100 protein-coding genes, 3 tRNA genes, 1 rRNA gene and 1 pseudogene (1 of these 105 running past the window's edge) are annotated in these 112,364 nt (G+C 73.3%); 29 read left to right on the top strand and 76 right to left on the bottom strand.

Features of this window, described 5'->3' with window-relative positions; all coding sequences use genetic code 11:
* From ACQP6G_RS08755 to ACQP6G_RS08705, 11 genes are all read right to left on the bottom strand, one after another.
* On the bottom strand, positions 1-1,135 hold the 5' portion of the coding sequence (locus ACQP6G_RS08755) for a family 1 glycosylhydrolase (protein ID WP_429763897.1). The gene continues 188 nt to the left of window position 1, outside the view; the window shows 1,135 of its 1,323 coding nt (coding positions 1-1,135); it begins with the start codon at positions 1,133-1,135; its stop codon lies off the left edge, out of view.
* A 10-nt stretch (positions 1,136-1,145) separates the two neighbouring features.
* Positions 1,146-2,033, bottom strand: a complete 888-nt coding sequence (locus ACQP6G_RS08750; RefSeq protein ID WP_429763896.1) for a carbohydrate ABC transporter permease — start codon at positions 2,031-2,033, stop codon at positions 1,146-1,148.
* Positions 2,033-2,983: a carbohydrate ABC transporter permease gene (locus ACQP6G_RS08745; protein ID WP_429763895.1), complete on the bottom strand. Its 951-nt coding sequence runs from the start codon at positions 2,981-2,983 to the stop codon at positions 2,033-2,035. Before ACQP6G_RS08745 ends, ACQP6G_RS08750 begins: the two co-directional genes overlap by 1 nt.
* Positions 2,984-3,066: 83 nt before the next feature.
* Complete coding sequence (locus tag ACQP6G_RS08740) at positions 3,067-4,341, bottom strand: ABC transporter substrate-binding protein (RefSeq protein ID WP_429763894.1); 1,275 nt, start codon at positions 4,339-4,341, stop codon at positions 3,067-3,069.
* A 77-nt stretch (positions 4,342-4,418) separates the two neighbouring features.
* Entirely contained in the window at positions 4,419-6,029 is a 1,611-nt protein-coding gene (locus tag ACQP6G_RS08735) for an arylsulfatase (protein ID WP_429763893.1), read from the bottom strand.
* A 130-nt stretch (positions 6,030-6,159) separates the two neighbouring features.
* Complete coding sequence (locus ACQP6G_RS08730; protein ID WP_429763892.1) at positions 6,160-7,263, bottom strand: LacI family DNA-binding transcriptional regulator; 1,104 nt, start codon at positions 7,261-7,263, stop codon at positions 6,160-6,162.
* A 69-nt stretch (positions 7,264-7,332) separates the two neighbouring features.
* A complete protein-coding gene (locus ACQP6G_RS08725) occupies positions 7,333-8,217 on the bottom strand; it encodes a carbohydrate ABC transporter permease (protein WP_429763891.1) in 885 nt (294 codons plus the stop codon).
* Positions 8,214-9,158 carry a carbohydrate ABC transporter permease gene (locus tag ACQP6G_RS08720; RefSeq protein WP_429763890.1) on the bottom strand — a complete coding sequence of 315 codons (945 nt, stop codon included), beginning with the start codon at positions 9,156-9,158 and terminating at the stop codon, positions 8,214-8,216. Before ACQP6G_RS08720 ends, ACQP6G_RS08725 begins: the two co-directional genes overlap by 4 nt.
* 91 nt (positions 9,159-9,249) lie before the next feature.
* Positions 9,250-10,575, bottom strand: a complete 1,326-nt coding sequence (locus tag ACQP6G_RS08715) for an ABC transporter substrate-binding protein (protein ID WP_429763889.1) — start codon at positions 10,573-10,575, stop codon at positions 9,250-9,252.
* A 65-nt stretch (positions 10,576-10,640) separates the two neighbouring features.
* On the bottom strand, positions 10,641-12,755 hold the full coding sequence (locus ACQP6G_RS08710) for an alpha-galactosidase (protein WP_429763888.1): 2,115 nt from the start codon (positions 12,753-12,755) through the stop codon (positions 10,641-10,643).
* A gap of 200 nt (positions 12,756-12,955) precedes the next feature.
* Complete coding sequence (locus ACQP6G_RS08705) at positions 12,956-13,978, bottom strand: LacI family DNA-binding transcriptional regulator (RefSeq protein ID WP_429763887.1); 1,023 nt, start codon at positions 13,976-13,978, stop codon at positions 12,956-12,958.
* Positions 13,979-14,231: 253 nt separating this feature from the next.
* Here ACQP6G_RS08705 and ACQP6G_RS08700 point away from each other — a divergent pair, with 253 nt between their 5' ends.
* Complete coding sequence (locus ACQP6G_RS08700) at positions 14,232-16,841, top strand: hypothetical protein (RefSeq protein WP_429763886.1); 2,610 nt, start codon at positions 14,232-14,234, stop codon at positions 16,839-16,841.
* Positions 16,842-16,932: 91 nt separating this feature from the next.
* On the opposite strand, the gene ACQP6G_RS08695 is transcribed toward ACQP6G_RS08700, so the two are convergent.
* Positions 16,933-17,199: a hypothetical protein gene (locus ACQP6G_RS08695; RefSeq protein WP_429763885.1), complete on the bottom strand. Its 267-nt coding sequence runs from the start codon at positions 17,197-17,199 to the stop codon at positions 16,933-16,935.
* Positions 17,200-17,291: 92 nt separating this feature from the next.
* Between ACQP6G_RS08695 and ACQP6G_RS08690 the strand changes: the two genes are divergently transcribed.
* Positions 17,292-18,236, top strand: a complete 945-nt coding sequence (locus ACQP6G_RS08690) for an alpha/beta hydrolase family protein (RefSeq protein WP_429763884.1) — start codon at positions 17,292-17,294, stop codon at positions 18,234-18,236.
* Positions 18,233-18,676 carry a MarR family winged helix-turn-helix transcriptional regulator gene (locus ACQP6G_RS08685; RefSeq protein ID WP_429763883.1) on the top strand — a complete coding sequence of 148 codons (444 nt, stop codon included), beginning with the start codon at positions 18,233-18,235 and terminating at the stop codon, positions 18,674-18,676. Before ACQP6G_RS08690 ends, ACQP6G_RS08685 begins: the two co-directional genes overlap by 4 nt.
* Before the next feature lie 53 nt (positions 18,677-18,729).
* On the opposite strand, the gene ACQP6G_RS08680 is transcribed toward ACQP6G_RS08685, so the two are convergent.
* Positions 18,730-19,713: a DUF4240 domain-containing protein gene (locus ACQP6G_RS08680; RefSeq protein ID WP_429763882.1), complete on the bottom strand. Its 984-nt coding sequence runs from the start codon at positions 19,711-19,713 to the stop codon at positions 18,730-18,732.
* A gap of 318 nt (positions 19,714-20,031) precedes the next feature.
* Here ACQP6G_RS08680 and ACQP6G_RS08675 point away from each other — a divergent pair, with 318 nt between their 5' ends.
* Positions 20,032-21,714, top strand: a complete 1,683-nt coding sequence (locus tag ACQP6G_RS08675; RefSeq protein ID WP_429763881.1) for a SpoIVB peptidase S55 domain-containing protein — start codon at positions 20,032-20,034, stop codon at positions 21,712-21,714.
* A 102-nt stretch (positions 21,715-21,816) separates the two neighbouring features.
* On the opposite strand, the gene lpdA is transcribed toward ACQP6G_RS08675, so the two are convergent.
* Complete coding sequence (lpdA, locus tag ACQP6G_RS08670; protein ID WP_429763880.1) at positions 21,817-23,220, bottom strand: dihydrolipoyl dehydrogenase; 1,404 nt, start codon at positions 23,218-23,220, stop codon at positions 21,817-21,819.
* A 52-nt stretch (positions 23,221-23,272) separates the two neighbouring features.
* Entirely contained in the window at positions 23,273-23,725 is a 453-nt protein-coding gene (gene rnhA, locus ACQP6G_RS08665) for a ribonuclease HI (RefSeq protein ID WP_429763879.1), read from the bottom strand.
* 90 nt (positions 23,726-23,815) lie between these two features.
* Between rnhA and ACQP6G_RS08660 the strand changes: the two genes are divergently transcribed.
* On the top strand, positions 23,816-24,679 hold the full coding sequence (locus ACQP6G_RS08660) for an LLM class flavin-dependent oxidoreductase (protein WP_429763878.1): 864 nt from the start codon (positions 23,816-23,818) through the stop codon (positions 24,677-24,679).
* A 37-nt stretch (positions 24,680-24,716) separates the two neighbouring features.
* On the opposite strand, the gene leuD is transcribed toward ACQP6G_RS08660, so the two are convergent.
* Both leuD and leuC read right to left on the bottom strand, forming a co-directional pair.
* Positions 24,717-25,355 carry a 3-isopropylmalate dehydratase small subunit gene (leuD, locus tag ACQP6G_RS08655; RefSeq protein ID WP_429763877.1) on the bottom strand — a complete coding sequence of 213 codons (639 nt, stop codon included), beginning with the start codon at positions 25,353-25,355 and terminating at the stop codon, positions 24,717-24,719.
* 26 nt (positions 25,356-25,381) lie between these two features.
* Positions 25,382-26,857, bottom strand: a complete 1,476-nt coding sequence (gene leuC / locus ACQP6G_RS08650; protein WP_429763876.1) for a 3-isopropylmalate dehydratase large subunit — start codon at positions 26,855-26,857, stop codon at positions 25,382-25,384.
* A gap of 190 nt (positions 26,858-27,047) precedes the next feature.
* On the opposite strand from leuC, the gene ACQP6G_RS08645 reads away from it, so the two are divergent.
* From ACQP6G_RS08645 to ACQP6G_RS08635, 3 genes are all read left to right on the top strand, one after another.
* Positions 27,048-27,767 carry an IclR family transcriptional regulator gene (locus ACQP6G_RS08645; RefSeq protein ID WP_079574616.1) on the top strand — a complete coding sequence of 240 codons (720 nt, stop codon included), beginning with the start codon at positions 27,048-27,050 and terminating at the stop codon, positions 27,765-27,767.
* Positions 27,768-27,934: 167 nt separating this feature from the next.
* A complete protein-coding gene (locus ACQP6G_RS08640) occupies positions 27,935-28,102 on the top strand; it encodes a hypothetical protein (RefSeq protein WP_176168850.1) in 168 nt (55 codons plus the stop codon).
* A gap of 19 nt (positions 28,103-28,121) precedes the next feature.
* Positions 28,122-28,931 (top strand): PH domain-containing protein, encoded by an 810-nt coding sequence (locus tag ACQP6G_RS08635; protein ID WP_429763875.1) that lies wholly within the window; start codon positions 28,122-28,124, stop codon positions 28,929-28,931.
* A 95-nt stretch (positions 28,932-29,026) separates the two neighbouring features.
* Here ACQP6G_RS08635 and ACQP6G_RS08630 read toward each other — a convergent pair.
* The 3 genes from ACQP6G_RS08630 to ACQP6G_RS08620 all read right to left on the bottom strand — a co-directional run bounded on the left by ACQP6G_RS08630 (position 29,027) and on the right by ACQP6G_RS08620 (position 29,386).
* Positions 29,027-29,099: transfer RNA gene (locus ACQP6G_RS08630), tRNA-Glu, on the bottom strand.
* A 64-nt stretch (positions 29,100-29,163) separates the two neighbouring features.
* A tRNA-Glu gene (locus ACQP6G_RS08625) sits at positions 29,164-29,236 on the bottom strand.
* Between the two features lie 78 nt (positions 29,237-29,314).
* Positions 29,315-29,386, bottom strand: a tRNA-Gln gene (locus tag ACQP6G_RS08620).
* A 152-nt stretch (positions 29,387-29,538) separates the two neighbouring features.
* On the opposite strand from ACQP6G_RS08620, the gene ACQP6G_RS08615 reads away from it, so the two are divergent.
* Positions 29,539-30,348, top strand: a complete 810-nt coding sequence (locus ACQP6G_RS08615; protein WP_429763874.1) for a class I SAM-dependent methyltransferase — start codon at positions 29,539-29,541, stop codon at positions 30,346-30,348.
* A 7-nt stretch (positions 30,349-30,355) separates the two neighbouring features.
* On the opposite strand, the gene ACQP6G_RS08610 is transcribed toward ACQP6G_RS08615, so the two are convergent.
* Positions 30,356-31,264 (bottom strand): LysR substrate-binding domain-containing protein, encoded by a 909-nt coding sequence (locus ACQP6G_RS08610; protein ID WP_429763873.1) that lies wholly within the window; start codon positions 31,262-31,264, stop codon positions 30,356-30,358.
* Positions 31,265-31,333: 69 nt separating this feature from the next.
* Here ACQP6G_RS08610 and ACQP6G_RS08605 point away from each other — a divergent pair, with 69 nt between their 5' ends.
* Entirely contained in the window at positions 31,334-32,503 is a 1,170-nt protein-coding gene (locus tag ACQP6G_RS08605; RefSeq protein ID WP_429763872.1) for a YeiH family protein, read from the top strand.
* Positions 32,504-32,511: 8 nt separating this feature from the next.
* On the opposite strand, the gene ACQP6G_RS08600 is transcribed toward ACQP6G_RS08605, so the two are convergent.
* The 5 genes from ACQP6G_RS08600 to ACQP6G_RS08580 are packed head-to-tail and all read right to left on the bottom strand — an operon-like array spanning position 32,512 to position 36,993.
* On the bottom strand, positions 32,512-33,246 hold the full coding sequence (locus tag ACQP6G_RS08600) for an HAD family hydrolase (protein WP_429763871.1): 735 nt from the start codon (positions 33,244-33,246) through the stop codon (positions 32,512-32,514).
* Entirely contained in the window at positions 33,243-34,664 is a 1,422-nt protein-coding gene (gene gltX, locus ACQP6G_RS08595) for a glutamate--tRNA ligase (RefSeq protein WP_429763870.1), read from the bottom strand. Before gltX ends, ACQP6G_RS08600 begins: the two co-directional genes overlap by 4 nt.
* A 46-nt stretch (positions 34,665-34,710) precedes the next feature.
* Positions 34,711-35,259, bottom strand: a complete 549-nt coding sequence (locus tag ACQP6G_RS08590; RefSeq protein ID WP_429763869.1) for an NUDIX hydrolase — start codon at positions 35,257-35,259, stop codon at positions 34,711-34,713.
* Positions 35,252-36,034, bottom strand: a complete 783-nt coding sequence (locus ACQP6G_RS08585) for a fumarylacetoacetate hydrolase family protein (protein ID WP_429763868.1) — start codon at positions 36,032-36,034, stop codon at positions 35,252-35,254. The genes ACQP6G_RS08590 and ACQP6G_RS08585 overlap by 8 nt, the downstream gene beginning before the upstream one ends.
* A 47-nt stretch (positions 36,035-36,081) precedes the next feature.
* On the bottom strand, positions 36,082-36,993 hold the full coding sequence (locus ACQP6G_RS08580; RefSeq protein ID WP_429763867.1) for a class I SAM-dependent methyltransferase: 912 nt from the start codon (positions 36,991-36,993) through the stop codon (positions 36,082-36,084).
* Between the two features lie 91 nt (positions 36,994-37,084).
* On the opposite strand from ACQP6G_RS08580, the gene ACQP6G_RS08575 reads away from it, so the two are divergent.
* Both ACQP6G_RS08575 and ACQP6G_RS08570 read left to right on the top strand, forming a co-directional pair.
* Positions 37,085-38,308, top strand: coding sequence for a heparan-alpha-glucosaminide N-acetyltransferase domain-containing protein (locus ACQP6G_RS08575; RefSeq protein ID WP_429763866.1), 1,224 nt, complete (start codon positions 37,085-37,087; stop codon positions 38,306-38,308).
* On the top strand, positions 38,305-39,183 hold the full coding sequence (locus ACQP6G_RS08570) for a fructosamine kinase family protein (protein ID WP_429763865.1): 879 nt from the start codon (positions 38,305-38,307) through the stop codon (positions 39,181-39,183). Before ACQP6G_RS08575 ends, ACQP6G_RS08570 begins: the two co-directional genes overlap by 4 nt.
* A gap of 19 nt (positions 39,184-39,202) precedes the next feature.
* On the opposite strand, the gene ACQP6G_RS08565 is transcribed toward ACQP6G_RS08570, so the two are convergent.
* Positions 39,203-40,057: a PhzF family phenazine biosynthesis protein gene (locus ACQP6G_RS08565; protein WP_429763864.1), complete on the bottom strand. Its 855-nt coding sequence runs from the start codon at positions 40,055-40,057 to the stop codon at positions 39,203-39,205.
* 55 nt (positions 40,058-40,112) lie between these two features.
* Between ACQP6G_RS08565 and ACQP6G_RS08560 the strand changes: the two genes are divergently transcribed.
* A complete protein-coding gene (locus tag ACQP6G_RS08560; RefSeq protein ID WP_429763863.1) occupies positions 40,113-41,066 on the top strand; it encodes a 3-methyladenine DNA glycosylase in 954 nt (317 codons plus the stop codon).
* On the opposite strand, the gene ACQP6G_RS08555 is transcribed toward ACQP6G_RS08560, so the two are convergent.
* Together ACQP6G_RS08555 and ACQP6G_RS08550 are read right to left on the bottom strand one after the other, a co-directional pair.
* Positions 41,044-41,496: a peptidoglycan-binding domain-containing protein gene (locus ACQP6G_RS08555; RefSeq protein ID WP_429763862.1), complete on the bottom strand. Its 453-nt coding sequence runs from the start codon at positions 41,494-41,496 to the stop codon at positions 41,044-41,046. The genes ACQP6G_RS08560 and ACQP6G_RS08555 overlap by 23 nt on opposite strands.
* Before the next feature lie 131 nt (positions 41,497-41,627).
* Positions 41,628-42,161, bottom strand: a complete 534-nt coding sequence (locus ACQP6G_RS08550; RefSeq protein WP_429763861.1) for a CGNR zinc finger domain-containing protein — start codon at positions 42,159-42,161, stop codon at positions 41,628-41,630.
* A 39-nt stretch (positions 42,162-42,200) separates the two neighbouring features.
* On the opposite strand from ACQP6G_RS08550, the gene ACQP6G_RS08545 reads away from it, so the two are divergent.
* From ACQP6G_RS08545 to ACQP6G_RS08525, 5 genes are all read left to right on the top strand, one after another.
* Complete coding sequence (locus ACQP6G_RS08545) at positions 42,201-43,208, top strand: EamA family transporter (protein ID WP_429763860.1); 1,008 nt, start codon at positions 42,201-42,203, stop codon at positions 43,206-43,208.
* A gap of 33 nt (positions 43,209-43,241) precedes the next feature.
* Positions 43,242-43,988: a phosphotransferase gene (locus ACQP6G_RS08540; protein WP_429763859.1), complete on the top strand. Its 747-nt coding sequence runs from the start codon at positions 43,242-43,244 to the stop codon at positions 43,986-43,988.
* Between the two features lie 144 nt (positions 43,989-44,132).
* The gene (locus tag ACQP6G_RS08535; protein ID WP_429763858.1) at positions 44,133-44,870 is read left to right on the top strand and encodes a lytic polysaccharide monooxygenase; all 738 of its coding nucleotides are present in this window, start codon (positions 44,133-44,135) and stop codon (positions 44,868-44,870) included.
* 71 nt (positions 44,871-44,941) lie between these two features.
* Positions 44,942-47,677 carry a DEAD/DEAH box helicase gene (locus ACQP6G_RS08530; RefSeq protein ID WP_429763857.1) on the top strand — a complete coding sequence of 912 codons (2,736 nt, stop codon included), beginning with the start codon at positions 44,942-44,944 and terminating at the stop codon, positions 47,675-47,677.
* 88 nt (positions 47,678-47,765) lie between these two features.
* Positions 47,766-48,242 carry a hypothetical protein gene (locus ACQP6G_RS08525; protein ID WP_429763856.1) on the top strand — a complete coding sequence of 159 codons (477 nt, stop codon included), beginning with the start codon at positions 47,766-47,768 and terminating at the stop codon, positions 48,240-48,242.
* 12 nt (positions 48,243-48,254) lie between these two features.
* Here ACQP6G_RS08525 and ACQP6G_RS08520 read toward each other — a convergent pair whose 3' ends face one another.
* Positions 48,255-49,010: a TSUP family transporter gene (locus ACQP6G_RS08520; protein WP_429763855.1), complete on the bottom strand. Its 756-nt coding sequence runs from the start codon at positions 49,008-49,010 to the stop codon at positions 48,255-48,257.
* A gap of 31 nt (positions 49,011-49,041) precedes the next feature.
* Between ACQP6G_RS08520 and ybaK the strand changes: the two genes are divergently transcribed.
* A complete protein-coding gene (ybaK, locus tag ACQP6G_RS08515) occupies positions 49,042-49,542 on the top strand; it encodes a Cys-tRNA(Pro) deacylase (RefSeq protein WP_429763854.1) in 501 nt (166 codons plus the stop codon).
* A 17-nt stretch (positions 49,543-49,559) separates the two neighbouring features.
* Here the strand turns inward: ybaK and ACQP6G_RS08510 are convergent, their stop codons facing one another.
* Complete coding sequence (locus ACQP6G_RS08510; RefSeq protein ID WP_429763853.1) at positions 49,560-49,958, bottom strand: YccF domain-containing protein; 399 nt, start codon at positions 49,956-49,958, stop codon at positions 49,560-49,562.
* 121 nt (positions 49,959-50,079) lie between these two features.
* On the opposite strand from ACQP6G_RS08510, the gene ACQP6G_RS08505 reads away from it, so the two are divergent.
* Entirely contained in the window at positions 50,080-50,853 is a 774-nt protein-coding gene (locus ACQP6G_RS08505; RefSeq protein WP_429763852.1) for a YggS family pyridoxal phosphate-dependent enzyme, read from the top strand.
* Positions 50,854-51,028: 175 nt separating this feature from the next.
* Here the strand turns inward: ACQP6G_RS08505 and ACQP6G_RS08500 are convergent, their stop codons facing one another.
* From ACQP6G_RS08500 to lplB, 7 genes are all read right to left on the bottom strand, one after another.
* Positions 51,029-52,003 (bottom strand): N-acetylmuramic acid 6-phosphate etherase, encoded by a 975-nt coding sequence (locus tag ACQP6G_RS08500; RefSeq protein ID WP_429763851.1) that lies wholly within the window; start codon positions 52,001-52,003, stop codon positions 51,029-51,031.
* Positions 52,000-53,268, bottom strand: coding sequence for an anhydro-N-acetylmuramic acid kinase (locus ACQP6G_RS08495; RefSeq protein ID WP_429763850.1), 1,269 nt, complete (start codon positions 53,266-53,268; stop codon positions 52,000-52,002). Before ACQP6G_RS08495 ends, ACQP6G_RS08500 begins: the two co-directional genes overlap by 4 nt.
* Complete coding sequence (locus ACQP6G_RS08490) at positions 53,265-54,809, bottom strand: glycoside hydrolase family 3 N-terminal domain-containing protein (protein WP_429763849.1); 1,545 nt, start codon at positions 54,807-54,809, stop codon at positions 53,265-53,267. The genes ACQP6G_RS08495 and ACQP6G_RS08490 overlap by 4 nt, the downstream gene beginning before the upstream one ends.
* The gene (locus ACQP6G_RS08485; RefSeq protein ID WP_429763848.1) at positions 54,806-55,633 is read right to left on the bottom strand and encodes a carbohydrate ABC transporter permease; all 828 of its coding nucleotides are present in this window, start codon (positions 55,631-55,633) and stop codon (positions 54,806-54,808) included. The genes ACQP6G_RS08490 and ACQP6G_RS08485 overlap by 4 nt, the downstream gene beginning before the upstream one ends.
* Positions 55,630-56,601 (bottom strand): carbohydrate ABC transporter permease, encoded by a 972-nt coding sequence (locus tag ACQP6G_RS08480; RefSeq protein WP_429763847.1) that lies wholly within the window; start codon positions 56,599-56,601, stop codon positions 55,630-55,632. Before ACQP6G_RS08480 ends, ACQP6G_RS08485 begins: the two co-directional genes overlap by 4 nt.
* Positions 56,602-56,604: 3 nt before the next feature.
* Positions 56,605-58,008 carry a sugar ABC transporter substrate-binding protein gene (locus ACQP6G_RS08475; protein ID WP_460624636.1) on the bottom strand — a complete coding sequence of 468 codons (1,404 nt, stop codon included), beginning with the start codon at positions 58,006-58,008 and terminating at the stop codon, positions 56,605-56,607.
* Between the two features lie 240 nt (positions 58,009-58,248).
* Positions 58,249-59,325, bottom strand: coding sequence for a lipoate-protein ligase small subunit (gene lplB / locus ACQP6G_RS08470; RefSeq protein ID WP_429763846.1), 1,077 nt, complete (start codon positions 59,323-59,325; stop codon positions 58,249-58,251).
* 91 nt (positions 59,326-59,416) lie between these two features.
* On the opposite strand from lplB, the gene ACQP6G_RS08465 reads away from it, so the two are divergent.
* On the top strand, positions 59,417-60,475 hold the full coding sequence (locus ACQP6G_RS08465; RefSeq protein WP_429763845.1) for a BadF/BadG/BcrA/BcrD ATPase family protein: 1,059 nt from the start codon (positions 59,417-59,419) through the stop codon (positions 60,473-60,475).
* Complete coding sequence (locus ACQP6G_RS08460; RefSeq protein WP_429763844.1) at positions 60,472-61,356, top strand: MurR/RpiR family transcriptional regulator; 885 nt, start codon at positions 60,472-60,474, stop codon at positions 61,354-61,356. The genes ACQP6G_RS08465 and ACQP6G_RS08460 overlap by 4 nt, the downstream gene beginning before the upstream one ends.
* A gap of 6 nt (positions 61,357-61,362) precedes the next feature.
* Here the strand turns inward: ACQP6G_RS08460 and cimA are convergent, their stop codons facing one another.
* On the bottom strand, positions 61,363-63,012 hold the full coding sequence (gene cimA / locus ACQP6G_RS08455; protein WP_429763843.1) for a citramalate synthase: 1,650 nt from the start codon (positions 63,010-63,012) through the stop codon (positions 61,363-61,365).
* 277 nt (positions 63,013-63,289) lie between these two features.
* On the opposite strand from cimA, the gene ACQP6G_RS08450 reads away from it, so the two are divergent.
* Positions 63,290-63,874 (top strand): hypothetical protein, encoded by a 585-nt coding sequence (locus tag ACQP6G_RS08450; protein WP_429763842.1) that lies wholly within the window; start codon positions 63,290-63,292, stop codon positions 63,872-63,874.
* On the opposite strand, the gene ACQP6G_RS08445 is transcribed toward ACQP6G_RS08450, so the two are convergent.
* From ACQP6G_RS08445 to ACQP6G_RS08430, 4 genes are all read right to left on the bottom strand, one after another.
* Positions 63,825-65,003 carry a winged helix DNA-binding domain-containing protein gene (locus tag ACQP6G_RS08445; protein ID WP_429763841.1) on the bottom strand — a complete coding sequence of 393 codons (1,179 nt, stop codon included), beginning with the start codon at positions 65,001-65,003 and terminating at the stop codon, positions 63,825-63,827. The genes ACQP6G_RS08450 and ACQP6G_RS08445 overlap by 50 nt on opposite strands.
* Positions 65,004-65,027: 24 nt before the next feature.
* Complete coding sequence (locus ACQP6G_RS08440) at positions 65,028-66,200, bottom strand: branched-chain amino acid aminotransferase (protein ID WP_429763840.1); 1,173 nt, start codon at positions 66,198-66,200, stop codon at positions 65,028-65,030.
* A 218-nt stretch (positions 66,201-66,418) separates the two neighbouring features.
* Positions 66,419-67,462 carry a 3-isopropylmalate dehydrogenase gene (locus ACQP6G_RS08435; protein ID WP_429763839.1) on the bottom strand — a complete coding sequence of 348 codons (1,044 nt, stop codon included), beginning with the start codon at positions 67,460-67,462 and terminating at the stop codon, positions 66,419-66,421.
* 101 nt (positions 67,463-67,563) lie between these two features.
* Entirely contained in the window at positions 67,564-68,091 is a 528-nt protein-coding gene (locus tag ACQP6G_RS08430) for an ASCH domain-containing protein (RefSeq protein WP_429763838.1), read from the bottom strand.
* 27 nt (positions 68,092-68,118) lie between these two features.
* On the opposite strand from ACQP6G_RS08430, the gene ACQP6G_RS08425 reads away from it, so the two are divergent.
* Positions 68,119-68,553, top strand: a complete 435-nt coding sequence (locus tag ACQP6G_RS08425) for an NUDIX hydrolase (protein WP_429763837.1) — start codon at positions 68,119-68,121, stop codon at positions 68,551-68,553.
* Positions 68,554-68,705: 152 nt separating this feature from the next.
* On the opposite strand, the gene ilvC is transcribed toward ACQP6G_RS08425, so the two are convergent.
* The 13 genes from ilvC to ilvD (ACQP6G_RS08360) form a co-directional block, all read right to left on the bottom strand.
* The gene (gene ilvC, locus ACQP6G_RS08420; protein ID WP_429763836.1) at positions 68,706-69,734 is read right to left on the bottom strand and encodes a ketol-acid reductoisomerase; all 1,029 of its coding nucleotides are present in this window, start codon (positions 69,732-69,734) and stop codon (positions 68,706-68,708) included.
* An 86-nt stretch (positions 69,735-69,820) separates the two neighbouring features.
* Complete coding sequence (gene ilvN / locus ACQP6G_RS08415) at positions 69,821-70,342, bottom strand: acetolactate synthase small subunit (RefSeq protein WP_429763835.1); 522 nt, start codon at positions 70,340-70,342, stop codon at positions 69,821-69,823.
* A gap of 5 nt (positions 70,343-70,347) precedes the next feature.
* A complete protein-coding gene (locus ACQP6G_RS08410; RefSeq protein ID WP_429763834.1) occupies positions 70,348-72,186 on the bottom strand; it encodes an acetolactate synthase large subunit in 1,839 nt (612 codons plus the stop codon).
* Between the two features lie 290 nt (positions 72,187-72,476).
* Positions 72,477-73,565, bottom strand: coding sequence for an ABC transporter permease subunit (locus ACQP6G_RS08405; protein ID WP_429763833.1), 1,089 nt, complete (start codon positions 73,563-73,565; stop codon positions 72,477-72,479).
* Positions 73,562-74,590, bottom strand: a complete 1,029-nt coding sequence (locus ACQP6G_RS08400) for an ABC transporter ATP-binding protein (protein WP_429763832.1) — start codon at positions 74,588-74,590, stop codon at positions 73,562-73,564. Before ACQP6G_RS08400 ends, ACQP6G_RS08405 begins: the two co-directional genes overlap by 4 nt.
* Positions 74,591-74,722: 132 nt before the next feature.
* Positions 74,723-76,051, bottom strand: coding sequence for a VOC family protein (locus ACQP6G_RS08395; protein ID WP_429763831.1), 1,329 nt, complete (start codon positions 76,049-76,051; stop codon positions 74,723-74,725).
* Positions 76,052-76,188: 137 nt separating this feature from the next.
* Positions 76,189-76,503, bottom strand: a complete 315-nt coding sequence (locus ACQP6G_RS08390; protein ID WP_429763830.1) for a 4a-hydroxytetrahydrobiopterin dehydratase — start codon at positions 76,501-76,503, stop codon at positions 76,189-76,191.
* A gap of 60 nt (positions 76,504-76,563) precedes the next feature.
* A complete protein-coding gene (ilvD, locus tag ACQP6G_RS08385) occupies positions 76,564-78,276 on the bottom strand; it encodes a dihydroxy-acid dehydratase (RefSeq protein WP_429763829.1) in 1,713 nt (570 codons plus the stop codon).
* Positions 78,273-79,115 carry a PaaX family transcriptional regulator gene (locus ACQP6G_RS08380; RefSeq protein ID WP_429763828.1) on the bottom strand — a complete coding sequence of 281 codons (843 nt, stop codon included), beginning with the start codon at positions 79,113-79,115 and terminating at the stop codon, positions 78,273-78,275. Before ACQP6G_RS08380 ends, ilvD (ACQP6G_RS08385) begins: the two co-directional genes overlap by 4 nt.
* A complete protein-coding gene (locus ACQP6G_RS08375) occupies positions 79,112-80,365 on the bottom strand; it encodes a kynureninase (protein ID WP_429763827.1) in 1,254 nt (417 codons plus the stop codon). The genes ACQP6G_RS08380 and ACQP6G_RS08375 overlap by 4 nt, the downstream gene beginning before the upstream one ends.
* Positions 80,362-81,375, bottom strand: coding sequence for an amidohydrolase family protein (locus ACQP6G_RS08370; protein WP_429763826.1), 1,014 nt, complete (start codon positions 81,373-81,375; stop codon positions 80,362-80,364). The genes ACQP6G_RS08375 and ACQP6G_RS08370 overlap by 4 nt, the downstream gene beginning before the upstream one ends.
* Positions 81,372-82,286, bottom strand: a complete 915-nt coding sequence (locus ACQP6G_RS08365; protein WP_429763825.1) for a tryptophan 2,3-dioxygenase — start codon at positions 82,284-82,286, stop codon at positions 81,372-81,374. Before ACQP6G_RS08365 ends, ACQP6G_RS08370 begins: the two co-directional genes overlap by 4 nt.
* 32 nt (positions 82,287-82,318) lie before the next feature.
* A complete protein-coding gene (gene ilvD / locus ACQP6G_RS08360; RefSeq protein ID WP_429763824.1) occupies positions 82,319-84,181 on the bottom strand; it encodes a dihydroxy-acid dehydratase in 1,863 nt (620 codons plus the stop codon).
* 245 nt (positions 84,182-84,426) lie between these two features.
* Here ilvD (ACQP6G_RS08360) and ACQP6G_RS08355 point away from each other — a divergent pair, with 245 nt between their 5' ends.
* On the top strand, positions 84,427-85,002 hold the full coding sequence (locus ACQP6G_RS08355; RefSeq protein ID WP_429763823.1) for a DoxX family protein: 576 nt from the start codon (positions 84,427-84,429) through the stop codon (positions 85,000-85,002).
* Between the two features lie 30 nt (positions 85,003-85,032).
* Here the strand turns inward: ACQP6G_RS08355 and ACQP6G_RS08350 are convergent, their stop codons facing one another.
* Positions 85,033-86,553, bottom strand: a complete 1,521-nt coding sequence (locus ACQP6G_RS08350; protein ID WP_429763822.1) for a peptide MFS transporter — start codon at positions 86,551-86,553, stop codon at positions 85,033-85,035.
* Positions 86,554-86,620: 67 nt separating this feature from the next.
* On the opposite strand from ACQP6G_RS08350, the gene ACQP6G_RS08345 reads away from it, so the two are divergent.
* The gene (locus ACQP6G_RS08345; RefSeq protein ID WP_429763821.1) at positions 86,621-87,997 is read left to right on the top strand and encodes a cryptochrome/photolyase family protein; all 1,377 of its coding nucleotides are present in this window, start codon (positions 86,621-86,623) and stop codon (positions 87,995-87,997) included.
* A gap of 15 nt (positions 87,998-88,012) precedes the next feature.
* Here the strand turns inward: ACQP6G_RS08345 and ACQP6G_RS08340 are convergent, their stop codons facing one another.
* The gene (locus ACQP6G_RS08340; protein ID WP_429763820.1) at positions 88,013-88,852 is read right to left on the bottom strand and encodes a bifunctional allantoicase/(S)-ureidoglycine aminohydrolase; all 840 of its coding nucleotides are present in this window, start codon (positions 88,850-88,852) and stop codon (positions 88,013-88,015) included.
* Positions 88,853-89,121: 269 nt separating this feature from the next.
* On the opposite strand from ACQP6G_RS08340, the gene ACQP6G_RS08335 reads away from it, so the two are divergent.
* Both ACQP6G_RS08335 and ACQP6G_RS08330 read left to right on the top strand, forming a co-directional pair.
* Positions 89,122-90,666 (top strand): NCS1 family nucleobase:cation symporter-1, encoded by a 1,545-nt coding sequence (locus ACQP6G_RS08335; RefSeq protein ID WP_429763819.1) that lies wholly within the window; start codon positions 89,122-89,124, stop codon positions 90,664-90,666.
* A 17-nt stretch (positions 90,667-90,683) separates the two neighbouring features.
* Positions 90,684-91,421, top strand: a pseudogene (locus ACQP6G_RS08330) (aspartate/glutamate racemase family protein); the annotation flags it as partial.
* Here ACQP6G_RS08330 and ACQP6G_RS08325 read toward each other — a convergent pair.
* The 13 genes from ACQP6G_RS08325 to ACQP6G_RS08265 all read right to left on the bottom strand — a co-directional run bounded on the left by ACQP6G_RS08325 (position 91,406) and on the right by ACQP6G_RS08265 (position 106,881).
* Positions 91,406-91,990, bottom strand: coding sequence for a GNAT family N-acetyltransferase (locus tag ACQP6G_RS08325; protein WP_429763818.1), 585 nt, complete (start codon positions 91,988-91,990; stop codon positions 91,406-91,408). The pseudogene ACQP6G_RS08330 and the gene ACQP6G_RS08325 overlap by 16 nt on opposite strands.
* Complete coding sequence (gene gatB / locus ACQP6G_RS08320; RefSeq protein WP_429763817.1) at positions 91,990-93,495, bottom strand: Asp-tRNA(Asn)/Glu-tRNA(Gln) amidotransferase subunit GatB; 1,506 nt, start codon at positions 93,493-93,495, stop codon at positions 91,990-91,992. Before gatB ends, ACQP6G_RS08325 begins: the two co-directional genes overlap by 1 nt.
* 18 nt (positions 93,496-93,513) lie before the next feature.
* Positions 93,514-95,076, bottom strand: coding sequence for an Asp-tRNA(Asn)/Glu-tRNA(Gln) amidotransferase subunit GatA (gene gatA, locus ACQP6G_RS08315; protein ID WP_429763816.1), 1,563 nt, complete (start codon positions 95,074-95,076; stop codon positions 93,514-93,516).
* Position 95,077: 1 nt separating this feature from the next.
* Positions 95,078-95,374 (bottom strand): Asp-tRNA(Asn)/Glu-tRNA(Gln) amidotransferase subunit GatC, encoded by a 297-nt coding sequence (gene gatC / locus ACQP6G_RS08310; RefSeq protein WP_429731461.1) that lies wholly within the window; start codon positions 95,372-95,374, stop codon positions 95,078-95,080.
* 159 nt (positions 95,375-95,533) lie between these two features.
* Entirely contained in the window at positions 95,534-97,120 is a 1,587-nt protein-coding gene (gene aceB, locus ACQP6G_RS08305; protein ID WP_429763815.1) for a malate synthase A, read from the bottom strand.
* Between the two features lie 121 nt (positions 97,121-97,241).
* Positions 97,242-97,718, bottom strand: a complete 477-nt coding sequence (bcp, locus tag ACQP6G_RS08300; protein WP_429731455.1) for a thioredoxin-dependent thiol peroxidase — start codon at positions 97,716-97,718, stop codon at positions 97,242-97,244.
* A gap of 77 nt (positions 97,719-97,795) precedes the next feature.
* On the bottom strand, positions 97,796-99,127 hold the full coding sequence (gene allB / locus ACQP6G_RS08295) for an allantoinase AllB (protein WP_429763814.1): 1,332 nt from the start codon (positions 99,125-99,127) through the stop codon (positions 97,796-97,798).
* The gene (locus tag ACQP6G_RS08290; RefSeq protein ID WP_429763813.1) at positions 99,124-100,290 is read right to left on the bottom strand and encodes a glycerate kinase; all 1,167 of its coding nucleotides are present in this window, start codon (positions 100,288-100,290) and stop codon (positions 99,124-99,126) included. Before ACQP6G_RS08290 ends, allB begins: the two co-directional genes overlap by 4 nt.
* Before the next feature lie 90 nt (positions 100,291-100,380).
* Positions 100,381-102,168, bottom strand: a complete 1,788-nt coding sequence (gene gcl, locus ACQP6G_RS08285; protein ID WP_429763812.1) for a glyoxylate carboligase — start codon at positions 102,166-102,168, stop codon at positions 100,381-100,383.
* 45 nt (positions 102,169-102,213) lie between these two features.
* The gene (locus ACQP6G_RS08280; protein WP_429764285.1) at positions 102,214-103,131 is read right to left on the bottom strand and encodes a 2-hydroxy-3-oxopropionate reductase; all 918 of its coding nucleotides are present in this window, start codon (positions 103,129-103,131) and stop codon (positions 102,214-102,216) included.
* Between the two features lie 10 nt (positions 103,132-103,141).
* Positions 103,142-103,945 (bottom strand): hydroxypyruvate isomerase family protein, encoded by an 804-nt coding sequence (locus ACQP6G_RS08275; RefSeq protein WP_429764284.1) that lies wholly within the window; start codon positions 103,943-103,945, stop codon positions 103,142-103,144.
* 204 nt (positions 103,946-104,149) lie between these two features.
* Positions 104,150-105,406 carry a DUF6986 family protein gene (locus tag ACQP6G_RS08270; protein WP_429763811.1) on the bottom strand — a complete coding sequence of 419 codons (1,257 nt, stop codon included), beginning with the start codon at positions 105,404-105,406 and terminating at the stop codon, positions 104,150-104,152.
* The gene (locus tag ACQP6G_RS08265) at positions 105,403-106,881 is read right to left on the bottom strand and encodes an NAD-dependent malic enzyme (RefSeq protein WP_429763810.1); all 1,479 of its coding nucleotides are present in this window, start codon (positions 106,879-106,881) and stop codon (positions 105,403-105,405) included. The genes ACQP6G_RS08270 and ACQP6G_RS08265 overlap by 4 nt, the downstream gene beginning before the upstream one ends.
* A 106-nt stretch (positions 106,882-106,987) precedes the next feature.
* Between ACQP6G_RS08265 and ACQP6G_RS08260 the strand changes: the two genes are divergently transcribed.
* Positions 106,988-107,740: an IclR family transcriptional regulator gene (locus ACQP6G_RS08260; RefSeq protein WP_429763809.1), complete on the top strand. Its 753-nt coding sequence runs from the start codon at positions 106,988-106,990 to the stop codon at positions 107,738-107,740.
* 80 nt (positions 107,741-107,820) lie between these two features.
* Here the strand turns inward: ACQP6G_RS08260 and ACQP6G_RS08255 are convergent, their stop codons facing one another.
* From ACQP6G_RS08255 to rrf, 5 genes are all read right to left on the bottom strand, one after another.
* Positions 107,821-109,518, bottom strand: coding sequence for a nucleobase:cation symporter-2 family protein (locus tag ACQP6G_RS08255; RefSeq protein ID WP_429763808.1), 1,698 nt, complete (start codon positions 109,516-109,518; stop codon positions 107,821-107,823).
* 55 nt (positions 109,519-109,573) lie between these two features.
* On the bottom strand, positions 109,574-110,518 hold the full coding sequence (pucL, locus tag ACQP6G_RS08250; RefSeq protein ID WP_429763807.1) for a factor-independent urate hydroxylase: 945 nt from the start codon (positions 110,516-110,518) through the stop codon (positions 109,574-109,576).
* Positions 110,519-110,647: 129 nt separating this feature from the next.
* Positions 110,648-110,986: a hydroxyisourate hydrolase gene (gene uraH / locus ACQP6G_RS08245; protein WP_429763806.1), complete on the bottom strand. Its 339-nt coding sequence runs from the start codon at positions 110,984-110,986 to the stop codon at positions 110,648-110,650.
* Positions 110,983-111,486, bottom strand: coding sequence for a 2-oxo-4-hydroxy-4-carboxy-5-ureidoimidazoline decarboxylase (uraD, locus tag ACQP6G_RS08240; protein WP_429763805.1), 504 nt, complete (start codon positions 111,484-111,486; stop codon positions 110,983-110,985). Before uraD ends, uraH begins: the two co-directional genes overlap by 4 nt.
* A 552-nt stretch (positions 111,487-112,038) precedes the next feature.
* Positions 112,039-112,155: ribosomal RNA gene (gene rrf, locus ACQP6G_RS08235) — 5S ribosomal RNA — on the bottom strand.
* Positions 112,156-112,364: the final 209 nt, after the last annotated feature.

The raw sequence follows: 112,364 nt of genomic DNA, 5'->3' as shown, positions 1-112,364 counted from the left end.
CGAACAGGGGCCACCAGGTGTAGCCGACGACGTCGAGGCCGTCCTCGCGGAGCCGCTGCACGCAGGCGACGGAGTCCTCGAGCCAGGCCACGCGGGCCTCGGGGGTGTCGGTCACGCAGGTCTCGCTGAGCATCACCGGCGCGCCGTACCGCTCGGCGTACGTGCGCAGCACGTCCTCCAGGCCGTCGACGCCGTCGTCCTGCGTCGGCCACGGGTCCACGAATCCGCCGGCGTGGGTGACGCCGTCCTCCATGAGCTGGGTGGAGAGGCGCGGGTAGTAGTTCACCCCCATGACGTCGGGCAGCGCGGCGTGGCCGGTGAACCAGTCCAGCGTCGCCTCGTCGGTCCCGGTCGCGAGGAGCCGGCGGGCCATGGGGTGCCGCCCGTCGACCTTGCCCGTGACGAGGTCCTCGACCAGGAACGACTGCGCGCGCTGGAGCTCGACGGTCTCGCGGTGCTCGCCGTCCACGTCGCCGGCGAACCGGGCGGTGGCGTCGACGTGCACGAACGTGGCGCGCTCGCCGAGCACGTCGGCGATGCCGTGCTGCGCCCGCGCGAAGCCCTGCGCGAGCGCCACGCTGACCGCGTTGTACCCGGCCTCGCCCGTCAGGTACGGGGGCCAGTAGGCGAGCTCGCCGCAGAACCGCGCGTGGATCATCGGCTCGTTCACCGGCGTGTAGTCGGTGACGCGGTCCCCGTACCGCTCGGCGACGGCGACCGCGAAGTCGGCGAAGTACCGCGCGTAGTCGGGGTGGGCGAACTCCGATTCGATCCACAGTGGGGTGCCGTAGTGCAGCAGGTCGAGGATCGGGCGGATGCCCAGCTCGAGCTGGCGGTCGACGGCCGGGTCGGTCCACGACCAGTCCCACGCGCCCTGTGCGGGGTTCACGCGGTGCCACGGCACGCCCCAGCGCAGGAACGTCGCGCCCACGTCGGCGGCCAGCGCGAAGTCCTGGTGGTACCGCTCGTAGTGCTCGGTGAGCTCGTACTCGTCCAGGCGCCGTTCGCCGGCCGAGGACTGGGGCACGAAGGTGTCCTCGATCCCGAGGCCGAAGTGCAGCCGCCCGTCGGCGAACCACCGCGTCGCGCCGCCGTCCTGGTCGCGGCGCGGAGCGTTCGAGGGGTACGAAGTCATGGGTATCGGGTCAGCCCTTCATTCCGGTGAGCGCGACGCCCTCGATGAAGCGTCGCTGGACGAGCAGGTACAGGATCACGAGGGGCAGGATCGCGACGAGCGCGCCGGCCATCAGGACGCCGTAGGGAGCGGCCCCCGTCGCGGAGCCGGTGAGGAGCGCGAGCCCGGCCGTCAGCGGCCGCACCGCGGAGTCGTTGGTCATGATCATCGGCCAGAGCAGGTCGTTCCAGTTGTTGACGAAGTGGAACAACGCCATCGTCAGGAGCGCCGGCTTCGCGTTGGGAAGCACGATCGACCAGAAGATGCGGAACTCGCCGGCGCCGTCGAGCCGCGCGGCGGAGTCGAGGTCGCGCGGCAGGGTGATGAAGAACTGCCGCAGCAGGAAGATGCCCGCGACGTCCGCGGCGCGCGGCACGATGAGCCCGACGAAGGTGTTCACCCAGCCCAGCTCGGCCGTCATCTCGTAGATCGGCACGAGCAGCGCCTGGAACGGGATCATCATCGTGGCGATGAGCACGGTGAAGACCACCGTGCGGCCGCGGAACTCCATGCGCGCCAGGGCGTACGCGGCGAGCGAGTTGAGCACGAGCGCGCACAGGGTCACCCCGCCCGCGAACAGGAGCGAGTTCCACGACTGCGCGAGCACCGGCAGCCGGCCCGCGAGCGCGCTGAAGTTCTCCAGCGTGAGCCCCGAGGGCACGAGGCTCGGCGGCCACGAGTTGACGTCCTTCTCCGGCGAGAAGGCCGCGAGCGCCACGACCAGCACCGGGAACGCGGTGACCACGGTCAGCGCCACGAGCCCGATCAGGACCCCGGTGCGGCTCCACGCCGACGGCGTGTCGAGGCCCCGGCGCCGGCGCCGCGCCGGGAGGGCGGGGGCGTGCACGACTGCTGCCATCACTCGAGCTCCTTCTCCTGCTTGGCACCGACGCGCAGCTGGATCAGCCCGAGCACGAGCGTGATGGCCAGCAGGATGTACGAGAGCGCGGACGCGAACCCCAGGTCGAAGTCGCGGAACCCGTCGGTGTAGATGCGGTAGACGATGGTCTCGGTCGCGTGGTCGGGACCGCCCTGCGTCATGATGTAGATCTGGTCGAACGCCTGGAACGCGCCGACGATGGCGAAGATGACGACGAACGTCATCGTGCCGCGCAACCCGGGCAGCGTGACCGCGAGGAACCGCCGCCAGGCGTTCGCGCCGTCGAGGCGGGCCGCCTCGTACAGGTGGGCGGGGACGCCCTGGAGCCCGGCCAGGAAGATCACCATGAAGTAGCCGAAGTTCTTCCAGATGGCGACGGCGGTCACGGCGGGCAGCGCCCAGGTGGGCGAGGCGAAGACGTCGCCGATCTCGATGCCGACCTTGCCCAGCCAGTACGGCAGGAGGCCGAGGTTCGGGTCGAGCAGGAAGTTCCACGCGAGCGACGCCACCGCCATGGAGATGACGAACGGCAGGAAGATCGCGGTGCGGAAGAACGCCCGGAACGGGATGTCGCGACGGTTCAGCAGCAGGGCCGCGGCCAGGCCGACGACGATGACGAGCGGCCCGTACATCGCCGCGTAGAGCAGCGTGTTGAGGATCGCCCGGAGCACCGAGGGGCTCGTGAACGCCTCGACGTAGTTGTCCAGCCCGATCCACCGGGCCTCGCCGAACCCCGTGTCGTCGGTGAACGACGTCCACAGCGCGCTGAGCGCCGGGACGAAGACGAACGCCACGATGACCAGGAGGGCGGGCCCCAGGAAGAGCGCGACCTTCCCGCTCCCCGCCCGCGTCCAGCGGGACGTCCCGGGCCCTCCGCCGAGCTGCCTGGGCGCCCGGTAGCCGGCGGGCGGACGGACCGTCGTCGCCATCGCTCTCTCCTTGTCCTGGTCCGGCCTGTCGTGTGCCGGCTTGTCGGGATCCGGTGTCCGGCGGGGCTCGGTGGCGGCGGTGCTCATTCGTCCTCCGAGAGGATGTCGGTGATCGCGTCGTCCGTCTCGCGCGTGAGCGTGCCGACGTCGCCGCCGGAGCCCTGGGTGACGTGCACGGAGAGCGTGTCGAGCTCCGCGTTGATGTCCGTGATGCCCTCGGGGATCCCGGCGAGCGGGATGTCCGTGTGCGGCACGAACGACTGCATGGTCGCGACGTAGGGGTTCTTCGCGAGCTCGTCGGCCCCGATGTCGGTCCGGTTCGGCGGGTAGTTGGCCTCGAGGCCCCACCTCACCTGCGACTCGTGCGAGTTGAAGTAGCGCATGAAGGCGTACGCACCGGACTTGGTCGCGCCCTGCGCCTGCTCGGTCAGCCACCAGTAGTTCGCGGCCGCCGGGGCCGAGACCTTCTCCGTGCCGGACGGCATCTCGAACACGCCGACGTCGAGGTCGACGGAGTCGGCGATGCCGATCATCCACGGCCCGATGGGCACCATGGCGGCCTTGCCTGCCTTGAACAGGTCCACCGCCTCGGGGAGGCTCACGTTCGTCGGGCCCCACCCCTCGGCGTACGCCTGGCGCCACCGCTCGAGCGTCGCGACGTTGGCCGGCGAGTCGAGGGTGACCTCGCCGTCGGCGTAGACGTCGCCGCCGTCGGCCGCCAGCCACCAGGGCAGGAACGTCGCGGCCTTGTCGGCCATGGAGAGCCCGTAGATCTCGGGCTTCCCGTCGCCGTTCTCGTCGACGGTGAGCTTGCGGGCGAGCGCGAACATCTCGTCCCAGGTCTTCGGGGGCTCCGTCACGCCCGCCTCGGCGAACATCTTCTTGTTGAACCAGATCCCGTAGGGCGCGTACCCCATCGGGACCGCGTAGTGCTCGCCGTCGAAGACCCCGTAGTCGACCACGTGGTCGTAGTAGGTGTCCGTCTCGTTCGCCGGGTCGTCGTAGAAGTCCTCGAGCGACTGGAAGACCCCGCGGTTGACGTACCCCTGGCCGGTGTCGACGCCCTGGACGACGAGGTCCGGGCCGTTGCCCGCCTTCACGGCCGGCATCAGCTTGTCCGAGATCACGTTCCAGGGGTTCACCTCGACCTCGACGCGGTAGTCGTCCTGCGACGCGTTGAAGTCGTCCGCGATCTCCTGGACCACCGTGCCGTCGGCCTCCGTGAAGCCGTGCCACACCTGGACGACGGTGCGCCCGTCCTCCGACTGCGGGGCGCCGCACGCCGCGACGGCGAACATGCCCAGCGCCCCGACGGCCAGTGCCGCGGCCGCGCGGATCGGCCGTGCCGACCTGATCATGCCGTTCCTCCTCGATGACATCTGCCGGCCACGGCTTCGTGACCGGTGGCGGCGCTCGCGCGCCGCGCCCTGCTGCGTCAGCTCTCCCGCCGGGCGTAGGCGGCGAGGATGCGCTCGCGCGGGATCACGCCCACGCGGTCGGCCCACTCGCGGTATCGGGCGTCCAGCGCCGCCACGACGTCCGGGTGGTCGGCCGCGACGTCGTGCAGCTCGGCGCGGTCGACCGCCATGTCGTGGAGCGCCCACGGCTCGCCGTGCTTGCGCACGAGCTTCCAGTCGCCGTCGCGGACGGCGGCGTTGCCCTCGTGCTCCCAGAACAGCGGCCCGTGCTCCAGGGCCTGCCCCTCCAGCAGCGGCAGCAGGCTGACGCCCTCGGGCGCCGGCACCGGGCGACCGTCACGCTCGGACGGCACGGCCGCCCCCGCCGCGTCGACCAGGGTGGGCAGGACGTCCACGAGCTGCGCAGGCGTCCGGACGACGCTCGCAGGCGTGCCCAGGCGGCTCGGCCACGACACGATGAGCGGCGTCGAGATGCCGCCCTCGTGCACCCAGTGCTTGTACTCGCGGAACGGCGTGTTGGACACGTTGGCCCACTCGCGCCCGTAGCTCGTGTAGGTGTCCTCGCCGCCGGGCAGGACGGATGGGTCGTTGGCGAGACGGACCGGCCTGCCGTCGCGGGACGCGTCCGGCACCATCGGCAGCTCCGCGAACGCGGGGTCGCCGCCCGGGGGCATCTCCTCCTCGCAGGCGCCGTTGTCGGAGAGGAAGACGACGAGCGTGTCGTCGAGGCGGCCGGCCGCGCGGAGCGCGTCGAGCACCGTCCCCACGCCCCGGTCCATCGCGTGCACCTGGGCCGCGTAGACCTCCATGCGCCGGGCCTGCCACTCCGGGTCGGTGACGTCCTCCCACGCCGGCACGCTCGCGTCCCGGGGGCTGAGGGCGACCGACTCGTCGAGGATCCCCTCGGCGCGGAGCCGCTCGTGCCGACGCTCGCGGACGGCGTCCCACCCCTGGTCGTACCGGCCTGCGGTGCGCTCGAGGTCCTCGTCCCGGGCGTGCAGCGGCCAGTGCGGGGCCGTGAACGGGACGTAGAGGAACATCGGGTCGTCCGGGCGGCTCTCGGCGTGCTCCGCGACGAACCGGGCGGCGTTGGCGGCGATCGCGTCCGTGTAGTAGAAGTCCGGGTCCTGCGCCTCGGCGGACGCGTCCACGCCGTCGCGGTGCAGGGTGTACGGGTCGAAGTAGGAGCCCGCGCCGTCGATGGTCCCGAAGGTCCGCTCGAAGCCCCGCGCGTGGGGCCACGACGACGACGGGTTCTCCATGTCGGCCGACAGGTGCCACTTGCCCGACAGGTAGGTTCCGTACCCCGCGCCGCCGAGCACCTCCGCCGCCGTGTGGCACGCCTCCGACAGGTCGCCGGCGTACCCGTCGGGACGCTCGTCGCCCGTGAGGATGCCGATGCCCACCTGGTGCGGGTGCAGCCCGGTCAGGAGGCTCGCGCGCGTCGGGGAGCAGCGGGGCGAGTTGTAGAACTGCGTGAAGCGCGTCCCCGCGCGGCCGAGCTCGTCGAGGCGTGGCGTCTCGATCTCGCTGCCGTAGCAGCCGATGTCCGAGAACCCCATGTCGTCGACCAGGACGAGCAGGATGTCCGGTCGCCTGTGCTGCGGCGTCGTGTGCGTCGTCGGCACGCTCGCCCCACCTCCTCGTGTCCCGTTTCCTACAACGTTGTAGGACAACGTTGTAGGAACGAGTATGTGAGGACCCGCATCTGGCTGTCAAACGTGCACGTCGCGGCGGCGCGGCGCGAGGACCGGGCGGTCAGACCCGCCCGAACGGGGCCGGCCGGGTGCTCCCCCGCTCGACGACCGTGAACTCCGCGAGGTGGAGCTGGCGCTCCTCGGGACCCGTGCCGCGGATGCGGGCGTCGAGCAGGCGCACGGCCGTCCTGGCGATCTCCGCGCGCCCCGGCGAGATCGTCGTCAGGCCCGGGAGCGAGTACTGCGCGTCGTCGACGTCGTCGAAGCCGACGACCTGCACGTCCTGGGGCACCCGCACCCCCTGGAGCTGCAGGAAGTGCATGGCGCCGAGCGCCAGCGTGTCGTTGAAGGCGAAGACGCCGTCGGGACGGACCCCGGAGTCGAGCACCGCCCGCATGGCGTCCGCGCCGTTGCGGCGGTGCCAGTCCCCGGCAGGGCCCACCAGCCGTTCGTCGTACTCCACCCCTCGGTCCCGCAGCGCCGCGGCGTACCCGTCGAGCCGGAGCGACGCCGAGCTGGCCGTCTCGCCCGGGTGCGCCCCGATCGCCGCGATGCGCCGGCACCCCCGGTCGAGCAGCAGGTCCGTCGCGGCGCGGGCCGCGTCGACGTTGCGCATCGTCACGTGGTCGACGTCGTCCACGAACACGCCCTCACCGAGCACGACCAGCGGGTAGTCGACCCGCAGCAGCCTGCCGTCCTCGGGACGCAGGCCGACCGGGCTGAACAGGAGGCCGTCCCTCGACTTGTCCAGGGCGTTGGCCAGCACCCCGATCTCGCGCTCCCTGCTGCCGGCCGTCGGCTCGATGAGCACCTCGAGGCCGACCTCGGCCGCCTCCTGGATGATCAGGTCGGCGAGCTCCCCGAAGTACGAGAGCGACAGCTCCGGCACCGCGAGCCCGATCCTCCCCGTCCGCCCCTGCCGAAGGTTCCGGGCGGCGACGTTGCGCTGGTACCCGAGCTCGTCGATCGCCTCGTACACCCGGGCCTTGGTCGACTCGCGCAGGTAGTGGTAGTCGTTCAGCACGTTGGAGACGGTCTTGATCGAGACCCCCGCACGCGCGGCGACGTCGTGCATCGTGACCGACGAACCACGACGCCGGAGCGATCGGCTCGTCGCCAGACCTGGCTCGTCCCCGGCCCGCGGCGACTCGGCTTGCGGTGTCACGCCCCCATTCTGCCCGGTATGCCGCAGTCGACCGCTCGGGGCGGCGAGATCTGCCAGGTCGCGTTCAGCTCACTTCACCGCGCCGGAGGTGATGCCCGAGATGATCTTGCGCTGCGCGATGACGAAGACGACGAGCAGCGGCAGGCTCATGAGGATCACGTAAGCGAAGATCAGGTGCCAGTTGTCGAGATAGAGCCCGGCGCTGGCGACCTGGAAGAGGTTGAGCGGCAGGGTGTCGAGCCGCCCGCCGACGACGAAGAACGCGTAGAAGACGTCGTTCCACACGTACAGGCAGATGAGGATCGTGGCGGTGGAGAGCACGGGCACCAGCAGCGGCAGGATGATCGTGCCGAAGACGCGCAGCGGCCGGGCGCCGTCGACGCGGGCGGCCTCCTCGAGCTCGTGCGGGATGGTCCGCACGAAGCCGGTGACGAAGAAGATCACCGTCGACATGTACATGCCCATGTAGACGCCGATCATGCCGATCGCGGTGCCGGCGAGGCCGAGCTGGCGCAGCAGCAGCACGATGGTCACCACGGCCGGGGGCAGCACGATGCCGCTGATCGCCAGGGCGTAGAGCACGGCGTAGCCGCGGGTGGTGCGGCGGGCCAGCACCCAGGACGCGAGGGAGCCGAGCACGAGCACGCCGATCACGGCGGGCACCATGATCAGGAGGCTGCCGAAGAAGCCCGCGGGCACGCGCCCCTGGTCCCAGACGGCGGCGAAGTTCTCCAGGTACTGCCACGTGGAGGGCAGGGACAGGTTGGGGTTGAGCGCCTCGGCCTGGGTCTTGCCCGCGGTGACGACGACGATCCACAGCGGCATGCCGATGAGCAGGACGACGGCGAGCAGCGCCGCGACGGGCTGGACCCGGCGCCAGGTTCCGGTCCGCCCGCCGGTCGGGCGTCGGACGGCGTGGGTGCGGGTGATCGGGTGAGCGGTCTGCGTGGTCACAGGACTTCCTCCCGCTTGCGAAGGGTGCGGATGACGGGGAACGCGAGGGCGACGACCACCACGAACAGCACGAGGCTCATCGTCGTGGCCTGCGCGAACAGCCCCTGCCCGAAGGTCCGGAAGATGAAGATGTTGAGCAGCTCGGTGGTCCGGGCCGGGCCGCCGCCGGTCGTGGCCTGCACGATGTCGAAGCCGTTCATCGACCCGAGCAGCGCGGTGGCGACGTTGAAGGTGATGGCCGGCGCCAGCAGGGGGAACCGGACGTCGCGGAACGTGCGCCACGCGGAGGCGCCGTCAAGGCGGGCGGCCTCGAGCACGTCCTCGTTGATGGTCTTCAGGCCCGCCAGGTAGATGAGCATCGACAGGCCCATCCACTTCCACGAGTGGATGAGCGCGACGACGACCAGCGTCCAGGTGGTGCTCCCCAGCCACGGGATGGTGACGTCCGTGCCGAGCACGGTGCTGAGGATCCCGTTGACCGCGCCGTCCGGCTTGAGCATCGCCTGGAAGACGTACCCGACCGCGAGCGCCGACATGATCACCGGGACGAAGAACATGACGCGCGCGAACCGGTTGACGCGGGTGTCGCGCTCGAGGAGGAGCGCGAGCAGCAGCCCGAACAGGTTCTGGAAGATGGCGACAAGCACGGCGTAGACCAGCGTGATCCGTAGCGACGCGAGCAGCGTGCCGCTGCTGAGCAGGTCGGCGAAGTTGCGCAGCCCGACGAACGAGATCGAGGCCTTGAAGCTCGACCAGTCCGTCAGCGCGTAGACGAAGTTGAAGATCGTCGGGACGAAGAAGAACACGCCCAGGACGACGAAGGCGGGGAGGAGGAACCACGCGGGGTGGTTCTTGCGGGTGCGCTCGTCCCTGCCGGGCGCGGCGCGCCGGGGCTGCGGCGCCGGGCGGGCCGGCGCGCCTGTGCTGAGGGTCGCGGTCATCGGTGCATCACCTTTCGGCGGCGCCGGGGCGGGCGGGTGCCCGCCCCGGCGGCGCGGCTCGGCTCAGAGAGCGAGGCTCAAAGAACGAGGCTCAGAAGCCCTCGACGCCCTGGGCTCGGGCGAGCTGGGCGAACTGGTCCTGGGTCTGCTGGGCGACCTGCTCCGGCGTCGTGGACCCCTGGATCATGTCGGCCAGGTAGATGTACAGGTCGGGGTTGGCCACGGCCAGCGACTGCATCGACCCGACGGAGTCGGCGAGCGATGCGTGGACGTCCTGCAGCGCCTGCGGCACGCCGTCGGGCGTGGGCACGTCGGGCTGCAGGGAGACGGTGTCCCGGTCGGCGACGAAGTCCGCGTAGCCGTCACCGAGCCAGAACGACAGGAGCTGACGCGCCGCGGCCTCGCGCTTCGCGTCCCCGGTCTTGAACGCCACGAGCGCGTTGGACTGGTCGGGGATCACGGTGGCGACGTTGCCGCTGGGCGAGATCGGGAAGAACCCGATCGCGTCGTCGAGCTCCGCGGTGTCGGCCTTGGCCTGCAGCTGGCCGAAGAACGAGTTGACCTGCACGGCCATGGCGGCGTCGCCGGCGAGGAGCGCGTCGGCCTGGTCCTCCAGCGTCGCGGTCTTGATGTCGTCGTTGAACAGGCCGTCGTCGATGAGGCCCTGGTAGGTCTCGATGGCGCCGAGGATCGTCGGGTCGGTGAACTTCTCCTCGCCGGTGTTGACGCGGTCCCACAGGCCGTCGGCCGCGGCGTCGGCGAGCTGCACCTGCACCCACCACTGGGTGGCCCACCGGTCGCCGGCCATCTCGAAGAACGGGGTCTCGCCCTCGCCCTTCAGCGTGCGGCCGAGCTCGACGAACTCGTCCCAGCTCTTCGGGGTGTCCTCGATGCCGTGCTCGGCGAAGACCTTCTTGTTGTAGTAGACGCCCTGGACCGCCGGGCTCGTGATGAGCGCGGCGTACCGGGTGTCGTCGAGGGTGCCGGTGATGTCCTTGACCTCGGGGCTGTAGGAGTCGAGCCACGGGGCGTCGTCGAGCGGCTGCAGGTTGGTGGGGGCGTTGATCGCGGTGAGCATCGACGCCGTCGGCTGCCAGAAGGCGAGGTCCGGCTTGTCGCCGGTGGCGACCTTGGTCTGGATGCCCTGCTCGTACGGGTCGGGGATCGTGACGATCTCGACCTTCGCGCCGGTGGCCTCCTCGAACGCGGCCGTGACCGCCTCGGGCACCGTGTTGGAGTTCTGGGCGGCCCAGATCGTCAGGGTGGTGCCGGTCAGGTCGGCGGTCTGCTCGGGCCAGTCGGCGGCCTGGGTCTCGCCCGCGTCGGCGCCACCGCCCGCGGTGGGGTCGCTGCAGCCGGTCAGTGCCAGTGCCGCCACGGCCGCGGCGGCTGCCGCGCCGGTCAGATACTTCCTCATATCAGCTCCTCGGAACTCGCCCGTCGTCAGCGATGACGCCGGGACCTGGCTGGACGACGGTGGTGCTACCGCGCGTCCTGATGGCGGATCTTCAGTACTCGTGCGCCGGGCTCCCCCGAGGCTGCGCGCAGCCTCAGGTACCCGTCCTCGGTGTCCGCCTCGAGCCCGGACACCGAGCCGTCGGCGGGGTAGGCCGCCTCGACGGTGCCGGGCGGCACCGGGACGGAGATCTCGTGCTCGTCCCCGCCGCGCCACCAGACGGCGAGCAGGGTCTCGGTCGCGGTGGACCGCCCGACGGCCACCCAGGGCGACTCCCAGTCCGGGAGGCCGAGCGGCCACACCGGCACCGCGTCGCGCGCGGCGTCGTCCCAGGCCCGCGAGGCGCGCACGCCCTCGGCCACGAGGGTGCGCTGACGGGCGGTCATCCCGTCGAGCTTCCCGGACAGGTAGAGGCGGCCCGACAGGCCGGTCACCATCGTGAAGACGATCTCCGCGTCCGACATCGAGGGCTGCGGGTAGGCCCAGTTGCCCGCCTGCTCCGGCAGCACGGCCATGAGCGCGCCGGCTGCGACGGGCGGGTAGCGCAGGGGCTCCTGCTGGTCGGTGGTCGACTGGAGCTCGAGCCGGGACAGCAGCCCGTTGTCGGCGCGCATCGCCCCGGAGGCGCAGTTCTCGACGACCAGGCCGGGGTGCCGTGCGAGCACGCCGTCGAGCCAGGTCAGGTACGCGCGGGTGTGGCGCAGCAGGCCGTCGCCGACGCTGTCGGCGTCCCGGTCGGTGCCGGGGCCCGGCGTGACGTTGTAGTCGAGCTTGAAGTAGCCCACGCCGTGCTCGTCGACCAGGCGGTCGACGACGTCGTCCAGGTGCTTGCGCGCCTGCTCGTCGCGCAGGTCCAGCAGGTAGCGGCCGTGCTCGACGATGCGCGTGCCGTTCCGCTGCAGGAACGCGTCCTCGGGGAGCTGCGCCGCGAGCGGGCTGCGGACGCCGATCACCTCGGGCTCGAGCCACAGCCCGGGCACCATGCCGGCGGCCCGGATCGCGTCGAGGACCCGGTCGAGCCCGCCGTCGGGGAAGCGCACGTGCGACGGCTGCCACTCCCCCACGGAGTCCCACCAGTCGCCGCCGTCGTCGTACCAGCCGGCGTCGACGCAGAAGAAGTCGGCACCGGCCTCGCCCGCCGCCGCGATCAGCGGCAGGAGCTTGTCGGTCGTGGGGTCGCCCATGAGCGTGTTCATGTAGTCGTTGAAGACGACGGCGCCGGCGGCGCGGGCGGGACGGCGGTCCGCCCGGCGGTGGCGGGTCAGCTCGCCGACCGCGGCCTGCCAGTCGCCGTCGGCCCAGGCGACCGACACGGGCACCGAGGTGAACTCCTCGCCGGGCCGCAGGCTGCGCAGCCAGGCGTGGTCGGCGTCGGTCGGCCCGAGCAGGCCGAGCACCAGCACCTCGCGGTCGTCCGCGGCGAGCCGGACGCCGAGCTCCGTCCGCCAGGGCCCGGGGTGCTCGACCTGCCACGCGAGGCTCGCCGTCGCCGTGGTGAGCGCCCCCGCGGGCGGGTGCTCCCCCGACGACCAGGTGCCGTGGCTGACGACCGCACGCGCACCGCGGGAGTCCTGGCGCTGGTGCGAGGTCAGGCCGAGGGCGGGCAGGCCGGTCTGGCCCCGCACGGGTCGGGACGACCAGCGCCACTCCCCCAGCCACTCGCTGTCGCCCTCGATCGACTCGACGTCGTCCAGCGCGTCGGGGCCGCACGGGTCGGCGAGCATGAGCGACGACACGGCCTGCAGCTGGACCGTCGCCGGTCCGGTGTTCCGCACCGTCGTCCAGGACTGCACGGACGAGCCCCCCACGCGGGCGCGCAGGAACGAGTGCACCTCCAGGCCGCCGGCGTCGTCCCGCTGCACGACCTCGAGGCGCTCCCAGCCCGGCTCGCCCGTCACCTCGTGGCCCACGTACCGCAGCCGGGCGCCGATCTCGGTGGCCGTGTTCCGCAGGTTGGCGGAACGGTGCCCGTGCCCGACGGCGAGGACCTCGACCAGCGGCTGCGCCGCCGGGCCGCGTCGTGCGCCCGCAGCGACCAGGGACACGGCGACCGGGCCGTCCTGGGGGCGGCGCACGACCAGCCGCAGGGCGCCGTCACCCCACGTCATCAGCTCCTGGCCCTCGTCGGCCCGATCCGGCATCGCTGCCTCGCTTCCTTCGCCACCATGGCGCGTCGTCGATGACGCTATGAAAGCGTCGATCATCTGAGAATGCAAGCCAAGACGGCGTCATCTTGGGTGAGATCTGATCGTCGATTTCAGGGCGCGACGTCGGCACGGCGGCGCGTGCAGGCCGATCCCCTCCGCCGTTCCCCCAGGTCGCGGCACCTGCGGTCGTGCGACTAGCGCGACGCGGGCCGCCCGGTCGACTGCCGCACGACGAGGTCGGGCACCATGCGCACCGACGGTCGCGGCTCGCCCGCCTCCATCCGGCCGACGAGGAGGCCGAAGACCTGGTGGCCCAGCCCGACGAAGTCCTGCCGGACGGTGGTGAGCGGCGGCACCCACAGCTGGCTCAGGGGGTGGTCGTCGAAGCCGATGACGCTGACGTCCCCGGGGATCGAACGGCCGGAGTCCACCAGCCCCTTCATCACCCCGATGGCGAGCTCGTCGTTGCCCGCCAGCACCGCGGTGGCGCCGTCGTCCCGGGCGAGGCGCACGCCGGCGTCGTAGCCGGCCAGCGGGTCCCAGCCCGCGTGGATCACCGGCGGCGGCTCGATCCCGGCGTCGCGCAGCGCCTCGCGCCACCCGACCATGCGGGCGCTCTCCACCCCCATGGACGGGATCGCCACGTGGTGGACGGTGCGATGCCCCAGGTCGAGGAGGTAGCGCGTGGCCTGGATGGCTGCGTGCCGGTCGTCCATGTAGGCGTGCGAGATCGCCTCGTCCGACGAGCCGCCGGACGCGGCGGCGACCGCGGGCAGCCAGGACGGCATCTGCGCGAGGGCGGCGACGCCGGGTGGGTCGAACTCCAGCACGACGGCGCCGGCCAGGGGCTGTCCGAGCGCGTGATCGATGGCCCGCTCGACCGTGGCGCCGTCGGCCGTCTCCACCACGGAGATGACGACCATGTAGCCGGCCTGGCGCGCGGCCTCCTCGATGCCCTGGATGGTGGCCGCGTACCCGTAGCGCGTGGTGTTGCCCGCGAAGACGGCGATCATCGAGCCGGCCTGGCTCGCCAGCGACCGGGCGGCCCCGTTGGGGCGGAAGCCCAGCTTCTTGACGGCCGCCATGACCCGCTCCCGCCGCTCCGCGCTGACGGGCACCGTCCCGTTGAGCACGCGCGAGACGGTGGGCACCGACACGCCCGCCACGCGGGCGACGTCGGCGATGACGGGCGGCTTCACCCTCGGGACCTGGCTCACGCCGCAAGGTTACGCGACCGCGGCCCGCTCTTGTGGTCGAACGTGATTCACGCTTTCATGGCTCACGGCGCCCGACATCGACCGTCCAGGCGCTATCAGACCTACGAAGGAGTGGATCGTGCCCCAGCCACGTGAAAGCGTGCATCAGTTCGGCGTCCGGCGAGGCGCCGTCGCCGTCGCAGCGGCCGCCGCACTCGGCCTCTCCGCCCAGGCAGGATGGGCGGCGTCCGCCACCGACGAAGGAGAACGACCCGTGCCCGACGTCCTGTCCGTCGCCTTCTCGCAGACCACCGGCAGCTTCCGCGGCGGCGCCACCGGGACGCTGTACGGCTTCGGCGACGACGGCGTGCCCACGCAGGCGCTCATCGACGGCGCCCACATCACCAACTCGTCCCAGAAGGCGCCGTACGGCACCCAGCACCCCAGCGGCGACGCGCTGACGATCGAGGACGGGTTCTTCGCCAAGCACGGCCAGGAGCTGGCGATCTACATCCAGGACTACTACCCCGACTGGTCGTACAACGGCGGCAGGCGCCCCGGCGACGCCCGCACCTACGACCAGGCCACCGGCACGTACGTCGACGAGCCGAACGGCGTGTGGGACTACCTCGAGATCGTCGAGTTCGTCACGGAGGCCGTCGCCACCCAGTCCGACCACCCCGAGAAGTACCTGTTCATCCCCTTCAACGAGCCCGACGGCGGCAACTGGTACCCGGACTGGGCGGCGCAGAAGGACCAGTTCCTCGCGGACTGGCAGGCCACGTACGAAAAGATCCAGGAGGTCTACGACCGGCACGGGCTGGGCCACGCCCGCGTCGGCGGCCCCGGGGACACCCGCTGGCAGCCCGAGCGGTCGGCCGACTACCTCACGTACGCGAAGGCCCACGGCGTCCTGCCGGACGTGTTCATCTGGCACGAGCTCGGCATCGACAACCTCGCCACCTTCCGCTCCCACATGCGCGACTACCGGCAGCTGGAGCAGGACCTCGGCATCGACCCGATCCACGTGAACATCACCGAGTACGGGATGCTGCGCGACATGGGCGTGCCCGGGCAGCTCGTGCAGTGGCTGTCGATGTTCGAGGACGAGAAGGTCGACGCCCAGACCGCCTACTGGAACTACGCGGGGAACCTGTCCGACAACACCGCCCGCGCCGGCGGCGCCAACGCCGGCTGGTGGATGTTCAAGTGGTACGGCGACCTCGAGGGCAGCCAGACCGTCCAGGTCGACCCGCCGCACCCCGACACCGTCGACACCCTGCAGGGCATCGGCGCGATCGACGAGGACGATCGCCGCGCGACCGTCCTGCTGGGCGGCACCGACGAGGACGTCCGCCTCGACCTGACCGGCCTCGACCGCCGCACCTTCGGCCAGAAGGTCGACGTCGAGGTCCGGGAGGTCACGCTGTCCGGGGCGCAGGGGCTGGCGAACACCCCGCGCGTGGTTCAGAGGATCGACGGTGCCCAGGTGCGCGACGGCGGGCTGGAGCTCGACCTCGACCCCTACGACCGGTACGCCGCGTACCAGGTCGTCGTGACGCCGGCGCGGGGCGCCGACGCGGCGCCCGAGGTCTGGACGACGAGCGTCGAGGCGGAGGACACCGCGCTCACCGACGCCCAGGTCTACGAGCAGGACCCGCAGGGCGGCGGTGGCTGGAAGTTCCTCGCCTCCGGCGGCCGTGACGTCGGCTCGTTCGACAAGGCGACGTCGCGCGCCGACTGGACGGTGACCGTGCCCCGCGACGGCACCTACCGCCTGCAGGTCATCGGCGCCACGCCGGGCGTGCCCGGGCGGCACGCCCTCTTCGTCGACGGCGCGCTCGACCAGCCGGTCCAGTACACCGCCGACCTCGCGCTCACCGACGCCCAGAAGTGGCAGTACCGGGGCAGCACCGAGGTGCAGGTCGAGCTCACCGCCGGCGAGCACGTCCTCTCGCTGCGAGCCAGCGAGGACGGCACCACCCTCCTGCCGAACGCCGACATCACGCTCGACAAGCTCGTCCTGACCGACGTCAGCGACGGCGAGCCCACCGCCTACCCGGCGAGCACCATGCGCCTGGCCGGCGGGGCCCGCCTGGACTGGGACCGCGGCAACGCCCGCGGCTTCGCCCGCGTCCAGGGCGAGGGGCAGCGCGCGGAGGTGTACGCCACCGCGATGGAGTCGGGCTACTACGACGTCACCGTGCGGCACACCACCACGCGGGCGTCCGACCTCACCCTGACGGTCAACGGGCGCCCGGCCACGTCGTTCGCCGTCCGCGGTCCCGGCGCCTGGACCTCCACGGCGCGCATCCACCTCGCCGAGGGCATCAACGAGCTCGAGCTCACCTCCGACGCCGGGTCGTTCGTCGGCGCCGTGACGACCACGCGCGCGCCCGACGACGCGGCCGTCACCGTCCAGGCCGAGGACGCCGCGCTCCACGGCACCGCCGTCGTCGCCACGAAGTCCGCGGCGTCGGGCTCCAACGCCTCGGGCGGCAAGGTGGTCGAGTGGCTCGGCGACGGCGAGGAGAACTACCTCGAGATCGCCCGCGCCGCCGGCTTCGACGCGGCCGGCGACTACGACGTCACCGTGCGGTACGCCAACGCCGAGCTGTCCGGGAAGCACGACTACAACCCGCAGGTCGTCGACCGGGAGCTGCAGGTCACCGAGGGCGGCGCCGTCGCCGGGGCCACCCACTTCCGCTACACGTTCTCGTGGGACAGCTTCTGGGAGCGCACCGTCCCGGTGACCCTCGCGACGGCGGACCGGTCGCTCCGGTTCGGCAACCCCGACGCGTTCGCGCCGAACATCGACGCGATCACCATCGCGCCGCTCGTCGCCGGCGAGCCGTCCACCCAGCGGGTGACGGGCCGCCCCTGACGTCCCTGGCACGACGGGAGGATGCCCGCCCCGAGCAGAGCTCGGGGCGGGCCTCTCTCGCGACCGAGCGGGCCGAGAGAGACGAAGGGGATCAGCCGTTGCCGCCGCGGAGGGACTCGTTGTAGGTGACCGCCGCGATGGAGTCGAGGTTCCGAGCAGCGCGGTAGACACCGACAGCCAGCGGGATGGCGCCGATCACGATGGCCAGAAGCCCGAACGCCACCATGCCGAAGGCCGAGAGCGCCACCCCGACGACCAGGAAGAACAACCCGGTGCCCAGGGAGCCGGCCGAGGCGTCCGGACGGGGAACCGCGACCGGGCGAGCCGGTGCACCGGGGAGGTTCTGCGGGGCAGTCATGGCGCGAACAGTAGCGGTTCCGCAGGTCAGGGCACGGCGCGGATCACCATGCGGGTCCGTCGGGACCGGCGCGGGCCGCTAAGGTATTTCGCATGCGAAGTGAAGACACGACGACGGTCGAGTCCGAGGAGCTGCGGATCCAGATCCCCGCGGGCGGCTGGGTCGTCGGCACGGTGCGCAAGCCCGCCGACGGGTCGCCCCGCGGCGTCGTGGTGATCCACCCCGCGACGGCGGTGCCCGAGCGCCTGTACACGGGGTTCGCGGAGTTCCTCGCCGCCAGCGGTTACGTGGCTATCACGTACGACTACCGCGGCACGGGCCGGTCCGGCAGCCCGCGCGACCACCGCGGCCTGCGCATGCGGGACTGGATGTCCGACGACGTCCCCGCGGTCGCGGCGTGGGCTCGCCCGCGGTTCGGCGACGTACCCCAGCTGGCGGTCGGACACAGCATCGGCGGGCACGCGCTGGCCCTGGGGAACGGCTCGCGGGGCCTGGCCGGGTTCGTCACGGTCGCGTCGCACGTCGCCGCGACGTCCACGATCCCCGACCGCGCCGAGCGGGCGCGCGTCCGGCTGATCCTGCGGGTGCTCGGCCCCGCCACGGCCCGGGTGCTGGGCTACGTCCCCGGGCGCCGCCTGAGCCTCGGGGAGGACATGCCCGCCGCCGCGATGCTCGAGTGGAGCCGCTGGTCGACCATGCCGCACTACTTCTTCGACGACCCGACCATGACCGCCGCCGCGGACGCCGCGCGTGTGACCGGCGACGTCCTCGCCGTCGGGTTCACCGACGACCCGTGGGCCACGCCCGCCCAGATCGACGCGATCACAGACCGCCTCACCGCCGCCCGCGTCGAACGACGTACCTGGAGCCCCGCCGACGGCGGCGTGGACACGATCGGGCACATGGGCTTCTTCCGCCGAGGCCTGCGCGACACGCTGTGGACCGAGCTCCTCGCCTGGCTCGACGCCCGCGCCGGGGCCGCCCCGGCCCAGGAGGACGGGAACGTCCGCTTCCGTGCCAGGAAGCCGCGACGATGACGCGCCGCCCGTCGCGGCTGGTGTTCCTCACCACCGCGGCGGAACGCCAGATGCGGCGCTGGATCGCGCGGCGCGGCGGCGCGCACACCGCCGGGAACGGCGGCCAGGGGTTCGGCGCCCCCGCCGCGGGCGTGCTGCTGCACCTCGCCGACCACCCCGGCGCGACGATCGGCGAGGTGACCGCCGCCCTGCAGGCCTCCCCCGCCGGCGCCAGCGGCCTGCTCGCCCGCATGGAGCGCGCCGACCTCGTGCGCCGTCGCTCCGACCCCGACGACCGGCGCACCGTCCGCCTCGACCTCACGCCCACCGGCACCGCGGCGCTCGGGGACGTCCGCGCCGCCCTGGCCGAGCTGAACGACCGCCTGGCCGAAGGGTTCACAGAGGATGAGCTGGCCACCGTGAGCCGCTGGCTCGAGCACGTGACACGTACGCTCTCGTAGCGCGCGATCCCTTCACTGCGCAGCCCGACGGCGAGAGTGCTGGTGGCGGCTCCTCAGGCTCGGCCCTCCCCGACGTCCGACGCCGCCAGCAGCTCGTCCGCCTGGCCCGGCGACAACCCCATCGCCAAGAACGCCTCGCGCAGGTCGGCCTGGGTCACGTCGTCCCCCACCGACCCGTAGTCCGACAGGTCGTCGGGCACCGGTCCGATAGCCGGCCAGTCCGGATGGGCGGGAAGCCGCGCCTGGGCTGCTGCGAACTCGACGAGGTCCTGGATCTCGCGCACCGCGGCGTCGGCGAGTTGCTGGGGGTGGTGGCCGTGGCGCCACGCCGAGCCAAGCTCGATCTCAACGTCGATGCTCCGGCGACGACGTCGCACCCGCGCGGCACCAGAGGGCTGCGGCGTCACGAACGGGTACAGCCGGAGCTTGTCACGGCCGCTGCGGTCCCACCAGGAACGCCAACCGGCGTCTGCGTTGAGCGCGTCGGTGAACGTCAGGTCCGCCCAGCGGCCGGCCGCCGGGTCCGGGACCTTGATGTCGAGCCCACACCCGATCTCGAGCCAGTCAGCGCTCACATCGCCGCTCGGATCGAGCTCGAACACCTCACCCGTGCGGTCGTCGTATGCGTCCTCGACGAGGGCCAGCAGCAGCTCGCCGTCCGCCATCTGCCACGGTCGCGCGGCGAGCGCGGCGGGATCCGCGACCACGCGCTTCCACGCTTGCCGACCGGCGCCGACCACCGCGCAGCGCATGTAGAGAAAGACGTCGTCGGACATCGGGAGCACAGCGCCCGGCGGGCCGTCGACGTCCCGCACGGGCTGCTCGAGGTGCGCCGGGGTATACAGGGCCTTGAGGGCTGCGCGGAAGTGATCGCCGAACGCCGTCATGCGGCCCGGGCTCAGACATCCCAGCGCGTCGCGCAGCGGCCTGAGCGCGTCGTCGTCGACCTGCCCGCCCGTCACGGACACGAGCTCCCAGAACTCGTCCACCGACATCGACGACCGGCCTCTCCGGCCCTCCCGCAGGGTCCACTTCACCGTTGCTCGTCTCCGTCGTCCGGGCGGTCGGGAACCGCGGCATGCGCACACGGCTGCCTGATTCTTGGGGACGGTGCTCCCCAGAGCAAGATCGGCCAGCGGCCGACGGAGAATTCACCCGTGTTCACCGGAACGACGGGACGTCCGGTCAACGATGCTGTGGCCATGTCGACATCTGCCGCAGGGGACGGCCGGGCGACGGCGCCCATTCCCCCCATCGAAGGACACCCTGCGACTCGCAGCCGGCGACGGCTGCCCGGATCCGGGGCCGGTCGCCGTGCGGCCGGTCTGACGGCGTCCGGCGCCGCCGGCGCGCTGGTGCTGGCCGGGCTGGTGGCGGTCGGCCCTTCGGCGACGGCGGCGCCCGCCCCCGACTGCGCGGCGCCGTACCCGGTCGCCGACGTCGTGAGCGGGGCGCCGGTCACCGGGCTGACGGTGAGCAAGGGCACCACCCCGCAGTCGTTCACCGGCGAGGTGCTGGGCGTGCTGTCGGACGGCATCGCGCCGGACCTGGACATGATCGTCGCCAAGCTCGAGTCGCCGGCGATCGACGCGGCGGGCGGCATCTGGCAGGGCATGTCGGGGTCGCCGGTGTACGCGCAGGACGGGCGGCTGATCGGCGCGGTCGCCTACGGGCTCGCCGCCGGGAGCTCTCCCGTGGCGGGCATCACGCCGTTCGGGGACATGCAGGGCTACCTCGGTGCCGCGAAGGCTGCGCCCGAGGTGGCGGTGAGCTCCCGCCTGGCGACACGGATCGCGGCCGAGACCGACGTGACACGTTCCGAGGCCGCCCAGGGCCTGCGTCAGCTGCCGATGCCGATGGGCGTCGGCGGGATCGACCTGGCCCGCGCCCGCACGGCGGTCAAGGCCGCCGGCGGCAGCGAGCTCGTGACCCCGGACTCCTACCGCATCGGCCGGTCCAGCGGCACGGCGGCCGCCGGCATCGACACCGTGGTCGCGGGCGGCAACGTGGCCGCGGTGCTGTCGCACGGCGACATCACCTTCGCCGGCATCGGCACCGCGACCTCGGTCTGCGGCAACCGGGTGGTCGCCTTCGGTCACCCGCTGAACTTCACCGGCACGACGCGCCTGGGGCTGGCGGCCGCCGACGCGGTCTACGTCCAGGAGGACCCCCTGGGCGTGCCGTTCAAGGTCGCGAACCTCGGCGACGTCGGCGGGACCGTCACCGACGACCGCCTCGCCGGGATCGCCGGCACCTTCGGCGCCTCGCCCACCGCCACCCCGGTCCGGTCGACGGTGGCCCACGGCAGCAGGACGCGCACCGGCACCACGCAGGTGCTGGACCCGACCGCCCTCGCGGACGTCACCCTCCTCGCCGGCATGGCGAACCACGACCGCGTGGTGGACGGGGTCGCCGGCGGCACCGAGACGCAGGCCTGGACGATCACCGGCACCCGCAGCGGGAGCCCCTTCCGGCTGCGGTACGCCGACCGGTACCAGTCGGCCGAGGACGTCGGCTCCGCGGGCGCCTTCGACCTCCCGACCGTGGTGGGCACGCTCTCGTCCGTCTCGAACGTCAAGCTCACCGGGGTGACCAACGAGGTCAGGGTCAGCAACTTCCGCGAGCGGTTCCGCGTGACGTCGATCCAGCAGCTCACGGGCGGCCGCTGGATCGACGTGACCGGCAAGACCGCGAAGGTCCGTGCCGGCCACACCCTCGTCCTGCGGACCCGGCTGCTCGGCACCGACGGCGCCACGCGATCGGTCTTCCGCCAGGACTTCACGATCCCGAAGAGCCTCAAGGGCAAGAGCGGCGTGGTCACGGTCGTCGGCGGCAACTCGTTCCAGGACGAGTTCTACGGCCCGACGTCGTTCGACTCGGTCCAGAAGCTGCTGGCGGGCAACCTGCGCAACGACGAGCTGGAGCTGAGCCTCGTCATCGGCAGCGGCAGGACCACGTACGAGCGGACCCGGACGTCCGACGTCATGACCCGCGTCGTGAACGGCCAGAGGGACCTGCAGGTCCGCGTCACCTCCTGAGGACGGACGACAGGCGGCACGACGCCGGACGGTACGAGGCCCGGGTCCGCGGAGCTCCGCGAACCCGGGCCTCTGACGTGCGATCCGGCCCTGACCTGTCGGTCAGAAGTTGATCATGTGCCCCACGATGCCGTGGATGGACTCCTGGATCGCCTCGGACAGCGTCGGGTGCGTGTGCACGTTGCGCGCGACCTCGTCGGCGGTGAGGTCCCACTTCTGCGCGAGGGTGAGCTCGGGCAGCAGCTCGGAGACGTCCGGGCCGATCATGTGGGCGCCGAGCAGCTCGTTGTACTTGGCGTCGGCGACGATCTTGACGAAGCCGGTGGGGTCGCCGAGGCCGTGGGCCTTGCCGTTGGCCATGAACGGGAAGGACGCGACCTTGACGTCGTAGCCCTCGTCCTTGGCCTGCTGCTCGGTGAGGCCGAACGACGCGACCTGCGGGGAGCAGAACGTGGCGCGCGGCATCATGCGGTAGTCGCCGAGGGTCTGGGTCTCGGCCCCGCCGATGGTCTCGGCGGCGACGACGCCCTGCGCCTCCGCGACGTGCGCCAGCATGAGCTTGGCGGTGACGTCCCCGATGGCGAAGATGTGCGGCACGTTGGTGCGCATGTGGTCGTCGATCGCGATGGCGCCGCGCTCGGTGAGCTGGACGCCGGTGTTCTCGAGGCCGAAGCCCTCGACGTTCGGCGCGAAGCCGACGGCGGACAGGACCTTGTCGACGACGATCTCGCCGGGCTTGTCGTCCTTGACGCCCTTGTAGGAGACGGTGACGGACGAGCCGTTGTCCTTGATCGTCTGGACGGCGGTGGAGGTGAGGAGCTTGATGCCGAGCTTCTTGTACTGCTTGGCGATTTCCTTGGAGACGTCCGCGTCCTCGTTCGGCAGGGCACGGTCGAGGAACTCGATGATCGTGACGTCCACGCCGTAGTTCTTGAGGACGTAGGCGAACTCCATGCCGATGGCGCCGGCGCCGACGATGGCGATCGACTCCGGCAGCTCGCGCGTCATGATCTGCTTCTCGTAGGTCACGACGTTCTCGGACAGCTCGACGCCGGGGAGCAGCTTGACCTGCGAGCCGGTGGCGATGATCGCGTTGTCGAACGTCACCGTCTCGGTGCCGCCCTTGTTCAGCGCGACCTCGATGGTGTTCGCGTCGCGGAACGTGCCGCGGCCGTCGAGCTCGGTGATCTTGTTCTTCTTCATCAGGAAGTGGACGCCCTTGGTGCGGCCGTCCGCGACCTCGCGGGACCGGTCGAACGCCTTGCCGAAGTCGAACGTCACGTCACCGGACATGCCGAAGAAGTCGGCCTGGTGGTTGAAGATGTGGGCGAGCTCCGCGTTGCGCAGCAGCGCCTTGGAGGGGATGCAGCCCACGTTGAGGCAGACACCACCCCAGTACTTCTCCTCGATGATGGCGACGGACTTGCCGAGCTGGGCCGCACGGATCGCGGCGACATAGCCGCCGGGGCCAGCCCCGAGGAGGACGACGTCGTAGTGGGAAGCCATGGGTCCAGCCTATTAGCGCGCGCCACCCCCTGCGGCGTGACGTCCGTCGCACCTAGCGGACGGAGTCCACGCCCAGGTTCGCGAGCGCGTCGGCGCGCTCGTTCCCCGGGTCGCCGGCGTGCCCCTTGACCCACACCCAGCGCACGTCGTGCTTGGTCACCTCGGCGTCGAGCGCCTGCCACAGGTCCACGTTCTTCACGGGCTTCTTGGCCGCCGTCGTCCAGCCGTTGCGCTTCCAGCCGGCGATCCAGGACTTCATGCCGTTCATCACGTACGAGGAGTCGACGTGGATCACCACGGTGCTGGGCCGCTTGAGCGCGCGCAGCGCCTCGACGACGGCGGTGAGCTCCATGCGGTTGTTGGTCGTGACGGTCTCGCCGCCGTAGAGCTCCTTGGTGTGCTCCCCTGCCTTCAGCAGCGCACCCCAGCCGCCGATGCCGGGGTTGCCCTTGCAGGCACCGTCGGTCCACATCTCGACCAGGGGCTTCTCGTTCTCGTCAGGCACCCGGACACCCTACGTTCCCCGTGTGCCACGGCCGTGTCGGACGCCGCGCGTAGCGTCGACGCAGACCCCAGGACGACGAAGGAGACGCACATGAGGTTCGGTTTCGTCGGCAGCTTCGGCACCCCGCAGCAGAACGTCGCCCTCGCCCGCGAGTGCGAGGAGCACGGCTGGGACGGCTTCTTCAGCTGGGACGGGATGAGCATGGGCGACTGGGGTGGCGACGCCCTGACGGCCTGGGACCCGTTCGCGGTCCTCGCCGGCGCCGCGGCCGTGACGGAGCGCATCACGCTCGGCGCCATGGTCTTCGCGGTGCCACGGCACCGGGCGTGGGAGTTGGCGCAGCGCGCGCTGACGGTCGACCACCTGTCGGGCGGGCGGCTCGTGCTCCCGGCCGGCGTCGGCGTGCTCGACGACCGCGGGTTCACGTCCGTCCCGGGGCAGGTGACCGCCCTGCGCGACCGGGCGCAGGCGCTCGACGAGACGCTCGAGTGGCTGCGCACGTCGTGGTCCGGCGAGACGTTCGAGGCCGACGGCGCGCAGGTGCGCACCGGGCCGTTCCGGTTCGCCGCTCCCCCGGTGCGCGGCCGCATCCCCGTGTGGCCGGTCGGCGTCTGGGACGCCACGAACCCGCCCCTGAAGAACCTGCACCGCACACTGCGCTGGGACGGGATCGTCGTGCAGGCTCGGGGCGCGACGCCGGAGGAGGCGGAGGCCGGGCCGGACGCCGTCCGCGAACTCACCGCGTGGATCGCCGAGCAGCGCGCGCCCGACGCCGGACCGTTCGACGTCGTCGCGTCCGGCCTCCTCCCGTCCGACGCGGCCGAGGCCCGCGACCAGGCTCGCGCGTTCGCGGAGGCCGGGGCGACCTGGTTCGTCGACTCCTGGTGGGACCCGGCGGAGGCGACGCCCGAACGCCTGCTCGAGCGGGTGCGCCAGGGCCCGCCCACCCTCTGAGGATGGACGGGCCCCGGCGCGGACGTGGTCGAGCGGGTCAGCCGACCGGGCGCGCCGGCTCGATCGGGACGCTCGGCAGGTGCTTGGCCGGCAGCGTCTTCGGCCGCCAGGCCGCGCGCCCCGCCTCGAAGGCCGCGATGTCGTCCTCGTGCTGCAGCGTGAGGCCGATGTCGTCGAGGCCCTCCATGAGGCGCCAGCGCGTGTAGTCGTCGATCTGGAAGGGCACGGTGACGTCGTCGGCGTGCGCGGTGCGCGCCTCGAGGTCCACGGTCACCTCGGTGCCGGGCTTGGTCTCGAGGATCTTCCAGAGGATCTCGATGTCCTCCTGCGCGACGATGCCGGCCACGAGGCCCTGCTTGCCCGAGTTGCCGCGGAAGATGTCCGCGAACCGGGGCGCGAGCACCACGCGGAAGCCGTAGTCCTTGAGCGCCCACACGGCGTGCTCGCGCGAGGAGCCCGTGCCGAAGTCGGCGCCCGCGACCAGCACGGAGCCGGCCTTGTACGCGTCCTGGTTGAGCACGAACGTGGGGTCGCCGCGCCAGGCCGCGAACAGCGCGTCCTCGAAGCCCGTGCGGGTGACCCGCTTGAGGTAGACGGCGGGGATGATCTGGTCGGTGTCGACGTTGGTGCGGCGCAGCGGCACCCCGACGCCCGTGTGGGTGGTGAACTTCTCCATGACGATCTCCTGCTACGGGGTGGGGGTCAGACGAAGGACGGGGCGGACAGCGGCGCCAGCGGGGTGCCGTCGAACGTCGTGAGGTCGACGTCGCCCTCGAACTCGAGGTCGGCGACCGACGACAGCGTGCCGCGGACGGCGGTCGCGGCCGCGACCAGCGGCGACACGAGGTGCGTGCGCCCGCCCTTGCCCTGGCGGCCCTCGAAGTTGCGGTTCGAGGTGGACGCCGCGCGCTCGCCCGGCGCGAGCTGGTCGGGGTTCATGCCGAGGCACATGGAGCAGCCGGCGTTGCGCCACTCGGCGCCGAACTCCTTGAAGATGACGTCCAGGCCCTCGGCCTCGGCCTGCAGGCGCACGCGGGCGGACGCGGGCACGACGAGCACGCGCACGTCGTCCGCCTTCTGCCGACCCTGGAGCACCTTCGCCACGGAGCGCAGGTCCTCGATGCGGCCGTTGGTGCAGGAGCCGATGAAGACCGTGTCGACCTTGACGTCGCGCAGCGGCGTGCCGCCCTCCAGGCCCATGTACTCCAGCGCGCGCTCGGCGGTGACGCGCTCGTTGGCGTCGGCGATCTCCGCCGGCACCGGCACGGACGCCGACAGCGGCAGCCCCTGGCCAGGGTTGGTGCCCCACGTGACGAACGGCTCGAGGTCGGCCGCCTCCAGCACGACCTCGGCGTCGAACTCGGCGTCGTCGTCGCTGCGCAGCGTCGTCCAGTACTCGACGGCGGCGTCCCAGTCCTCGCCCTCGGGCGCGTGCGGGCGCCCCTGGAGGTAGTCGAACGTCGTCTGGTCGGGCGCGATCATGCCCGCGCGGGCGCCGGCCTCGATGGACATGTTGCAGATGGTCATCCGCGCCTCCATCGAGAGCTTGCGGATGGCCTCGCCGCGGTACTCGAGCACGTAGCCCTGCCCGCCGCCGGTGCCGATCTTGGCGATGATCGCCAGGATGATGTCCTTGCTGGTGGCGCCGGGGGGCAGCTCGCCGTTCACCGTGATCGCCATCGTCTTGAACGGGGCGAGGGGCAGGGTCTGCGTGGCGAGCACGTGCTCGACCTCGGAGGTGCCGATGCCGAAGGCCAGAGCGCCGAACGCGCCGTGCGTCGAGGTGTGCGAGTCGCCGCAGACGACGGTCAGGCCCGGCATGGTCAGGCCGAGCTGCGGGCCCACCTGGTGGACGATGCCCTGGTCGGCGTCGCCCAGGGAGTGGATGCGGACGCCGAACTCCCTGGCGTTGTTGCGCAGCGTGTCGATCTGTGTGCGGCTGGTGAGGTCCGCGATCGGCAGGTCGATGTCGAGCGTCGGGGTGTTGTGGTCCTCGGTCGCGATCGTGAGATCGGGACGGCGGACGGGGCGCCCGGCGAGCCGCAGCCCCTCGAACGCCTGCGGGCTCGTCACCTCGTGCACGAGGTGCAGGTCGATGTAGAGGAGGTCGGGCGCCCCGTCGCTGCCACGACGCACCAGGTGCGCCTCCCAGACCTTCTCTGCCAGCGTGCCGGCCATCATGTGCTCCTCGTCCGCCGCGTCCCCGCGGCCGTCGTGCGTGTGCTGTGTCTCGGTCGATCTCGTCGGCTGCCTCGCCGGGCGATACCGTCGTTCGGACCCCGGAGGGCCCGGCTCGTGAGACGGTTCCGTCCCGTGAGATGCGGTCCCCGACTTGCAATCTCAGTGACTGAGACGTCAATATCGTCCTATGGACGATACTAGCGGAGTCGGCGTACTCGACAAGGCCGCGTCCGTGCTGGGCGCTCTGGAGGCTGGTCCTGCCACTCTGGCGCAGCTGGTCTCCTCGACCGGGCTCGCCCGCCCCACGGCGCATCGCCTCGCCGTCGCCCTCGAGCACCACCGTCTCGTGGGCCGCGACATGCAGGGCCGGTTCGTGCTCGGACCGCGCCTCAACGAGCTCGCGACGGCGGCCGGCGAGGACCGGCTGCTCGCCGCGGCCAACCCCGTGCTCACGGCACTGCGCGACCACACGGGCGAGAGCGCACAGCTCTACCGCCGCCAGGGCGACCATCGCGTCTGCGTTGCCGCCGCCGAGCGGCCGGTCGGGCTGCGCGACTCGATCCCCGTCGGCGCCACCCTCACGATGCACGCGGGCTCCGCGGCGCAGATCCTCCTGGCCTGGGAGGAGCCGGACCGCCTGCACCGCGGCCTGCGCGAGGCCGTGTTCACCGCGACGATCCTCTCCGGCGTCCGACGCCGCGGGTGGGCGCAGTCGGTCTCCGAGCGTGAGCTCGGCGTCGCGTCCGTCTCGGCGCCGGTGCGCGGGCCCTCCGGCCGGGTCGTGGCGTCCGTGTCCGTCTCCGGGCCGGTCGAGCGCCTCACCCGCCAGCCGGGACGCCTGCACTCCGCCGCCGTCGTCTCCGCCGCCAACCGCCTGACCGAGGTGCTGCGCCGCGCCGGCGAGTGACGACGTCCTCCCTGACCACCGCCCCTCTCGGGGCCGACCGCCGGGCCCGGCCCGCCGCCACTCCACGCGGCGCGCCGGGCCCGGTGCTGTCGGGCCCCCGCCCAGGTCAGTACGCTCCTGGCTGACGGGGCAGCCCTGCCCTGCGACCCGAGAGGCGTGAGGACCTGATGCCCGCGAAGGCCAAGACACTGCTGATCTGGATCGTCGTGATCTTCCTGATCTACGCGATCGTGAGCAGCCCTGACCGTGCGGCGAACATCGTCACGGCGATCTGGGACTTCATCACCAACGCGTTCTCCAGCTTCGGGCAGTTCTTCGCGAACCTGACCGACTGACGACGGCCCGGAGAACCCCGTGATCACCGACGAGAGGCGCGAGCGCGACCGGGTGCGCGCGCACGCGCACCTGCGTCGGTACGTGCTCCCGAACGAGCGGGTGATCGTCGCGACGCGCCACCACTGGGCGCTGCTCCTCGAGCCGATCGCGACGACGGCCGCCGCGTTCCTGCTGATCGGCACCATCGTCATGTCGACGCCGGTCGACGTGCGCTCCACGGTGGGGTGGCTGTGGGTGGTGTGGTTCGTCGTCGCCGGTCGCCTCGCCTGGAAGTGGCTCGAGTGGCGCTACGAGTGGTTCGTCGCGACCGACAAGCGGCTCCTGCTGCTGTACGGGCTCGTCGTGCACAAGGTCGCGATGATGCCGATGAAGAAGGTCACCGACATGGGGTACTCGCGCAGCCCCACGGGCCAGGTCCTCGGCTACGGCCGCTTCGACATGGAGTCCGCCGGCCAGGACCAGGCCCTGCGCACGATCAGGTTCGTCCCGCGCCCGGACTCCACCTACCGCACCCTGTGCGACACCCTCTTCACGCCGGGCGGCCCGCGCCTGGACGACGACGACGATCTGGGCGGCGGGCCCACGCGGCCGCCGGACGGTGCCCCCGGCGGGACCCCCGGCGCACCGACCGTCGTGCCCGGCCGCGAGGCGTCGGAGGGCCCCCGCCCCACCACGCAGCCGATCGCCGTGCAGCCGTCGAACCCGGCGCCCCGCCCGCCCGAGGCGCAGCCCAGCGCCGGGGCGCACCCCGTGACCTGGAAGCCCACCGGTGCGAGCTACGACCACCCGCGCAGCGACGGCGCGATCGTGCCCGACCCGTTCCTCTGAGCCGGTTCCGTGCTGAGCCGGTTTCGTTCTGAGCCGTGGAACGACGAAGGCCCGGTCCGCGTGGACCGGGCCTTGCCTGTGAGATGCCTGCTGTGTACCCCCAGCGGGATTTGAACCCGCGTTACCGCCGTGAGAGGGCGGCGTCCTAGGCCGCTAGACGATGGGGGCCTGGAGCTGGTTCGGGTGTCGAGACCTGAACCGTGCGACCGCCCGTCGAGACGGACGACCTGCGTACCCCCAGCGGGATTTGAACCCGCGTTACCGCCGTGAGAGGGCGGCGTCCTAGGCCGCTAGACGATGGGGGCCTATGACTCGACGGTCTCGAGGACCTTCGTGCCGGTGAGAACTCTACACACCGCACCAGGCGGGCGAAGAGCACTGCGCTGGGGTACCAGGACTCGAACCTAGACTAAGAGAATCAGAATCTCTCGTGCTGCCAATTACACCATACCCCAATGGATCGAGCCTTCCGGGCAAATCCGACATGATCGGAGCGCCGGCGTCAGGCCCAACGTCGGAAAACATTACCGGACAGGTGGCCGTCGGCCAAAACGCGCGCGAGGTGCCGTACGTCACGCTCGGACGACGGCCGTGGCAGGCTCCCCGCATGGCCTCCTCGACTCCCCCGCCGCCCTCGCCCGCGCCCGCCTCCGCCGGGCACGACCCGCACGACCACGCCGACCGCGCGGCCTCGTTCGACCGGGACGCCGACGTGTACGCCCAGGTCAGGCCCACGTACCCGCGGGACGCCGTCGGGTGGATGCTCCCCGCGGGCGCACGGCGGGTCCTCGACCTCGCCGCCGGGACGGGCAAGCTCACCGAGGTCGTCGTCGACCTCGCCGGGGCGGGCACGGACGTCGTCGCCGTCGACCCGTCGCTGCCCATGCTCGCCGAGCTCTCCGCGCGCCTGCCGGGCGTCGCCACCCGCCAGGGCGCCGCCGAGCACCTCCCCCTCCCGGACGCGTCCGTCGACGCCGTCCTGGTCGCCCAGGCGTGGCACTGGTTCGACGCCGACGCCGCGGCGACGGAGATCGCCCGCGTCCTGCGGCCGGGCGGCACGCTCGGCGTCGTCTGGAACGACCGCGACGCCGAGGTCGACTGGGTCGCGCGGTTCGGCGAGATCCTGCACCGAGGCGACCGCCTCGAGCCCGCGGCCGGTCACGACGCCCTGACGGAGCTCGGCGACCGGTTCACGGCCGTCGAGGCCGGCACGTTCCGCTGGGTCGACCGCCTCCCGGCCGGCGCGCTGCGCACGCTCGCGGGGACGCGCAGCTATCTGCTGAGGCTCCCGGAGGCCGAGCGCGAGGCGCGCCTGGCCGAGGTCGACGCCCTGGAGGACACGCACCCCGACCTCGCCGGTCGCGCCGAGATCGAGCTGCCGTACGTCACCTACGCGTACCGCGCCCGGCGGCGCTGAGCGTCCGTCAGCGCGCGCCGGCGACGGCGGCGAGCCTCCGCGCCGGCGCGGACAGCGACGCGCCGTCGCGCCACACCACGCGCAGGCGGCGCGAGAGGTCGAGCTGGGCGATCGGGACGGTCACCAGGTGGCCTGCCGCCACGTCGTCCGCCACGGTCAGCGCGGACAGGACCGTCACACCGTCCCCGTGCCGCACGGCGGACTTCACGGCCGCCGTGGAGCCCAGCGCGGTGACGTGGGACGGCAGGCGGACGCCCGCCTGGCCGAGCGCGTCCTCCAGCACGTCGCGGGTGCCCGAGCCGACCTCGCGCAGCACGAGGTGCCCCGCGGCGAGTCCCGCGGGGCTGACGGACCGTCGTCGCGCCCACGGGTGCGCGGGGGCAACGACGGCCACCAGCTCGTCGTGGGCCACCGTGCGCGAGCGCAGCCCGCGGCGCACGGTCGGGCTCTCCACGAACCCGAGCTCGGCCGCGCCGTCGAGCACGAGCTCCATGACCTCGCGGGAGTTGCGCACGACGAGCTCGACGTCGGGCGCCGTTCCGGTCCGCTCGCGCTCGTCCCGCCCGAACGCCGCGAGCCAGCGCGGCGCCAGGTACTCGGCGATCGTGAGGCTCGCGGCCACGCGCAGCCCGGGGACGGGCGCGGAGCGCAGGGCGGCGGCCGCGGCCTCGAAGCGGTCCGTGGCGTCCACGACGCCGCGCGCCGCCTCCGCCACCTGGCGCCCGACGGCGGTGAGCGCCGTGCCGCGCGGCCCGCGGGACAGCAGCTCGAGGCCGAGGCGGCGCTCGAGGCGGTGCAAGCCAGCGGACGCGGTGGGCTGGGAGACGCCGGCCGCCCGGGCCGCGGCGGAGATCGAGCCGTGGGCGTCGAGGGCGACCAGCAGCTCGAGTGCGGCCAGCGGGGGACGTTCTGCCATAGCGTCAGTCTATGGATCGATCGGCACCTGGCGCTTCCGGGTCGTCGCGCGGGTCGCGAGCCTGGTCACGTGCCTCCAGCTCAGCCCTCGGCCCCGACCGTGGACCAGACCACGTACCGGACCTCCCGCGGCGCCTCCCGCCTCGGTCCGGGCCTCGCGCTGGCCGCCGTGGCGACCGTGGTCCTGCTCGGCGTCAGCCGGCTCGTCGCCCCGCTGACGAACGGTGCGCTGTCGCCCCTGGTCCTGGCCCTCGTGGCCGGCGCCGTGCTCGGCTCCGCGCTGGGGCGTCTCGTGCCGCGGGGCGCCCGCGCCGCGAGGTTCGCGGAGCAGGTCGGGCCGGGCACCGACTGGACGGCGCGCACGGTGCTGCGCGCCGGCGTGGTGCTGCTCGGCCTGCAGCTCTCGATCCCCGACGTCCTCGCGCTCGGCTGGCGCGGGATCGCCGTCGTGGTGATCACCGTGACGGGGACGTTCGCAGCGATCCTCGGCCTCGGCCGGCTGCTGCGGGTGCCCCGCGCCACCGCGCTGCTCGTCGCCACCGGGTTCTCGATCTGCGGCGCCGCGGCGGTCTCCGCGATGACGAGCGTGCTCGAGCGCGACCCGCGCGCGGGATCTGCGCCCGCTCGGCTGCGGGACGACGTGGCCGCCGCGCTCGCCCTCGTCACCGTCTACGGGACGGTCGCGATCTTCGTCCTGCCCGCCCTCGCCGGGGCGATCGGGCTCGACGACCACCAGGCGGGGCTCTGGATCGGCGCGAGCGTCCAGGAGGTGGCCCAGGTGGTCGCCGCCGCGGGCACCGTCTCGGCCGCCGCGCTGGCCACCGCGACCGTCACCAAGCTGGCCCGCGTGGTGCTGCTCGCGCCCCTGGTCGCCGGCGCCGGCGCGCTGCTCTCGCGGCGCGCGGCGCTCGCCGCCGCGCCAGGGGACGACCTCGTGCCCGAGTCTCCCGAGGGCGGCACAACGGCCCGCGGCCGACGCGCCCCGCTCGTCCCCGGCTTCGTGCTGGGCTTCCTCGTCGCGGTGCTGGTCCGCAGCACGGGACTGCTGCCCGACGTCGTCACCGACACCGCCCAGCAGCTCACGACGGTCCTGTTCGTCGCCGCGATGTTCGCCCTCGGCACCGGCGTCGACGTCCCGCGCCTGGCGCGCACCGCCCGCCGTCCGCTGCTGCTCGGCGCCCTGGGCACCGTCGTCGTCACGGGGATCGCGCTCACCGCCGTCCTGCTGCTCGCCCCCTGAGCGAGCTGTCAGAGGCCGAGGGCGGCGGGCAGCCCGGCGAGCCCGGGCAGCACGACGATGCCGTCGGCGCGCAGGGCGTCGGCGTCCACGTGGTGCTCGTCGTCGCGGCGGGCACCGGGCCGGTCCAGCCAGACGCCGACGAGGCCGGCGTCGCGAGCGGCGCGGGCGTCGGTCGTGGGCTCGTCGCCGACGTACGCGGTGCGCGCGACGTCGGTGCCGAGGCGGCGGGCGCCCTCGACGAAGACGTCGGGGTGCGGCTTGCCGTAGCCGAGCGTGTCCACGCCCACGAGCACGGGGACGCCCTCGAGGCCGGCGGCGCGCAGCTTGCGCTCCTGGAGCTCCGTGTACGCGTTCGTCACGACGCCGATCCGCACGCCGGCGGCACGCAGTGCGTCGAGGGCGGCCGCGGAGTCGTCGAACGGCGCCCACGACCGCTCGAACGTGCCCCAGAACAGGGCGTCCCAGTCGGCGAAGGAGTCCTCCGTGACCGGCTCGCCGCCGAAGGTGCGGTGCAGGAGGTCGGCGCGCAGCCGGCGCTGGGTGAGGGCGTCGGTCTCGCCGCGCGTGAAGCGCTTGTAGTAGCCGCCCGGGTCGGTGCGCCAGTGCGCCAGCAGCTCGGGGTAGCGGTCCGCCGGCACGTGCGGCAGGTACTCGACGGCGACCGCGGTGAGAGCCTGGGCGAACCCGCCCTTGGTGTCGACGAGCGTGTCGTCGACGTCGAGCAGGACGCCGTCGACCCTCACAGCTTCGCCAGCGCGGCGTCGACGCGGGCGAGGGTCCGTTCGCGGCCGAGCACCTCGAGCGACTCGAACAGCGGCAGGCCGATCGTGCGGCCCGTGACGGCGACGCGCACCGGCGCCTGCGCCTTGCCGAGCTTGAGCCCGTGCTTCTCCCCCACCGCCGTGACGAGGTCCTTGAGCGGCTCCGCCTCCCACGTCGCGAGGTCCGCGAGCGCCGCGCGGGCGTCGGCGAGCAGCTCGGCGGCGCCGTCCTTCATCGCCTTGGCCCACGAGCGCTCGTCGTCGACCGGCTCGTCGAGGAAGAGGAAGTCCACGTTGTCGGTGATGTCCGCCAGCAGGGCGACGCGCGACTGGGCGAGCGGAGCGACGCGTCCGAACGCGGCGGCGTCGTACTGCTCCTCGGTCCAGGGCGCCTTGGGGGCGTGCAGCCACGGGTCGACGGCGGCGACGAAGTCCTCGACCGACATCTTCCGGATGTACTCGCCGTTGAACGACAGCAGCTTCTTGACGTCGAAGAACGCCGAGGCGCTGTTGACGTCCTCGATGCGGAACCGCTCGACCAGCTCGTCGAACGGGAGGATCTCCTCGTCGTTGCCGGGCGCCCAGCCGAGCAGCATGAGGTAGTTGACCATCGCGTCGGGCAGGTAGCCCTCGGCGAGGTAGTCCTCGAGCGCGACCTTGTCCCGGCGCTTGGAGAGCTTCTGGCGCTTCTCGTTCACGATCACCGGCAGGTGCGCCCACGTCGGCGGCTGCGCGCCGAGCGCCTCCCACAGCAGCTGCTGCTTGGGCGTGTTCGGCAGGTGCTCCTCGCCGCGGATGACGTGGGTGATGCCCTCGTCGAGGTCGTCCACGACGTTCGCGAGCAGGAAGACGGGCGAGCCGTCCCCGCGCGCGACGACGAAGTCCTCCATCGCGGAGTTCGGGAACGTCGGGTTGCCGCGGATGAGGTCGACGACCTGGGTCTCGCCGTCGTCGGGGGTGCGGAAGCGCAGCGCCCGGCCCGGCTCGTAGGTGAGGCCGCGGTCGCGGCAGAAGCCGTCGTAGCCGGAGTGCGCGTTGCCGGTGCGGGCGGCGACGTCGTCGCGGGAGCAGTCGCAGTAGTACGCGCGGCCGGCCTCGTACAGGCGGGCCGACGCCTCGCGGTGCTTCTCGACGTTCTGCGACTGGAAGTACGGTCCCTCGAACGTCGGGTCCTCGGCGTGCATGCCGAGCGCCGCGAGAGCGTTCAGGATGCCGTCCACCCACTCGGGCTTGTTGCGCGCGGCGTCGGTGTCCTCGACCCGCAGCACGAACGTGCCGCCCTGCTGCTTGGCGACCGCCCAGTTGAACAGGGCGGAGCGGGCACCGCCCACGTGGAACATGCCCGTCGGGGACGGGGCGAAGCGGACACGGACGTCGGAGGAGCCGGCAGCGGGGATCACGGGGTCCAGCGTAGTTGTCCCGCCGCGGGCCGTCGGACGGTCGGTGTCAGGCGCCCCGTACCCGTGCGACAGCGAGCGCCACCGGCTCGGCGAGGTCCGGGTTCGGCAGGTCGTCGACGGGCCACCACCGCACGTCCAGCGACTCGTCGCTCACGGCGTGCCGTGCGCCGTCGGGCGCGACGGCGACGAAGCGCACGTCCAGGTGGTGCGCGTCGCCGCCCGGCCCGCAGAACGGCACGGCGTGCTCGTCGAGGTGCACGGGCACCGGGTCGAGGTCGACCTCCACCCCGGACTCCTCGACGGCCTCGCGGCGGGCAGCCGCGGCCAGCGTGGCGTCGCCGGGCTCGGCGTGCCCGCCGAGCTGGAACCAGCGGCCCGCCTTCGCGTGCAGGGTCAGCAGCACGCGCGAGGCGTCGCCCGACAGCACCACCGTGGACGCGGTGACGTGGTCCGGGCGGCACGCGCGCAGCACGCCGTCGGGGTGCGCGTCGAGGTGCGCGACGAACCGGTCGCGCAGCGCGGACTGCCCGGCGTCGGCGGCGGGCATCCGCCGCAGCACCGACCGTGCGTCGTCGCGCAGCGGCGCCTCAGTCACGCCGGAACACGGGGTTGGCGAGGACGCCGATGCCCTCGACCTCGCACTCCACGCGGTCGCCGTGGTCGATGCGGCCCACCCCCGCCGGCGTGCCGGTGAGGATGACGTCCCCGGGCAGCAGGGTCATCGCCTTGCTGATGTACGACACGAGGAACGGCACGTCGAAGACCATGTCCGCGGTACGGCCGTCCTGCTTGAGCTCGCCGTTGACGCGGGACCGCACGGCGACGTCCTCGGGGTTCAGGTCCGTGTCGATCCACGGGCCGAGCGGGCAGGAGGTGTCGAAGCCCTTGGCTCGCGCCCACTGGCCGTCGGTGCGCTGCGCGTCGCGGGCGGTGACGTCGTTGGCGACGGTGTAGCCGAGCACGTAGGAGCGCACGTTCTCCGGCTCGACGTCCTTGCACACCTTCGAGATGACGACGGCGAGCTCGGCCTCGTAGCTGACCTCGCGCGTGAACTCGGGCAGCACCACCGGGTCGTCGGGCCCGACGACGGCGGTGTTGGGCTTGAAGAACAGCAGCGGCGTGGCCGGCACCTCGCCGCCCATCTCCTTGGCGTGGTCGGCGTAGTTCTTGCCGACGGCGACCACCTTGGAGCGCGGGATCACCGGGGCGAGCAGCCGGACGCCGTCGCCCAGCTCGATCCGCTCCCCCGTCGGCATCGCCGGCATGTAGAGCGGGTCGCCGCCGAGGACGGCGAGGAACGTCTTGTCGCCCTCCTGCTGGACGAGGGCGAAGCGGGGGTCGTCTCCGGTGGTGAATCTCGCGATGCGCACGCGCCCAGGTTACGCGGGGCGCGTGCGCGGCAGCGTCAGCCGCACCGTCAGGCGCGGGCGAGCACCTCGCCGTGCAGGATGGCGAACCAGCCGTCGGGCGCCTGCGCCCACGCCTGCCAGTCCTGCGCGATCTGCTCGAGCGCGACGTCGTCGGCCAGGCCCGACTCCTTGGCCTGCACCGCGAAGTTGGACTCCACGCAGCGCTCGGCCCACAGCTCGCCCCACCACTGCCGGTCGGTCGGGGTGGCGTAGCACCACGACGACGCGGAGGGCACGATGCCCTCCAGCCCCGCCTCCTGCACCCACGACATGAGACGGCGGCCGGCGTCCGGCTCGAACCCGTAGGCGTGCGTGACCTCGTGGTACAGCTCGTTCCACTCCGTCAGGCCCGGGGTCTCGGGGTACCAGGCCATGCCCGCGTAGTCGGCGTCGCGCACCGCGACCATCCCGCCCGGCTTCGCGACGCGCTTCATCTCGCGCAGCGCGGCGACCGGGTCGGACAGGTGCTGCAGCAGCTGGTGCGCGTACACGACGTCGAAGGAGTCGTCCTCGAACGGCAGCTCGTAGGCGTTCGCCTGCTGGAAGCGGACGTTGCCGTACCCGAGGGCCGCGGCGTGCTCGCGCGCCGCCTCGAGCACCTTGGGGCTGGCGTCGACGCCCACGACCTCGCCGCCGGCGAGGATCCGGGCGAAGTCGGTGGTCACCGTGCCGGGGCCGCAGCCGACGTCGAGCAGGGACATGTCGTCGCGCAGGTGCGGCACCAGGAAGCCGGCCGAGTTCTGGGCCGTGCGGCTGCGGTGCGAGCGCAGCACGGACTCGTGGTGCCCGTGCGTGTACGACTCGGACTCCTTGCTGGGCACCGTGTGGTGGGTGCTGGGTGCCTCGATCGCGTCGTTGAGGTCGGCACCGGCGGGTTCGGGGTCGCCCTGGGGTGCGGGCTCCGCGCTGAGGTCACTCATGCTCCCACCGTAGTGACCGCGCGGCCTGCAGGCCGTGGCGTTCTCACGCACCGGGACGACGCGCACCACCCGCCGGTGGCATCATCACGCCATGACCGCGGCCACCGGCGCGCCGACCTCCCGTCTTCGTGCCGGGCTGCGCGCCGGCGCGCGCCGTCTCGCCGGCGGCCCGGGGCGCGTCCCGGGCGTCGACGTCGCCCGCGGGATCGCCGTCCTGGGCATGTTCACCGCCCACGCAGGCGTGACGACGCCCGACGCCGGACCCGCCTGGTGGCTGCTCGACCTCTCCCACGGCCACTCCTCGATCCTGTTCGCGCTGGTGGCGGGCGTCTCCGTCGCGATCGTCACCGGGGGGCCACACCTCCTCGACGGCGACCCGCTGCGACGGGCCCGCCTCCGCCTGCTCGTGCGCGCCGCGCTGCTGCTGGTGGTCGTCGCGCTGCTCGACCTCCTCGGCACGCGCGTCGCCCTCATCCTGGGCTTCTACGCCTGCTACTTCGCGCTCGCGCTGCCGTTCCTGCGCTGGCGGCCCCCGCGCCTCCTCGCGCTCGCCGCGGTGGTCGCCCTGGTGGGGCCGCTGCTCGCGTACTGGGGGCCGGAGGCGCTGCTGCGGGCCGGTCTGCGGCTGCCGCACGACGGTTCCGGCGCCGTCACGGACTTCGTGCTCACCGGCCACTACCCGGCGATCGTCTGGATGGCGTACGTGCTCGCGGGCATGGCGATCGGGCGCTGCGACCTGCGCTCGCCGCGGCTGCGCCGCGGGCTCCTGCTGGGCGGGCTGGCCGCGTGGGGCGCGTTCTCGTTCCTCTCCGGCGCGGTGGTGGGCGCCGCCGGCGGGGAGGAGGTCGTGCTGACCTCCCAGGTCATGGCGCGGCAGTCCGTCGACGGCGCGCCGTTCGCCTGGGGCGCCCCGTGGCCCGGCGTCGCGGGGCTCTTCCTCGACGGCCCGCACGACGACACGACGATCGAGGTGCTCGCGTCGGGCGGGTTCGCGGCGGCGGTCGTGGGCCTGTGCCTGTACGTCGGGCGGGTCGGACGGTGGGTGCTGGCCCCGCTCGCCGCGGTCGGGTCGATGGCGCTGACCGTGTACTCGCTGCAGATCGTCGCCATCTGGCACTGGGACCTGCTGGGGTCCACCACCAACGGCCCGCTGCTCGTGATGGTGCTGGTCACCCTCGCCACGGCGACGGCGTGGCGGTTCCTGCTCGGACGCGGGCCGCTGGAGCGGGCGGTGGGCGCGGTCGCCGACCGCGCTGCGCTGGCCGCCCCGCCGCAGGAGCCGCCCGAGAAGGCCCAGAGAGGGAGTCGCTCGTGACCGACCCGATGACGGTGCTGCTGACCCGCCTCCTCGCGTCGGGGATCTCCGACGTGGAGCACCTGTGCCCCGCGACCGGCGGGCTCGCCGCGACCGCCGCCCTGGCGCGGCGTGCCGACGGCACCGCAGTGTTCGTCAAGGGGTTCGAGGAGGCCCCGTCCGACGACGCCTTCGCCGCCGAGGCCGAGGGCCTGACGGCGCTGCGGGAGCTCGGCGGCGTCGTCACGCCGGCGGTGATCCTCGCCGACCCGGGCCTGCTCGTCCTCGAGGTGCTGTACCCACGCCCCCGGGACGAAGCGTTCTGGGAGCGGCTCGCGCACACGCTCGCCGAGCTGCACGCCACGACCCACGACCGCTTCGGCTGGCACCGGGACAACTGGCTGGGCCGCCGCCGGCAGGACAACACCTGGGAGGACGACGGGTTCGCCTTCTTCGCGCGGAGCCGCCTGCTGCGGTGGCTGGGCGAGCCACGGGTCGACGCCGCCCTGGGTCCCGCGGACCGGACGGCCCTGGAGCACCTGTGCGCCCGGCTCCCCGAGCTGCTCCCGGACCGCCCCGCGTGCCTGACGCACGGCGACCTGTGGGCGCAGAACGTCCTCGCGACCGCCGACGGGCGGCCCGCGCTGATCGACCCCGCCGTGTCCTACACGTGGGCCGAGGTCGACCTGGCCCACCTCTGGACGACGGCGCCGCCGCCCGAGTCCCGCGGGTTCTTCGATCTCTACGCCGAGCTCACCGGCCTCGATCGCGCGTGGCGCGACCGCATGCCGATCCTGCAGCTGCGCCAGCACCTCGCCGTCGTCGCGCAGTTCGACGACGACTGGGGGGCCGCCGAGCAGGTGCGGGCCACGCTCGCCCCGTTCCGCCGGGTCTGACGCGCCGGCCGCTCCGACCTCAGAGCGTCACGGTGCCCGCGATCGTCGTGACGGCCGCGCCCCCGACCCACACCTCGCCGGCGGCGTCGCGGCGCACGAGCACGCGCCCGCGGCGACCGAGGGCGGTGCCCTGCGAGGCGACGTACGACGCGGGCAGCAGGCCGCCCGCCAGCCACTGCCCCAGCCCGGCGTTGAGGCTGCCGGTGACCGGGTCCTCCGCGACGCCGATGTCGGGGACGAAGGCGCGCACCTCGACGGCGGCGTCCGACTCCCCCGGCGCGTAGGTGCCGACGACGCCGATCTTCAGGCCGCCGAACGCGGCGAGGTCCGGCTCGACGGCGAGCACTGCCGCGGCGTCGCGCAGGCGGGCCGCGACCCAGCCGGGGCCGTTGTCGACCCACGCCGCGTCCTCGATGTCCGCCACGCTCACGCGCAGGCCGCGCGCGAGCTGCGCGAGGTTCTCCGGCGCCACCGGGCCGGAGCGCCGCAGGGGCGGCGCGGCGAACGCGAGCCGGTCGCCGCTGGCGTCGGTGTCGCGCCGGACGGTGACGAGCCCGACGCCGCACTCCTGGACCACCTGCTCCGCGGAGCGGGGCACCCCGCCGGCCTCGAGCCACGCGTGCGCGGTGCCGAGCGTGGGGTGGCCGGCGAACGGCAGCTCGCCGCCGGGCGTCCAGATCCGCAGCCGGTAGTCGGCGTCGGGCGTGGTGGGGCGCAGCAGGAACGTGGTCTCGGACAGGTTGGTCCACCGCGCGAAGGCGGCCATCTGCGCGTCGTCGAGGTCGTCGGCGTCGTGCACCACGGCCACCGGGTTGCCGGTGAGGGGGCCCGTGGCGAAGACGTCGACCTGGCGGAACGCGTAGGTGTGCGGCACGACTCACACGCTAGTCCGGGCGGGGGCGTGCTCGCCGCGCTCGTACCCTGGTGGGATGCGCGCACCCATCCTCGACGACCCGGCGGCCCCCGCCGACGCCGTCGTGCCGCGCGACGCCTGGGAGCCGCGGGCCGCCGCGCACGCCGCCCGCGCGGACGCGCTGACCGCGGTGTGGCGCGAGGCCCGCGACCGCGGCGCGGAGCACGCGATCGAGAACTTCCTGTTCACCTACTACCCCACGCGCGTGAGCCACCTGCGCCGGTGGCACCCGGGCCCGGGCGTGGTCCTCGCGGACGCGGCCGAGCACGCCGGGTGGCGCTGGTACCGCGAGACGGCGCTCCCGGGCGAGGAGAGCGGTGCGTGCGGCACAGGGGCGACGCTCGACGTCGACGCCTTCGTCGCCGACCGCGGCGACACCGTCCGCTACGTCCGCGCGCTCGTGTCGGCCACCGCCGGGCGGCCCGGGACGTTCGGCTGCTTCGGCCTGCACGAGTGGGCGATGGTCTACCGCGACCGCACCGCGGGTCGCGACCACCGCCACCCGCTGCCGCTGCGGCTGGGCCACGACGGCACGGACGCCGTCGTCGAGTCGCACCGCATCGGCTGCTCGCACTTCGACGCCTACCGGTTCTTCACGCCCGAGGCCTCGGAGCGCAACCAGCTGCGCCCCACCCGCGAGCGCCAGCCGGCCATGGAGCAGCCGGGGTGCCTGCACGCCGGGATGGACCTCTACAAGTGGGCGCTCAAGCTCGGGCCCGCGGCACCCGGCGACCTGCTGCTGGACGCCTTCGAGCTCGCCCGCGACATCCGGTACACCGACATGGCCGCCGCCCCCTACGACGTCTCGTCGTACGGCGTCGAGGCCGTGCCGATCGAGACGGCGGAGGGCAAGGCGGAGTACGTGCGCCGCCAGCGCGGGTTCGCCGCGCGCGGCCAGGAGCTGCGCGCCCGCCTGGTCGACGTCTGCGACGCGCTCCTGGCGGGTGTCAGTCGGACACCATCCCGCTGACCAGCGCACGCCAGGTCACGGGCCCGACGACGCCGTCGACGAGGACGCCGAACGCCGACAGCGCGCGCTGGAACCCGCGCACCGCGCTCTCCGTCTTCGGCCCGAAGACCCCGTCGACCGCGAGGTCGAGCTCCGCGCGGACGTCGAGCTCGGACTGCGCCCCGCGGACGGCGTGGCCACGGCTCCCGAGGCGCACGGTGACGACGATCGCGCCCCAGGTCCTGGGCCCGACGACGCCGTCGACCTCGAGGCCGAAGTCGCGCTGGGTGGTGCGGACGGCGGCCTCGGTGAGCGGGCCGAACGTCTCGTCCACCTCGAGGTCGTGGCCGTGCTCGTTGAGCAGGTGCTGCAGCGCGCCGACGGGGTGGAACCGGTCACCGGGACGGACGACCGGCCAGGGGTCGAGGGCCTTGCTCGTCGTGACGGACATCGCCGCCTCCTTCGTGGGGCCGGGCCGGGCGGGTCGTCGCCCCGGGAAAGCCTGGCGCCCTCGCGGGGGAGGGAGCGCGGCGCTCACCTCCAGATACGTCGGCCGGAGACGTCGACGGCGTGCCCGGGCCGTCAGCCGGAGCGACGCGCCCGCAGCGCGGCCTGCGCGTTGCGGTTGGTGCACGCGGTGGAGCAGTAGCGCCGCGAGCGGTTGCGCGACAGGTCCAGCACCAGCCCCTGGCAGTCGGCGTCGGCGCACACGGCGAGGCGGGAGAGCTCGTCGTCGCGTATGACGTCGATCATCGCCATGGCGGTCTCGACGACGATCCGGGTGGCGAGCGGGGCGTCGTCGGCGGTCGCGTGCACGTGCCAGTCCTCCCCGGAGTGCCGTACCAGGCGCGGATGGACAGGCACGCCCGTGAGCAGCTCGTTGACCAGCCCGGCGGCCTCGTCGCGCTCGGCGAGGAGGAGGGCGCGCAGGCGGGGGCGCAGCGCGCGCACCTGGTCGAGCTCCTCCGCGGTGCCGTCGTGACGACCGGTGTACTCGTGCTCGCGGAAGAAGGCGTCGAGGTCGGCCGTGGTCCCGAGCGTCTCGGGCGGCTCGCCGGAGTTCACGAGGGCGACGGCCGACCGGAGCTCCGCCACGGTGTCATGAGCGAACGGCATGTTGACACGTTACTCCACCCGGTCGTAGCGTCATGAGCCATGGCAAGGATGACGCATGACACCGGCGCGACGGCGCGCACCGGCCTCGGCGCGGGCCTCTCCCTCGCGGTCGTCTCCGCCATCGCGTTCAGCCTCTCGGGCCCGCTCGCCGCCGGCCTCTTCGCCACCGGGTGGAGCCCGGGCGCCGTCGTCCTGGTGCGCGTCGCGGTCGGGGCGGTCGTCGTCCTGCCGTTCGGCGTCGTCGCCCTGCGCGGCGACTGGTCCCCCGTGCGCCGCAACCTGCGGCTGCTGCTCGCCTACGGCGCGCTCGGCGTCGCCGCCACGCAGTTCTGCTACTTCGCCGCCGTGCAGCACATGCAGGTGGGCCCCGCGCTGCTCATCGAGTACTCCTCCCCCGCCGCCGTCGTCGCGTGGCTGTGGCTGCGGCACGGGCAGCGGCCCGGACGGACGACGCTCGCCGGCATCGCGGTCGCCGCCGCGGGCCTCGTCCTGGTGCTCGACCTCGCCGGCGCCCGGCTCGACCCCGTCGGCGTGGCCTGGGCGCTCGGGGCGATGGTGGGCGTCTCCGCCTACTTCCTGCTCAACGCCCGCACCGACACCGGGCTGCCGCCCCTGAGCCTCGCGGCGGGCGGGCTCGTGGTCGGCGCCGTCCTCCTCGGCCTGCTCGGCGCCGTCGGCGTCATGCCGCTCACCGCGTCGGCAGACCCGGTCGCCCTCGCCGACGCCGTCGTGCCCGCGTGGGCGGCGCTCGCCGCGCTGGGGGTGGTGACGGCCGGCGTCGCCTACGTCACCGGCGTCGGCGCGGGGCGGCGCCTCGGCGCGCGGCCGGCGTCGTTCGTCGGGCTGCTCGAGGTGGTCAGCGCCGTGTTCTTCGCGTGGGTGTTCCTGGGCGAGCTGCCGCGCCCCGTGCAGCTCGTCGGCGGGCTGCTGGTGCTGGCCGGGGTCGTCGTCGTGCAGCAGGGCGAGGCCGCGATCCGTCGCACGCCACCCGCGATCGAACCGGCGGCCGCGCCGCACCCGACGATCGAGCCGACGGGAATGCCGTAGCCCGTCGCGGCGTGGAGATGTGACGATCTGGGCATGTCCCGCGCCCTCGCCGCCGCCCCGTCAGAGCCCGTCGTCGTGCCCGAGCGGGTGCGCCTGCTCGCCGGCGACGACGACGTCATGCCCGTGTGGCACAACGAGCTCGGCGGCCTCACGTTCCGGCTGACGGGGGCCTCGGGCGCCGAGCGCTACGTCAAGTGGGTCCCCGCCGGCACGCCCGAGCTGGACCTCGACGCCGAGGCCGAGCGCCTCGCCTGGGCGGGCCGCTTCACCCCCGTGCCGCGGGTGCTCGACCGCGGCGCCGACGGTGCGGGCGCCTGGCTGCTGACCGCGGGCATCCCGGGCCGGTCGGCGGTCGACCCGCGCTGGCTCGCGCACCCGGACACGGCGGCGCGCGCGATCGGCGCCGGTCTGCGGGCGCTGCACGACGCGCTCCCGGTCGACGACTGCCCCTTCTCGTGGGGCGTCGCCGACCGGACGGCACGCCTGTCCCCCGACGCCCGCGCCCGGGTCGGCGACGTGCCCGCCGTCGACCGGCTGGTCGTGTGCCACGGGGACCCGTGCGCCCCCAACACCCTCCTGGACGACGGCGGTCGCTGGACCGCCCACGTCGATCTCGACGCGCTCGGCGTCGCGGACCGCTGGGCCGACCTCGCGGTGGCCAGCTACAGCCTGGAGTGGAACTACGGCGACGGCCACGAGCCCGCCTTCTTCGAGGGCTACGGCATCGCGCCCGACGCCGGGCGCATCGCCTTCTACCGACACCTGTGGGACCTCGGCTGACGCCGGTCCGTCCTACGGGTAACCCCGTACGACCGGCCGGGCAGATCACGGTCAGATGACGCGGTTCCCCTGATGTGCGGTCCGGACCGACGCCGTAGCGTCGAATTTGTCCAGTTTCCTCACGAACACAGGAGAAGAGCAACGATGCGTCTTCGTCCCACTCTCGTCACCGCGGCCGTCGGGCTCGCCGCGCTCCTGGCTCCGCTCGCCGCCGCGCCCGCCGCGTCCGCCCACGGCTGGGTGACCAGCCCGCCGAGCCGCCAGGACCTGTGCGCCGGCGGTTCCCTGCCCTTCGACTGCGGCAGCATCAAGTACGAGCCGCAGAGCGTCGAGGCCCCCAAGGGCTCCACGCAGTGCTCCGGCGGCAGCGGCTTCGCCATCCTCGACGACGAGTCGAAGCCCTGGCCCCGCACGAAGATCGGCAACAGCGTCACGATGAAGTGGAAGCTCACCGCGCAGCACGCCACCTCGACGTGGGAGTACTTCGTCGACGGCACCCTGCACCGCACGTTCGACGACAAGGGCGCCAAGCCCGACGCCGTCGTGAGCCACACGCTCGAGAACCTGCCGCAGGGCGACCACACCATCCTCGCCCGCTGGAACGTGGCCGACACCGTCAACGCGTTCTACGCCTGCGTCGACGTGACCGTCGGAGAGGGCGGGACGGTCGAGCCGACCGACCCGCCGGTGGACCCGACCGACCCGCCGGTCGAGCCGGGCGACTGCGAGGACGCGGCCTGGAACCCGTCGTCCGCCTACACGGGTGGCACGAAGGTGTCCTACGAGGGCCGCGCGTACCAGGCCAAGTGGTGGACACAGGGCGACACCCCGTCCTCCTCCGCCGGCCAGTGGGCGGTCTGGACCGACCTCGGCGCCTGCTGACCCCGCCCGACGACAGCGTGCCGGCGCGGCCGGGGACGACGGCTCGGCGGGCCTGGGAGAATGTCCGCACCATGACTTCCCCCAGCTCCCCCGACGCCGCCCCCCGCCCCGCCGGCACGCTGCTGCCGTACCTGCCCGCCCCGACGGGCGGCGCGCCGGACCCCGACGTCCTCTTCGAGGGGTTCGGCGAGTGGGCCACCGGCACGGGCCGGCCGCTGTACCCGCACCAGGAGGAGGCGCTGCTCGAGCTCATGACGGGCTCGCACGTGGTGCTGGCCACGCCCACGGGGTCGGGCAAGTCGATGGTCGCGATGGGCGCGCAGTTCGCGGCGCTCGCGAACCGCCGGTCGGGCCGCGGCGGGCGCACGTTCTACACCGCGCCGCTCAAGGCGCTGGTGAGCGAGAAGTTCTTCGACCTCGTCGCCGCGTTCGGGTCGCGCAACGTCGGCATGATGACCGGCGACTCCGCGGTCAACGCCGACGCCCCGATCATCTGCTGCACCGCGGAGATCCTCGCCAACCTCGCCCTGCGGCGCCGGGCCGACGACGACGGCGTCGGCGCGGACGGCACGGCCGACGACGACGCCATCGCCCAGGTCGTCATGGACGAGTTCCACTTCTACGGCGACCGGCAGCGCGGCTGGGCGTGGCAGGTGCCGCTGCTGGAGCTGCCGCGCACGCAGTTCCTGCTGATGTCCGCCACCCTCGGCGACACCACCCGGCTGCGCGAGGACCTCGAGGAGCGCAGCGGCCGCCCCGTCGCGGAGGTCGCGGGTGCCGAGCGCCCGGTGCCGCTGACGTTCTCCTACGTCGTCGAGCCGCTGACCGACGTCATCGCAGAGCTCGTCACGACGCACCGCGCCCCCGTCTACGTCGTGCACTTCACGCAGAAGGACGCCGTCGAGCGCGCCCAGGCGCTCCTCTCCACGAGCCTCGCCTCCAAGGACGAGAAGGCCGCGATCGCGGCCGAGATCGGCGCGTTCCGGTTCGGCACGGGCTTCGGCAAGACGCTGAGCAAGTTCCTGCGCGCGGGCATCGGCGTGCACCACGCCGGGATGCTGCCGAAGTACCGCCGCCTCGTGGAGCGGCTCACGCAGCGCGGCCTGCTCAAGGTGGTCTGCGGCACCGACACCCTCGGCGTGGGCATCAACGTGCCGATCCGCACCGTCCTCCTGACGTCGCTCGTGAAGTACGACGGCGAGCGCATGCGCCACCTCACCGCACGCGAGTTCCACCAGATCTCCGGCCGCGCCGGTCGCGCGGGCTTCGACACCGTGGGCGAGGTGCTCGTCATGGCGCCCGAGCACGTCATCGAGAACCGCAAGCTGCTCGCCAAGGCCGGCGACGACCCGAAGAAGCTCAAGAAGGTGGTGCGCAAGAAGGCGCCCGCCGGCGCCGTGAACTGGACGGACTCCACGTTCGAGCGGCTGCGCGACGCCGACCCCGAGCCCCTGACCAGCCAGTTCCACGTCAACCACGCCATGGTGCTCAACGTGCTGGCGCGGGACTCCGCGGGCTCGGACGGCGACCCCGTCGAGGCCATGCGCCACCTGCTCACCGCCAACCACGACACCGAGGCGCAGCAGGCGAAGCACGTGCGCCAGACGTTCCGCATCTACCGGTCGCTGCGCGTCGCGGGCGTGGTGGAGAAGATCCGCGTGCCCGACCCGTCGCGCCCGGCCGGGTACCGGCCCAGCGTGCGGCTCGTCGTCGACCTGCCGCGCGACTTCGCGCTCAACGCACCGCTGTCGCCGTTCGCGCTCGCGGCCATGGACCTCCTGGACACCGAGAGCCCGACGCACGTGCTCGACGTCGTCTCCGTCATCGAGGCGACCCTCGACGACCCGCGCCAGATCCTCTACGCCCAGCAGTCCAAGGCGAAGGGCGAGGCCGTCGCGGCGATGAAGGCCGAGGGCATGGAGTACGAGGAGCGCATGGAGGCGCTCGAAGACGTCACGTGGCCGCGGCCGCTCGCGGACCTGCTCGAGCCCGCGTTCGCCACGTACAAGCGGTCGAACCCGTGGGTGGCCGACGCCGAGCTCGCGCCCAAGTCCGTGGTGCGCGACATGCTCGAGCAGGCCATGACGTTCGCCGAGCTGGTCAGCGTGTACGGGCTGGAGCGCACCGAGGGCGTCGTGCTGCGCTATCTCGCCGACGCCTACCGCGCGCTGCGCCAGGTGGTGCCGGAGGAGCACCGCACCGAGGAGGTGCAGGAGGTCGTCGAGTGGCTCGGCGAGCTGGTGCGCGGCGTCGACTCCTCGCTGCTGGACGAGTGGGAGCGGCTGCAGAACCCGGTCGACGACGACGCCGACCTCGTCGTCGAGGGCGAGCTCGCCGAGGCGGGCGCGGAGGCGCCCGCGCGGCCCGTCACCGGCAACCCGCGCGCGTTCCGCCGCCTCGTCCGCAACGCGACCTTCCGCCGCGTCGAGCTCGCCGCCCGCGAGGACTACGACGGGCTCGGGGCGCTCGACGGCGCGCACGGCTGGGACGGCGACGCCTGGGCCGCCGCGCTCGACCCCCTGTTCGAGGCGCAGGGCGACGACGCCGTCGGCATCGGCCCCGCCGCCCGCGCGGCCGGGCTGCTGACCATCCTCGAGCCGGGCGCCGAGCTGCCCGGCGGCGCGACCACGACCACCCGCGACGGCGTCGAGGTGGCCGAGGTGCCCGCCGGCACGTGGTGGGTGCGGCAGGTGCTCGACGACGCCGACGGCGACCACGACTGGGCGGTCACCGCCGTCGTCGACCTGGCGGCCAGCGACGAGGCCGGGGCCGTCGCGCTCACCGTGGTGGACGTCGGCCGGATCTGAGCGTCCGCGGGGGTTGCAAGCATCCGGGGTCGGTCGTGTGATCGATCCAGGGTGCCGCCCCCGGCGCCCCCGACGTCAGGAGTCCGCCATGGACACCACGACCATCGTCTGGATCGTCGTCGCCGTCGTCGTCGTGCTGCTGCTCGTGCTCGTCGCCGTGGCCCTCGCCCGCCGGTCGCGGGCCGCCGAGGAGCGCCGGCGCGAGGAACGGCGCGACGAGGCCGCAGAGCTGCGCCGGCAGGCGGAGCACGACCGGATCACGGTGCAGGAGCGCGAGGCGGCGTCCGCGAAGCTCGACGCCGAGGCCCGGATGTCCCAGGCCGAGGCCGACCAGAAGGCCGCCGAGGCGGCCCGGCTGCAGGAGGAGGCCCGGCGCCGCGACGCGAGCCTCGACGAGCATCGCGCCGACGTCGACGAGCGCCTGCGCCGCGCGGACGAGCTGGACCCCGACCGAGGGGACGCACCGGGTACGCCTGGGCGGCACGCTCCCGAGCACCGCGCGGACGGCCCGGCGGACGGGTCCGCCGACGTCCCGCGTCGTGACGAGGGCGACCGGCCGGTCTGAGCCCACCCCGCCTCAGCCGAGGTGCGCGAGCCCCTGGGCGAGGGTCGCGACGCCCCCGACGTACGCGAGCACGATCAGCCCGCGCCGGACCGCGACCGCGGGGACGCGCGGGGTGAGCCAGTCGCCGACGACGAGCCCCGCCACGATCGCGGCCAGGACGACGAGCCACTGCCAGGCGGAGAAGGGCGGGAAGGACGCGTCGGTGAGCGTGAGCTTGGCGACCAGCGCGGCGAGCGCGTTGGTCGCGAAGAACGGCTGCGCCGTCGCCGCGAAGCCGCGCGGGTCCCAGCCGCTGAGCACGGAGTAGATCGCCACGGGCGGGCCGCCGATGCCCGCGGCCACGCTCCCGACCCCGCTCGCGACGCCGGTCACGACCAGCGGGGCGCGCGCCTCGGGCCGGACGGGGTGGCGACCACCGCGGCGCAAGCGGGTCGTGACGACGGCCAGCGTCATCGCGACGACGACGAGGGCCCCGACGGCGACCTCGAGCGCCGCGCGGCTCGCGTCGCGCAGCAGCAGGGCGGCGGGGACCATGACGACCACCGACGTGACGGCGAGCCAGGCGTAGCGTCGCCAGTCCACGTCCCGCGCGACGCGTCCCAGGATGAGCGCGGACGCGATCGCGCCGGCCAGGTTCACGAACAGCACGCCCTCGAGCGGGCCCACCAGGAGCACGATGAACGGGCCGGCGACGAGCCCGAAGCCCATGCCGGTGACCCGTTGGAGTGCCCCTCCCACCAGGATCGCGAGGACGAGAAGGAGGAGCACCGCACCACCCTACTCAGGCACAATCGGCGGCGTGTCGAAGAAGAAGCCGCACGCCTCGCACGGGACGCCGGCCGTCGTCGCGCTGGACCGGGCCGGCGTCGCCTACGGGCTGCACACCTACGACCACGACCCGGCGTCGGACCTGAGCTACGGCCTGGAGGCGGCCGAGGCGCTCGGCGCCGACCCCGCGCAGGTCTTCAAGACGCTCCTGGCGGACGTCGACGGACGGCTCGTGGTCGGCATCGTGCCGGTGGACGGCAGCCTCGACCTCAAGGCGCTGGCCCGCGCCGTCGGCGGCAAGCGGGCCGCGATGGCGGACCCGGCGGCGGCGCAGCGCGCCACCGGTTACGTGGTGGGCGGCATCTCGCCGATCGGGCAGAAGCAGCGGCACGCGACCGTGCTCGACGAGTCCGCGACGGGCTTCGACGTCGTCTACGTGTCCGGCGGACGGCGCGGGCTGGACGTGTCGCTCGCCCCCGACGACCTGCTGCGCCTCACGGGCGGGACGGCGGCGCCGATCGGCCGCCCGTGAGGCCGGTCGCCGACGGGTCAGTGCTGGTACGTCGGGTACCGGGCGTCGCTGGGCACGATGTCCTTGCCGAGCGGCAGCAGCGAGACCGGGATCATCTTGAGGTTCGCGATCGCCAGCGGGATGCCGATGATCGTGATCGCCTGGGCGACCGCCGTCGTGATGTGCCCGATGGTGAGCCAGATGCCGGCGAAGACGATCCAGATGATGTTGCCCAGCACCGACCAGCCGCCGGCGCCCGGCTTGTCGACGACCGTGCGGCCGAACGGCCACAGCGCGTAGCCCGCGATGCGGAACGACGCGATGCCCCACGGGATCGCGACGATCGTGATGCAGCACAGGATGCCCGCCGCGGCGTAGCCGAGCGCGAGCCAGAAGCCGCCGAAGACGAGCCAGATGATGTTGAGCAGGGCTTTCACCCGACCATCCTCGCCCGCCGCGCGAGCGCGGCACCACCCGGGAACCCCCTGACGCGACCCTGGTCCGGCGCGACCCGCGTCGCGTCCCACGACCGCCGACGGCGTTCGTAGACTGGCCACCATGCCCACCGAGTGTCCCGGGATCCCCGCACGCCTGGCCGCCGTCCACGACCGCGTCGCGGCCGCCGCCCGCGCGGCGGGGCGCGACCCGCGCGAGGTCCGCGTGCTGCTGGCCACCAAGACGCAGGACGCCGCGACCGTGCTTGCGGGGGTGCGGGCCGCGCTGGACCTCGCCGCCGCGGAGGGCGACGACCGGCCGGTGCTGGTCGGCGAGAACCGGGTCCAGGAGCTGGTCGCGAAGGCGCCGGCCCTGGCGGACCTCGTCGCCGCGGGACGCGTCGAGGCGCACCTCATCGGTCACCTGCAGAAGAACAAGGTCAACCAGGTGCTCGGCGTCGCCGCCGCCGTCGACTCCGTGGACTCCCTCGCCCTCGCGCGCGCCCTGTCGGTGCGCTGTGAGCGCGACGGCCGCGCCCTGGACGTGCTCGTGCAGGTCAACGTCTCCGGCGAGGAGAGCAAGTCCGGCGTCGCGCCCGACGACGCGGCGGCGCTCGCGCTCGACGTCGCGGCCCTGCCGGGGCTGCGCCTGACGGGGTTCATGACGATCGGCGCCCGCCTGGGCGAGCGTCGCGACGAGGCGCTCGTGCGGGCCGGCTTCGCCCGGCTGCGCGCGGTCCGCGACGCCGTGCTCGCCAGCGGGGCTCCGGGGACGGGCGACGCCCGCGAGCTCTCCATGGGCATGACCGGCGACCTCGAGCTCGCCGTCGCCGAGGGCGCGACCGTCGTCCGCGTCGGCACCGCCGTCTTCGGCGCCCGCCCCACCCCCGCGAGGTAGTACCCATCGCGCCGAGGTAGTACGGCTACCGCCGAGGTAGTACGAACCGGGCCGAGGTAGTACCGAGAATGCACGACTTGTCCATATTGCCTGGACTACCTCGCGCACTCAGGTACTACCTCACGAGAATTCGTACTACCTCGCGGGTTCGGGTACTACCTCGCGGGTTCCGGTACTACCTCGGCGGGGCGGCGCCGAGACGCCCGAGGGCTCCGCGGACGCCGTCTTCCCCGGCGAGCGCGCCGCGCGCCGCCGCGGCGTCCACCCCCGCCAGCAGCATGACCAGCGCGACCTGCACCTCCCCGCCGGCGTCGGCGAGCACAGGCGCGCAGACCTCCGGCGCGAGGCCGGTCGCCTGGCTCAGCAGGCGCACGAGCCGGGCGCGGAGCTTGGCGTTGGACGCGCGGACGTCGACCATGAGGTTCGAGTACGTCTTGCCGAGCTGGATCATCGTGGCGGTCGAGAACGTGTTGAGCACGATCTTCTGCGCGGTGGCGGCCTTCATCCGGGTCGAGCCGGTCACGGCCTCGGGCCCCGTGTCGAGCAGGATCGCGACGTCCGCCCGGTCGGCCAGCGGCGCTGCCGGGTTGGCGCTGACGAGCGCGGTGCGCGCCCCGCGCTCGCGGGCCAGGTCGAGCGCCCCGCCCACGTACGGTGTGCGGCCGCTGGCCGCGAGCCCGACGACGAGGTCGTGCGGGCCGACGTGGTCCAGGTCGCGCCGGCCGGCGTCGGCGTCGTCCTCCGCACCCTCGACCGGGACGGTCATCGCGTCGGGACCGCCGGCGAGGTGCGCGTCGAACCACTCGGGGCCGACGCCGTAGGTCGGCAGCAGCTCGACGGCGTCCAGCACGCCGAGGCGGCCGGACGTGCCCGCACCCGCGTAGTGCACGCGCCCGCCGGCGTGGATCGCTTCGACCGCGAGCTCCACCGCCTGCGTGACCCGGAACCGCTCCGCGCGCACCACGCTGGCGACACCGGCGTCCTCGTCGAGGATGAGGCGGACCACGTCGGCCGGCGGGAGCAGGTCGATGTCGGTGGTGCGCGGGTTGCGCTCCTCCGTCGGCGAGACGAGCCGCGCGACGTCGAGCACGTCGTCCGGGGGGCCGGCGTCCGGAGGCACGGAGGGGTCGGGCACGGTCGCTCCGCTCATCGGGTGCTTCCTCTCGTCAGGTCGCGCGCAGTGGTCGGGACGCTCGGTGCCGTGGTGAGCGCGAGGCGCCGCACCGGGGTGCGGACCGCCTCCACGGGCAGCGGCGTGGGGGGCGTGAGCGACCCCAGGACTACCGGCCGGCGGGCCCCGGTGGCCTGCCGCCGGTGCGGGCCGGGCGCGGTGCCGGGCACCCCGTGCACGCCGAGAAAGCCGAGCAGCGCGAAGAGGTACGCCTCCTTGCCGTCCGCCGGCAGCCCGAGGTCGTCCGCGGTCTCGAGGGCGGTGCCGGCCGGGAGCAGCGCCCGCAGGCGGTCGCGGAGCACAGGGTTGCGGGCCCCGCCGCCGGAGATCACGACCCGCTCGACGCCCCCGCCCGGCGCGTGGTCGGCGAGCGACCGCGCCACGGTGGTCGCGGTGAGCTCCGTGAGCGTGGCGACCAGGTCGGGGGTGCTGAGCCGGTCCGCTCGCACCCCCGCGGCGCCGAGCCGCGTCGTCACGTACTCGCCGTCGTAGAGCTCCCGGCCGGTGGACCGCGGCACGGGCAGCGCGTAGTACGGCTCGTCCAGCAGCGCGTCCAGCGCCTCGTGGTCCACGACGCCGCTGGCAGCGAGCTCCCCGTCGCGGTCGAACGGCTGCCCGGTGAGCCTCTGCACCGCGGCGTCCAGCAGGCAGTTGCCGGGCCCGGTGTCCCAGCCGAGCACCGGCTCGTCGTGCGCGCCGACGACGGTGACGTTGGCGATGCCGCCCACGTTGAGCGCCGCGGAATATCTCGTGCCGGTAGGCCCGTCGTGCCCGAGCCACAGCGCGTCCAGCACGCTCACGAGCGGCGCGCCCTGCCCGCCGGCGGCGACGTCGGCGACCCGGAAGTCGCTGACCACCGGTCGTCGGGTGCGCTCCGCGATCCAGGCCGGGTTGCCGAGCTGCAGCGTGCCGCGGGCACGACCCGCCACCACCCAGTGGTGCAGGGTCTGCCCGTGCGACGCCACGAGGTCCGCGTCGCCCCCCGCGAGGTCGTCGACGGCGCGCCGGGCGGCGGCGCCCAGCTCCTGCCCGACGAGCGTGTCGAGCTGGCACACCTCGCCCAGGTCCGCGGTGGCCGGCGGCAGGGCCGCGAGGATGCGCCGCCGCAGGTGGTCGGGCCAGGCGTACTCGGCGTGCCCCAGCGGGCGCAGGGAGAGCGTGCCGTCGGGGCGCAGGTCGAGGTCGGCGGCCGCGGCGTCGATCGCGTCGACGCTGGTGCCGGACGAGATGCCGATGACGATCATCGCGCCACCTCCGGGGGTTCGGGGGCGAGCTCCCCGGCGAGGAGTGCCACGGCGGCCTCGGCGTTGGCCCGGCCGGTGCCGCAGGCCAGGACGGTCGCGGGCAGCCCGCCCGGGAGCTCGGCGAGCCACCGCTCCCCCGCGGCCGGCGCGCCCGTGTGCACGACGACGAGGTCCGGGCGCGCCCGCTGCAGCCGCGCCAGGCGCTCGTGCTCGTCGCCGCCGGGGACGGGTTCGCGGGTCACGACGACCAGCGGCCGCCCGGCCCCGGCGCGCTGCAGCGCGTCGACGGCGTCGTCGTCCGGGGCGGTGTGCACGAGGGCGCCCGGCCAGCGGGCGGCGACGGCGCGCTGCACGTGCTGCGCGGTGCGCCCGGCCGCGTGGTCGAGCCGCAGCCGCAGGTCGACGACGTCGGGCGCTCCCGCGAGCGCCGGCGACGGACCGACGACGCGCACGGCCCGGCGCGCCGCCTCGGCCCCCACGGCCGCGAGCGCGGTGAGCGCCTCCTCGGCCGGGGCCGGCATGGCGGCGACCCGCCGGGCGCGCAGCCGGCGCACCAGGGCGGCGGTGCGTCGCCGGGACGCGGCGAGCCGGTCCAGGCTCACCCGCCCGGTGCCGACCGCGGCCACGAGGGCGTCGGCGGCGGAGCGGAACAGCGCCTCGTCGTCCCGCCCGGTCGTCGTCCCCAGGCACAGCAGGTCCGCGCCGCCCTCGACCGCGCGCACCGCGGCCTCGCCGACGTCGGCGCCGTCGGACACGGCGCGCATGTCGAGGGCGTCGGTGACGATCGGCCCCTCGTGGCCGAGCTCGCGGGCGAGCGCCGCGACGGCGGGCTCGAGGGACGCCGGCGCGGGCCCGAGCGCGGGCACGACGACGTGCGCCGTCATGAGGGCGTCGGCCGCGGGACCCTCGTCGCCGGGGCCGCCCGCGAACGCCGCCGCGAACGGCACGAGGTCGCGGCCGCGCAGGGTCCGGGCGTCGGCCTCCACGACGGGCAGCGCGAGGTGCGAGTCGACGGTCGTGGAACCGTGCCCCGGGAAGTGCTTGGCGCACGTGCCGACGCCGCCGCGCTGCAGGCCCCGGGCGAACGCGACGCCGTGCCGCGCGACCGCCTCTGCGTCGGTGCCGAACGCCCGCACCCCGATGACCGGGTTGCCGGGCGTGTCGACGTCGAGCACGGGCGCGAGGTCGAGGTCGACGCCCGCAGCCGCGAGCAGGCGGCCCAGCGCCTCGCCCGCGGCCCCGGTGAGCCGCACGTCGTCCGCCGCTCCGAGCGCCGCGGCGCCGGGCAGCGACGACCCGGTCGCGGCCTCGAGCCGTGACACGTCGCCGCCCTCCTCGTCGGTCGCGACGAGCAGGTCGGGCTCGGCGTCGTGCAGGCGTGTCGCGAGCGCGGCCGTCGTCGCCACGTCGGGCGTGTTGTGCGCGAACAGCACCACCCCGGCCAGCCCGTCGCGCGCAGCGTGGAGCAGCCAGGCAGGGGGCGTCGTCCCGGTGAAGCCGGGCAGCAGCACCCCGTGCACGGCCCGCCGGACGTCGTTCACCCCTTCACCGCCCCGGACGTCAGCCCGGACGCGAGCCGGCGCTGGACGACGATGAAGAAGATCATCACGGGCACGGTGATGATCGTCGAGGCCGCCATGATCGCGCCCCAGTCGTTCGAGTGCTGCCCGAAGAACGAGCGCAGCCCGATGGCCACCGTGTAGTTCTGCGTCTCGCCGCCGAGCAGCGTCATCGCGAAGACGAACTCGTTCCACGCCGTGATGAAGCTGAAGATGCTCGTGGCCACGAGGCCGGGCGCGACGAGCGGCAGCAGGATGGACCGGAACATGCGGCCCCAGGTGGCACCGTCGAGGTAGGCGGCCTCCTCCAGCTCCACCGGCACGGCGGCGACGAAGCCGCGCAGCATCCAGATGCCGAAGGGCAGCGCGAGCGCCACGTACACCACGACCAGGCCGGTCAGCGTGCCGAGCAGGTCCAGGTTGCGCACCTGGACGAACAGCGGGATGACGAGCGCCTCGAGCGGGACCATCTGCACGATCAGCACGAGCATGAGCACCTGCGTGCGGAGCGTGAAGCGGAAGCGCGCCACCGCCACCGACGCCAGCAGGGCGAGCAGCGACGAGACGAGCACCGTCCCGAGCGCCACGAGCAGCGAGTTGCGCAGGAAGACGTCGAAGCCGCCGTCCGTGAGCACGAACTCGAAGTGCTCCAGCGTCGGGTCGGCGGGCACGAAGGACGACCCGCGCCCCGCCTTGCCGTCGAGCGCGCTGACGAGCATCCAGTAGGCCGGGAAGAGGGTGAACACCAGGAGCAGCGCGACGGCGACCCCCTTGCCCACCCGCGTCGCGGTCGTCGGCCGGCTCACAGCTCCTCCTCCTTCAGGATCGTGCGGACGTACACGACGGTGATGGCGAGCAGCAGCAGGGTCAGCAGCACCGCGATCGCGGCGCCGAAGCCGTACCGGTTCTGCCCGAACGACTCGGTGTACGACCAGACGCCCAGGTTGAGCACCTCGCGGTTGCTGCCGGCGCCGCCGGGCATGAGGTAGACCTGCGCGAAGACCTTGAAGTCCCAGATGGTCGACAGGATGATCACGACGGCGAAGATCTGCTTCAGCTGCGGCACGATCACCGAGAAGAACCGGCGCCACGGCCCGGCGCCGTCGATCTCCGCGGCCTCGAGCAGCTCCTTCGGCACGCCGAGCAGGCCCGCGAGCACGGTGATCGCGACGAACGGGAAGCCGTGGTGCACCACGTTGAGCAGCACGATCGCGTAGAACGACCAGCGATCGGTGAACCAGTTGACGGGTGCGTCCTGCAGCCCGAGCGCCTGCAGCACGTGGTTGAACACGCCGCGGTCGGCGTCGAAGATCCAGACCCAGACGTACGTGCCGGTGACGGCGGGCATCGCCCAGGCCGCCATGATCGCGCTGGACACGATGGTGCGCCAGACGCGGCCGAGCGACGCGAGCAGCACGGCCACGGCGGTGCCGAAGACCACCGTGAACGACACCGACAGCACGGCGAAGACCACCGTGTTGGGCAGCACCACGGCCCACAGCTGCTCGGACGTGAACACCTCGACGTAGTTGGCGAGGCCGATCCAGTTCGGCTCGCCGGAGACGATCTCCCGCAGCCCGTAGTCCTGGAGGGAGAACAGCCCGACCCGCACCAGCGGCCACAGGAGCAGCACCGCCAGCACGAGCAGCGCGGGCGTCAGCAGCATCCACGGCCGCACCCGCGCCAGGAGCGACTTGCCGAGCGGGCGGCGCCCGCCGGGCCCGGGCTGCTGCCCGGGCCCGGCGGGGACCGCGACGGGGAGGGTGCTCGTCATGCGTCAGCTGCCACCGTTGAGCAGCGACGTCATCTCGTCGGCCGCCTTCGTGCTGGCGGTCGGCACGTCCTCGCTCCCGGAGAGGATCGACTGCATCATCGTGCTCGTCGTGAGCTTGGCCTGCACGGCCCCGAAGTTCGGCGAGACCGGCACGGACGCGCCACCCTCGACGAACTGCTGCGCGAACGGGGCCACGAGCGGGTCGGTGCTCTTCAACGTCTCGTCCAGGAGCGACTTCTGCCCCGGGAAGTAGCCGGCCTGCTCGCCCCACTTCGTGGCGAACTCACCGGTCGTCATGAGCTCCACGAACGCGAACGCCAGGTCCTTGTCCTCCGCCGTCTCGAACACGGACAGGTGCGAGCCGCCGAGGACCGACGGCGACATCCCGCCGTCCTTGCCCGGGATCGGGACGGCGGCGAACTTGCCGTCCATGTCCTTGTTCGCCTCGACGATGGCGCCCGGCGTCCAGGAGCCCATGATCGCCATGCCGACGTCGCCCTGCGCGAAGGCGTCGAGCACGTCGGTCTCGCGCCAGGTGGTGGCGCCCGCCGACGAGTAGCCGTCCGCGGCGAGCCCGGTCCAGAAGCTCAGGCCCTCCTGCGCCTCGGGGCTGTCGAGCCCGGACGTCCAGGTGTCGCCGTCGAGCGTCGCGACCTCGCCTCCGGCGCCCCACACCCACGGGTACACCGTGAACTCGGCGTCGCCCGGCACCGCGATCGCGGTCTTCTTCGGGAACTTCTCCTTGATGGCCTTGGCCGCCGACTCGATCTCCGCCCAGGTCGTGGGCGGCTCGACGCCGGCCTCCTCGAAGATCTCCGTGTTGTACACGAGCGAGCGGACGCCGGCGTACCAGGGCATGCCGTACAGCTGCCCGTCGTAGGTGCCGGCCTCGACGAGACCGTCCACCAGATCGTCGCCCAGGCCGGCCTCCGCCACGTAGTCGTCGAGCGGCGCGAGCGCGCCGGCGTCGGCGAACTCCGGCGTCCAGGTGGTGCCGGTCTCCGCGACGTCGGGCATGGTCTGGCCCGCGATCGACGTGACGAACCGGTCGTGGGCGTCCGCCCACTCGACGAACTCGACGTTCAGCTCCGCGCCCGTCTCCTCCGTGAACGCGGTGCCGACCTCGTCGAAGAAGGCGTCGGCGCTGGGGTTCGTGCCCTGCATGATCCAGACGTCGAGGGTCTTGCCCTCGCCGTCGACCGTCCCGTCGCCGCCGCCGTCCCCGGAGCCGCCGCTCCCGCACGCGGCGACGCCGAGCGCCACCAGCGCCGCGGTGGCCACGGCCCCCACGTTCCTGCGGGTCCACATGTCTCGACGCATCGTCGTCCTCCCCCGGCGGCCGCTGGGCCGCCCTCCGTGGTGCGCGGCGCCGCCGTTGTCGCGGTCGCGCGCCGTTCTCGCGGTCATGTCCTGCCGACGTCCTCGTCGTCCGGCGTGACGTCGTCGTCTCGCTTGTCATGCTGATCGCCGTGGTGATCGCGAGCGCCGCCCCGGCTTGAAAGGAAGTTCCGGGGCATCGCTCCACGAGGAAGATAACTGACCGGCCGGGGATAACGAAAGCCCCCGCACCAATGCGTGACAGGACGGTGACCTCTCGGCGCGTCGCGGTCGGTGCGGGGGCGGCGCGCGGGCTGCGCGCGGGGTCGCTCAGGGCACGCGGTTGATCCAGGCCGGGTCGGCGAACTTCGTCCGGACCAGCTCCTCGGCGCGGTCCAGCTCGTCGGGACGCAGCGCGGAGTCCACGGTCCGGTGGTGGGCCTTGAAGTGTGCCTCGAACGCGTCGACGATCTCGTCGCGCGACATGCCGGTCTGCGAGCGCAGGGGGTCCACCCGCTTGTTGGCGCTGGTGGTGCCCTTGTCGGAGAGCTTCTCGCGGCCGATGCGCAGCACCTCGAGCATCTTGGCGTTGTCGATGTCGTACGCCATCGTCATGTGGTGCAGCACGGCGCCGCCGGCCAGGCGCTTCTGCGCCGAGCCCGCGAGCTTGCCCGCGGGCGACGCGACGTCGTTCATGCCGGAGAAGTACGCCTCGACGCCGACGTCGTGCAGCGCGCCCAGCACCCACGAGTCGAGGAACGCGTACGACTGCTCGAACGACAGGCCGTCGACGAGCGACGCCGGCACGACCAGCGAGAACGTCACGCAGTTGCCGGCCTCCATGAACATGGCGCCGCCGCCGGAGATACGGCGCACCACTGTGACGTCGTGATCGCGCACGCCCGCCGGGTCCACCTCGTTCCGCAGCGACTGGAACGACCCGATGAAGACGGCGCGCTCGTTCCAGTCCCAGAACCGCAGCGTGGGCCCTCGGCGCCCCTCGGCCAGCTCCTCGGTGAGCACCTGGTCCAGGGCGGCGAGCGTCGCGGGGGGCAGGGGGCCGGGGCGCAGCACCTCGAAGGTGTGGTCGTCCCACGTCGTGGCCAGCCCCAGCGCGCGGCGGACCGCGACCGCGACGGCCCAGGCGTCGAAGCCCACCATCGTCACGCTGCCGGTCACGCGGCCGTCCTGCTCGGCGATGCGCAGCCCGTCGTCGACGGCGCGCGCGAGCTCGCTCGTCGACGTCTCGCGCGGCAGCCCGACGAGTGCGGAGTCGATGACCTCGAGGGCGTCGTCCGGCTCGAGGAAGAAGTCGCCGCTGAGCCTGACGTCGGCGAGCAACCCGTCCCGCACGTCGAGGTCGACCGTCACGAGCTTGCCACCGGGAACCTTGTACTCACCATGCACGTCTCCACGGTAGCGGGGCCGGGACGCATCGTGGGTGAGATTCTTTTTGTGAGGTGCCCAACCTGAGAAAATCGCTGCCACACTGGGTCCCGTGACCGGCCCGGACGTCTCCCTCGTGCCCGAGCACGTCGTCGCCGTGGACGTCGGCGGCAGCGGCGCCCGCCTCGTCGCCGTGCCCGCGCGCGGCACCGACGGCACCGACGGTACCGCTGGCCCCGGCGGCACCCCGATCACGCTCACCGGCCGCCCGGTCCGCATCACCGCCTCCGGGAGCGACGCGGCCGACGTCGTCGCCGAGCTGGTGGACACCCTCGCCGTGCGGCAGCCGGGACTGCGCGTCGCCGCGGCCGCCGTGTCGGTCACCGGCCTCCCGTCGCTCGTCCCCGACCCCGGCGCCCTGCACGAGGTGCTGCAGGCCGCGGGCGCCCCGGCCACGGCGGTCGCCGCGGACGCGCTCGCCGCGCACCTCGGCGCCCTCGGCGGCCGGCCCGGCGCCGTCGCCGCGGTCGGCACGGGCGCGATCGTCCTCGCCACCGACCTGCGGCGCCGGTGGCACCGCGCGGACGGCTGGGGCCACCTGCTCGGCGACCTCGGCTCCGGGTCGTGGATCGGCGCGCACGGCCTGCGGGCCGCCGTCGCCACCCACGACGGGCGCCCGGGGCCCGCCTCCCCCACGCTGCTCGCCGCCGCGCTCGAGCGCTTCGGCCCGGTCGACGGCTGGCCCGCCGCGCTGTACGGGCGCCCCGACCGCGCGCACGTCCTCGCGTCCTTCACGCCGGCCGTCGCCGACGCCGCCGCCGCGGGCGACCTCGTCGCGAGCGGCATCCTGCACGACGCCGGGACCCACCTCGCGGAGAGCCTCGCCGCCGCGCTCCGCCCCGGGATCCCGCCGCTCGCGGCGGTCACGGGCGGCGTCCTGCAGATCGGCGCCCCCGTCACCACGCCGCTCAGGGCCCGCCTGTCCGCCCTGCGTCCCGACGTGCGGCTCGTCCCCGCCGACGGGAGCCCCCTCGACGGCGCGCTGCGCCTCGCCCGGTCCCTCGTCGACCCCCGCGACGGCGAGCTCGTGGAACCGCACGACACCTGGCTCACGGTCCGGGAAACCGCCCACCCGTCTCCGGCGTCCGCCGGGAAGGAGATCCGCGCATGAACGGTGACGTCCTCGTCCGGCTCCGCCAGGCGCTGCCCACGCTGCGCCCCGCGGAGGCGCGGATCGCCGCGGTCGTGCTCGACGACCCGCCCGGCGTCGTCGGCGCCACCATCACCGAGCTCGCCGCCCGCGCGGGGACCTCGCAAGCGACGGTCGTCCGGTTCTGCCGCGCCGTCGGCTACGCCGGCTACCCCGAGTTCCGCATCGACCTCGCGCAGGCCACGAGCCGGCGCGCCGTCGAGCTGGAGCGCTCCGGCATCGCCGAGGGCGAGATCAACCGGACCGACACCGCCACCGACGTCGTCTCCAAGATCGCCTTCCACGAGGCGCGGACGATCGAGGAGACGGCGCGCATGCTCGACCTCGACGCCCTGGAGCACGCCGTCGAAGCCGTGGCCTCCGCGCCCCGCGTGGACGTCTACGGCGCCGGGTCGAGCGGCCTCACGGCGCAGGACCTCGGCCAGAAGCTCACCCGCATCGGCATCGCCTGCTTCGCGCCCGTGGACCTGCACGGCCAGCTCCAGTCCGCGGCGCTCCTGGGCGAGGGCTGCGTGGCCGTCGCTGTCTCGCACACGGGCACCACCGTGGAGACCGTGCAGGCGCTCACGCTGGCACGCGACGCGGGCGCCACCACCGTGGCCGTCACGAACTTCCCGGCCTCACCCCTGGCGGAGCTCGCCGACGTCGTCCTCGCGACGACGGCGCGCGAGACCCAGTTCCGTTCGGGCGCCATGTCGAGCCGCATCGCCCAGCTCGCCGTCGTCGACTTCCTCTTCGTGCGCGTGGCGCAGCGCCGCTACGACCGGACCACGGCCGCCCTCAAGGCGACGTACGAGGCCGTCCGGCCGCACCGCCTGACGAACGGCCGCCCTCCGCGGTAGCCCCGCTCAGCGCGGTTCCACGCCCCCGTGCACGAGGCCGTAGACGTACGCGTCGATGAGCGACTCCCACGCGGCCTCGATGACGTTCGGGCCCACGCCCACCGTCGACCAGGAGTGCTGCCCGTCCGTGGTCTCGACCAGCACGCGCGTCGTGGCGTCGGTGCCCTGCTGCGCGTCGAGGATGCGCACCTTGAAGTCGATGAGCTCGAACTTCTCCATCTGCGGGTACACGCGCGTCAGCGCGCTGCGCAGCGCCTGGTCGAGCGCGTTCACGGGGCCGTTGCCCTCACCGGTCGCGACCACGCGCTCGCCGCCCGCGTGCAGCTTCACCGTCGCCTCGGCGACCGCGTCGGCCTCCCGGCTCGACGCGTCGTGCCCGGGCCCGCCGGCGACGGTCTCGACGATGGTCCGCCAGCTCTCGACGCGGAAGTACGTCTGCCGGGTGCCGGTGAGCTCCTCCCGCAGCAGCAGCTCGAACGACGCGTCGGCGGCGTCGAACGTGTAGCCCTGCGCCTCGGCGTCCTTGACCCGCGTCGTGACGCGGGTGAGCAGCTCGGCCTGGCCGCTGAGGTCGTAGCCCAGCTCGCGGCCCTTGAGCTCGATCGACGCCCGCCCGGCCATGTCGGACACGAGCATGCGCATGTCGTTGCCGACGGCGGTGGGGTCGATGTGCTGGTACAGGTCGGGGTCGACCTTGATCGCGCTCGCGTGCAGGCCCGCCTTGTGGGCGAAGGCGCTCGCCCCCACGTAGGGCTGGCGCGCGTACGGGGAGATGTTGGTGATCTCGGCGACCGCGTGCGCGATGCGGGTCGCGTCCTCGAGCCCCTCCCCGGCGAGGGTGCGCAGGCCGTGCTTGAGCTCGAGGTTCGCGACGACGGTGACGAGGTCCACGTTGCCCGTGCGCTCGCCGTAGCCGTTGACCGTGCCCTGCACGTGCCACGCGCCGGCGGCCACCGCCGCGAGCGTGTTCGCGACGGCGCAGCCCGAGTCGTTGTGGGCGTGCATGCCGAGCAGCCGGTCCCCGGCGACGGCGTCACGCCCGTGCGGCAGGCCCAGGGACTCCCGCACCTCGGTCACGACGTCGGTCACCCAGTGCGGCAGCATGCCGCCGTTCGTGTCGCACAGCGTGACCACCTCGGCGCCCGCCTCGAACGCCGCCTCCGCCGCCGCCCGGGACCACACCGGGTCGAACCGGTAGCCGTCGAAGAAGTGCTCGGCGTCCACCACGACGCGGCGGCCCTCTCCCACGAGGAACGCCACCGTGTCCGCGATCATCGCGAGGCCCTCGTCGGGAGTGGTGCGCAGCGCCCGCTCCACGTGCCGCACGTCCGACTTCGCCACCAGCGTCACGACCGGCGCCTCGGAGTCGAGCAGGGCCCGCACCTGCGGGTCGTCCCACGCGCGGGTGCCCGCCTTGCGGGTGGCGCCGAACGCCGCGAGCACGGCGTTCCTCAGCTCCAGCTCCTTCGCCGCCCGGCGGAAGAACTCGGTGTCCTTGGGCACGGCGCCCGGCCAACCGCCCTCGATGAAGCCGACCCCCAGCTCGTCCAGCAGCGGCGCGATGGCCAGCTTGTCCGCCACGGAGAGGTTCATGCCCTCCTGCTGCGCGCCGTCGCGCAGGGTGGTGTCGTACACGTGGAACGGGGTGGCGGTCATGCGGGACTCCCCACGTCGAGAAGCTCTGGGCGTTCTGGTCAACAAAAAAGACCCCCCGGGGTACGGAAGGTCTGCGCGTCCGGCGGGTGTGCCGGACGCGCTACCGAATGATGAGCGAGCGACGCTGGTGCGCGAGGCGTGTCATGGGCCACATGGTGCCACACCCGCGCGCAGGCCGGACAGGCCGTCCACGGCGTGGCACGGGACGTCCCGCCCGTGCGACCGCACCCGGGGTGTGGTCGGCTGGCACCGTCACCGAGGGCAGGAGGCAGAACCGATGACCGACACGCGGCCCCCAGGCGGCCCGACGAACCCGGGCGACCCGACGGCGTGGACGCCCGGCATGTCCCCAGGCGGCGTCACGCCGCCCCCGTCCGTGGTGCCCACGGCGGAGCCCGCGGACGCCTGGGACGCGCCGGCGGCGACGTCCCGCGGGCTGCTCGAGCTGGACCGCGGCCGCTTCTGGTCCGGCGCCGCCGTGACCGTCGTGGTCTGCGCCGTCCTGGGGCTCGCGGCGTCGGTGGTCTTCGACAGCGCGTTCGACGTCGGGCTGCTCGGCCCGTCCCGCCTGGTGCCCGGCGCCCCCGGGCTGGCGTGGGCGCTGACCGGTGCCCTGTTCGCCCTGCTCGCGGCCGTGGTGCTCCAGGCGCTCGTGCGCGTCGTGCCGCGGCCGCGGATGTTCTTCGGCTGGCTGGTCGCGCTGGTCACCGTGATCCTCGCCGCCCTCGCGTTCACGGGCCCCGGCGACGCGGCCTCGGCGCTCGTGACCGCCCTCGTGTGGATCGTCGTGGGCGTCGCCGTCTCGGCGATGCTCAACGGCGTGCTCGGCCGGACTCTCGTGCGGCCTCGGCCGCCCAGGTGACCTCGCGCTCGGGGGCGTCGGCCGCGGCAAGATCGAGCAGCGCGGCGGCCTCCGCCTCCACCTCGGTCCGGTGGTGCGCCCAGGCGTCGCCGGTGAAGGGCTCGACGTGCACGGTGGCACGGCGGGCGTCGACGTCCAGGGTCCACGTGCCGGCCACGCGGCCGTCCAACCAGAGGGTGGGGAGCACGTCCGCGTTGCGCCGGTAGACGAGCCCCGCGCGCTCGGCGTCGACGATCCGTGACCGCTCGTCCAGCGCCACGAGCAGCTGGTCCCAGCGCGGCAGGAGCCGCACCGGCGCGGGCACGTCCCCGGGCACGATCTCGGCGTCGGCCAGGTCGACCAGTTCGCGGCCGTCGGGCGCGGCGTACGTCCGCAGCTCCAGGAGCGCGAGCGCACGCTTCAGCGCCCCGACGCCGCGGATGCCGACGCCTCGGGCGACGTCGCGGGCGGACGCCGGCCCGAAGGCCCGCAGGTACTTCGCGACGACGCGGGCCCGCGCCTCGTCCGGGGCGGTCTCGGGCAGCGGGTGCGGCACGCGGTCGGCGAGCCAGCGCGCGCCGTCCTGGTAGCGCGCCGCGACGTGGGAGCCCCACAGCCCGCTCGGCGGCACGTGCACGAGGCCGCCGCCCGCGCTCGCGAGCCGCCACCACGCGCGGCTCACGCCGCCCGGGATCGCCGCGACGGCGTCGACTCCGGGGTACTGGTCGGCGGCGAACGCCTCCACCTCGTCCAGCGTGCGGGGCTCGGCGCAGTACGCGCGCACGGCGGCGTTGAGGCCCACGAGGTCGACGCCCGCCCGCCGGGCGCTCGCACGCCACGCCGCCAGCCGCTGCTCCGCGGAGACGGCGTCGAGCAGCGGCCAGTCCGCGCTGGGCACCACGTGCAGCGTGGACCGCATGACGGTCGCCTTCACGACCTCGCCGTCGGTCAGGGCCTCCTCGAGCACCCCGATCGTCTGCCCGGAGCGTCGCGCCCACAGGGCGATGTACGGCATGTCGGCGTGCTGCGCCTGCAGGCCGCCCACCCGCCCGACGACGGCGGGGACGTCGTCGTCGGAGCGGGTGAGCAGCTGCTGGCGCGCGAGCGTGGTCCGGTTGAGCGCGTCCGCCGTGATCGGGGTGGTGGGCATCGCGCGGGGGACCTCCCTGTCTGATCAGGCGAGCCGGCGCATCCAGCCGTGCCGGTCCGCGGCCCGACCGTACTGGATGTCGGTGAGCTCCTCGCGGATCGCCATGGTGAGCTCGCCGGGCTCGCCGCCCGAGACCTGCAGGTCGAACTCGTCGCCCGCGAGGCGGCCGACGGGGGTGATGACCGCCGCCGTGCCGCAGGCGAAGATCTCCCGCACGGTGCCGTCCCGGAGGCCGGTGACGACCTCGGCGAGCGGGATGCGCCGCTCCACGGCCTGGTGCCCGCGGTCGGCGGCGAGCTGCAGGATGGACGAGCGCGTGACGCCCTCGAGGAAGGTGCCGGTGAGCTCCGGCGTGTGCACCGAGCCGTCGGCCATGACGACGAAGACGTTCATGCCGCCCAGCTCCTCGAGCGACGTGTTCGTCACGGCGTCGAGGTAGCAGACCTGGTCGAAGCCCTTCTCCCCGGCGAGCCGCTGCGGCAGGAGGCTCGCCGCGTAGTTGCCGCCGTACTTCGCGTCGCCCGTCCCGCCGGGGCCGGAGCGGTGGTAGTGCTCGTCGATCCAGATCGACACCGGCTTCACGCCGCCCGCGAAGTACGGGCCGACGGGCGAGGCGATGACCAGGTACTCGGCCTCGTTCGTGGGACGCACCCCGAGGAACGCCTCCGACGCGAACGTGAAGGGCCGCAGGTAGAGGCTGAAGTCCTCACCGGACGGCACCCAGTCGATGTCGGTGCGCACCAGCGCCGCGATCGAGCCGATGAAGTCGTCCACCGACAACGCAGGCAGCGCCATGCGGTGCGCCGAGCGCGCGAACCGCGCCGCGTTGGCGTCGGGACGGAACGTCCAGACGGAGCCGTCCGCGTGCCGGTACGCCTTCATCCCCTCGAAGATCTCCTGCGCGTAGTGCAGGACGGCGGTCGCGGGGTCGATCTGCAGCGGCCCGTACTTCTCGACACGACGGTCGAGCCACCCGTCGCCCTGGCGCCAGCTGACGCGCGCCATGTGGTCCGTGAACACGGTGCCGAACTTCGGGGACCGCAGCGCGGCCTCGCGCTCGGCGTCCGGGGTGGGTGAGTCCGTGGCTCGCACGTCGAACAGGGCGACGAGGTCCTCGAGCTCGGCCGGGAGGATGCCCGACCCGCCGGTGCTCGGCGTAGCGCTCGCGGCGGACGGAGAGGTGCTGGAAGTGGTCATGATCGGGGGCCTTTCACCGGGTGACCCCTGTAGTTTTCCACGACCGTGCACCTCGTGGGCACCGGCGTCGCTCCGACCACAGCGGCCACCCGGACAGAAGTGGATGTCGGGTGGTCGACAGGGGATGACGGCCGGGGCGGGCGGTGGCTCGGACGACACGTCCGACGGCGCGGCGCGGGTGGCGCCGCGCCGTCCGGATGACGACGGTGGGGCTGTCGTCAGCCGTTGACGCGTGCGGCGAGGTCGCGCCCGACCTCGGCCGTCGTGCGTACTCGGTCGCCGCGCTCGACGAGGTCGGCCGCGACGGCCGCCTCCACGCGCTTGCTCTCCTCGGCGAGGCCGAGGTGGTCGAGCAGCAGCGAGACCGACAGGACCGTGGCGGTCGGGTCGGCCTTGCCCTGGCCCGCGATGTCCGGGGCCGAGCCGTGCACCGGCTCGAACATGGACGGCGCGGTGCGGTCGGGGTTGATGTTCGCCGACGCGGCGAGGCCGATACCGCCGGTGATGGCGGCGGCCTGGTCCGTGAGGATGTCGCCGAACAGGTTGTCGGTGACGATCACGTCGAACCTCGACGGGTTCGTCGTGAGGAAGATCGTGGCGGCGTCCACGTGCAGGTAGTCCGTGGTGACGTCGGGGAAGTCGGCGTTGACGGCCTCGACGGTACGGCGCCACAGGTGGCCGGCGTGCACCAGCACGTTGTGCTTGTGCACCAGCGTGAGGTGCTTGCGCGGGCGTGCCTGAGCACGGGCGAAGGCGTCGCGCACGACGCGCTCCACGCCGAACGCGGTGTTGACCGACACCTCGGTCGCGATCTCGTGGGGGGTGCCGACGCGCAGCGCTCCGCCGTTGCCCACGTACGGACCCTCGGTGCCCTCGCGCACGACGACGAAGTCGACGTCGCCGGGGTTGGCCAGCGGGCTGGTGACCCCGGGGTACAGCTTGCCGGGGCGCAGGTTCACGTAGTGGTCCAGCGAGAAGCGGAGCTTGAGCAGCAGGCCGCGCTCGAGCACGCCCGACGGCACGCTCGGGTCGCCGATGGCGCCCAGCAGGATCGCGTCGTGCTGCTTGATGGCTTCGAGGTCGGCGTCCGTGAGCGTCTCGCCGGTCGCGTGCCAGCGGCGCGCGCCCAGGTCGAACTCGGTGGTGGAGATCTTCACGTCCGAGCCGGCCACGGCCGCCTCGAGGACCGCCAGGCCCTGCTCCACGACTTCCGTGCCGATGCCGTCGCCGGCCACCACTGCCAGGTCGATGCTCCGCGTCATGGGCCGAGCCTAAGCCCGTCGAATCATGATGCGGACACGAATCTCATTTACTGGACACATCCGGCCGTGACCTCCCTGGTCATGGGTCCGCGGTGCCCGCGTCAGGCGCGGTAGAGCACCTTGAACCGCTCGCAGACCACGGGCATGGTCGGGTCGAACTCCCGACCGATCTGCGGGAGCGTGCGGCGCCAGTAGCGCTCGTGCCCGTCGCGCCAGTCCGCCAGGGTGCGATCGCCCTCGCCCTCGGCGGCGGCGTGCTCGGCGGTCACCTCGTCGAACGGGACCGTCTCGACCTCTGTCGTCCTGATGAGGAGGCGGGGCGCACCGGCGCCGTCGAGCACGATCGACAGGTCGCCCTTGCGCGGCAGCGGCTCGTCGGCGGCCTCGTACTCCCAGACCGCGGCGGCGGTGCCTGTCTTCACGCCGTCGAGCACCAGTCCGAGCAGCTCGTCGGCCAGCTCCGCCGAGTCGCCGAACGACCACGCGGGCGGCGGCACCACGTTCTCGGAGCGCTCCCCCACGGCTCCCCCGTGGCTCGTGCGGCCGGCGCTCGGGCGCGCGACGTCCCAGAACTGCGTGATGCTGTCGGCCTGCTCGGGATCCAGCCCAGGGTTCGCGTCGTCGCTCATGGGGTCCATCCTGCCAGGATGGCCAGCATGGACACCCGCGTCGCCGCCTACGCCCTGGTCGTCGAGGGCGACCGCATCCTCCTCCCCCACTGGTCCAGCGACGTCGGAGCGGGCTGGACCATGCCCGGGGGCGGCATCGACCCCGGCGAGCACCCGGAGGATGCAGCCGTCCGCGAGCTGCGAGAGGAGACCGGGTACGACGTCGCGCTCGACGGCCTGCTCGGCGTCGACAGCATCGTGATCCCGCCCGAGGACCGCGTCGTCGTGGACGGCACCGACCACACGGTGGCGCTACAAGGCATCCGCATCGTCTATCGCGCGCACGTCGTCGGCGGCGAGCTCACCATGGAGTCCGACGGCACCACCGACGCCGTCGCGTGGCACCGGTTGTCCGACGTGGACGCGCTCGACCGCGTGGGGCTCGTCGACGTCGTCCGGGGGTGGGCGGGGCTGCTCGACTGACCGGTACTACCTCGCCGTTCCTCGTACTACCTCGGCGCGGTTCGTACTACCTCGGCACGCCCCGGACTACCTCGCCTGGGCCCGGACGCACGTGCGGCCGCCGCCCCCGGGTGGGGGACGACGGCCGCGCGCGTCGCTGCTGACGGTGTGGGTCAGCGAGCGGCGCTGCCCTCCGTGTAGTCGGAGTCAGCGGGCTTGATCCACGAGAACATCTTCCGGAGCTCACGCCCGGTGGTCTCGATCGGGTGCGCCTCGCCCTTCTCGCGCAGCGCGGTGAACTCGGGCGCGCCCGCGTCCTGGTCCGCGATGAAGCGCTCGGCGAAGGCGCCGTTCTGGATGTCCGCGAGGACGGCCTTCATGTTCTCCTTGACGCGCGGGTCGATGACGCGCGGGCCGGAGACGTAGTCGCCGTACTCGGCCGTGTCGGAGACCGACCAGCGCTGCTTGGCGATGCCACCCTCGACCATGAGGTCGACGATCAGCTTCAGCTCGTGCAGCACCTCGAAGTACGCGACCTCGGGCTGGTAGCCCGCCTCGGTCAGCGTCTCGAAGCCGTACTGGACCAGCTGCGAGGCACCGCCGCACAGCACGGCCTGCTCGCCGAACAGGTCGGTCTCGGTCTCCTCGGTGAAGGTGGTCTTGATGCCGCCGGCGCGCAGGCCGCCGATGCCCTTCGCGTAGGACAGGGCCAGCTCCCAGGCGGAGCCCGACGCGTCCTGCTCGACGGCGACGATCACCGGCACGCCGCGGCCGTCGACGTACTCGCGGCGCACGAGGTGACCCGGGCCCTTGGGGGCGACCATGAGCACGTCGTGGCCGGCCTCGGGCTTGATGTAGCCGAAGCGGATGTTGAAGCCGTGCCCGAAGACGAGCGCCGCGCCCTCGTTGAGGTTCGGGGCGATCTCGTCGCGGTACACGTGCCGCTGCACCTGGTCCGGCGCGAGGATGACGACGACGTCCGCCTCCTTGACGGCGTCGGCGACGGTGAGCACGCGCAGGCCCTCGTCCTCGGCCTTCTTCGCGGAGCCGGAGCCCTCGCGCAGGCCGACGCGGACGTCGACGCCCGAGTCGCGCAGGTTCAGCGCGTGCGCGTGGCCCTGGCTCCCGTAGCCGATGACCGCGACCTTGCGCTGCTGGATGATGGACAGGTCGGCGTCGTCGTCGTAGAACAGCTCAGCCACGGTGATGCTCCTCGGTTCTCGGTACTGCGTTCGTCACTACAGGTCGGTATGTGGTCACCCGCGGGGATGACGGTACGCGAACGGCGTCAGGCCGTGCGCACGCGCTCCAGCGCTCGGTCGGTGATGGACCGCGAGCCGCGGCCCACGGCGAGCGTGCCGGACTTCACGATCTCGCGGACGCCGTACGGCTCGAGCGCGCCGAGCAGCGCGGACAGCTTGGCGGCGGTGCCGGTCGCCTCGATGACGACCGTGTCGGGGACGACGTCCACGACGTGGGCGCGGAAGAGGTCGACGACCTCGAGCACCCCCGCGCGGGTGGCCTGGTCGGCCCGCACCTTGACGAGCAGGAGCTCGCGCTGCACGGACGACTCGGGGTCGAGCTCGACGATCTTGATGACGTTGATCAGCTTGTTGAGCTGCTTCGTCACGTGCTCGAGCGGGTGCTCCTCGACGTCGACCACCACGGTGATGCGCGAGATCTCCTCGTGCTCCGTGGGCCCGACGGCCAGGGAGTGGATGTTGAACGCGCGGCGCGCGAACAGCGCGGTGACGCGGGTGAGGACGCCGGGCTTGTTCTCGACCAGCACGGACAGGGTGTGACGCGACATGGGTCTCAGTCCTCTCGGTCCCACGCCGGCGAGATGCCGCGCGCGTACTGGATGTCGTCGTTCGGCACGCCGGCGGCGACCATCGGCCACACCATGGCGTCGCGCGAGACCTGGAAGTCGATGACCACGGGGCGGTCGTCGATCTCCTGCGCCCGCTTGATCGCGGCGTCGACCTCGTCCTCACGCTCCACGCGGATGCCCTCGCACCCGTACGCGTCCGCGAGCTTCACGAAGTCCGGGATGCGGCGGGTGCCGTGGCCGGTGTGCAGGTCGGTGTTGGAGTAGCGCTCGTCGTAGAAGAGCGTCTGCCACTGCCGCACCATGCCGAGCGAGCTGTTGTTGATCAGCGCCACCTTGATGGGGATGTCGTTGATCGCGCAGGTCGCGAGCTCCTGGTTGGTCATCTGGAAGCAGCCGTCGCCGTCGATGGCCCACACCTCGCGGTCGGGCTCGCCGACCTTGGCGCCCATCGCGGCGGGCACCGCGAAGCCCATGGTGCCGAGGCCCGCGGAGTTCAGCCAGGTGCGGGGGCGCTCGTAGCGGATGAACTGCGCCGCCCACATCTGGTGCTGCCCCACGCCCGCGGCGTAGATCGCGTCCGGGCCGGCCAGCTCGCCCAGGCGGGAGATCACGTGCTGCGGGGACAGGTGGCCGTCGTCCGTGGGCGAGTAGCCCAGCGGGTACGTCTCGCGCCAGGTGTCGAGCTGGTGCCACCAGGCCGCCAGGTCGGGCTTGCCCCCCTTGGCGTGCTCGGCCTCGAGGGCCGGCACCAGGTCGGCGATGACCTCGCGCAGGTCGCCGACGATCGGCACGTCCACGGGGCGGTTCTTGCCGATCTCCGCGGGGTCGATGTCGGCGTGCACGACGGCGGCGCCCGGGGCGAAGCTCGACAGCCGGCCGGTGACGCGGTCGTCGAATCGGGCGCCGAGGGCCACCACGAGGTCCGCCTTCTGCAGCGCGGCCACGGCCGGGACGGTGCCGTGCATGCCGGGCATGCCCAGGTGCTGCGGGTGACTGTCCGGGACGGCGCCGCGGGCGGTGAGCGTCGTGACGACGGCCGCGCCCGAGGTGTCGACCAGCCGGCGCAGCGCCTCCGACGCGCCGGAACGGATGACACCGCCGCCCACGTACAGCACCGGGCGGCGGGCGGTGGCCAGCAGCTTCGCGGCCTCGCGGATCTGCTTGGCGTGCGGCTTGGTCACCGGGTGGTACCCGGGCAGCGCGAGGTCCTGTGGCCAGGAGAACTCGGTGGTGGCCTGCATCGCGGACTTCGCGATGTCGACCAGCACCGGGCCGGGCCGGCCCGTCGACGCGATGTGGAACGCCTCGGCGATGGTGCGCGGGATCTCCGCCGGGTCCGTGACCAGGTAGGAGTGCTTGGTGATCGGCATCGTGATGCCGACGATGTCCGCCTCCTGGAACCCGTCGGTGCCGATGAGCGACTGCGCCACCTGGCCGGTGATCGCGACCAGCGGGACGGAGTCCATGTGCGCGTCGGCCAACGGCGTCACGAGGTTGGTGGCACCGGGCCCCGACGTCGCCATCGTCACGCCGACCTTGCCGGTGGCGTGGGCGTAGCCCTGGGCCGCGTGCCCGCCGCCCTGCTCGTGCCGCACCAGGACGTGGCGGATCTGCTTCGAGTCCATGAGCGGGTCGTAGAGCGGAAGGATCGCGCCGCCCGGGATGCCGAAGACGTTCTCGACGCCGACCGACTCGAGCGAGCGGACGATCGACTCGGCGCCGGTGACCTCCTCACCGGACACGGTTCGGCCGGTGGCACCGTCGGCACTGCGGGACGCGGTGCGGGCGGCCACCTGGGCGGGGGTCGGGTTCGGCTGGACCATCGGTCTCTCCTGCCGGTCGGTCTTGCGGGCGAAGGGTCTGGCGAGGGGTGTCGCTGCAATGAAAAACCCCCCGGTCCCGGGATGACGGGACTGACGAGGGGTGAGCGCGCTGACGAAAGCCTGGTGCGTGGGCCTAGTCGGCGCGCCCGGGAAGAAGTACTACGAGGATCGTCTGCACGGATCGAACGTTACGCCCGCGTCTCCTCGATGTCACGTCGTGAGCCCGGTGTCCCATCATGCGGACAGCATGGGGGTCACCGGGCTCACGACCTGCGCCGCGACGGCGTCGGTCAGCTCACGTCGCGTCGCCGGAACACGAGCACCGCGAGCAGAGTGACGACGACGGCGAGCGCCGCCACGGTCAGCCCGCCCTGCGCGGTGGTCACGACGTGGTCCACCGGGACGCACTCGAACACGCCGTCGGCGCTCGGCGTGCACCGCTCCGTCTGGAACACGACCCCGCCCTGCAGCCAGGCCGAGAGCGCCGTCGTCGGTAGCCAGCGCTGCACGTCGCCGAACGAGTAGGCGAAGGCCACGCAGACCCAGGCGACCACGCCGACCAGGCCGACGGCGGCGGCCGCGTGCTTGAACAGCGTGCCCAGCGCCACGCCGAGCGCGGCGAGCACCGCCCCGGCCGCGACGAGGCGCCCGGTGAACGCGGCGACCTCGAGCCAGACGGCGCCGGTGACCTCCCCGAGCGTGCCGTACGAGGCGTACACGGCGTACGAGGCACCGACCAGGAGCGCGAACCCGACCAGCACCAGCGGGACGGTGCCGACCGCGGCGGCCACCGCCTTCGACCAGTACACCCGCTGCCGGCGCGGCTCGAACGTGAGCCACATCCCCAGCGACCCGCTGTTCATCTCGGCGGTCACGAAGCTCACCCCGACCACCAGCGCGACGAGGAGCAGAAGGACCGCGAGGTCGTCGAGCGACGCCAGGCCCGACCACCCGCTCCACACCGAGGCCTGGATGTCCGCCACGGCGGCCCGGGTCGCGTCGTCCTGCGCGTTGACCTCCGGCTCCCCGTAGAGCATCTCGTTCTGAGCCGGGTCGGGGACGAACGTCTGCGTCGGCGGCAGGTACCAGTCCAGGCGGGGGGCCATCTGGTCGCAACCCCATTCCTCCGGGGTGGCGCCCTCGTCCTCGGCCCCGGCCTCGCAGTCGGCGACCTGTTGCTCCCCGTCCTTCTCCCACTGCTCCTGGTCGGCGGCGAACATCTCCTGCGCGTCCGCGACCTCCCGGTCGCTCGGCGGCGGCGCCGACAGATACGTCGCCGCACCGCTCAGGGCGACCAGCACGAGAACTCCGACGCACGCCCAGCGCGTCACCTGACGCGCCCACAGCCGGCGCAGCTCGACCCGCAGGAGGCGGCTCATGCGTCCACCTCCGTCGTCCCGGTGCCGGCCCCGGTGCTCGCCGCCGCCGGCACCGGACCGCGTCCGCCACCACCGGGGACCTCCCCCGCGGTGAGGCCGAGGAACACCGACTCGAGGTCGGCCTGGAGCGGGGTGAGCTCGCGCACCCACACGCCACGCTCGCCGAGGGCGCGGTTCACCGCGGCGGGGTCGGCGGCGCCGTCGACGAGGAGCGCGTCGTGCTCGCGCCGCACGAGCAGCCCGCCGGTCTCGAGCACGCTGGTCGCGATGGTCAGGTCGGTCGGCGCGACGCGCAGCCGGACCGACCCGGTCGCGGAGCCGGCACCGATGAGGTCGGCCACCCGCCCCGCGGCGACGAGGCGGCCGCGGGCCACGATCGAGACCGTGTCGGCGATCTGCTCGACCTCGGCCAGGATGTGGCTGGACACCAGCACCGTCTTGCCCTGGTCGGCGAGGCCGCGCATGGTCTGCCGGATCTCGCGGATGCCCGCGGGGTCGAGGCCGTTCGTCGGTTCGTCGAAGATGAGCAGGTCGGGGTCCTTGAGCAGGGTCGCCGCGATGGCGAGCCGCTGCTTCATGCCGAGCGAGTAGCCCTTGTACCTGTCCTTGGCCCGCCCGGTGAGCCCGACCTCGTCGATGACGGCGTCCACCCGGCCCGCGGGCGCGCCGATCGCGTCCGCGAGCAGGCGCAGGTTGCGGCGCGCGCTGAACGCGGGGAAGAACTTGGGGCTCTCGACGATGGCGCCGACCCGGCCCACCACCTCGGGCAGCCGCTTCGGCACCTCGTGCCCGAAGATCGTCGCGGTCCCGCGGTCGGGCCGGACCAGGCCCAGGAGCATGCGGATCGTCGTCGTCTTCCCCGACCCGTTGGGCCCCAGGAAGCCGTGGACCCCGCCCACGGGCACCTGCAGGTCGAGACCTTCGACCCCGACCGATCTCCCTCGCGCGCTCCGGTACGTCTTGCGGAGCCCTCGCGTCTCGATCGCGAGCTCGCCACCACCTCGGGAACCGTCCAGCACGGCCACCGCCACCTCCTCGTGGCCGCGGCGCGGCCCGTCGGTCGCGCCCGTCGGACGACGGCGCTGCCAGGGAGGATAGAGCAGCCTTGACGTGGGCGAAAGGTCCCCGCTACCCGAGTTTGACCCGGCCGCGACGGCTCACGCGTCCGGCTCGCCCGCCCAGCGTTCCGCACGCCCCGGGATCACGGCGATGTCCACCTCGTTGCCCTCGGGATCGGCGACCGTCCGCCAGAACGGCGCCTCCGCGTCGCGCACGACCGTGCCGCCGGCGGCGACCGCCGCCGTGACCCGGGCGTCGGCGACGTCGGCAGGGACGAACACGTCCACGTGGATGCGGTTGCGCTGCACGCGCGGTTCGGCCATCTGCTGCAGGAACACCGAAGGGCCGCGCAGCAGCGGGTCGTACAGGTCCGTCGCCCCCCGCTCGAGGTACCCGAGCGCCGCGGCCCAGAACCGGCGCACCGCGTCGACGTCGAGCGCGTCGAACGTGAGCTGGACGTCGCGCAGGACGGCGGGCTCGGCGCGCAGCCCGAGGTCGCGCGCGGCGGCCTGCGCCCGCTGCGCCACCCCGAGCCGGGCGGGGCCGATCCAGCCGTCCTCGGGCGGCCCGACCCGCAAGGTGACGCCGGAGTACCGCAGGTCGGCGAACAGCGGCACGCCGGCCTCGTCCGCCGCGCGGGCCGCCCGGGCGACCAGCTCGACGCCCGCGTCGAAGCCGCCCGTCGCGTAGTACGCGCTGGCACCCTGGAGCACCCGCCAGTCCTCCACGCCGCCCGCCGCCCGGAACTCCTCGGGCGTGAGCAGGCCGTCGGCCAGGTCCTCCTCGAACCCCTCCCAGGCGATGACGTCCGCCTCGTTCCCCTCGGCGTCCGCGAGCGTCCACCACTGCGGCACGAACTCCTCGGTCGTGACGCGCCCGCCGGCCGCGAGCGCCGCGTCGACGCGTGCCTGCCGCACGTCGTCGGGCACGAAGACGTCGAGGTGCAGGCGGCCCCGCAGGGGGCGTGGCTCGTCCATCGCCTGGAACCAGACGCCCGGCCACCGCCGGTGGGGGTCCAGCAGATCCCCGCCCGAGCGGGAGTGCCCGAGGACGACGCCCCAGAAGGGCATGATCTGCTCGCGGTCGGCGGCGTCGACGGTCAGCTCCACGTCCTGCAGGGCCGCGGGGTCGGCGTCGAGCCCGAGGTCCGCCGCCGCGGCGGAGACCTCCCGTGCCAGGGCGACGTCGCGCTCGCTCAGGCCGTCGACGTCGTGCGACTGCACGCGCACGACGACGCCGCCGGGCCGGAGGTCGACGTCCGGGTGGTGGTTCGCCGCGTCCGCGAGCACGCGGACACGCTCGAGGAGGACGGCGCCCTCGCCGGCGGCGCGCGTGCGGAAGAGGGCGCTCGCGCCCCGGGCGAGGGCGCGCCAGTCACCGGTGCCCGACGCGGCCTCGAACCCGGCCGCTGTGATCTCGTCGGCCATGGCCTCCCCCGTCCGTCGGTGTCCCGCCACCTGCCCGGTCCACCCTGCCCCGCCGCCGCGCGTCTCGCGCGGTGGCGGGGCGAGGCCGGAGGGTCGTCGTCGGGAGGCTGCGGTGACGGCTGCGTTGACCGAGGGCGTCAGCTCCGCGACGTCTCGACCGGCAGCTCCAGCTCGGCGGCGGCGTCGCTGATCCGCCGGGCCAGGTCCACGTCGCGCGTCGTCAGGCCGCCGGCGTCGTGGGACGAGGTGCGGACCAGGACGGTGCCGTACCGCAGGTCCACGTCGGGGTGGTGGTTCACCGCGTCCGCGATCTCGGCGATCGCGTCCACGAACCGCGCCCCGGCCGCGAAGGACCCGGTGCGGAACACGGCCCAGGCGGAGCCCTCGTCCGCGTGCCAGTCGCCGACGCCGTCGGAGTGGGCGAACTGTCGCGGGGTGATCGAGTCGGTCATGCGCCCAGCATGGCCCGACCGGGCACCGTTCGCGCGGTGTCAGCCGGCGGGCAGGGGCGCTCAGCCCAGCACGGCGCCCTTGGACGCGGACTGCACCAGCTTCGTGTACTTGGCGAGCACGCCGCGCGTGTAGCCGTGCGGCACGGGGGTCCAGTCCGCCGTCCGGCGGGCGGCGAGCTCTGCGTCGTCGACCAGCAGGTCGAGCGTCTTGCTCGCGACGTCGAGGCGGATGCGGTCGCCGTCGCGCACGAACGCGATGGGCCCGGCGTCGACGGCCTCGGGCGCGATGTGCCCGACGCACAGCCCGGTCGTCCCGCCGGAGAACCGCCCGTCGGTGATGAGCAGGACGTCCTTGCCCAGGCCGGCACCCTTGATCGCGCCGGTGATGGCGAGCATCTCGCGCATCCCCGGCCCGCCCTTGGGGCCCTCGTAGCGGATGACGACGACGTCCCCCGCGGTGATCGTGCCGTCCTCCAGCGCGTCCAGGGCGCCGCGCTCGCGCTCGAAGACACGGGCGGTGCCCTCGAAGACGTCGGAGTCGAAGCCCGCCGACTTCACCACCGCGCCCTCGGGGGCCAGCGAGCCGTGCAGGATCGTGATGCCGCCCGTGGGGTGGATGGGCCGGTCGAGGGCCCGCAGGATCTTGCCGTCCGGGTCGGGCGGGGCGATGTCCGCGAGGTTCTCGGCGACCGTCCGCCCGGTGACGGTGAGCTGGTCTCCGTGCAGCAGCCCGGCGTCGAGCAGCGCCTTCATCACCACGGGGACGCCGCCGATGCGGTCGACGTCGTTCATCACGTACCGGCCGAACGGCTTGAGGTCGCCGAGGTGCGGCACGCGGTCGGCGACACGGGAGAAGTCGTCGAGGGTGAGCTCCACCTCGGCCTCGTGCGCGATGGCGAGCAGGTGCAGCACCGCGTTGGTGGAGCCGCCGAACGCCATCACCACGGAGATCGCGTTCTCGAAGGCCTCCTTGGTGAGGATCTGGCGTGCGGTGATCCCGCGCCGCAGCAGCTCGACGACGGCCTCGCCCGACGCCTGCGCGAAGGCGTCGCGCCGGCGGTCGGCGGACGGCGGCGCGGCCGACCCGGGCAGCGACATGCCCAGCGCCTCGGCCGCCGACGCCATCGTGTTCGCGGTGTACATGCCACCGCACGCGCCCTCGCCCGGGCAGATCGCGCGCTCGATGCGGCCGACGTCCTCCTCGCTCATCAGCCCCCGCGCGCAGGCCCCGACGGCCTCGAACGCGTCGATGATCGTGACGTCCTTCTCGGTGCCGTCGGACAGCTTCACCCAGCCGGGCATGATCGACCCGGCGTAGAGGAACACGCTCGCGAGGTCGAGGCGCGCGGCGGCCATGAGCATCCCGGGGAGCGACTTGTCGCACCCGGCGAGCAGCACGGAGCCGTCGAGCCGCTCCGCCTGCATGACCGTCTCCACGGAGTCGGCGATGACGTCGCGGGAGACGAGCGAGAAGTGCATCCCCTCGTGCCCCATGGAGATGCCGTCGGAGACGGAGATGGTGCCGAACTCGAGCGGGTAGCCGCCGCCCGCGTGCACGCCGTGCTTCACCGCCTGCGACAGCCGGTCGAGCGACAGGTTGCACGGCGTGATCTCGTTCCACGAGCTCGCGACGCCGATCTGCGGCTTGGCGAAGTCGTCGTCGCCCAGGCCGACGGCGCGCAGCATGCCGCGTGCGGCCGTGGCCTCCAGGCCGTCGGTGACCTGGCGGGAGCGGGGCTTGAGGTCCGGGGTGGCTGGGGCGTCGGCGCTCATGCCCCGAGCGTAGGGACGACGGCGCGCACGTGCGCGGCGGCCGCGCCGGCGAACGCGGCGCGCAGGGCGGCGAACCGCGCGACGCCCGCCGTCCCGGGCCAGTCCGGGGGCAGGACGGCGGTCGGCAGCCCGGGGTCGGCGTACGGCAGCGGGCGCCAGTCGTCGACGGCGCGCACCCAGCGGGCGAACGCCTCGCCCGGCGCGTGGACGGCTGTCTCCTCGCCCTCGTCCGGGTCCGGGTGCGCCGCGAGGAAGCCACGGTGCCGCGCGGCGAGGCCGTCGAGGTCCCACCAGCGGGCGGCGGCGTCCGCGAGGGACCCGGCGACGCGCGGCGTCCCCGCGACGAACACGGTCGCGGCGTCGCGCAGCCCCAGCCCGTCGAGGACCCCCTCGACCTCGTCGGTGAGGTGGCCGGGGCAGATCCACAGGCCGGTCGCGACCGTGCCGCAGCCGATGCCGGCCAGGTGCCGCCGCAGCTGGTGACGGGCGTCGCGGCGTTCCTCGGGGATGGAGAACGACACCAGGCACCAGGGGTCGTCGTCGCCCTGCTGCCGGTAGCCGAAGATCCGCCGGTCGCCGCGCTCGAGCATCGCGGCCGCGCCCGCCGCGAGCCGGTACCCGGCCCGGCCGTCGACCTCCTCGGCTTCGAGCAGGCCCTTGCCCTTGGCCCGCGACACGGCCGAGCGCGCGGCCCCCGACGCGACGCCGGCCGCGCCGAGCAGCGTGACGAGGTCGCCCGCCGCCATCCGGCCGCCGAGGCCGCGGGCGTACAGGCCGACGACCGTCCGCAGCAGCGACGTCGCGCTCCCGGGGCGGGCGTCGAGGTCGTCGAGGATCACGCGGCGTCGCGCCCCGTGACCTCGACCAGCGCGTCCCGCACCGCCTCGACGCCCAGGCGCACCTCGTCGAACGACGTCGACAGCGGCGAGAGGCCCAGGCGCAGGCCGTTCGGGCGGCGGAAGTCGGGGATCACGCCGCGCTCCCACAGCAGGGGCAGGGTGTCGGCGAACGCGTCGTGGTCGACGGTGACGTGGCTCCCCCGCCGCTCGTCGTCCCGCGGGGAGGCGACGCGCACGCCGAGCGGTACCAGGAGGTCGTCGACCAGCTCGAGCGCGAACCTCGTGAGCGCCACGGACTTCGCGCGGACGGCGCCGAGGCCTGCCTCGCCGACCAGGTCGAGCATGTCCTGCATCGCGAGCATCCCGACGATCGCCGGCGTGCCGGAGAGGAACCGTCGCACCCCGGCGTGCGGCGCGTAGGCGGGCCCCATCTCGAACGGCCGGTCGCTGCCCATCCACCCCTGGATCGGCTGGACGAGCTCGCCCTGGAGGTCGGCCCGCACGTAGCCGAACGCGGGCGACCCGGGTCCCCCGTTGAGGTACTTGTAAGTGCAGCCGGCGGCGAGGTCCGCACCCCACGCGTCGAGCTCGACGGGTACCGCACCCGCGGAGTGGCACAGGTCCCAGAGCGCCAGGGCGCCGGCGTCGTGCGCGCGCCGCGTGATCTCCGCGGCGTCGCTCACGTACCCGGAGCGGTACGCGACGTGGCTCAGCACGACGAGCGCCGTCCGTTCGGACAGGAGCGCGGACACCTGCGCGGGCGTGACCCCGCCGTCGTGGTCCGGCGAGATCCAGCGCAGCGTGGCGCCGTGCTCGCGCGCCACGCCCTCGAGCACGAAGCGGTCGGTCGGGAAGTTGCCCGAGTCGAGGACGATCTCGTCGCGCCCGGCCACCCGCGGGGAGGACAGGGCCGCCCGCACCAGCTTGTAGAGGATGACGGTCGTGGAGTCCCCGACGAACGTCTGCCCCGGCGCCGCGCCCAGCGCGACCTCGCCGACCCGGTCGCCGAGGCGCAGCGGCAGCTCGTACCACTCCTCGTCCCAGCCGCGGATCAGCCGGGCGCCCCAGGCGTCGGTCGCGAAGCGGGCCAGGCGCTCCGCCGACGCCCGCGTGGGCCGGCCCAGCGAGTTGCCGTCCAGGTAGGCCGTCACCTCGTCCGAGCCGACGAACGCCGACCGGAACCGGGCCAGCGGGTCGGCGGCGTCCAGCGCGGCGGCGCGGTCGCGGCGGGTGGGGGCGTCGGTGGTCATGCGGGTCCTCCGGAGGGAGTCGCGGTCGGCGGGACGAAGTCGGGGTCGCTGAGGTCGCTCACGGCGAGCACCGTGGCGCGGGCGAGCCAGGCGGCGTGGACGGCGCCGGGGTCGGCCGGCGCGGGCGCGGGGCCCGGCACGAACGACACGAGGCCGGCGGGCGGCTCGTCGCCGACGAGCGCGACCAGCAGCGACCGCCGTCCGAGGCCGGCGGCCGCGAGCGCCGCCAGCTCCCTGGCATTGAGCCCCACCGGAAGGGGGCCGTTGCCGAGGTCGGTGCCGTACCGGACGCGCCCGCCCGCCGCGGCGAAGCGGCGCACGTTGTCGAGCGCGACCTCGAGCTCGGGCGTCGGGTCGCCCCAGCCGTGGATGTCGAGCGTGCTGAGCCACGTCGTGCCCCGCGCGGCCATGGCCACGAGCAGGTCGTCGTCGAGGCGCTCGCTGAACGGGGCGTGCGCCAGGCGGTCGACCCCGGCCGCGACCGCGCGGGCCCCCTGGCCGGCGCCCTCGGCGTGCGCGACGACGGCGCGGCCCCGCGCGTGGGCCCGCGCCACGACGGCGGCGAGCGTGGCGTCGTCGGGCGTCGGCCCGGCGTCGGCGTGCAGGGCGACCTTGACGAACGACGCCCCGGCCGCGACCTGACGGTCCACGGCGGCGACGGCGGACGTCGGGTCGGCGACCTCCTCGACCCAGGCCGCGGGGGCCCACGGCCGGTCGCTCGGGTACCCGCCGGGCGCGGTGAGGAACGCGCCCGCGTACGCGACGCGCGGAAGGGCCGGGTCGTCGGCCAGGGCCGCGACGTCGGCCGGGGTCCCGCCCAGGTCGTGCACCGCCGCGACGCCGCGGGCCCGCAGCGGCGCGGGGTCCACGAGGCCGAGGTGCACGTGCGTGTCGGTGAACGGCGGCAGCAGCGTGCCGGACTCCCCCAGCCGGCGCCGCACCTCCGGCGGGACGCCCGCGGGGAGGACGACCGGGGCGACGCCCGGGGGCACCACCAGAGCACCGGTCATGACCGGACCGTCGTCGAACTCGGGCCCGCGGGCGGGCCGAGCTCCGTGCGCACGGCGAAGAGCTCGGGGAAGAAGGTGAGGTCGAGCGCGCGCTGCAGGAAGCCGACGCCGCTGGAACCGCCGGTGCCGCGCTTGGTGCCGATGATGCGCAGCACGGTCTTCATGTGGCGGAAGCGCCAGAGCTGGAAGTTGTCCTCGAGGTCGACGAGCTCCTCGCACGTCTCGTACGCCGACCAGTCCGACTCCGGGTCCGCGTAGATGCGGCGGAACACCTCCACGAGGTCGTCGTCGAGCGTGTGGGCGGTCGTGACGTCGCGGTCGAGCACCCGCCGCGGCACGTCGTGGCCGTGCCGCGCGAGGTAGCGCAGGAACTCGTCGTACACGCTGGGCTCGGCGAGCAGCCGCGCGAGCTCCGCGCGCGCCGCGGGCTCGGCGTCGAACACCGCGAGCATCCGCGCGTTCTTGTTGCCGAGCAGGAACTCCACGGCGCGGTACTGCCAGGACTGGAACCCTGACGCGTTGCCGAGGGACCCGCGGAACTGGGCGTACTCGCTGGGCGTGAGCGTCGCGAGCACGGACCACTGCTCGGTGAGCGTGCGCTGCACGTGCTTGACGCGGGCGATGCGCTTGAGCGCCGCGCCGAGCTCGTCGGCCGCGAGCAGGTCGCGCGCGGAGACGAGCTCGTGCAGCACCAGCTTGAGCCACAGCTCGGTGGTCTGGTGCTGCACGATGAACAGCATCTCGTCGTGGTGCGCCGGCGCGCTGATCGGCTCCTGCGCCGCGAGCAGCGTGTCCAGGTGCAGGTACGAGCCGTACGTCATCCGCTCCCGCAGGTCGGTGACGATCTCCGGCTCGAGCTCGCGCTCGTTCGTCTCGGCGCGCGCGGCGGCGGGCCCGGGCTGGTCGACCATGCCCGGAGCCTATGTCACGAACGTGACGCCCGTCAGCGACGCGCGATGAGCGACACGTCGCGCACGGCGCCGCGGTCGGCCGACGTCGCCATCGCCGCGTACGCCTGCAGCGCCGGGGAGACGTAGCGGTCGCGGTTCAGCGGCTGCCACGGGTTCTCCCGCGCCTCCATCTTGGCCCGGCGCTCGGCGAGCACCTCGTCGGGCACGTTGACCCGGATGAGGCGGGTGTCGACGTCGATCTCGATCTCGTCGCCGTCCTCGATCAGGCCGATCGTGCCGCCCGCCGCGGCCTCGGGCGAGACGTGCCCCACCGAGATGCCGCTCGACCCGCCGGAGAACCGGCCGTCGGTGATGAGGGCGCAGACCTTGCCCAGGCCGCGGCCCTTGATGAACGACGTCGGGTAGAGCATCTCCTGCATGCCCGGGCCGCCGGACGGCCCCTCGTAGCGCACCACGACGACGTGGCCCGGCTGGACCTGCTTGGTGAGGATCTTCTCGACGGCGTCGTCCTGCGACTCGCAGACGAGGGCCTTCCCCACGAAGTGGAAGACGTCGGGGTCGACGCCCGCGGTCTTGAAGACCGCGCCGTCCTCGGCGAGGTTGCCGCGCAGCACGGCCAGGCCGCCCTCCACGGTGTACGCGTGCTCGAGGTCGCGGATGCAGCCGTTCGCGGCGTCGGTGTCGAGGCTCTCCCAGACGTTGGACGTCGAGAAGGCCTGGGTGGTGCGGACCCCGCCGGGGGCGGCGTGGAAGAGCTCCTGCGCCCGCTCGGTCGCCTTGCCGCCCCGCACGTCCCAGTCGTCCAGCCACGCGCGCAGCGTGGGCGTGTGCACGGACGTGACGTCGTGGTCGAGCAGCCCCGCACGGTCCAGCTCACCGAGCAGCGCGGGGATGCCGCCGGCGCGGTGCACGTCCTCCATGTGGAAGTCCGGGTGGTTCGGCGCGACCTTGCTCAGGCACGGCACGCGGCGGCTGATCGCCTCGATGTCCGTGAGGTCGAAGTCGACCTCGCCCTCCTGGGCCGCGGCCAGGATGTGCAGCACCGTGTTGGTGGAGCCGCCCATCGCGACGTCGAGCGCCATGGCGTTCGAGAACGCGGCCTTCGTGGCGATCGAGCGCGGGGCGGCCGAGTCGTCCTCGTCCTCGTAGTAGCGCTTCGCGAGGTCGACGATGGTGCGGCCCGCCTCGAGGAAGAGCTCCTTGCGGGCGGCGTGCGTGGCCAGCGTGGAGCCGTTGCCCGGGAGCGACAGCCCGAGCGCCTCCGTGAGGCAGTTCATCGAGTTGGCGGTGAACATGCCGGAGCAGGAGCCGCAGGTCGGGCAGGCGTTCTCCTCGACCTGGGCGAGCGCGGCGTCGGACACGTTGTCGTCGGCCGAGTAGTTGATCGCGTTGATGAGGTTCAGGGGCGTCCTCGCGACGCCGTCGGCGACGACCGCCTTGCCGGCCTCCATCGGCCCGCCCGACACGAAGATCACCGGGATGTTGAGGCGCAGCGCCGCGTTGAGCATGCCCGGCGTGATCTTGTCGCAGTTGGAGATGCACACGAGGGCGTCGGCGCAGTGCGCGTTGACCATGTACTCGACCGAGTCGGCGATGAGGTCGCGGCTCGGCAGCGAGTAGAGCATCCCGGCGTGGCCCATCGCGATGCCGTCGTCCACCGCGATGGTGTTGAACTCCTTGGAGACGCCGCCCGCCTCGCGGATCGCCGAGGCGACGAGGTCGCCCATGTCCTTGAGGTGGACGTGGCCGGGCACGAACTGCGTGTACGAGTTCGCGATCGCGACGATCGGCTTGCCGAAGTCCTCCGAGCCCATGCCGGTCGCGCGCCAGAGCGCGCGGGCACCGGACATGTTGCGGCCGTGGGTGGACGTCCGAGAGCGCAGGGGACGGCTCATGTCAGCTCCTTCGACGAGTTCTGCGGCGCGTCGCGGACGGCGCGCACGGGCACGCTACGCCCGCCGTCCCGCATCGCGGGCATCCGTCCGCCCACTGGTCGGTTTGTCGGGTGAAACGTTCCGAAGGTCACGGATCGGTTGCGGTGCCCCGGGCGACGTGTGCATGTTGTCCACGGTTCAACCGTTATCCGTTCAAACCGGACGAACCATCCCCACGCAGCGCACCACGATCAGGGAGCTCACTCATGACCGCGACCGCCGCAGGCAGCACGACCGGCACGACCGTCACCGACCGCGCCCGGAGCGGGGAGGACGCCGAGCACGTCGTCACCCGGCCCGGCGCCCGGCGCGCCCTCGCGCTGTGTCGCATCCTCCTGGCCGTGGTCTTCCTCTGGCCGGTGGCCGACAAGACCTTCGGCCTCGGGTACGCCACGCCGGACGAGCGGGCCTGGGTGGCGGGCAGCTCGCCGACGGAGGGCTACCTGAGCTCGATCGAGAGCCCGCTGGCCGGCGGGTTCGCCGCGCTGAGCGGTCCCGTCGTCGACTGGCTGTTCATGCTCGGGATGCTCGGGACGGGGCTCGCGCTCCTGCTCGGCATCGGGCTGCGCGCGGCCGCCGTGGCGGGCGGGCTGCTCATGCTCACGCTGTGGCTGTCGACCTGGCCCTTCGCCGCGGGCTCGCAGAACCCGCTGGTCGACCAGCACCTCGTCTTCACGGCGCTGCTGGCCGCCCTCGCGCTGACCCGCGCCGGCGACACCTGGGGCCTCGGCCGCGCCTGGGCGGCGTCGCCGGTCCCCGGCAGCGCGAGCTGGCTGCGCTGACGCGCCCGGCACCCCACGGCGCCGGCACGGTCAGGCCGCGCCGGCGCTGTGGGTGTGCTCCAGCTCGTCGGCGTGGCGGATGTGCCGCGTCACCCACGGGGCGAGCAGCAGCAGGATCCCCGCGAACACGAGCGCCACGAGGCCGATCCCGCCGAAGTACGCGGTGTCGGAGGCCCCCTCGGTCGCCTCGATCGTCTGCGCCGTGATCGCCTGGCCGGCGGCCGACGACAGGAACCACAGCGCCATCGCCTGGCCGCGGAAGGCGCGCGGCGCCAGCAGCGTCGTCGCCGCGATCCCCACCGGCGACAGGCAGAGCTCGCCGAGCGTCTGGATCACGTAGACCACGATGAGCACCCACGGTGGCGCGAGCTCGTCCGCGAACACCTCCGACATCCCCGCCAGGAACAGGAACGACAGGGCCGCGAGCGTCAGGCCGATGACGAACTTGTACGCCGTGGGCGGCCGGTCCCCCGTCTTCGTCCAGATCCACGCGAACACGGGCGCCAGGATGATGATCGACGCCGGGTTGACCGACTGGAAGAACGCCGGCGACAGGTCGATGCCGAACAGCTGCAGCTGGGTCCGGTCGGCGGCGAAGGCCGCGAGCGTCGTCGCCGCCTGCTCGAAGATCATCCAGAACAGCATCGCCGCGACGAAGAGCGGCACGTACGCCACGACGCGCGGCCGCTCGGCCGCCGTCACGCGCTTCGACCGGTACATCACGACGAGGAGCACGACCGGCGTCACGAGCGCGAGGTACGACACGGCGTCGATGAACGTCTCGACGGCCCAGCCGCCGGCGACGACGGCGGCCAGAGCGGCCGCCACCACGATGGCGCCGACCACGTAGAGCCCCAGCCGCACGACGGCGGGGCGGTCCTCGGGCGTGATCGGGTTCGGCACGTCCGTCCCGGCGGCGCCGAGGTAGCGGTAGCCGCCGACGAAGAACACGAGCGCGAACGCCATCCCGATCGCCGCCACCGCGAACCCCGCGTGGTAGCCCCACGCCTGCTCCACGACGCCCACGATCAGCGGGGAGAAGAACGACCCGATGTTGATCCCCATGTAGAAGATCGAGAAGGCGGGGTCCCGGCGCTCGTCGTCGCGCGAGTACAGCTCGCCCACCATCGACGACACGTTCGGCTTGAGCAGGCCGGTGCCGAACGCGACCAGGCCGATCCCCAGCATCGAGAAGCCGTAGGTGGGCAGCGTGAGCGACACGTGCCCGGCCGCGATGACGATCCCGCCGTACAGCACGGCGCGCCGCGCCCCGATCATCCGGTCGGCGAGCCAGCCCCCGACCACCGACAGCAGGTAGACCGACGTGCCGTAGATCGACACGAACGCCGCGCCGGTGGTGGCGTCCATCCCGAGGCCGCCGTTGGCCACCGTGTCGGTCAGGTAGTACAGCAGGATGGCGCGCATCCCGTAGTAGCTGAACCGCTCCCACAGCTCCGTGCCGGCCAGCGTCATGAGGCCGCGCGGGTGCCCGAAGAACGCGCGGTCGCCCTCGTGCTCCGGGTGCGACGGCGCCGCTGCCTGATCGGTCATGAAAAAACTGTCGCACCGGCGGAAGTCGACGGCGACCGGGAACACCGGAGCCACGTACGGTGACGGCATGGCGGCGAGCGTGATGTGGTTCCGGCGAGACCTGCGGCTGCACGACAACCCGGCGCTGCTCGCCGCGGTCGAGGAGGCGCGCGACGCGGGCGGGGACGTCGTCGGCCTCTACGTGCTCGACGACGCGCTGTGGCGGCGGGCCGGCGCGGCGCGCCTCGCCTACCTGGCGGACTCCCTGGCGAAGCTCGACGACGCGTGCGACGGCCGGCTCGTGGTGCGGCGCGGAGACCCGCGCGAGGTCGTCCCCCAGGTCGCGCGGTCGGTGGGCGCGCGCGGCGTGCACGTCGCGGCCGGGCACGAGCCGTACGGCCGCCGGCGCGACGGCGCGGTCGAGGAGAACCTGGCCGACGCGGGCGCCGTCCTGACCAGGACGGGCTCGGCGTACGCCGTCTCCCCCGGGCGGCTGCGCACCGGGCAGGGCTCGCCCTACCAGGTCTTCACCCCGTTCCGCGGTGCCTGGCTCGCCCACGGCTGGCGGGCCCCGGCGCCGCGGCCGCGCGAGGTCCCGTGGGCCCGGCTGCCGTCCGACGGCGTCCCCGCGGCCCCACCGTGCGACGCGCGCCTGCCGAGGGCGGGCGAGGCGGCGGCCCGGCGTCGCTGGCACGAGTTCGTCCGCGAGGGCCTGGCCGGTTACGCCGAGGGCCGCGACCGCCCCGACCTGGCGGGAACCTCGGAGATGTCGGCGCACCTGCGCTGGGGCGAGATCCACCCGCGGACGATGCTGGCCGACCTGGCGGCCGCCGAGGCCGCCGGCCTCCCGGCCGAGGCGGTCGCCACGTACCGCTCGGAGCTGGCGTGGCGGGAGTTCCACGCCGACGTCCTGCACCACCGGCCGGACGCCCGGCTCCGGTCGCTGCGCGCCGTCGTGCCCGACGACGCCTGGGCGACCGGAGCGGCGGAGCGGGACGCGTTCGACGCCTGGGCCGCCGGTCGCACCGGGTTCCCGCTCGTCGACGCCGGCATGCGCCAGCTGCTCGCCACCGGATGGATGCACAACCGGGTGCGGATGGTGGTGGCGTCGTTCCTCGTCAAGGACCTGCACGTGCGCTGGCAACGGGGCGCCGCGCACTTCATGGCGCACCTGGTCGACGGCGACGTCGCGCAGAACCAGCTCAACTGGCAGTGGGTGGCCGGCACCGGCCACGACGCCGCCCCCTACTTCCGGGTGTTCAACCCGGTGACGCAGGGCAAGAAGTTCGACCCGGACGGCGACTACGTGCGCCGCTGGGTGCCCGAGCTGCGCGGGGTCGAGGGCAAGCGCGTGCAGGAGCCCTGGCGCCTCGACCCGCCGCCGGAGGGCTACCCCGCGCCGATCGTCGACCACGCGCACGAGCGGCGCGTCGCGCTCGACGACTTCGAGCGCGCGCGCCGCTGAGCAGGACCGGGCGGGTCAGCGCCGGTCGAGCTTCACCTGCCGGTTGACGTCCTTGTACAGCAGGTAGCGGAACGGCTTCGGGCCGCCGGCGTAGCAGGCCTGCGGGCAGAAGGCGCGGAGCCACATGAAGTCGCCCTCCTGCACCTCGACCCAGTCTCCGTTGAGGCGGTAGACGGCCTTGCCCTCCAGCACGTACAGGCCGTGCTCCATGATGTGGGTCTCCGCGAACGGGATGGAGCCGCCGGGCTGGAACGTCACGATGTTGACGTGCATGTCGTGCGCCAGGTCGTCGGGGTCGACGAAGCGCGTCGTGGCCCAGGCGCCGTCGGTGTCCGGCATGGGGCGCGGCTCGATGTCCTGCTCGCGGGTGACGAAGGTCTTCGCCGCGTAGCCGTCGATGCGCTCGTAGACCTTGCGGACCCACTGGAACGCGGCCTTGGCGTCGGAGCGGTTGTGCAGCGACCACTGGTCGCCGGCGGCGAGGTAGGCGTAGCCGCCGGGCTCGAGGGTGTGCTCCTCTCCGCCGACCGTGAGGGTCAGCGTGCCCTCGGTGACGAAGACGACCGACTGGACGGTGTCCTCGATCTCGCCACGGTCGGTGCCGCCGCCCGGGGAGACCTCGACGACGTACTGCGCGAACGTGGTCGCGAAGCCCTCGACGGGGCGCGCGAGCACCCACAGGCGGGTCTTGTCCCAGCCGGGCAGGTTGGAGGTGACGATGTCGCGCAGCACGCCGCGCGGGATGACGGTGTACGCCTCCGTGACGATCGCCCGGTCGGTGAGCAGCTCTTCCTGCCCGGGCAGCCCGCCCTGCGGGGTGTAGTAGCGGGTGGTCTGGGGACCTGGCTGCGTCATCGGCACGCTCCTTGTGGTGATGGACGACTGAACACCTGTCTTTCGTGAGACGGAATTCAGTTTCTGCTATGTGAGATTAGTGCGGACGCCTCCCGGCGGTCAAGAGGCAGCCTCATCCTGCCCGCGCCCGCCGCGACCGACGACCCGTCGCCGCGCGCGACGGGCTTGACAAGCGGGTCGGCTCCACTCAAATTGGTATACCAACGCGCTACGGAAGCGCGCTTTCGCTCGACGAAATCCGCCCGTACGGCACCTGGAGGACGAACTCCATGAGCACCCTCGACCGGGCCGCGGCAGCGACGCCGCAGGCCCTGGCCGCACCGACGACGGTCGCGACCTCCCCCCGCGCCACGGCGACGACGCCGCCGCTCGGCCTCAGCCCCCGCCTCTACAACCACGACCTCGCCCCGACGCAGCGCGCCGGCCGCACCTGGCGGACGTACTCGATCTTCACGCTGTGGGCCAACGACGTGCACTCCCTCGGGAACTACGCCTTCGCCATCGGGCTCTTCGCCCTCGGGCTCGGCGGCTGGCAGATCCTCCTCGCCCTCGTGCTGGGCGGCGCCCTCCTCTTCGGCCTCCTCACCCTGTCGGGCTTCATGGGCGAGAAGACCGGCGTGCCGTTCCCGGTCATGAGCCGCATCGCGTTCGGCATCCGCGGCGCCCAGATCCCCGCCCTCGTCCGCGGCTCCGTCGCGGTCGCCTGGTTCGGCATCCAGACGTTCCTCGCCTCCGTGGTGCTGCGGATCCTGGTCGTCGCGCTGGTGCCCGCCGCCGCCGGCCTCGACCGGAACTCCGTCCTCGGCCTGTCGACGCTGGGCTGGATCACCTTCCTCGCCCTGTGGGGCGTGCAGCTGCTCATCGTCAGCTACGGGATGGAGATGATCCGCCGGTACGAGGCGTTCGCCGGGCCCGTCATCCTGGTGACGATGGCGGCCCTCGCCGTCTGGATGTTCCTCCAGGCCGACGGCACGATCGCCTGGAGCACCCCGGACACCAAGCACGGCGCGGACATGTGGCTCGCCGTCGTGGGAGGGGCGGCGATGTGGGTCGCCATCTACGGCACGTTCGTGCTGAACTTCTGCGACTTCACGCGCGGCGCCGTCTCGCGCCGGTCCATCGTGCGGGGCAACTTCCTCGGCATCCCGCTCAACATGGCCGTCTTCGGCGCGATCGTCGTGGTGCTCTCGGGCGCCCAGTTCGCCATCGACGGCACGATCATCGAGTCCCCGTCCGACGTGGTGCGGGCGATCCCCAGCACCCCGCTGCTCGTCCTCGCCTGCCTCGCCCTGCTCGTCCTCACCGTCGCGGTGAACCTCATGGCCAACTTCGTCGCGCCGATCTACGCGCTGACCAACCTCTTCCCGCGGAGGCTGAACTTCCGCCGCGCGGGCCTGCTGTCCGGCGCGCTCGGCCTCGTCATCCTGCCGTGGAACCTGTACGGCTCCCCCGCCGTGATCACGTACTTCCTCGGCGGCCTCGGCGCCCTGCTCGGCCCGCTGTTCGGCATCATCATGGCCGACTACTGGCTGCTGCGCCGGGCCCGTGTGCACGTGCCCGACCTGTACCGCGAGGACCCCGACGGCAGCTACCACTACGCCCGCGGGTTCAACCGCCGGGCCGTGCTCGCGCTGGTGCCGACCGCCCTCGTGGCCCTGCTGCTCGCCTTCGTCCCCGCGTTCGCCGTCGTCTCGGAGTTCTCGTGGTTCCTCGGCGCGGGTCTGGGGGCCGTCCTGTACCTCCTCGTCGCCGACCGGCGGCAGACCTTCCACGACGCGGACGGCGAGCACCTCGCCGTGCCGAGCACCCACTAGCCCCACCCGGAGACCCCGTGCGCATCCTCGTCGCCAACGTCAACACCACGTCGTCCATGACGGACGCGATCGCCGCCTCGGCGCGGTCCGTCGCCTCCCTCGGCACCGAGATCGTGGGGATCACCCCGCGGTTCGGCCCGGACTCCTGCGAGGGCAACTTCGAGAGCTATCTCGCCGCCCTCGCGGTGATGGACGCCGTGACCTCCTACCCGGAGCCGTTCGACGCCGTCGTCCAGGCCGGGTACGGGGAGCACGGGCGCGAGGGGCTGCAGGAGCTGCTCGACGTGCCAGTCGTCGACATCACCGAGGCGGCGGCGTCGACCGCGATGTACCTGGGGCACCGGTACTCCGTCGTCACGACGCTCGACCGCGCGGTCCCGCTGATCGAGGACCGGCTGCGCCTGGCGGGGCTCGACGCGCGGTGCGCCTCGGTGCGCGCGAGCGGGCTCGGCGTGCTGGAGCTCGAGGCCGACCCCGAGCGGGCCGTCGCCACGATCGTCGCGGAGGCCCGCCGCGCCGTCGAGGTGGACCGGGCCGAGGTGATCTGCCTCGGGTGCGGCGGGATGGCGGAGCTCGAGGAGCGCGTCGCGGCGGCCACCGGCGTGCCCGTCGTCGACGGCGTGCGCGCGGCGGTGGCGGTCGCCGAAGGCCTCGTGCGTCTCGGGCTGTCCACCTCGAAGGTGCGCACCTACGCGCCGCCGCGGCCCAAGGCCGTCGTCGGGTGGCCGTTCGCCGTGCCTCAGTCCGTGCCGGCCCCGGCGCGGAACTCGTCCTCGAGGATGCTCATGACGACGGCGTCCGCCCAGCCCTGCCCGTCGCGGAAGGCATCGCGCAGGCGCCCTTCCTCCCGGAAGCCGAGCGAGTCGTACAGCGCCCGCGCCCGCGGGTTGATGCTGATCACCGCGAGGCTCACGCGGTGGAGCCCCGGGCCGGCGCCGCCGTCGAAGGCGAAGCGGAGCACCTCCCCGATCGCCTCGCGCCCGTACCCGCGGCCCCGGTAGTCCGGCATCATCCGCAGGCGCAGGTTCGCCGACCGCAGCTCGAGGTCCACCCGGTCGAGGGAGATCTCGCCCAGCAGGTCGTCGCTGACGAGCTCCCCGTCCCGCACGGCGGCCGACGTGATCGCCCAGTCGTACCGGCCGGGCAGGTCGGCCGCGCTCGCGGCCCAGGCGTCCACCTCGGCCCGGGACGACGCGGCGTTCGTGCCCATGCCCGTGAGGCGCCCGCCCTCCGGGTCGCGCAACGACGCCCACAGCCGCTCGGCGTCCCGCGCCTCGACCGGGCGCAGGCGCACGAGCTCCCCGTGCAGGACGGGCGACCGCATCAGCCGATCCTCTCCAGCACCAGCTCGCGCACGCGCTTGGCGTCCGCCTGGCCCCGGGTGGCCTTCATGACCGAGCCGATGATGGCGCCGACCGGGCCCTGGTTGCCGCCGCGGACCTTCTCCACGATGTCGGGCTGCGCCGCGAGCGCCGCGTCGATGGCCTCGAGGAGCGGCCCGTCGTCGGAGACGACCTCCAGGCCGCGGGCCACGACGACCGCCTCCGGGTCGCCCTCGCCGGCGAGCACGCCGTCGAGCACCTGCCGGGCGATCTTGTCGTTGATGCGGCCGGAGTCGACGAGCCGCTGGAGCTCGCCGATCTGCGCGGGCGTGATCGCGAGGTCCGCGAGCTCGACCTCGTCCTGCTTGGCCCGGCGGGCCAGCTCGCCCATCCACCACTTGCGCGCGGCGGCCGGCGTGGCGCCGGCGGCGACGGTCGCCTCGATGAGGTCGAGCGCGCCGGCGTTGACGACGTCGCGCATCTCGGCGTCCGCGAAGCCCCACTCGTCGTGCAGGCGGCGGCGCCGGGCCTGCGGCAGCTCGGGCAGCGTCGCGCGGATCTCCTCGACCCACTCGCGCGACGGCGCGACGGGCACGAGGTCGGGCTCCGGGAAGTACCGGTAGTCCTCGGCGTCCGACTTCACGCGGCCGGGCGACGTCGAGCCGTCCTCCTCGTGGAAGTGGCGCGTCTCCTGGATCACGGTCTCGCCCGCGTCGAGGAGCGCGGCCTGGCGCGAGATCTCGTACCGCACCGCGCGCTCCACGGAGCGGAACGAGTTGACGTTCTTCGTCTCCGTGCGCGTGCCGAGCGGCGACTCGGGCGTCGCGCGCAGCGACAGGTTGACGTCGGCGCGGACGTTGCCGCGCTCCATGCGCGCCTCGGACACGTCGAGCACGCGGAAGATGTCGCGCAGGGCCTGCACGTACGCGCGGGCCACCTCGGGCGCCCGGTCCCCCGCGCCGGTGATCGGCTTGGTGACGATCTCCACCAGCGGCACGCCGGCGCGGTTGTAGTCGACCAGCGAGTACTCGGCGCCGTGGATGCGGCCGGCGGAGCCGCCGACGTGCGTGTTCTTGCCGGCGTCCTCCTCCATGTGCGCGCGCTCGATCTCGACGCGGTGCACTGTGCCGTCCTCGAGCTCGACGTCGAGCCAGCCCTCGAAGGCGATCGGCTCGTCGTACTGCGACGTCTGGAAGTTCTTCGGCACGTCCGGGTAGAAGTAGTTCTTCCGGGCGAACCGGCAGCTCTCCGCGATCTGGCAGTTGAGCGCCAGGCCGATGCGGATCGCGTACTCGACGGCGGTGCCGTTGACGACGGGCAGCGCGCCCGGCAGCCCGAGCGACACCGGCGTGGTCTGCGTGTTCGGCTCGGCGCCGAACGACTGCTCGGCCGGGCAGAACATCTTGGTGCGGGTGCCGAGCTCGACGTGCACCTCGATGCCGATCACCGGGTCGTAGCGGCGCACGGCGTCGTCGTAGGCGACGAGAGCAGGGGTCGTGGTGGTCACAGTGGTGTTCTCCTGTTCTCAGCCCAGCGTCTCGGAGTCCTCGCGGGTCCCCGCAGCGAAGCGAGGAGACCCGGGAGGCGAGAGCTCGGGGGCACGGGACAGCAGCGGGGCGCCCCACGTGGACTCGAGGGCCGACTCGAGCGCGGCACCGACGCGGTAGAGGCGGTCGTCCGCCTTCGCCGGCGCGAGGATCTGGAACCCGACGGGCAGGCCGTCGTCGGACAGGCCGTTGGGCACCGAGATGCCCGGCACGCCGGCGAGGTTGGCCGGGATGGTCGCGACGTCGTTGAGGTACATCGCGAGCGGGTCGTCCAGCTTCTCCCCCAGCTTGAACGCCGTGGTGGGCGCCGTGGGCGAGACCAGCACGTCCGCCTGCGCGAACGCGGCGGCGAAGTCGCGCTGGATGAGCGTGCGGACCTTCTGCGCGCTGCCGTAGTAGGCGTCGTAGTACCCGGCCGACAGGGCGTAGGTGCCGAGGACGACGCGGCGCTTGACCTCGTCGCCGAAGCCGGCGCCGCGGGTCGCGGCCATGACGCGCTCGGCCGTCACCGGGCCGTCGGTCGGCTCGACGCGCAGGCCGAAGCGCATGCCGTCGAACTTCGCGAGGTTGCTCGACGCCTCCGCCGGCATGATCAGGTAGTACGCGGCGAGCGCGTAGTCGAAGCTCGGGCAGGAGACCTCGACGACCTCGGCCCCGGCCTTGGTCAGCAGCTCGAGCGACTCGTGGAACCGCGCGAGCACGCCGGGCTGGTAGCCCTCGCCCTGCAGCTGCGTGACGACGCCGACCTTGAGGCCCGACAGGTCGCCCAGCGCGCCCTGGCGCGCGGCCTCGACCAGCGGCGGGAGCGGCTCGGGGATCGACGTCGAGTCGCGCGGGTCGTGGCCGCCGATGAGCTCGTGCAGCAGCGCCGAGTCGAGCACGGTGCGCGTCACGGGGCCGGCCTGGTCCAGCGAGGAGGCCATCGCGATGAGGCCGTAGCGCGAGACGCCGCCGTAGGTGGGCTTCACGCCGACGGTGCCGGTGACGGCGCCCGGCTGGCGGATCGAGCCGCCGGTGTCCGTGCCGATCGCGAGCGGCGCCTCGAAGGCAGCGACGGCCGCGGCGGAGCCGCCGCCCGAGCCGCCGGGGATGCGGTCGAGGTCCCACGGGTTGTGGGTGTTGCCGAACGCGGAGTGCTCGGTGGAGGAGCCCATCGCGAACTCGTCCATGTTCGTCTTGCCGAGGATCGGCAGGCCCGCGGCGCGGAGCTTCTCGACGAGGGTCGCGTCGTACGGCGGGATCCAGCCCTCGAGGATCTTCGAGCCCGCCGTGGACGGCAGGCCCTTCGTCACGACGACGTCCTTGACGGCGATCGGCACGCCGGCCAGCGGGTGCAGCTCCTCGCCGGCGGCGCGGCGCGCGTCGACGTCGGCGGCCGTGGCCAGCGCGTCGTCCTCGCTCACGTGCAGGAACGCGTGCACGTCGCCGTCGACGGCCGCGATGCGGTCCAGGTGGTCGCGCGTGGCCTCGACGCTGGAGGCCTCCCGGCGCGTGAGGGTCTCGGCGAGCTCCGCAGCGCTGAGGCGGGTCAGGTCCGTCATCTCACTCCTCCCCGAGGATCTGCGGGACGGCGAAGCGCCCGTCCTGCGCGTCGGGCGCGGCGGCCAGCACGTCGGCCACGGGCAGCGCCGGCTGGGGCACGTCCTCGCGGAACACGTTCGTCAGGGGCAGCGGGTGGCTGGTGGCCGGCACGTCGGGGGTCGCGACCTCGCGCACGCGGGCGATGGAGTCGACGATGACGTCGAGCTCGCCGGCGAGCCGGTCGACCTCGTCGTCGCGCAGGTCGATCCGGGCCAGGGCGGCGACGCGCGCGACCTCGTCTCGGGAGATGGTGGACATGGCCGCCAGTCTAGTGGGCGGCACGTGTCGGGGAGGTTGTCCCCGCATGACGGTGCGGGCGCACGAACGGCCGGGACCACGCCACACAGGACGTGGTCCCGGCCGTCACGCACCGGCGGTGCTCGGCGCCCCCGTCGCAGCCGAGCGGTGCCGGGTTCCTCAGTCCATCCGCTCGTAGGCGGCCGTCGTGAGGAAGTCGATGTACTCGTCGGCCACGGCGACCTCCATGAAGGTGGTCCGCGCCTCGTCGAAGGCGGCGGCGCCGCCCGGAAGCTTGGCCACCTCCTCCTCGACGATGCGGTCGACGAGCTCCCGCGTCACCTTCTCGCCGGTGTCGGCGAGGACGACGTCGTTGTGCAGCCACTGCCACACCTGGGAGCGGGAGATCTCCGCGGTCGCGGCGTCCTCCATGAGGCCGAAGATGGCGACGGCGCCGAGGCCGCCCAGCCAGGCCTGGAGGTACTGGATGCCGACGGAGACGTTGTTGCGCAGGCCGGCCTCGGTGACGGTGCCGGGCGTCTTGTCGACCGACAGCAGGTCGGCGGCCGTGACGCGCACGTCCTCGCGCGTACGGTCGATCTGGTTCGGCCGGTCGCCGAGCACCGCGGTGAACGCCTCCTTGCACGTGGCGACCATGCCGGGGTGCGCCACCCAGGAGCCGTCGAAGCCGTCGCCGGCCTCGCGCGCCTTGTCGGCGCTCACCTTGGCGTAGGCCTGCTCGTTGGCCGCGGCGTCCTTGCTCGGGATGAACGCCGCCATGCCGCCGATGGCGTGCGCGCCGCGCTTGTGGCAGGTGCGGACCAGCAGCTCGGTGTAGGCCCGCATGAACGGCACCGTCATGGTGATCTGGTTGCGGTCGGGCAGCAGGAACTCCGACCCGCGGGTGCGGAAGTTCTTCACCACGGAGAACAGGTAGTCCCAGCGGCCGGCGTTGAGGCCCGCGGAGTGCTCGCGCAGCTCGTAGAGGATCTCCTCCATCTCGAACGCGGCCGGGATGGTCTCGATGAGCACGGTCGCGCGGATGGTGCCGCGCGGGATGCCCAGCGCGTCCTGGGCGAGGACGAACGCGTCGTTCCAGAGCCGCGCCTCGAGGTGCGACTCCATCTTCGGCAGGTAGAAGTACGGCCCGAGGCCCTTGGCGATCTGCCGCAGGCCCGCGGTCGCGACGTAGAGCGCGAAGTCGACCAGGGAGCCGGAGGTCTCCTGGCCGTCGACGAGGACGTGCTTCTCGTTCATGTGCCACCCGCGGGGACGCATGATGATCGTGGCCAGCTCGTCGTCGGGCTTCAGCGCGTAGGACTTGCCGGCCTCGTTGGTGAAGTCGATCCGGCGCTCGATGGCGTCGAGGAGGTTGAGCTGGCCGCCCACCACGCTGCTCCACTGCGGCGTGTTCGCGTCCTCCTGGTCCGCGAGCCAGCACTTCGCGCCCGAGTTGAGCGCGTTGACGGTCATCTTGCGGTCGGTCGGGCCGGTGATCTCCACGCGGCGGTCGACGAGCCCGGGGGCGGGCTCGGCGACCTTCCAGGAGTCGTCGGCGCGGAGGTGCGCGGTCTCCGGGAGGAAGTCGAGGGTGCCGCCGTCGGCCAGCGCCTGGCGGCGACGCTGCCGCGCCTCCAGCAGCTCGAGGCGGCGGGCGCCCAGCTCGCGCTGCAGGGTCACGATGAGGTCGAGCGCGGCCGGGGTGAGCACCTCGGTGTCGCGCTCACCGATCTCGGCGGTGATGGTCAGGCCGTCGGGGAGCTCCACGACAGTCCCTCCTTGTTCTCGTTCTACGGGGGTGTGCTGCTGCCGTGCGGTCGTTGCACAGCGGAATTCGTATTACGCCTAGCGGAAACCTGCCAGACCGACCCTACCGGGTCGTGGGTGCTCAGGCACCCACCAGCTGCGCGCGCAGCGCGGCCACGTGCCCGGTGGCCTCGACGTCGTACTCGGCGGACCGCAGGGTCCCGTCCGGCTCGACGACGAAGGTGCAGCGGTGCACCCCGTCGAACGTCCGGTCGCCGATCGTCTTCGGGCCCCACGTGCCGTAGGCGTCGGCCACGGCATGGTCCGCGTCGCTCAGCAGGGGGAACGTCAGGTGCTCGGCCTCCACGAAGGCGCGGATGTCCTCCACCGGGTCGGCGGAGACGCCGACGACGGCGTACCCGGCTCCCGCGAGCGACGCGAGGTTGTCGCGGAAGTCGCAGGCCTCGGTGGTGCACCCGGGGGTGCCCGCCTTCGGGTAGAAGTACACGACCACGCCCTTGTCCGCCCCGGCGCGCACGTCCGCGAGGGACACCGGCGTGCCTGCGGAGTCGGGCAGGGTGAAGTCGGGAGCGGTGTCGCCCGGCTGGAGTCGCGTCATGTCAGTCGTCCTTCGTGGTCGTTCTCGTCGTCGTTCTCGTCGTCGTTCTCGTCAGCGTTCTCGTCGTCGGGCCCTGCTCAGGCCCCGCCGCGGCGCAGCAGGGTGCCGGTGGGCTCGTCGCCCACGGGACGCCCGCGCAGCAGCGTGCGCCGCACCGTTCCCGTGAGGTCACGACCGGCGTACGGCGTGACCGGGTTCTTGTGGTGGAGGCGGGCCGGGTCGACGACGAACGTCGCCTCGGGTGCGAAGACCGCGAGGTCCGCGTCCTTGCCCACCGCGATGCCGCCCTTGCGCTCCAGGCCGACCAGCGCGGCCGGGCCGGAGGACATCCAGCCGACGACCTCCGCGAGCGGCACCCCGCGGCGGCGCGCCTCGGTCCAGACGACGGCGAGGCCGAGCTGCAGCGACGCGACGCCGCCCCAGGCCTCGGCGAAGTCGCCCGAGGCCGGCTGCTTGAGCTCGGCGGTGGCCGGCGAGTGGTCGGTGACGACGACGTCGATCAGGCCGTCGCGCAGGCCCTGCCAGAGGCGGTCCTGGTTGTCGTGCTCGCGGATCGGCGGGCAGCACTTGTAGGCCGTCGCGCCGTCGGGCACGTGGTCGGCGTCCAGGGACAGGTAGTGCGGGCAGGTCTCGACGGTGAGGCGCAGGCCCTCCGCACGGGCGGCCGCGATCATCGGCAGCGAGTCGGCGTCGGACAGGTGCAGCACGTGCGCCCGCGCGCCGGTGGCGCGGGCCGCGTCGATGAGCGAGGCGATCGCCGTCGACTCGGCCTTGGCGGGCCGCGAGGCGAGGAAGTTCTTGTAGGTGGGGCCCGGCTCCTGCGGGGCGTCCTCGAGGGTGCCCGGGTCCTCCGCGTGCACGATCATCAGGGCGCCGAACGACGTCAGCTCCGCGAGGTCGGCGCGCAGCTCCGCGTCCTCGAGGTGGCCGAACTCCGGCACCCCGGAGTCGGCAAGGAAGCACTTGAAGCCGAACACGCCGGCATCGTGCAGAGGCTTGAGGTCCGCCGTGTTTCCCGGCACGGCGCCGCCCCAGAAGCCGACGTCGACGAACGCCTGGTCCACCGCGCGCTGCTTCTTGACCTCGAGGTTCGCGACCGAGGTCGTGGGGGGCAGCGAGTTGAGCGGCATGTCGACGATCGTCGTGACGCCGCCGGCCGCGGCGGCGCGCGTGGCGGTGGCGAAGCCCTCCCACTCGGTGCGGCCGGGCTCGTTGACGTGCACGTGCGAGTCGACGAGGCCGGGCAGCAGCACCTCGTCCTCGGCGAGCTCCAGCACCTCGGCACCGGCCAGGCCGGTGCCGAGCGGAACGACGGCGGCGATCCGGCCGTCGGTCACGCCCACCTCGACGGCGCGCTCCCCCTCGGGGGTGACGGCGCGGGCGGCGCGGACGACGAGGTCGTGGGTCATGCGATCTCCAGGGTGTTCAGGGACGGCAGGTGGTCGACGAGCCGCGCCGCGAGGGTCTCGAGCAGCGGGCCCGCCTCGGCGATGCAGCGGGCGACGTCCGGCTCGACGTCGGTGAGGGCGTGCACGTCGGTGAGGCCGGCGGCGGCCGCTCGTGCGGGGCTCAGGGTGGTGCGGCCGCACACCGCGACCGTGGGGACGCCGGCGACGGCCGCGGCGGCGGCCACGCCGACCGGCGTCTTGCCGTGCAGGGACTGCTCGTCGAGGCTGCCCTCCCCCGTGACGACCAGGTCGACGCCGGCGAGGCGGTCCGCGAAGCCCGTGAGGGCCAGCACCTCCTCGACACCGGGGCGACGCTCGGCGCCGAGCAGCAGGCAGGCGAAGCCCACGCCGCCCGCCGCGCCCGCGCCGGGCTGGGCGGCGTAGCCGCGGGCGCCCGTGACGCCGACGGTGGCCAGCACGTCGACCCAGGTCGCCAGGCCGAGCTCGAGCTGGGCCACCGTCGCCGGGTCGGCGCCCTTCTGCGGCCCGTACACGGCGGCCGCGCCCTGCTCGCCGAGCAGCGGGTTGTCCACGTCGCTCGCGAGCACGATCTCGGTGTCGGCGAGCGCGGGGTGCAGCCCCGCGAGGTCCACGTCGGTCAGCTCGTGCAGGTGGCCGCCGCCGTCGGCGACGTCCCCCGCCCCCGACGCGAGGCGCGCGCCGAGCGCGGCGAGCATGCCCGCCCCGCCGTCGGTGCTGGCGGAGCCGCCCACCCCGACGACGATCTCCCGTGCCCCCGCGTCGAGGGCGTGCGCGATGACCTCGCCGAGCCCCCGGGAGGTCGCGGCGAGAGCGGTGGCCGGCGTCGGGGTCACCTGGGCGAGGCCGGTGACCGCCGCCATCTCGACGACGGCGGTGGCGCCCCGGCGGGCGTACCGGGTGGCGACCGGTTCCCCGAGGGGGCCGGTCGCCACCAGGTCCACCGCGGTGTAGCCGGCGGCGAGGGCGGCCTCCAGGGTGCCCTCGCCTCCGTCTGCCACGGGGAGCTCGTCGACGACGACGCCGGGCACCGCCCGCCGCAGGCCGGCCGCCAGGTGGGCGGCCACCTCGCCGGCGGTCAGGGAGCCCTTGAACTTGTCCGGGGCGAGCAGCACGCGCGCCGCCGTCGGTCCCGTCGTCGTCACTGCCGCTCCACCCCCTCGTCCGTCGGTCCTGCCCGTCCTCGCCATCGTCTCTCCCGTCGCCGTCGTCGGGTACTGCTCAGCCTGTCGCGCTCAGTCGAGCAGCGCGATGGCCGTGGGCGAGTCCTCGGCCGAGATCGCCAGGTCCTCGAACTCGTTCACCCCGTTGAGCTCTGCTCCCATCGCGATGTTGGTGACGCGCTCGAGGATGACCTCGACCACCACGGGGACGCGGAACTCCGCGGTCATGGCCTGCGCCTTGGCGAACGCGGCGCCCAGGTCCTCCGGGTCCTTGACGCGGATCGCCTTGCAGCCCAGCGCCTCGGCGACCTTGACGTGGTCCACGCCGTAGCCCTCGGGCTCCCCGTCACCGTGCGACATGTTGATGTTGTCGAAGGCGAGGGACACGTGGTAGTCCATCTCGAACGCCCGCTGCGACTGACGGATCAGGCCCAGGTAGGCGTTGTTCACCACGACGTGCACGTAGGGCAGGTGGTGCTGCGCGCCCACGGCGAGCTCCTCCAGCATGAACTGGAAGTCGTAGTCGCCGGAGAGGGCGACGACGTTGCCCTCGGGCAGCGCCCGCGAGACGCCGAGCGCGGCCGGACCGGTCCAGCCCAGAGGGCCCGCCTGCCCGGCGTTGATCCAGTGCCGCGGGTGGTACGTGTGCAGCAGCTGCGCGCCGGCGATCTGCGAGAGGCCGATCGTGGTGACGTAGACCGTGTCGCGGCCGAAGGCCTTGTTCATCTCCTCGTACACGCGCTGCGGCTTGATCGGGATCTCGGTGAAGTGCGTCTTGCGCTGCAGCTTCCCCTTGCGCTCCTGGGCGGACGCGGCCCACGCGGAGTAGTCCTTCAGCTGCCCGGCGGCCCTGCGCTCCGCGGCGACCTCGAGCGCGGTGCGCAGGAAGGCGCCCGCGTCGGAGACCACGCCGTAGTCGGGCGCGAACACGCGGCCGACCTGCGTGGGCTCGATGTCGACGTGCACGAAGGTGCGGCCCTCGGTGTACGTCTTCAGGCCGCCGGTGTGGCGGTTGGCCCACCGGTTGCCGACGCCGATCACGAAGTCCGACTCCAGGAACGTCGCGTTGCCGTAGCGGTGCGACGTCTGGATGCCGACCATGCCCGCGGTCAGCGGGTGGTCGTCGGGGATCGCGCCCCAGCCCATCAGGGTCGGGACCACCGGCACGCCGAGGGTCTCCGCGAGCTCGACGAGCTCGGCCTCCGCGCCGGCGTTGATGATGCCGCCGCCGGCGACGATCAGGGGGCGCTCCGCGGCCAGCAGCATGTCGATCGCCCTGGCGACCTGCTCGCGGGTGGCCTCCGGTCGCTCCGGAGCCAGCGGCTGGTAGGTCTCCGGGTCGAACTCGATCTCCGTCATCTGCACGTCGATCGGCAGGTCGATGAGGACCGGGCCGGGACGGCCCGAGCGCATCAGCTGGAACGCGCGCTGGAAGACGCCCGGCACCTGCGACGCCTCGAGGACCGTCTTCGCCAGCTTGGTGACCGGCGCGGCGATCGACGCGATGTCGACGGCCTGGAAGTCCTCCTTGTCGAGCTTGGCCACCGGGGCCTGGCCCGTGATGCACAGCATCGGGATCGAGTCGGCCCACGCGGCGTACAGGCCGGTGATCATGTCGGTGCCCGCGGGGCCCGACGTGCCGATGCAGATGCCGATGTTGCCTCGCTCGGCGCGCGAGTAGCCGTCGGCCATGTGCGACGCGCCCTCGACGTGCCGGGCGAGCACGTGGTGGATGCCGCCGTGCTGGCGCATGGCGTCGTAGAACGGGTTGATGGCGGCGCCGGGGAGGCCGAAGGCCTCGGTGGCACCCTCCTTCGCCAGGATGGCGACCGCGGCGTCGACCGCGCGCATGCGGGGCATGGTGCTCTCCTTCGAGTCTTCGGGGATGTCGGGGCGGGCGCGAGGTCAGTCGCGACCGGACAGGCGCGCGATCGCCTGGAAGAGGCCGGAGTGGTCGAGCGACCCGTCGCCCTCGGCGCGGGCCGCGGCCATGAGCTGTGCGACGACGGCGCCGACGGGGGCGACGACGCCCTGCTCGCGCGCGGCGGTCGTGAAGATGCCCAGGTCCTTGTGGTGCAGGTCGATGCGGAAACCGGGGGCGAACTCACGGCCCAGCATCTTCTCGGCCTTCTGGTCGAGCACCGCGGAGCCGGCGAGGCCGCCGCCGAGGACCTTGACGGCCGCCTCCGTGTCGACGCCGAACGCCTCGAGGAAGACGACGGCCTCCGCGAGCAGCGCGATGTTGCCGGCGACGATGAGCTGGTTCGCGGCCTTGACGGTCTGGCCGGAGCCCGAGGGGCCGACGTGCACGACCGTCTTGCCGACGGCGTCGAACACGTCGGACGCTGCGGCGAAGTCCTCGGCGGAGCCGCCGACCATGATCGACAGGGCGGCGTTCTTCGCGCCCGCCTCGCCGCCGGAGACCGGCGCGTCGAGGTAGCGGAAGCCGGCGGCCGTCGCCTGCTCGGCCAGCGCGATGGTGACGTCCGGGCGGATCGACGAGAAGTCGACGATCAGCGTGCCCGGCTGCGCGTTCGCGAAGACGCCGTCGTCGCCGGTGAGGACCCCCTCGACGTCCGGGGAGTCCGGGACCATGACGGCCACGACGTCCGCGGCCTTCACGGCCTCTGCGACGGACGAGGCGGCGGTGCCGCCCGCCTCGACGAGGGGCTGGGCCTTGGCGGCCGTGCGGTTGAAGCCGACGACGGCGTGCCCGGCGTCCTGCAGGTGGACGGCCATCGGGCTGCCCATGATGCCGAGGCCGATGAAGGCGATGGTACTCATTGGTCGTGTCCTTCCGGGGAGGTCGAGGAGTCGCTGCAGCGCGGGGCACTCAGCGCGCGGAGCGCTCGGCGCGGGGCAGCCAGGCGAACGGGTCGGCGTCGGCCGTCTTGTACTCGAGGCCGACGGGGCCGGCGTAGCCGGCGGCGCGGAGGTCGCCGATCCAGCGCTGGATCGGCAGGTCCCCGCTGCCCGGGGCACCGCGGCCCGGGGCGTCGGCGATCTGGACGTGGGCGATGCGGTCGCCGTAGGTCTTGAGGTCGAGGTCCACGTCCGAGCCGTTGACCGACAGGTGGTAGACGTCGAACAGCAGGCCGAGGTTGGTCACGCCGTGCTCGTCGCGCACGCGGTCCAGGACGGCGACGGCGTCGGCCGAGGTCTTCAGCGGGTACGCGGGGGCGCCGGAGACCGGCTCCACCAGCACGGTGCCGCCGACGCGCTCGACGGCCTTCGCCGCGAGCGCGAGGTTCTCGGCGCCGAGCGCGTCCTGCGCGGCCGGGTCCTCGCCCTCGACGCGGTTGCCGTACAGCGCGTTGAACGCGCGGCAGCCGGTGCGCTCGCCGATGCGGGCGACGGCGTCGAGGTTGGCGCGCAGGTCGGCCGAGCGCTCCGGCCACGAGATCAGGCCGCGGTCGCCGCCCGGCATGTTGCCGGCGTCGAAGTTGAGGCCGGTGAGCTGCACGCCGGCGTCGGCCAGGGCCCCGACGAACGCGTCGATCTCGTCGGCGTCGGGGGTCGGCGTGGCGAAGGGCCACCAGAGCTCGACGCCGTCGAAGCCGGCCGCCTTCGCGGCCGCCGGACGCTCCAGGAGCGGCAGGTCCGTGAGGAGGATCGAGCAGTTCACGGTGTAGGGGATCTGGTCCGTCATCGCTGACTCGCTTTCGCCAGATGGAAGATTGGTTCCTTGTAGTGAAAACGCTACGCCGGGTCGGCGCGATCGGTCAACCCTTGCCCGGGGCCGTCCCGCAGTGCGGTCGTGACGCCGCGCACACGACGACGGCCCGGCGGGACGTCGTCCTGCCGGGCCGTCGTGGCCGTGCGCTGCGCCGATGCCCGGGCGTCAGCCCCCGAGCGGGCGCGTCACGATCGCCGTGAGCTCGTCCGGCCGCAGGCCGGTGCGCTCGACGATCTCGTCGACGCCCAGGGCTCCGCAGTCGACGCCGCGCTTGAGGTACCACGCGAGCGCCTTGGCGGTGGCGGGCTCGTCGAGCACCGCACCCTCCACCTCGTTCACGTAGTTCGACAGCCGCTCGGCCGCCGGCTCGAAGCCCTCGCGGTAGAACGCGTACGTCGCCGCGAACCGGCTCGGCAGCTGAACCGGGTGCAGGTCCCAGCCCTGGTAGAAGCCGCGCTCCAGCGAGCGCCGCACGAGACGCCCGTGGTTCGCCCACGCGGCGCGCACCTGCGCGTCGTCGCCGACCGGCAGCACGTTCGTCGACCCGTCGGACAGGCGGACGCCGGTGCCGGCGGCCGCGAGCTGCATGACCTCCTTGGCCAGGTCCGCCGCCGGGTGCTCCATCGACTGGTACGCCGCGGCGATGCCGAGCGCCGCCGAGTAGTCGTACGTGCCGTAGTGCAGGCCGCTCACGCGCCCCGCCCCCGCGTGGATCATCCGCGCCACGGTCGCCGTGCCCTCGGAGTCGAGGATCGACTGCGGCGTCTCCACCTGCACCTCGAAGCGCAGGCGCCCGGCCGGCAGGCCGTTCGCCTCCTCCAGCCGCTCGCAGACGGAGACCATCGCCTCGACCTGCACGACGCCGGTCACCTTCGGCAGGGTCAGCACGAGCCCGTCGGGGAGGTCGCCCGACGCCGCGAGCGTGCTGACGAACACGTCGAGCGTGCGCAGGCCGCGCGCCCGGGTGGGCCGCTCGAAGCACTTGAACCGGATGCCGACGAACGGCGTCGCTCCCCCGGCGTCCAGCTCGGCGCGCAGCGCGGCGGCCGCGGCGGCGGTCACCTCGTCCTCGTCGGCGTCGGGGTGGGTGCCGTACCCGTCCTCGAGGTCGATGCGCAGGTCCTCGATCGGCTCGGCGGCGAGCTTGCGCTCCACCTGGGCCGCGACCGCCTCGCGCAGGTCGTCCCGCACGCCGACGGCGTCCAGCAGCGCGTCCGTGCCCTGCGCCTCGACGGCCGCGAGCGCCTGTGCGCCCCAGTCCCTCGCGAGCCCGGCCGCGTACCGGTGCGCCGGCACGTACACGGTGTGCACGGGCTGGCGCGTGCCGTCGTCGCCCGGGTAGGCGCGCTCGAGGTGGGCGTCGTGCGCGGCGAGCCGCCGCTCGACGGCGTCGAGCGCGGCCTGGTCGAGGGACGCCTTCATCGGGCCACCGCCGCGCCCTCGGCCTGCAGTGCACGGCCCAGGTGCTGGGCCAGGTGCTCGGCGTCCCCGGCACGGTGCTCCGCCACCGGGACCTCCTTGAGGCCCTCGGCCCGGACGGCCTCCGCGACGGCCTCGGCGACGCGGCTGTCGAACACGCCCGGGATGACGAAGGCCGAGTTGAGCTCGTCCTCGCTCACCACCGACGAGATCGCGACCGCCGCCACGCGCAGCATCTCGTCCGTGATCTGCGTGGCGCCCGCGTCGAGCAGGCCGCGGAACAGGCCGGGGAACGCCAGCACGTTGTTGATCTGGTTCGGGTAGTCGCTGCGGCCGGTCGCCACGACGGCGGCCGTCTCGCCCGCGGCGATCGGGTCGACCTCGGGCGTCGGGTTCGCGAGGGCGAACACGATCGCGTCGTCGTTCATCGCCGCGACGTCCGCGCCCGTGAGGATGTTGCCCGCCGAGACGCCCACGAAGACGTCGGCGCCGACGAGCCCCTCCTTGAGGGTCCCGGTGAACCCGGACGGGTTGGTGTTCTCGACGATCCAGGCGCGGTTCGCGTCATCGCCGGCCGACTCGGGCGTGAGCGCCCCGTGCCGGTCGAAGCCGACGATGTCCCTCGCGCCCTGGGCGAGCAGGAGGCGGATGATGGCCGAGCCGGCGGCGCCGACGCCGGACACCGCGATGCGGACGTCCTCGATCTTCTTGTTCACGACCTTGAGCGCGTTGATGAGCGCCGCGAGCACCACGATGGCGGTGCCGTGCTGGTCGTCGTGGAAGACGGGGATGTCGAGCTCCTCGCGCAGGCGCTTCTCGATCTCGAAGCAGCGGGGCGCGGAGATGTCCTCGAGGTTCACGCCGCCGAAGCCCGGGGCGATCGCCTTGACGGTGCGGATGATCTCCTCCGTGTCCGTCGTGTCGAGGGCGATGGGCCACGCGTCGACGTCGGCGAACTGCTTGAACAGCGCCGCCTTGCCCTCCATGACCGGCATGGCGGCCTCGGGGCCGATGTCGCCGAGGCCGAGGACGGCGGTGCCGTCGGTGACGACCGCGACGGTGTTGCGCTTGATGGTGAGGCGGCGCGCGTCCTCGGGGCGGTCGGCGATCGCGAGGCAGACGCGGGCGACGCCCGGCGTGTAGGCGCGCGAGAGGTCGCGGCGCGTCTTGAGCGGCACCTTGGGGGTGACGGAGATCTTGCCGCCGAGGTGCATGAGGAAGGTCGAGTCGGACATCTTCAGCACGCGCACGCCGTCGAGGGCGTCGAGCGCCGCGACGATCCGCTCGCCGTGCTCGGCGTCGACCGTGTCGCAGGTGACGTCGACGACGATCGTGTCGGCGTGCGACTGGGCGATGTCGACGCCCATGACCGATCCGCCGGCCGTGGCGATCTCGTGGACGATCTCGCTCGTCGCGCGCTGCGAGGCCGGGGCCTCGACGCGGAGGGTGATCGTGTAGCTGGGGCTGGGCATCGCCATGGCCTGGGTTTCCTTTCGAGGTGCTGATGACATGAAGTTTCGAGATGTGGAAGGATGGTTTCTAGAACCGGGACCGGTTCGTGAGACTCAAAGGGGGACACGACCCATGGCGAACGGCACCGGAGTCCAGTCGGTGGACCGGGCGATCGACCTGCTCGAGATCATGACCGACCTCGGCGGCGACGCCGCGCTCAGCGAGCTGGCGGCCGCTGCCGGCCTCCCGCTCCCGACGATCCACCGGCTCATGCGGACGCTCGTCGGCCGCGGCTACGCCCGTCAGCTCCCGAACCGCCGGTACACCCTGGGACCGCGCCTCATCCGGCTGGGCGAGAGCGCCGGCCGCCAGCTCGGCGCCAGCGCCCGCCCGCACCTGGAGCGGCTCGCCCGCGAGCTCGGCGAGAGCGCCAACCTCGCGATGATCGACCGCGACATGGTGGTGTACGTCGCCCAGGCCTCGTCGTCCTACTCGATGCGGATGTTCACCGAGGTGGGACGGCGCGTCTACACGCACTGCACCGGCGTCGGCAAGATGGTGCTCGCCGAGCTGCCGGACCAGACGATCCGCGACATCGTCGGTCGCGTCGGGATGCCGCCCGCCACCGACCTGTCCATCACGGACGTCGACGACCTCCTCAAGGAGATCGGCACGATCCGCGAGCAGGGCTACGCCGTCGACGACGGCGAGCAGGAGATCGGCGTGCGGTGCTTCGCCGTCCCCGTGAAGGGCGCTCCCACCCCGACCGCGCTCTCGGTCTCCGGGCCCGCTGCCCGCGTGACCTACGAGTTCGGCGAGGCCGCGCTCCCCCTGCTGCACGAGATGGCCGACACCATCTCGAAGGAGCTGCTCTCCGCGGCCTGACGGCACGCGGCGACCCGACGCGGGGCGCGAGGCGGGGATCCCGCCTCGCGCCCTGCGTCGTGCCGGGGCGCGCATCGTGGTCACCCGTCCCCCGGCTCGGCGGCGCCCGCGTGCACCAGCTGCGGACGGGTGTCGTCCGCCGCCGCGTGAGCGCCGGGACGTCGACCGGCGACCGCGTCGCGCGCGCCCTCGCGGATCTGGAGCACGTCCGGCACGCCGTCCGCGTCCAGGTCGATGGCCGACACGCAGCCCGACCGGCGGCCGTGGCCGTGGCGCACCCGCGCCCGCACGTCCGCGTTGAGGCGGGCGCGGCGACGCTCCTCCTGACGCTCGGCGTCCAGGCGCGCGAAGTACTCCGCCCGGCGCTGCTCCTGCTCCTCCGTCACGACCAGTCGCGCCGAGGAGCCTGCGGTGAACACCGACGGGTCCTTGCTGCGCCGGCCCCAGCGGATCTCGTTGAACACGAGGTTGAGCAGGACGGCGACGACGGCTGCGGCCGCGATCCCGGAGTGGAAGATCATGCCCACCCAGGTCGGGAACTGGTCGTAGAAGTCCGGGACGGCGATCGGGATGATGCCGAAGCCCAACGCGACCGCGACGAGCGTGAGGTTGAGGTTGCCCTCGTACTCGACCCGCGACAGCGTGCGGATGCCGGACACGGCCACCGAGCCGAACAGGACGATGCCGGCGCCGCCCAGCACGGGCGACGGGATCGCCGCGACCACCTGTCCCAGCACCGGGAACAGCCCCAGGACGAACAGGACGCCGCCGCCCGCCGCCACGGCGAACCGCGAACGGATGCCGGTGATCGCGACCAGGCCGACGTTCTGCGCGAACGCCGAGGCCGGGAACGAGTTGAGGAACGGCGCGATGAGCGTCGCGGCCATGTCGGCCCGCAGGCCGTCCCCCACCCGCTTCGCGTCGACCTTGGTGTCGAGCACCTCGCCGATGGCGATGATGTCGGCGGTCGTCTCCGTCATGATGACGAGGATGACGATCGTCATCGAGATGATCGCGCCGATCTCGAACACCGGGGCGCCGAAGGCGAACAGCGTCGGCAGCGCGAACGGCGACCCCTCTCCGACCCCCGAGAAGTCCGCCAGCCCGAGCGGCACCGCCGCCACGGTCCCGAGGATGATGCCGAAGAGGATGGACAGGCGGGAGATCGTGCCCTGCAGGAAGCGGCTGAGCGCGAGCACCACGACCAGCGTGCCGAGCGCCAGCGCGATGTTGGGCACCGAGCCCCAGTCGGCCGCCTCCTCGTCGCCGCCCATCATCCAGCCGGCCGCCGTGGGCAGCAGCGAGATGCCGATGATCGTGATGATCGTGCCGGTCACGACCGGCGGGAAGAACCGCACGACCTGCGCGAAGAACGGGCTGATCGCCAGGCCGATCACGGCGGCCACGATGATGGCGCCGAAGACGGCGGGGAGCCCGCCGTCCCCGCTCGCCACCGCGACCATGGTGGACACGGTGGCGAACGAGATGCCCTGGACGAGCGGGAGCTGCGACCCGAAGAAGCGGATGCCGAGCGTCTGGAGCGCGGTGGCCAGACCGCTGACGAGCAGCGCGGCCGACACGAGGACGCCGATCTCCGCCCCGGTCAGGCCCGCCGCCTGCCCGACGATGATCGGCGGCGCGATCACGCCGCCGTACATCGTCATGATGTGCTGCAGGCCGTAGAGGAACGTCTTGCCGAGCGGGTAGCGCTCGTCCTCCGGTCGACCGCCCTGCGGCACGCCGGTCACGCCCGCCGCGTCGATGGTCGTCGTGCTCATCTCGATGCTCCTTCGAACCGACTGCACGGTGCCTCGCTGTTCAGGGGAAACCGGATCAGCAGAACCCCGTGACGGTGGCCCACGCGCGCGGCTCCTGGTCGGCGCCCTCCCGCTTCACCTCCGCCTCGATCTTTCCGTACGGGCGGTCGGCGACGTAGAAGACCTCGTTCGGGTTCTCCAGGCCGAAGGGCTCGAAGTCCACGACGAAGTGGTGCAGGTTCGGCATCGAGAACTTGATCTCGCCGATCTCCGGGTGCGCCTCGAGCACCCGCTTGCCCATCTGGTAGAGGGTCTGCTGCAGCGCGAACGAGTGCACGTCGGCGAACGTCTCGAGCAGGATGCGACGCACGTCGTCGTAGACGGCGTTGAAGTCGATGTCCAGCGACGTGTAGCGCCAGCGGGCGGTCACCGACGTCGCGAGGATGCGGTCGGTGGTCTCCTGCAGGGTGGTGTAGCGGTCCTTCGGGAAGCCGTGGAACTCGGAACCCGTGGACTTGAGCACCTTGAGGTCCTCGAGGCCGGAGACGACGAAGACCTCGTCGCCCTCGCGCTGGACGACGGTCGTGCGGGTCTCCGTGCCGCCCTTGACGAACGCGTGGTCGTGCTCGCCGTCGGTCACGTGGGAGGTGAGCGACGAGGGGATGTGCTCCCAGGTGTACTCCTTGGCCTCCCAGCGGCCGCCCTCGATCCAGTCGAAGCTCGAGACGAAGTGCTCACCCAGGCGGAGGGCGAACTCCTCCGGCGAGGGGATGCCGTCCTTGGCGAGCGCGAACACCGTGTTCTTCTGCGTGTCCGTGGGGACCACGCGGCCCTGGTCGCCGTCGATGTGCGCGGCGGAGAAGTCACCGCGGAGCTGCGAGGTCACCGAGAGCTCGGTGATCCGGTGGCGCGCCTGGTCACGGTCGACCTTCATGACGCGTACCTCGGCCTTGCCGTACTGGTTGTCGCCCAGCACGATCGTGCCCGTGGTGGCCTGGGCGTCGGTGGCGGTGGCGGTCATTGCTGACTCCTTCATCTGTTGTTGCGTTGTCGCGGGACCGCCCCGAGGGCGGCCCCCATACGTCTCCGATGACGATGACGCAGGCCGCGGCGTCTCTGCCGCGGCCGGTGATGCGGGCCTGGCGGCCCGTCAGCTCCCGCGGTACGTCGAGTACGCGAACGGGCTGAGCAGGCAGGGCACGTGGTAGTGGTCGCGCCCGGCCTCGACGGTGAAGTCGATGGTGATCGACGGGTAGAACGTCGCGACCCCCTGCGCGGCGAAGTAGTCGCCGGTCGCGAAGGTCACGCGGTAGGTGCCGGGCTCGAGGGACTTCGGGCCGAGGTCCTTGACCCGGCCGTCGGCGTCGGTCGTGGCGTCCGCGAGCCGCGCGGCGCTGTCCGCGCCGACGCTCCACAGGGAGACGGCCACACCGGCGGCCGGCAGGCCGGACACCGCGTCGAGCACGTGGGTGGTGATGTGCGAGGTCATGAGAGCTCTCCTTCCAGCCGCAGCACGGCGATCTCCCGCAGCTGCTGGCCGGCGATGCGTCGCTCGGTGGCGGGATCGTTCCCCAGGCGCTCCTCGAGCGCGGCGAGGATCTCGTCGGCGGTGCGGCCCGCGGCCCGGATGAGGAAGACGTGACCGAACCGCTCCTCGTAGGCACGGTTGCCCGCGCGCAGGCGCTCCTCCACCGAACCGGTCAGGTCGCCGAGCCCGGCCTGCTCCCGGCGCGAGTGCGCAGCGTCCGCGTCCTCCCCGGAGGCACGCTCGCCGATGCGCGGATGACGGGCGAGCGCGGAGTCGATCTCCTCCTCGCTCCACGGGTCCGCCACGACTCGCGCCGCCGCGAGTGCAGCCGCGGTGTCCGCGTACGGGCGGCCGGCGACCACCGCGTCAGCCCACCGGGTCACGGCCGCGCACGAGAGCACCCGGGCGCGTGCGGCGTCGATGTCCGCCGCGTTGAATGCCTCGAGACCTGCACTCGTCATCGAGCGACCCCCTTCGGACGATTCCACCCACCGGAAGTGGGTTTCCGTTCAGTGAAGTCTCGCTCTCGGCCCGGTGCCATGTCAAGTGAGTCTGCGCTCAGTAGGGACCTGCCGCACGGCACCAGCCGAGCACGCTCGCTGCGGCACATCATCACCCCAGGTCAGCAGCCTGAAACGGCCGCCCGGACACGCTCGTGAAGACCCTGAGAAGAGTGCAGAGGAGTCTCCGCGCCGGTCGGAGGACGCGGAAGCTCCCGCCAGCGCGCGCCGGCCCGCCCGCAGGTCCAGCGCGCCGACCTCGGGAGTTCCCCCGGAGCTCGGAGCACGCGGGCGCCGGCGCGCAGCGGAACGGGACGGTGTCGCGGCGCGCACGCCACGTCATCGTGTCGTCGGGCTCGCCACTGCCGCGCGCCCCGGACGGCGCGGGATGCCGTGTGCGCGACCACGGGCCGGCTCGCCGCCGAGCACGCCTGCGGGCACGACGGCCTGGTGGGGTGTTGCGGGTATGCGAAAGGCCCACCCCGGTGTGGGGTGGGCCTTTCGTGAATGGGTGTCCGGCGGCGTCCTACTCTCCCACCCCCTCGCGAGGGCAGTACCATCGGCGCTGAAGGGCTAAGCTTCCGGGTTCGGAATGGGACCGGGCGTTTCCCCGACGCTATGACCGCCGTAACAGTATCGAGTTTTCGGGGTGACCCCTTGCCTGCCACCAGGTTGGTGCTGGTGGTGGTGGGGGTGGTGCCCGTTTCTCGGGAACCGCACAGTGGACGCGAAGCAGTGTTATTGACCAAACAGTGTTTGGTAGGTGTGTGAAGTTGTTGGCTTATTAGTACCGGTCAGCTCCGACAGTCTTTAGTCCTGTCTTCCACATCCGGCCTATC

It is taken from the genome of Isoptericola nanjingensis (genome assembly GCF_050311635.1).
In the GTDB taxonomy this organism is placed as follows: Bacteria; Actinomycetota; Actinomycetes; order Actinomycetales; family Cellulomonadaceae; genus Isoptericola; species Isoptericola nanjingensis.
Note: the sequence above shows the minus strand (reverse complement) of the source record. Positions and strands in the feature narration are given on the sequence as shown.

Excerpts from the sequence above, each read along its gene's own strand:
- ACQP6G_RS08505 (WP_429763852.1), top strand. The coding sequence starts at position 50,080 with ATGCCCACCGAGTGTCCCGGGATCCCCGCACGCCTGGCCGCCGTCCAC.
- ACQP6G_RS08690 (WP_429763884.1), top strand. The coding sequence starts at position 17,292 with ATGCGAAGTGAAGACACGACGACGGTCGAGTCCGAGGAGCTGCGGATC.
- ACQP6G_RS08450 (WP_429763842.1), top strand. The coding sequence starts at position 63,290 with ATGACCGACACGCGGCCCCCAGGCGGCCCGACGAACCCGGGCGACCCG.
- ACQP6G_RS08550 (WP_429763861.1), bottom strand. The coding sequence starts at position 42,161 with ATGCCGTTCGCTCATGACACCGTGGCGGAGCTCCGGTCGGCCGTCGCC.
- gatA (WP_429763816.1), bottom strand. The coding sequence starts at position 95,076 with ATGACGGACCTGACCCGCCTCAGCGCTGCGGAGCTCGCCGAGACCCTC.
- ACQP6G_RS08365 (WP_429763825.1), bottom strand. The coding sequence starts at position 82,286 with ATGGTCGACCAGCCCGGGCCCGCCGCCGCGCGCGCCGAGACGAACGAG.
- ACQP6G_RS08530 (WP_429763857.1), top strand. The coding sequence starts at position 44,942 with ATGACTTCCCCCAGCTCCCCCGACGCCGCCCCCCGCCCCGCCGGCACG.
- lpdA (WP_429763880.1), bottom strand. The coding sequence starts at position 23,220 with ATGGCTTCCCACTACGACGTCGTCCTCCTCGGGGCTGGCCCCGGCGGC.
- ACQP6G_RS08375 (WP_429763827.1), bottom strand. The coding sequence starts at position 80,365 with ATGACCACCGACGCCCCCACCCGCCGCGACCGCGCCGCCGCGCTGGAC.
- ACQP6G_RS08720 (WP_429763890.1), bottom strand. The coding sequence starts at position 9,158 with ATGACCGCGACCCTCAGCACAGGCGCGCCGGCCCGCCCGGCGCCGCAG.
- ACQP6G_RS08660 (WP_429763878.1), top strand. The coding sequence starts at position 23,816 with ATGAGGTTCGGTTTCGTCGGCAGCTTCGGCACCCCGCAGCAGAACGTC.
- ACQP6G_RS08335 (WP_429763819.1), top strand. The coding sequence starts at position 89,122 with ATGAGCACCCTCGACCGGGCCGCGGCAGCGACGCCGCAGGCCCTGGCC.
- ACQP6G_RS08580 (WP_429763867.1), bottom strand. The coding sequence starts at position 36,993 with ATGAGTGACCTCAGCGCGGAGCCCGCACCCCAGGGCGACCCCGAACCC.
- ACQP6G_RS08255 (WP_429763808.1), bottom strand. The coding sequence starts at position 109,518 with ATGAGCACGACGACCATCGACGCGGCGGGCGTGACCGGCGTGCCGCAG.
- ACQP6G_RS08460 (WP_429763844.1), top strand. The coding sequence starts at position 60,472 with ATGAACGGTGACGTCCTCGTCCGGCTCCGCCAGGCGCTGCCCACGCTG.
- ACQP6G_RS08325 (WP_429763818.1), bottom strand. The coding sequence starts at position 91,990 with ATGCGGTCGCCCGTCCTGCACGGGGAGCTCGTGCGCCTGCGCCCGGTC.
- ACQP6G_RS08645 (WP_079574616.1), top strand. The coding sequence starts at position 27,048 with ATGGACGATACTAGCGGAGTCGGCGTACTCGACAAGGCCGCGTCCGTG.
- ACQP6G_RS08405 (WP_429763833.1), bottom strand. The coding sequence starts at position 73,565 with ATGAGCCGCCTCCTGCGGGTCGAGCTGCGCCGGCTGTGGGCGCGTCAG.
- uraD (WP_429763805.1), bottom strand. The coding sequence starts at position 111,486 with ATGACGAGTGCAGGTCTCGAGGCATTCAACGCGGCGGACATCGACGCC.
- uraH (WP_429763806.1), bottom strand. The coding sequence starts at position 110,986 with ATGACCTCGCACATCACCACCCACGTGCTCGACGCGGTGTCCGGCCTG.
- ilvD (WP_429763829.1), bottom strand. The coding sequence starts at position 78,276 with ATGAGCGCCGACGCCCCAGCCACCCCGGACCTCAAGCCCCGCTCCCGC.
- ACQP6G_RS08560 (WP_429763863.1), top strand. The coding sequence starts at position 40,113 with ATGCGCGCACCCATCCTCGACGACCCGGCGGCCCCCGCCGACGCCGTC.
- ACQP6G_RS08410 (WP_429763834.1), bottom strand. The coding sequence starts at position 72,186 with ATGGTCCAGCCGAACCCGACCCCCGCCCAGGTGGCCGCCCGCACCGCG.
- ACQP6G_RS08615 (WP_429763874.1), top strand. The coding sequence starts at position 29,539 with ATGGCCTCCTCGACTCCCCCGCCGCCCTCGCCCGCGCCCGCCTCCGCC.
- ACQP6G_RS08430 (WP_429763838.1), bottom strand. The coding sequence starts at position 68,091 with ATGAGCGACGACGCGAACCCTGGGCTGGATCCCGAGCAGGCCGACAGC.
- cimA (WP_429763843.1), bottom strand. The coding sequence starts at position 63,012 with ATGACCGCCACCCCGTTCCACGTGTACGACACCACCCTGCGCGACGGC.
- ACQP6G_RS08445 (WP_429763841.1), bottom strand. The coding sequence starts at position 65,003 with ATGCCCACCACCCCGATCACGGCGGACGCGCTCAACCGGACCACGCTC.
- ACQP6G_RS08750 (WP_429763896.1), bottom strand. The coding sequence starts at position 2,033 with ATGGCAGCAGTCGTGCACGCCCCCGCCCTCCCGGCGCGGCGCCGGCGC.
- gatC (WP_429731461.1), bottom strand. The coding sequence starts at position 95,374 with ATGTCCACCATCTCCCGAGACGAGGTCGCGCGCGTCGCCGCCCTGGCC.
- ACQP6G_RS08440 (WP_429763840.1), bottom strand. The coding sequence starts at position 66,200 with ATGACCACTTCCAGCACCTCTCCGTCCGCCGCGAGCGCTACGCCGAGC.
- ACQP6G_RS08475 (WP_460624636.1), bottom strand. The coding sequence starts at position 58,008 with ATGACCGCGAGAACGGCGCGCGACCGCGACAACGGCGGCGCCGCGCAC.
- bcp (WP_429731455.1), bottom strand. The coding sequence starts at position 97,718 with ATGACGCGACTCCAGCCGGGCGACACCGCTCCCGACTTCACCCTGCCC.
- ACQP6G_RS08745 (WP_429763895.1), bottom strand. The coding sequence starts at position 2,983 with ATGGCGACGACGGTCCGTCCGCCCGCCGGCTACCGGGCGCCCAGGCAG.
- ACQP6G_RS08710 (WP_429763888.1), bottom strand. The coding sequence starts at position 12,755 with ATGCCGGATCGGGCCGACGAGGGCCAGGAGCTGATGACGTGGGGTGAC.
- ACQP6G_RS08395 (WP_429763831.1), bottom strand. The coding sequence starts at position 76,051 with ATGGCCGACGAGATCACAGCGGCCGGGTTCGAGGCCGCGTCGGGCACC.
- allB (WP_429763814.1), bottom strand. The coding sequence starts at position 99,127 with ATGACCCACGACCTCGTCGTCCGCGCCGCCCGCGCCGTCACCCCCGAG.
- leuC (WP_429763876.1), bottom strand. The coding sequence starts at position 26,857 with ATGGCCGGCACGCTGGCAGAGAAGGTCTGGGAGGCGCACCTGGTGCGT.
- ACQP6G_RS08265 (WP_429763810.1), bottom strand. The coding sequence starts at position 106,881 with ATGGCGATGCCCAGCCCCAGCTACACGATCACCCTCCGCGTCGAGGCC.
- ACQP6G_RS08435 (WP_429763839.1), bottom strand. The coding sequence starts at position 67,462 with ATGACGCGGAGCATCGACCTGGCAGTGGTGGCCGGCGACGGCATCGGC.
- ACQP6G_RS08610 (WP_429763873.1), bottom strand. The coding sequence starts at position 31,264 with ATGGCAGAACGTCCCCCGCTGGCCGCACTCGAGCTGCTGGTCGCCCTC.
- ACQP6G_RS08555 (WP_429763862.1), bottom strand. The coding sequence starts at position 41,496 with ATGTCCGTCACGACGAGCAAGGCCCTCGACCCCTGGCCGGTCGTCCGT.
- ACQP6G_RS08495 (WP_429763850.1), bottom strand. The coding sequence starts at position 53,268 with ATGATCGTCATCGGCATCTCGTCCGGCACCAGCGTCGACGCGATCGAC.
- ACQP6G_RS08740 (WP_429763894.1), bottom strand. The coding sequence starts at position 4,341 with ATGATCAGGTCGGCACGGCCGATCCGCGCGGCCGCGGCACTGGCCGTC.
- ACQP6G_RS08525 (WP_429763856.1), top strand. The coding sequence starts at position 47,766 with ATGGACACCACGACCATCGTCTGGATCGTCGTCGCCGTCGTCGTCGTG.
- ACQP6G_RS08340 (WP_429763820.1), bottom strand. The coding sequence starts at position 88,852 with ATGACGCAGCCAGGTCCCCAGACCACCCGCTACTACACCCCGCAGGGC.
- ACQP6G_RS08390 (WP_429763830.1), bottom strand. The coding sequence starts at position 76,503 with ATGACCGACTCGATCACCCCGCGACAGTTCGCCCACTCCGACGGCGTC.
- ACQP6G_RS08715 (WP_429763889.1), bottom strand. The coding sequence starts at position 10,575 with ATGAGGAAGTATCTGACCGGCGCGGCAGCCGCCGCGGCCGTGGCGGCA.
- ilvN (WP_429763835.1), bottom strand. The coding sequence starts at position 70,342 with ATGTCGCGTCACACCCTGTCCGTGCTGGTCGAGAACAAGCCCGGCGTC.
- ACQP6G_RS08425 (WP_429763837.1), top strand. The coding sequence starts at position 68,119 with ATGGACACCCGCGTCGCCGCCTACGCCCTGGTCGTCGAGGGCGACCGC.
- ACQP6G_RS08355 (WP_429763823.1), top strand. The coding sequence starts at position 84,427 with ATGACCGCGACCGCCGCAGGCAGCACGACCGGCACGACCGTCACCGAC.
- ACQP6G_RS08345 (WP_429763821.1), top strand. The coding sequence starts at position 86,621 with ATGGCGGCGAGCGTGATGTGGTTCCGGCGAGACCTGCGGCTGCACGAC.
- ACQP6G_RS08480 (WP_429763847.1), bottom strand. The coding sequence starts at position 56,601 with ATGACGAGCACCCTCCCCGTCGCGGTCCCCGCCGGGCCCGGGCAGCAG.
- ACQP6G_RS08540 (WP_429763859.1), top strand. The coding sequence starts at position 43,242 with ATGTCCCGCGCCCTCGCCGCCGCCCCGTCAGAGCCCGTCGTCGTGCCC.
- pucL (WP_429763807.1), bottom strand. The coding sequence starts at position 110,518 with ATGACCGCCACCGCCACCGACGCCCAGGCCACCACGGGCACGATCGTG.
- ACQP6G_RS08685 (WP_429763883.1), top strand. The coding sequence starts at position 18,233 with ATGACGCGCCGCCCGTCGCGGCTGGTGTTCCTCACCACCGCGGCGGAA.
- ACQP6G_RS08575 (WP_429763866.1), top strand. The coding sequence starts at position 37,085 with ATGACCGCGGCCACCGGCGCGCCGACCTCCCGTCTTCGTGCCGGGCTG.
- ACQP6G_RS08370 (WP_429763826.1), bottom strand. The coding sequence starts at position 81,375 with ATGACCGGTGCTCTGGTGGTGCCCCCGGGCGTCGCCCCGGTCGTCCTC.
- ACQP6G_RS08640 (WP_176168850.1), top strand. The coding sequence starts at position 27,935 with ATGCCCGCGAAGGCCAAGACACTGCTGATCTGGATCGTCGTGATCTTC.
- ACQP6G_RS08535 (WP_429763858.1), top strand. The coding sequence starts at position 44,133 with ATGCGTCTTCGTCCCACTCTCGTCACCGCGGCCGTCGGGCTCGCCGCG.
- ACQP6G_RS08270 (WP_429763811.1), bottom strand. The coding sequence starts at position 105,406 with ATGAAGGCGTCCCTCGACCAGGCCGCGCTCGACGCCGTCGAGCGGCGG.
- ACQP6G_RS08695 (WP_429763885.1), bottom strand. The coding sequence starts at position 17,199 with ATGACTGCCCCGCAGAACCTCCCCGGTGCACCGGCTCGCCCGGTCGCG.
- ACQP6G_RS08545 (WP_429763860.1), top strand. The coding sequence starts at position 42,201 with ATGGCAAGGATGACGCATGACACCGGCGCGACGGCGCGCACCGGCCTC.
- ACQP6G_RS08500 (WP_429763851.1), bottom strand. The coding sequence starts at position 52,003 with ATGAGCGGAGCGACCGTGCCCGACCCCTCCGTGCCTCCGGACGCCGGC.
- ACQP6G_RS08260 (WP_429763809.1), top strand. The coding sequence starts at position 106,988 with ATGGCGAACGGCACCGGAGTCCAGTCGGTGGACCGGGCGATCGACCTG.
- gcl (WP_429763812.1), bottom strand. The coding sequence starts at position 102,168 with ATGCCCCGCATGCGCGCGGTCGACGCCGCGGTCGCCATCCTGGCGAAG.
- ACQP6G_RS08350 (WP_429763822.1), bottom strand. The coding sequence starts at position 86,553 with ATGACCGATCAGGCAGCGGCGCCGTCGCACCCGGAGCACGAGGGCGAC.
- leuD (WP_429763877.1), bottom strand. The coding sequence starts at position 25,355 with ATGGAGAAGTTCACCACCCACACGGGCGTCGGGGTGCCGCTGCGCCGC.
- ilvD (WP_429763824.1), bottom strand. The coding sequence starts at position 84,181 with ATGAGCCGTCCCCTGCGCTCTCGGACGTCCACCCACGGCCGCAACATG.